The sequence below is a fragment of the Amycolatopsis sp. MEPSY49 genome, from assembly GCF_051337345.1.
Taxonomy (GTDB): domain Bacteria; phylum Actinomycetota; class Actinomycetes; order Mycobacteriales; family Pseudonocardiaceae; genus Amycolatopsis.
The window spans coordinates 712362-823414 of sequence record NZ_JBDLYJ010000002.1 but is presented as its reverse complement, the minus strand read 5'-3'; the positions used below and the strand labels follow the sequence as shown (position 1 = coordinate 823414).

The 111053-nt window shown below is 72.3% G+C and carries 111 protein-coding genes and 2 pseudogenes; 45 read left to right on the top strand and 68 right to left on the bottom strand.

Features of this window, described 5'->3' with window-relative positions; translation table 11 throughout:
• Positions 1 to 71 precede the first annotated feature (71 nt).
• From ABFJ78_RS12980 to ABFJ78_RS12965, 4 genes are read right to left on the bottom strand one after another with little or no spacing between them, the layout of a single operon-like run.
• On the bottom strand, positions 72 to 371 hold the full coding sequence (locus tag ABFJ78_RS12980) for a hypothetical protein (protein WP_086682453.1): 300 nt from the start codon (positions 369 to 371) through the stop codon (positions 72 to 74).
• Entirely contained in the window at positions 358 to 582 is a 225-nt protein-coding gene (locus tag ABFJ78_RS12975) for a hypothetical protein (protein WP_372665182.1), read from the bottom strand. Before ABFJ78_RS12975 ends, ABFJ78_RS12980 begins: the two co-directional genes overlap by 14 nt.
• A gap of 50 nt (positions 583 to 632) precedes the next feature.
• Positions 633 to 1088 (bottom strand): Lrp/AsnC family transcriptional regulator, encoded by a 456-nt coding sequence (locus ABFJ78_RS12970; protein WP_003092399.1) that lies wholly within the window; start codon positions 1086 to 1088, stop codon positions 633 to 635.
• Positions 1085 to 2227 carry a M24 family metallopeptidase gene (locus ABFJ78_RS12965; RefSeq protein ID WP_436386196.1) on the bottom strand — a complete coding sequence of 381 codons (1143 nt, stop codon included), beginning with the start codon at positions 2225 to 2227 and terminating at the stop codon, positions 1085 to 1087. The genes ABFJ78_RS12970 and ABFJ78_RS12965 overlap by 4 nt, the downstream gene beginning before the upstream one ends.
• A 150-nt stretch (positions 2228 to 2377) precedes the next feature.
• On the opposite strand from ABFJ78_RS12965, the gene ABFJ78_RS12960 reads away from it, so the two are divergent.
• Positions 2378 to 3325, top strand: a complete 948-nt coding sequence (locus ABFJ78_RS12960) for a 5'-3' exonuclease (protein WP_436386194.1) — start codon at positions 2378 to 2380, stop codon at positions 3323 to 3325.
• Positions 3326 to 3453: 128 nt separating this feature from the next.
• On the opposite strand, the gene ABFJ78_RS12955 is transcribed toward ABFJ78_RS12960, so the two are convergent.
• The 4 genes from ABFJ78_RS12955 to ABFJ78_RS12940 form a co-directional block, all read right to left on the bottom strand.
• Positions 3454 to 4671, bottom strand: a complete 1218-nt coding sequence (locus ABFJ78_RS12955) for a GNAT family N-acetyltransferase (protein WP_436386192.1) — start codon at positions 4669 to 4671, stop codon at positions 3454 to 3456.
• Positions 4672 to 4727: 56 nt separating this feature from the next.
• Complete coding sequence (locus ABFJ78_RS12950; RefSeq protein WP_436386191.1) at positions 4728 to 5930, bottom strand: GNAT family N-acetyltransferase; 1203 nt, start codon at positions 5928 to 5930, stop codon at positions 4728 to 4730.
• Between the two features lie 72 nt (positions 5931 to 6002).
• Positions 6003 to 6773: a DUF4333 domain-containing protein gene (locus ABFJ78_RS12945; protein WP_436386189.1), complete on the bottom strand. Its 771-nt coding sequence runs from the start codon at positions 6771 to 6773 to the stop codon at positions 6003 to 6005.
• 149 nt (positions 6774 to 6922) lie between these two features.
• Positions 6923 to 9700, bottom strand: a complete 2778-nt coding sequence (locus ABFJ78_RS12940) for a DEAD/DEAH box helicase (protein ID WP_436386188.1) — start codon at positions 9698 to 9700, stop codon at positions 6923 to 6925.
• Positions 9701 to 9867: 167 nt separating this feature from the next.
• On the opposite strand from ABFJ78_RS12940, the gene ABFJ78_RS12935 reads away from it, so the two are divergent.
• Entirely contained in the window at positions 9868 to 10443 is a 576-nt protein-coding gene (locus tag ABFJ78_RS12935; RefSeq protein ID WP_436386186.1) for a hypothetical protein, read from the top strand.
• Here the strand turns inward: ABFJ78_RS12935 and ABFJ78_RS12930 are convergent.
• The 7 genes from ABFJ78_RS12930 to ABFJ78_RS12900 all read right to left on the bottom strand — a co-directional run bounded on the left by ABFJ78_RS12930 (position 10440) and on the right by ABFJ78_RS12900 (position 15363).
• Positions 10440 to 11321 carry a diacylglycerol/lipid kinase family protein gene (locus ABFJ78_RS12930; RefSeq protein WP_436386185.1) on the bottom strand — a complete coding sequence of 294 codons (882 nt, stop codon included), beginning with the start codon at positions 11319 to 11321 and terminating at the stop codon, positions 10440 to 10442. The two genes, ABFJ78_RS12935 and ABFJ78_RS12930, sit on opposite strands and share 4 nt — an antisense overlap.
• Positions 11321 to 12295: a twin-arginine translocase subunit TatC gene (gene tatC / locus ABFJ78_RS12925; RefSeq protein ID WP_436386184.1), complete on the bottom strand. Its 975-nt coding sequence runs from the start codon at positions 12293 to 12295 to the stop codon at positions 11321 to 11323. The genes ABFJ78_RS12930 and tatC overlap by 1 nt, the downstream gene beginning before the upstream one ends.
• Before the next feature lie 84 nt (positions 12296 to 12379).
• Entirely contained in the window at positions 12380 to 12676 is a 297-nt protein-coding gene (tatA, locus tag ABFJ78_RS12920) for a Sec-independent protein translocase subunit TatA (RefSeq protein ID WP_372665192.1), read from the bottom strand.
• Between the two features lie 61 nt (positions 12677 to 12737).
• Positions 12738 to 12950 carry a bacteriophage holin gene (locus ABFJ78_RS12915; protein ID WP_372665193.1) on the bottom strand — a complete coding sequence of 71 codons (213 nt, stop codon included), beginning with the start codon at positions 12948 to 12950 and terminating at the stop codon, positions 12738 to 12740.
• 10 nt (positions 12951 to 12960) lie between these two features.
• Positions 12961 to 13941 (bottom strand): helix-turn-helix transcriptional regulator, encoded by a 981-nt coding sequence (locus ABFJ78_RS12910; protein ID WP_372665194.1) that lies wholly within the window; start codon positions 13939 to 13941, stop codon positions 12961 to 12963.
• Positions 13938 to 14921: a helix-turn-helix transcriptional regulator gene (locus ABFJ78_RS12905; RefSeq protein WP_436386183.1), complete on the bottom strand. Its 984-nt coding sequence runs from the start codon at positions 14919 to 14921 to the stop codon at positions 13938 to 13940. Before ABFJ78_RS12905 ends, ABFJ78_RS12910 begins: the two co-directional genes overlap by 4 nt.
• Positions 14922 to 14931: 10 nt before the next feature.
• Positions 14932 to 15363 (bottom strand): winged helix-turn-helix transcriptional regulator, encoded by a 432-nt coding sequence (locus tag ABFJ78_RS12900; RefSeq protein ID WP_372665196.1) that lies wholly within the window; start codon positions 15361 to 15363, stop codon positions 14932 to 14934.
• Between the two features lie 108 nt (positions 15364 to 15471).
• Here ABFJ78_RS12900 and ABFJ78_RS12895 point away from each other — a divergent pair, with 108 nt between their 5' ends.
• Positions 15472 to 16503, top strand: a complete 1032-nt coding sequence (locus ABFJ78_RS12895) for an NADP-dependent oxidoreductase (RefSeq protein WP_436386181.1) — start codon at positions 15472 to 15474, stop codon at positions 16501 to 16503.
• Between the two features lie 20 nt (positions 16504 to 16523).
• Positions 16524 to 17222 carry an SDR family oxidoreductase gene (locus tag ABFJ78_RS12890; RefSeq protein WP_436386180.1) on the top strand — a complete coding sequence of 233 codons (699 nt, stop codon included), beginning with the start codon at positions 16524 to 16526 and terminating at the stop codon, positions 17220 to 17222.
• On the opposite strand, the gene ABFJ78_RS12885 is transcribed toward ABFJ78_RS12890, so the two are convergent.
• Both ABFJ78_RS12885 and pafA read right to left on the bottom strand, forming a co-directional pair.
• Positions 17219 to 18241 carry a WD40/YVTN/BNR-like repeat-containing protein gene (locus ABFJ78_RS12885; protein ID WP_436386178.1) on the bottom strand — a complete coding sequence of 341 codons (1023 nt, stop codon included), beginning with the start codon at positions 18239 to 18241 and terminating at the stop codon, positions 17219 to 17221. The genes ABFJ78_RS12890 and ABFJ78_RS12885 overlap by 4 nt on opposite strands.
• Before the next feature lie 62 nt (positions 18242 to 18303).
• Positions 18304 to 19662 (bottom strand): Pup--protein ligase, encoded by a 1359-nt coding sequence (pafA, locus tag ABFJ78_RS12880; protein WP_436386177.1) that lies wholly within the window; start codon positions 19660 to 19662, stop codon positions 18304 to 18306.
• Positions 19663 to 19861: 199 nt separating this feature from the next.
• On the opposite strand from pafA, the gene ABFJ78_RS12875 reads away from it, so the two are divergent.
• Entirely contained in the window at positions 19862 to 21286 is a 1425-nt protein-coding gene (locus tag ABFJ78_RS12875) for a bifunctional phosphatase PAP2/diacylglycerol kinase family protein (RefSeq protein WP_436386787.1), read from the top strand.
• A gap of 103 nt (positions 21287 to 21389) precedes the next feature.
• Positions 21390 to 22586 carry an alpha/beta hydrolase gene (locus ABFJ78_RS12870; RefSeq protein WP_436386176.1) on the top strand — a complete coding sequence of 399 codons (1197 nt, stop codon included), beginning with the start codon at positions 21390 to 21392 and terminating at the stop codon, positions 22584 to 22586.
• A 352-nt stretch (positions 22587 to 22938) separates the two neighbouring features.
• Here the strand turns inward: ABFJ78_RS12870 and prcA are convergent, their stop codons facing one another.
• From prcA to dop, 4 genes are all read right to left on the bottom strand, one after another.
• On the bottom strand, positions 22939 to 23727 hold the full coding sequence (prcA, locus tag ABFJ78_RS12865; RefSeq protein ID WP_436386175.1) for a proteasome subunit alpha: 789 nt from the start codon (positions 23725 to 23727) through the stop codon (positions 22939 to 22941).
• A 54-nt stretch (positions 23728 to 23781) separates the two neighbouring features.
• Positions 23782 to 24639, bottom strand: a complete 858-nt coding sequence (prcB, locus tag ABFJ78_RS12860; protein ID WP_372665203.1) for a proteasome subunit beta — start codon at positions 24637 to 24639, stop codon at positions 23782 to 23784.
• Positions 24640 to 24757: 118 nt separating this feature from the next.
• On the bottom strand, positions 24758 to 24952 hold the full coding sequence (locus tag ABFJ78_RS12855) for a ubiquitin-like protein Pup (RefSeq protein ID WP_013226725.1): 195 nt from the start codon (positions 24950 to 24952) through the stop codon (positions 24758 to 24760).
• Positions 24953 to 25038: 86 nt separating this feature from the next.
• Entirely contained in the window at positions 25039 to 26541 is a 1503-nt protein-coding gene (gene dop, locus ABFJ78_RS12850; protein ID WP_436386173.1) for a depupylase/deamidase Dop, read from the bottom strand.
• 42 nt (positions 26542 to 26583) lie between these two features.
• Here dop and ABFJ78_RS12845 point away from each other — a divergent pair, with 42 nt between their 5' ends.
• Positions 26584 to 27102, top strand: coding sequence for an NUDIX domain-containing protein (locus ABFJ78_RS12845; RefSeq protein ID WP_436386171.1), 519 nt, complete (start codon positions 26584 to 26586; stop codon positions 27100 to 27102).
• Here the strand turns inward: ABFJ78_RS12845 and ABFJ78_RS12840 are convergent.
• From ABFJ78_RS12840 to ABFJ78_RS12830, 3 genes are read right to left on the bottom strand one after another with little or no spacing between them, the layout of a single operon-like run.
• The gene (locus ABFJ78_RS12840; RefSeq protein WP_436386170.1) at positions 27093 to 27701 is read right to left on the bottom strand and encodes a hypothetical protein; all 609 of its coding nucleotides are present in this window, start codon (positions 27699 to 27701) and stop codon (positions 27093 to 27095) included. The genes ABFJ78_RS12845 and ABFJ78_RS12840 overlap by 10 nt on opposite strands.
• A 48-nt stretch (positions 27702 to 27749) precedes the next feature.
• A complete protein-coding gene (locus ABFJ78_RS12835) occupies positions 27750 to 28679 on the bottom strand; it encodes an aldo/keto reductase (protein WP_436386786.1) in 930 nt (309 codons plus the stop codon).
• A gap of 8 nt (positions 28680 to 28687) precedes the next feature.
• Positions 28688 to 29026: a hypothetical protein gene (locus ABFJ78_RS12830; protein ID WP_372665208.1), complete on the bottom strand. Its 339-nt coding sequence runs from the start codon at positions 29024 to 29026 to the stop codon at positions 28688 to 28690.
• 47 nt (positions 29027 to 29073) lie between these two features.
• On the opposite strand from ABFJ78_RS12830, the gene ABFJ78_RS12825 reads away from it, so the two are divergent.
• Positions 29074 to 29412, top strand: coding sequence for an ArsR/SmtB family transcription factor (locus tag ABFJ78_RS12825; protein WP_436386168.1), 339 nt, complete (start codon positions 29074 to 29076; stop codon positions 29410 to 29412).
• Positions 29413 to 29478: 66 nt separating this feature from the next.
• Positions 29479 to 30357, top strand: a complete 879-nt coding sequence (locus ABFJ78_RS12820; RefSeq protein ID WP_436386167.1) for a TIGR03620 family F420-dependent LLM class oxidoreductase — start codon at positions 29479 to 29481, stop codon at positions 30355 to 30357.
• Here ABFJ78_RS12820 and ABFJ78_RS12815 read toward each other — a convergent pair.
• On the bottom strand, positions 30340 to 31179 hold the full coding sequence (locus ABFJ78_RS12815) for a DUF3626 domain-containing protein (RefSeq protein WP_436386166.1): 840 nt from the start codon (positions 31177 to 31179) through the stop codon (positions 30340 to 30342). The two genes, ABFJ78_RS12820 and ABFJ78_RS12815, sit on opposite strands and share 18 nt — an antisense overlap.
• Positions 31180 to 31276: 97 nt before the next feature.
• On the opposite strand from ABFJ78_RS12815, the gene ABFJ78_RS12810 reads away from it, so the two are divergent.
• A complete protein-coding gene (locus ABFJ78_RS12810; protein ID WP_436386165.1) occupies positions 31277 to 32200 on the top strand; it encodes a DMT family transporter in 924 nt (307 codons plus the stop codon).
• 50 nt (positions 32201 to 32250) lie between these two features.
• Here the strand turns inward: ABFJ78_RS12810 and arc are convergent, their stop codons facing one another.
• The gene (gene arc, locus ABFJ78_RS12805) at positions 32251 to 34053 is read right to left on the bottom strand and encodes a proteasome ATPase (RefSeq protein WP_285451603.1); all 1803 of its coding nucleotides are present in this window, start codon (positions 34051 to 34053) and stop codon (positions 32251 to 32253) included.
• Between the two features lie 365 nt (positions 34054 to 34418).
• On the opposite strand from arc, the gene ABFJ78_RS12800 reads away from it, so the two are divergent.
• Together ABFJ78_RS12800 and ABFJ78_RS12795 are read left to right on the top strand one after the other, a co-directional pair.
• Positions 34419 to 35309: a hypothetical protein gene (locus tag ABFJ78_RS12800; RefSeq protein ID WP_436386164.1), complete on the top strand. Its 891-nt coding sequence runs from the start codon at positions 34419 to 34421 to the stop codon at positions 35307 to 35309.
• A 13-nt stretch (positions 35310 to 35322) separates the two neighbouring features.
• Complete coding sequence (locus ABFJ78_RS12795) at positions 35323 to 35769, top strand: hypothetical protein (protein ID WP_436386163.1); 447 nt, start codon at positions 35323 to 35325, stop codon at positions 35767 to 35769.
• Between the two features lie 93 nt (positions 35770 to 35862).
• Here ABFJ78_RS12795 and ABFJ78_RS12790 read toward each other — a convergent pair whose 3' ends face one another.
• Entirely contained in the window at positions 35863 to 36693 is an 831-nt protein-coding gene (locus ABFJ78_RS12790) for a tRNA (adenine-N1)-methyltransferase (RefSeq protein WP_372665216.1), read from the bottom strand.
• 62 nt (positions 36694 to 36755) lie between these two features.
• Positions 36756 to 37907, bottom strand: a complete 1152-nt coding sequence (locus ABFJ78_RS12785; protein WP_436386161.1) for a site-2 protease family protein — start codon at positions 37905 to 37907, stop codon at positions 36756 to 36758.
• Positions 37908 to 38189: 282 nt separating this feature from the next.
• On the opposite strand from ABFJ78_RS12785, the gene ABFJ78_RS12780 reads away from it, so the two are divergent.
• The 3 genes from ABFJ78_RS12780 (at position 38190) to ABFJ78_RS12770 (ending at position 40883) form a co-directional block, all read left to right on the top strand.
• Positions 38190 to 39092 carry a RecB family exonuclease gene (locus ABFJ78_RS12780; protein ID WP_436386160.1) on the top strand — a complete coding sequence of 301 codons (903 nt, stop codon included), beginning with the start codon at positions 38190 to 38192 and terminating at the stop codon, positions 39090 to 39092.
• Positions 39092 to 39883 (top strand): thioesterase family protein, encoded by a 792-nt coding sequence (locus tag ABFJ78_RS12775; RefSeq protein ID WP_436386159.1) that lies wholly within the window; start codon positions 39092 to 39094, stop codon positions 39881 to 39883. Before ABFJ78_RS12780 ends, ABFJ78_RS12775 begins: the two co-directional genes overlap by 1 nt.
• A 64-nt stretch (positions 39884 to 39947) precedes the next feature.
• Positions 39948 to 40883 (top strand): ParA family protein, encoded by a 936-nt coding sequence (locus ABFJ78_RS12770; RefSeq protein WP_436386157.1) that lies wholly within the window; start codon positions 39948 to 39950, stop codon positions 40881 to 40883.
• A 24-nt stretch (positions 40884 to 40907) separates the two neighbouring features.
• Here the strand turns inward: ABFJ78_RS12770 and hisG are convergent, their stop codons facing one another.
• The 6 genes from hisG to metH all read right to left on the bottom strand — a co-directional run bounded on the left by hisG (position 40908) and on the right by metH (position 48447).
• The gene (gene hisG, locus ABFJ78_RS12765) at positions 40908 to 41753 is read right to left on the bottom strand and encodes an ATP phosphoribosyltransferase (protein ID WP_436386155.1); all 846 of its coding nucleotides are present in this window, start codon (positions 41751 to 41753) and stop codon (positions 40908 to 40910) included.
• 48 nt (positions 41754 to 41801) lie between these two features.
• Positions 41802 to 42065: a phosphoribosyl-ATP diphosphatase gene (locus ABFJ78_RS12760; protein WP_086681128.1), complete on the bottom strand. Its 264-nt coding sequence runs from the start codon at positions 42063 to 42065 to the stop codon at positions 41802 to 41804.
• 66 nt (positions 42066 to 42131) lie between these two features.
• Entirely contained in the window at positions 42132 to 42638 is a 507-nt protein-coding gene (locus tag ABFJ78_RS12755; protein ID WP_436386154.1) for a methylated-DNA--[protein]-cysteine S-methyltransferase, read from the bottom strand.
• An 8-nt stretch (positions 42639 to 42646) separates the two neighbouring features.
• Complete coding sequence (locus tag ABFJ78_RS12750; RefSeq protein ID WP_436386153.1) at positions 42647 to 44119, bottom strand: AlkA N-terminal domain-containing protein; 1473 nt, start codon at positions 44117 to 44119, stop codon at positions 42647 to 42649.
• 59 nt (positions 44120 to 44178) lie between these two features.
• Positions 44179 to 44811, bottom strand: coding sequence for an HAD family hydrolase (locus tag ABFJ78_RS12745; protein ID WP_436386785.1), 633 nt, complete (start codon positions 44809 to 44811; stop codon positions 44179 to 44181).
• An 81-nt stretch (positions 44812 to 44892) separates the two neighbouring features.
• Positions 44893 to 48447: a methionine synthase gene (metH, locus tag ABFJ78_RS12740; RefSeq protein ID WP_436386152.1), complete on the bottom strand. Its 3555-nt coding sequence runs from the start codon at positions 48445 to 48447 to the stop codon at positions 44893 to 44895.
• A gap of 38 nt (positions 48448 to 48485) precedes the next feature.
• Here metH and ABFJ78_RS12735 point away from each other — a divergent pair, with 38 nt between their 5' ends.
• Positions 48486 to 49391, top strand: a complete 906-nt coding sequence (locus ABFJ78_RS12735) for a PAC2 family protein (RefSeq protein WP_436386151.1) — start codon at positions 48486 to 48488, stop codon at positions 49389 to 49391.
• Between the two features lie 4 nt (positions 49392 to 49395).
• Here ABFJ78_RS12735 and ABFJ78_RS12730 read toward each other — a convergent pair whose 3' ends face one another.
• Positions 49396 to 50295, bottom strand: coding sequence for a phosphotriesterase family protein (locus ABFJ78_RS12730; protein ID WP_436386150.1), 900 nt, complete (start codon positions 50293 to 50295; stop codon positions 49396 to 49398).
• 38 nt (positions 50296 to 50333) lie between these two features.
• On the opposite strand from ABFJ78_RS12730, the gene ABFJ78_RS12725 reads away from it, so the two are divergent.
• Complete coding sequence (locus ABFJ78_RS12725; RefSeq protein WP_436386149.1) at positions 50334 to 50879, top strand: CGNR zinc finger domain-containing protein; 546 nt, start codon at positions 50334 to 50336, stop codon at positions 50877 to 50879.
• Here the strand turns inward: ABFJ78_RS12725 and ABFJ78_RS12720 are convergent.
• The 3 genes from ABFJ78_RS12720 to ABFJ78_RS12710 are packed head-to-tail and all read right to left on the bottom strand — an operon-like array spanning position 50874 to position 53529.
• Complete coding sequence (locus ABFJ78_RS12720; protein WP_436386148.1) at positions 50874 to 51707, bottom strand: metallophosphoesterase family protein; 834 nt, start codon at positions 51705 to 51707, stop codon at positions 50874 to 50876. The genes ABFJ78_RS12725 and ABFJ78_RS12720 overlap by 6 nt on opposite strands.
• Entirely contained in the window at positions 51671 to 52945 is a 1275-nt protein-coding gene (locus ABFJ78_RS12715; protein ID WP_436386147.1) for an MFS transporter, read from the bottom strand. Before ABFJ78_RS12715 ends, ABFJ78_RS12720 begins: the two co-directional genes overlap by 37 nt.
• Entirely contained in the window at positions 52942 to 53529 is a 588-nt protein-coding gene (locus tag ABFJ78_RS12710; RefSeq protein WP_436386146.1) for an ArsR/SmtB family transcription factor, read from the bottom strand. The genes ABFJ78_RS12715 and ABFJ78_RS12710 overlap by 4 nt, the downstream gene beginning before the upstream one ends.
• 147 nt (positions 53530 to 53676) lie before the next feature.
• Between ABFJ78_RS12710 and ABFJ78_RS12705 the strand changes: the two genes are divergently transcribed.
• The 3 genes and pseudogenes from ABFJ78_RS12705 to ABFJ78_RS12695 all read left to right on the top strand — a co-directional run.
• Positions 53677 to 54153, top strand: a complete 477-nt coding sequence (locus ABFJ78_RS12705) for a MarR family transcriptional regulator (RefSeq protein WP_436386145.1) — start codon at positions 53677 to 53679, stop codon at positions 54151 to 54153.
• A gap of 158 nt (positions 54154 to 54311) precedes the next feature.
• Positions 54312 to 55898: pseudogene (locus ABFJ78_RS12700) on the top strand (ABC-F family ATP-binding cassette domain-containing protein); the annotation flags it as partial.
• A pseudogene (locus ABFJ78_RS12695) lies at positions 55889 to 56110 on the top strand (cysteine--1-D-myo-inosityl 2-amino-2-deoxy-alpha-D-glucopyranoside ligase); the annotation flags it as partial. The pseudogenes ABFJ78_RS12700 and ABFJ78_RS12695, both read left to right, overlap by 10 nt.
• A gap of 54 nt (positions 56111 to 56164) precedes the next feature.
• On the opposite strand, the gene mshC reads toward ABFJ78_RS12695, so the two are convergent.
• Together mshC and ABFJ78_RS12685 are read right to left on the bottom strand one after the other, a co-directional pair.
• Positions 56165 to 57403: a cysteine--1-D-myo-inosityl 2-amino-2-deoxy-alpha-D-glucopyranoside ligase gene (gene mshC / locus ABFJ78_RS12690; protein ID WP_436386143.1), complete on the bottom strand. Its 1239-nt coding sequence runs from the start codon at positions 57401 to 57403 to the stop codon at positions 56165 to 56167.
• Positions 57404 to 57473: 70 nt separating this feature from the next.
• Entirely contained in the window at positions 57474 to 58232 is a 759-nt protein-coding gene (locus ABFJ78_RS12685) for a MerR family transcriptional regulator (RefSeq protein ID WP_436386142.1), read from the bottom strand.
• Positions 58233 to 58363: 131 nt separating this feature from the next.
• On the opposite strand from ABFJ78_RS12685, the gene ABFJ78_RS12680 reads away from it, so the two are divergent.
• Positions 58364 to 59692 (top strand): hypothetical protein, encoded by a 1329-nt coding sequence (locus ABFJ78_RS12680; RefSeq protein ID WP_436386140.1) that lies wholly within the window; start codon positions 58364 to 58366, stop codon positions 59690 to 59692.
• A gap of 85 nt (positions 59693 to 59777) precedes the next feature.
• Here the strand turns inward: ABFJ78_RS12680 and ABFJ78_RS12675 are convergent, their stop codons facing one another.
• The gene (locus ABFJ78_RS12675; RefSeq protein ID WP_436386139.1) at positions 59778 to 61742 is read right to left on the bottom strand and encodes a hypothetical protein; all 1965 of its coding nucleotides are present in this window, start codon (positions 61740 to 61742) and stop codon (positions 59778 to 59780) included.
• Positions 61739 to 63136 (bottom strand): ATP-binding protein, encoded by a 1398-nt coding sequence (locus ABFJ78_RS12670; protein WP_436386138.1) that lies wholly within the window; start codon positions 63134 to 63136, stop codon positions 61739 to 61741. The genes ABFJ78_RS12675 and ABFJ78_RS12670 overlap by 4 nt, the downstream gene beginning before the upstream one ends.
• A 100-nt stretch (positions 63137 to 63236) precedes the next feature.
• Between ABFJ78_RS12670 and ABFJ78_RS12665 the strand changes: the two genes are divergently transcribed.
• Positions 63237 to 64034, top strand: a complete 798-nt coding sequence (locus tag ABFJ78_RS12665; protein WP_436386137.1) for a hypothetical protein — start codon at positions 63237 to 63239, stop codon at positions 64032 to 64034.
• Positions 64035 to 64157: 123 nt separating this feature from the next.
• Here the strand turns inward: ABFJ78_RS12665 and ABFJ78_RS12660 are convergent, their stop codons facing one another.
• A complete protein-coding gene (locus ABFJ78_RS12660; protein ID WP_436386783.1) occupies positions 64158 to 65201 on the bottom strand; it encodes a ferrochelatase in 1044 nt (347 codons plus the stop codon).
• 87 nt (positions 65202 to 65288) lie between these two features.
• Between ABFJ78_RS12660 and ABFJ78_RS12655 the strand changes: the two genes are divergently transcribed.
• Both ABFJ78_RS12655 and ABFJ78_RS12650 read left to right on the top strand, forming a co-directional pair.
• Positions 65289 to 65870, top strand: coding sequence for a TetR/AcrR family transcriptional regulator (locus ABFJ78_RS12655; protein WP_436386136.1), 582 nt, complete (start codon positions 65289 to 65291; stop codon positions 65868 to 65870).
• Positions 65871 to 65940: 70 nt separating this feature from the next.
• Positions 65941 to 67101 carry a Cmx/CmrA family chloramphenicol efflux MFS transporter gene (locus tag ABFJ78_RS12650; RefSeq protein WP_436386135.1) on the top strand — a complete coding sequence of 387 codons (1161 nt, stop codon included), beginning with the start codon at positions 65941 to 65943 and terminating at the stop codon, positions 67099 to 67101.
• 3 nt (positions 67102 to 67104) lie between these two features.
• On the opposite strand, the gene fabI is transcribed toward ABFJ78_RS12650, so the two are convergent.
• Positions 67105 to 67872, bottom strand: a complete 768-nt coding sequence (gene fabI, locus ABFJ78_RS12645) for an enoyl-ACP reductase FabI (protein ID WP_004562814.1) — start codon at positions 67870 to 67872, stop codon at positions 67105 to 67107.
• Between the two features lie 34 nt (positions 67873 to 67906).
• Positions 67907 to 68611 (bottom strand): 3-oxoacyl-ACP reductase FabG, encoded by a 705-nt coding sequence (gene fabG, locus ABFJ78_RS12640; RefSeq protein WP_436386134.1) that lies wholly within the window; start codon positions 68609 to 68611, stop codon positions 67907 to 67909.
• Between the two features lie 183 nt (positions 68612 to 68794).
• Here fabG and ABFJ78_RS12635 point away from each other — a divergent pair, with 183 nt between their 5' ends.
• The 7 genes from ABFJ78_RS12635 to ABFJ78_RS12605 are packed head-to-tail and all read left to right on the top strand — an operon-like array spanning position 68795 to position 74582.
• Positions 68795 to 70126 carry an MFS transporter gene (locus ABFJ78_RS12635; RefSeq protein WP_436386132.1) on the top strand — a complete coding sequence of 444 codons (1332 nt, stop codon included), beginning with the start codon at positions 68795 to 68797 and terminating at the stop codon, positions 70124 to 70126.
• Positions 70127 to 70133: 7 nt separating this feature from the next.
• The gene (locus ABFJ78_RS12630) at positions 70134 to 70811 is read left to right on the top strand and encodes a response regulator transcription factor (protein ID WP_436386131.1); all 678 of its coding nucleotides are present in this window, start codon (positions 70134 to 70136) and stop codon (positions 70809 to 70811) included.
• 3 nt (positions 70812 to 70814) lie between these two features.
• On the top strand, positions 70815 to 72203 hold the full coding sequence (locus tag ABFJ78_RS12625) for a sensor histidine kinase (protein ID WP_436386129.1): 1389 nt from the start codon (positions 70815 to 70817) through the stop codon (positions 72201 to 72203).
• Positions 72200 to 73144 carry a TAXI family TRAP transporter solute-binding subunit gene (locus tag ABFJ78_RS12620; protein WP_436386128.1) on the top strand — a complete coding sequence of 315 codons (945 nt, stop codon included), beginning with the start codon at positions 72200 to 72202 and terminating at the stop codon, positions 73142 to 73144. The genes ABFJ78_RS12625 and ABFJ78_RS12620 overlap by 4 nt, the downstream gene beginning before the upstream one ends.
• Positions 73145 to 73160: 16 nt before the next feature.
• Complete coding sequence (locus ABFJ78_RS12615) at positions 73161 to 73583, top strand: acyl-CoA thioesterase (RefSeq protein WP_436386126.1); 423 nt, start codon at positions 73161 to 73163, stop codon at positions 73581 to 73583.
• 4 nt (positions 73584 to 73587) lie between these two features.
• Positions 73588 to 74049 (top strand): tRNA (cytidine(34)-2'-O)-methyltransferase, encoded by a 462-nt coding sequence (locus ABFJ78_RS12610; RefSeq protein WP_436386124.1) that lies wholly within the window; start codon positions 73588 to 73590, stop codon positions 74047 to 74049.
• A gap of 23 nt (positions 74050 to 74072) precedes the next feature.
• Complete coding sequence (locus tag ABFJ78_RS12605; protein ID WP_436386122.1) at positions 74073 to 74582, top strand: hypothetical protein; 510 nt, start codon at positions 74073 to 74075, stop codon at positions 74580 to 74582.
• Position 74583: 1 nt separating this feature from the next.
• Here the strand turns inward: ABFJ78_RS12605 and ABFJ78_RS12600 are convergent, their stop codons facing one another.
• From ABFJ78_RS12600 to mobA, 4 genes are all read right to left on the bottom strand, one after another.
• Positions 74584 to 75564, bottom strand: a complete 981-nt coding sequence (locus ABFJ78_RS12600; RefSeq protein WP_436386121.1) for a VWA domain-containing protein — start codon at positions 75562 to 75564, stop codon at positions 74584 to 74586.
• 73 nt (positions 75565 to 75637) lie between these two features.
• Positions 75638 to 76582: a DUF58 domain-containing protein gene (locus ABFJ78_RS12595; RefSeq protein WP_436386120.1), complete on the bottom strand. Its 945-nt coding sequence runs from the start codon at positions 76580 to 76582 to the stop codon at positions 75638 to 75640.
• A 7-nt stretch (positions 76583 to 76589) separates the two neighbouring features.
• On the bottom strand, positions 76590 to 77660 hold the full coding sequence (locus tag ABFJ78_RS12590; RefSeq protein ID WP_176169441.1) for an AAA family ATPase: 1071 nt from the start codon (positions 77658 to 77660) through the stop codon (positions 76590 to 76592).
• 159 nt (positions 77661 to 77819) lie between these two features.
• On the bottom strand, positions 77820 to 78365 hold the full coding sequence (gene mobA, locus ABFJ78_RS12585; RefSeq protein ID WP_436386119.1) for a molybdenum cofactor guanylyltransferase: 546 nt from the start codon (positions 78363 to 78365) through the stop codon (positions 77820 to 77822).
• Positions 78366 to 78392: 27 nt separating this feature from the next.
• Here mobA and ABFJ78_RS12580 point away from each other — a divergent pair, with 27 nt between their 5' ends.
• Complete coding sequence (locus ABFJ78_RS12580) at positions 78393 to 78794, top strand: DUF1801 domain-containing protein (protein ID WP_436386118.1); 402 nt, start codon at positions 78393 to 78395, stop codon at positions 78792 to 78794.
• A gap of 1 nt (position 78795) precedes the next feature.
• Here the strand turns inward: ABFJ78_RS12580 and ABFJ78_RS12575 are convergent, their stop codons facing one another.
• Positions 78796 to 79509 carry an SAM-dependent methyltransferase gene (locus ABFJ78_RS12575; RefSeq protein WP_436386117.1) on the bottom strand — a complete coding sequence of 238 codons (714 nt, stop codon included), beginning with the start codon at positions 79507 to 79509 and terminating at the stop codon, positions 78796 to 78798.
• Positions 79510 to 79552: 43 nt separating this feature from the next.
• On the bottom strand, positions 79553 to 80863 hold the full coding sequence (locus tag ABFJ78_RS12570) for an NlpC/P60 family protein (protein WP_436386780.1): 1311 nt from the start codon (positions 80861 to 80863) through the stop codon (positions 79553 to 79555).
• 359 nt (positions 80864 to 81222) lie between these two features.
• Here ABFJ78_RS12570 and ABFJ78_RS12565 point away from each other — a divergent pair, with 359 nt between their 5' ends.
• Positions 81223 to 84036: an aconitate hydratase gene (locus ABFJ78_RS12565; RefSeq protein WP_436386116.1), complete on the top strand. Its 2814-nt coding sequence runs from the start codon at positions 81223 to 81225 to the stop codon at positions 84034 to 84036.
• A gap of 70 nt (positions 84037 to 84106) precedes the next feature.
• Entirely contained in the window at positions 84107 to 84895 is a 789-nt protein-coding gene (locus tag ABFJ78_RS12560) for an alpha/beta fold hydrolase (RefSeq protein WP_436386115.1), read from the top strand.
• On the opposite strand, the gene ABFJ78_RS12555 is transcribed toward ABFJ78_RS12560, so the two are convergent.
• Both ABFJ78_RS12555 and ABFJ78_RS12550 read right to left on the bottom strand, forming a co-directional pair.
• Positions 84892 to 85596, bottom strand: a complete 705-nt coding sequence (locus ABFJ78_RS12555; RefSeq protein WP_436386114.1) for an MgtC/SapB family protein — start codon at positions 85594 to 85596, stop codon at positions 84892 to 84894. The two genes, ABFJ78_RS12560 and ABFJ78_RS12555, sit on opposite strands and share 4 nt — an antisense overlap.
• Before the next feature lie 204 nt (positions 85597 to 85800).
• The gene (locus ABFJ78_RS12550; protein ID WP_436386113.1) at positions 85801 to 86655 is read right to left on the bottom strand and encodes an alpha/beta fold hydrolase; all 855 of its coding nucleotides are present in this window, start codon (positions 86653 to 86655) and stop codon (positions 85801 to 85803) included.
• Positions 86656 to 86746: 91 nt separating this feature from the next.
• Between ABFJ78_RS12550 and ABFJ78_RS12545 the strand changes: the two genes are divergently transcribed.
• Positions 86747 to 87325 carry a TetR/AcrR family transcriptional regulator gene (locus ABFJ78_RS12545; RefSeq protein WP_436386112.1) on the top strand — a complete coding sequence of 193 codons (579 nt, stop codon included), beginning with the start codon at positions 86747 to 86749 and terminating at the stop codon, positions 87323 to 87325.
• Between the two features lie 44 nt (positions 87326 to 87369).
• Here the strand turns inward: ABFJ78_RS12545 and ABFJ78_RS12540 are convergent, their stop codons facing one another.
• The 7 genes from ABFJ78_RS12540 to ABFJ78_RS12510 form a co-directional block, all read right to left on the bottom strand.
• Positions 87370 to 88989 carry an alpha/beta hydrolase gene (locus tag ABFJ78_RS12540; protein WP_436386778.1) on the bottom strand — a complete coding sequence of 540 codons (1620 nt, stop codon included), beginning with the start codon at positions 88987 to 88989 and terminating at the stop codon, positions 87370 to 87372.
• A 141-nt stretch (positions 88990 to 89130) separates the two neighbouring features.
• The gene (locus tag ABFJ78_RS12535; protein ID WP_436386777.1) at positions 89131 to 89553 is read right to left on the bottom strand and encodes a nitroreductase family deazaflavin-dependent oxidoreductase; all 423 of its coding nucleotides are present in this window, start codon (positions 89551 to 89553) and stop codon (positions 89131 to 89133) included.
• Between the two features lie 46 nt (positions 89554 to 89599).
• Positions 89600 to 90577, bottom strand: coding sequence for an L-histidine N(alpha)-methyltransferase (gene egtD / locus ABFJ78_RS12530; RefSeq protein WP_436386110.1), 978 nt, complete (start codon positions 90575 to 90577; stop codon positions 89600 to 89602).
• Entirely contained in the window at positions 90574 to 91392 is an 819-nt protein-coding gene (egtC, locus tag ABFJ78_RS12525) for an ergothioneine biosynthesis protein EgtC (protein ID WP_436386109.1), read from the bottom strand. Before egtC ends, egtD begins: the two co-directional genes overlap by 4 nt.
• Positions 91393 to 91397: 5 nt before the next feature.
• Entirely contained in the window at positions 91398 to 92735 is a 1338-nt protein-coding gene (egtB, locus tag ABFJ78_RS12520; protein WP_436386108.1) for an ergothioneine biosynthesis protein EgtB, read from the bottom strand.
• A complete protein-coding gene (locus ABFJ78_RS12515) occupies positions 92732 to 93994 on the bottom strand; it encodes a glutamate-cysteine ligase family protein (protein ID WP_436386107.1) in 1263 nt (420 codons plus the stop codon). The genes egtB and ABFJ78_RS12515 overlap by 4 nt, the downstream gene beginning before the upstream one ends.
• A 120-nt stretch (positions 93995 to 94114) precedes the next feature.
• Positions 94115 to 95041 (bottom strand): LysR substrate-binding domain-containing protein, encoded by a 927-nt coding sequence (locus ABFJ78_RS12510; protein ID WP_436386106.1) that lies wholly within the window; start codon positions 95039 to 95041, stop codon positions 94115 to 94117.
• 122 nt (positions 95042 to 95163) lie between these two features.
• On the opposite strand from ABFJ78_RS12510, the gene ABFJ78_RS12505 reads away from it, so the two are divergent.
• On the top strand, positions 95164 to 96363 hold the full coding sequence (locus ABFJ78_RS12505; protein ID WP_436386105.1) for a Glu/Leu/Phe/Val dehydrogenase dimerization domain-containing protein: 1200 nt from the start codon (positions 95164 to 95166) through the stop codon (positions 96361 to 96363).
• A 67-nt stretch (positions 96364 to 96430) separates the two neighbouring features.
• Here the strand turns inward: ABFJ78_RS12505 and pip are convergent, their stop codons facing one another.
• From pip to ABFJ78_RS12480, 5 genes are all read right to left on the bottom strand, one after another.
• On the bottom strand, positions 96431 to 97372 hold the full coding sequence (gene pip / locus ABFJ78_RS12500; RefSeq protein WP_436386104.1) for a prolyl aminopeptidase: 942 nt from the start codon (positions 97370 to 97372) through the stop codon (positions 96431 to 96433).
• Between the two features lie 79 nt (positions 97373 to 97451).
• Positions 97452 to 98180, bottom strand: coding sequence for an ESX secretion-associated protein EspG (locus tag ABFJ78_RS12495; RefSeq protein WP_436386774.1), 729 nt, complete (start codon positions 98178 to 98180; stop codon positions 97452 to 97454).
• A 34-nt stretch (positions 98181 to 98214) separates the two neighbouring features.
• Positions 98215 to 99537 carry a WXG100 family type VII secretion target gene (locus ABFJ78_RS12490; protein WP_436386103.1) on the bottom strand — a complete coding sequence of 441 codons (1323 nt, stop codon included), beginning with the start codon at positions 99535 to 99537 and terminating at the stop codon, positions 98215 to 98217.
• A gap of 3 nt (positions 99538 to 99540) precedes the next feature.
• Positions 99541 to 100164, bottom strand: coding sequence for a DUF3558 domain-containing protein (locus ABFJ78_RS12485; RefSeq protein WP_436386102.1), 624 nt, complete (start codon positions 100162 to 100164; stop codon positions 99541 to 99543).
• A 2-nt stretch (positions 100165 to 100166) separates the two neighbouring features.
• Positions 100167 to 100568: a hypothetical protein gene (locus ABFJ78_RS12480; RefSeq protein WP_436386101.1), complete on the bottom strand. Its 402-nt coding sequence runs from the start codon at positions 100566 to 100568 to the stop codon at positions 100167 to 100169.
• A gap of 186 nt (positions 100569 to 100754) precedes the next feature.
• Between ABFJ78_RS12480 and ABFJ78_RS12475 the strand changes: the two genes are divergently transcribed.
• From ABFJ78_RS12475 to ABFJ78_RS12450, 6 genes are all read left to right on the top strand, one after another.
• Positions 100755 to 101336 (top strand): TetR/AcrR family transcriptional regulator, encoded by a 582-nt coding sequence (locus ABFJ78_RS12475; RefSeq protein WP_257918778.1) that lies wholly within the window; start codon positions 100755 to 100757, stop codon positions 101334 to 101336.
• Between the two features lie 23 nt (positions 101337 to 101359).
• Complete coding sequence (locus ABFJ78_RS12470) at positions 101360 to 101923, top strand: TIGR03086 family metal-binding protein (protein ID WP_436386100.1); 564 nt, start codon at positions 101360 to 101362, stop codon at positions 101921 to 101923.
• 215 nt (positions 101924 to 102138) lie between these two features.
• Positions 102139 to 103476: a hemolysin family protein gene (locus ABFJ78_RS12465; RefSeq protein WP_436386099.1), complete on the top strand. Its 1338-nt coding sequence runs from the start codon at positions 102139 to 102141 to the stop codon at positions 103474 to 103476.
• On the top strand, positions 103473 to 104516 hold the full coding sequence (locus ABFJ78_RS12460) for a hemolysin family protein (protein WP_436386098.1): 1044 nt from the start codon (positions 103473 to 103475) through the stop codon (positions 104514 to 104516). The genes ABFJ78_RS12465 and ABFJ78_RS12460 overlap by 4 nt, the downstream gene beginning before the upstream one ends.
• Positions 104513 to 105394, top strand: a complete 882-nt coding sequence (locus tag ABFJ78_RS12455) for a 3-methyladenine DNA glycosylase (protein ID WP_436386097.1) — start codon at positions 104513 to 104515, stop codon at positions 105392 to 105394. Before ABFJ78_RS12460 ends, ABFJ78_RS12455 begins: the two co-directional genes overlap by 4 nt.
• Before the next feature lie 115 nt (positions 105395 to 105509).
• A complete protein-coding gene (locus ABFJ78_RS12450; protein WP_436386096.1) occupies positions 105510 to 106928 on the top strand; it encodes a hypothetical protein in 1419 nt (472 codons plus the stop codon).
• Here ABFJ78_RS12450 and ABFJ78_RS12445 read toward each other — a convergent pair.
• Entirely contained in the window at positions 106925 to 107698 is a 774-nt protein-coding gene (locus tag ABFJ78_RS12445; RefSeq protein ID WP_436386095.1) for an aldo/keto reductase, read from the bottom strand. The two genes, ABFJ78_RS12450 and ABFJ78_RS12445, sit on opposite strands and share 4 nt — an antisense overlap.
• 43 nt (positions 107699 to 107741) lie before the next feature.
• Positions 107742 to 108551, bottom strand: a complete 810-nt coding sequence (locus tag ABFJ78_RS12440) for a helix-turn-helix domain-containing protein (protein ID WP_436386094.1) — start codon at positions 108549 to 108551, stop codon at positions 107742 to 107744.
• 136 nt (positions 108552 to 108687) lie between these two features.
• Between ABFJ78_RS12440 and ABFJ78_RS12435 the strand changes: the two genes are divergently transcribed.
• Positions 108688 to 109050 (top strand): nuclear transport factor 2 family protein, encoded by a 363-nt coding sequence (locus tag ABFJ78_RS12435; RefSeq protein ID WP_436386093.1) that lies wholly within the window; start codon positions 108688 to 108690, stop codon positions 109048 to 109050.
• An 8-nt stretch (positions 109051 to 109058) separates the two neighbouring features.
• Here ABFJ78_RS12435 and ABFJ78_RS12430 read toward each other — a convergent pair whose 3' ends face one another.
• Entirely contained in the window at positions 109059 to 109691 is a 633-nt protein-coding gene (locus ABFJ78_RS12430; protein WP_436386092.1) for a TetR/AcrR family transcriptional regulator, read from the bottom strand.
• A 102-nt stretch (positions 109692 to 109793) separates the two neighbouring features.
• Here ABFJ78_RS12430 and ABFJ78_RS12425 point away from each other — a divergent pair, with 102 nt between their 5' ends.
• Positions 109794 to 110573 (top strand): glucose 1-dehydrogenase, encoded by a 780-nt coding sequence (locus tag ABFJ78_RS12425; protein WP_436386090.1) that lies wholly within the window; start codon positions 109794 to 109796, stop codon positions 110571 to 110573.
• A complete protein-coding gene (locus ABFJ78_RS12420; RefSeq protein ID WP_436386088.1) occupies positions 110570 to 111010 on the top strand; it encodes a nitroreductase/quinone reductase family protein in 441 nt (146 codons plus the stop codon). The genes ABFJ78_RS12425 and ABFJ78_RS12420 overlap by 4 nt, the downstream gene beginning before the upstream one ends.
• The last annotated feature ends 43 nt before the right edge of the window (positions 111011 to 111053 follow it).

Genomic DNA, 111053 nt, shown 5'->3' with positions numbered 1-111053 from the left:
CGGTTGGGTGCTGCGGGTGCCTACCTGCGTGATTTTTTCAAATCCGCTGGTCCGTATAGGCCGTTATACACTCAAAGATCGAGGGCGGCCCGCAGGGCGATGTCGATGCGTTCCTGGACGTCCTGGTCGATCTCGGCGAGGCGTTCGTCGAACCACGGCCGGTAGAGCCGGGTGAGGTTGAGCGTCGACACCCAGTAGCGGGCGTCGATCGCCACCCCGAGGATGTCCATCGGGTCGCGTTCGAGGAGTTCCGTGCCGAGCAGCCAGGGGCGCTCGGACTCGTTCACCCCGTCCGAGGACAGCAGCACGACGGTGCGCTGCCGGGCCGGTTCGGTCGGGGGGTGGTACGTCCAGACTTCACCCCTGCGCACGCAGATCCTTCTCGGCCGCGCTCAGTTCGGCCTCGTCCGATTCCGCGACGGCCGGTTCCGGCTTCTGCGGGGTGTAACCCGTGCGAACCGCCTCGCGCCTGGCCGCCTTCGACAGCCAGGACGAGACCGAGATTCCGTGGGCTTTCGCGGCACGTTCGGCGAATTCCAGGGCGCCGCTGTCCAGCGAAAGAGTGACCTTACGTGTTGCCATACCTTTTACCGTACCAGCGCCCCTGTCCTGACACCAGCGGGGCGCCGGCGTCAGAACGTCGGCGAACGCCCCTCGAACGGCGTGGAGAGCACCACCGTCGTCCGGGTCGACACCTTCGCCGCCTCGCGGATCCGGCGCAGCAGGTCCTCCAGCGCGAGCGGAGACTGGACGCGCACCAGCAGGATGTAGGACTCGTCGCCGGCCACCGAATAGCAGGACTCGATCTCCTTGATGTGCTGGATCCGCTGCGGGTAGTCGTCCGGCGCCGCCGGGTCGTTCGGCGTCAGCGAGATCAGCGCCGTCAGCGGCAGGCCGATCTGCTCGCCGTCGAGCCGCGCGGTGTAGCCGAGGATGACCCCGCGCTGCTCGAGGCGGCGCACCCGCTGGTGCACCGCCGACACCGACAGCCCGACGCGCTCGGCGAGGTCGGTGAAACTGCGCCGCCCGTCGGCCGCGAGCTCCTGGACGATCGACTGGTCCAGCGGCTCCAGGCCGCCGGGTGTCATGCGTCCAGCACGACGAGCTCGTGCGGCTGGTTGTTGACGGACTCGACGCCGTCCGCGGTGACGATGACGATGTCCTCGATCCGGGCGCCCCACCGGCCCGGCTGGTAGATGCCCGGCTCGACGCTGAAGGCCATGCCCGGCTCCAGCGGCAGCGCGTTGCCGGCGATGATGTAGGGCTCCTCGTGCACGTCCAGGCCGATGCCGTGGCCGGTGCGGTGGATGAAGTACTCGCCGAACCCGGCCTCGGCGATGACGTCGCGCGCGGCGGCGTCGACGGCCTCGGCGGTCACGCCCGGCTTCACCGCGGCCACCGCGGCGGCCTGGGCGCGCTGCAGCACCGCGTAGGTCTCGGCCACGTCGGCGTCGCGCGGCGTCCCGACGGCGTAGGTGCGGGTGGAGTCGGAGTTGTAGCCGGCCGGCAGCGGGCCGCCGATGTCGACGACCACGACGTCCCCCTGCTCGATGACGCGGTCGGAGACGTCGTGGTGCGGGCTGGCGCCGTTCGGGCCGGACCCGACGATCACGAAGTCGGCCCGGTCGTGGCCCTCCTCGACGATGGCCGCGGCGATGTCGGCGCCGACCTCGGCCTCGGTGCGGCCGGGCCGCAGCCACTCGTGGACGCGGGCGTGCACCCGGTCGATGGCCGCGCCGGCGTCCCGCAGCGACGCGATCTCGGCGGCGTCCTTGCGCATCCGCAGCTCCCGCACGACCGGGCCGGCCAGGGTCTGCTCGGCCGTCCCGAGCGCGGACCGCAGGGCCAGGACGTGCAGGGCCGGGGTGAAGTCGCTGACCGCGACCCGCCCGGGCTTGCCGAGCCGGTCCGAGACGAGCTTGTACGGGTCGTCGCCGTCCACCCAGGTGAGCAGTTCGACGCCGAGTTCCTCGGTCGGGACGTCGGCGTAGCCGGGCGCCTCCAGCTTCGGCACGACGAGCGCGGGCGTGCCGTCGGCCGGCACGACGAGGGTGGTGAGCCGCTCGAACGAGCCGCCGGCCTGGCCGAGGAGGTACCGCAGGTCGGACCCGGGCGCGATCAGCAGGGCATCGGTGTCCGCGGCGGCCGCGGCGGAGCGGGCGCGGTCCAGGCGAGCCCGGAGGGCGGCGGCGTCGGGAGCGGGCGTGTGGAGGGAACGGCGCGACATGAGGCCGAGCCTAGTGGGGCGGGCGGCGCGGCCGGTCGGCGTGGGGCCACGACATGCCGGGCCGGGTGACGCAACCGCTCCCCTCCCCCGCCCGAAGCCGCCGGTGCGTGGCGCGCCCTGCGGTGCCGCCCGGCGTGGCAGGCTGTGCGGGTGACCGGACCACTTGCCCTGCTCGACTCCGCGAGCCTGTACTTCCGTTCGTTCTTCGCCCTGCCCGACTCGATGCGCGCCGCCGACGGGACGCAGGTCAACGCCGTGCGCGGGTTCGCCGACACCATCGCGCGGATCCTCACCGACCGGCGCCCCGCGCGGCTCGTGTGCTGCCTCGACGCCGACTGGCGGCCGAAGTTCCGCACCGATCTGCTGCCCAGCTACAAGGCGCACCGGGTGGCCGAGGAGACCGGCGGCGGCAGCCCCGACGTCGAAGAGGTCCCCGACACGCTCACCCCGCAGGTCCCGATCATCCTCGACCTCCTCGAGGCCTTCGGGTTCGCCACCGCGGAGGCCGCCGGCTACGAAGCCGACGACGTCATCGGCGCGCTGGCCACCAGGGAGAAGCAGGACCCGGTCGAGGTGATCACCGGCGACCGCGACCTCTTCCAGCTCGTCCGCACCGAGCCGACGCCGACGTCGGTCATCTACGTCGGCAAGGGCTGGGCGAAGGCCGAGGTGCTCGGGCCGGCCGAGATCGCCGAGCGCTACGGCCTCCCCCGCGAGACCGCCGGGCCCGCCTACGCGGACATGTCGGTGATGCGCGGCGACCCCTCCGACGGGCTGCCCGGCGTCGCCGGGATCGGCGAGAAGACCGCGGCGAAGCTCATCACGCAGTTCGGGTCGCTCGAAGCGCTCCTGGAGGCTTCCGCCGCCAGTGACCACCGTGTCCCGCTCAAGACCCGCCTGCGGCTGTCCGACGCCGCAGACTACCTCGCCGTCGCACCCACGGTGGTCCGGGTCGCCGTCGACGCGCCGGTGGACCAGTCCCGCCCCGACACCGTGCCCGCCTCCCCCGCCGACCCGGACCGCGTCGCCGAGCTGGCCGAGCGGTGGAACCTCGGCAACTCGGTCGAACGCCTCCTCAAGGCCCTGCCCGGCGCCTAGCGTCGCGCGTCCGAGGTGCGTTGACAGCGGGCCGGGGTGCGCCCCAATGTGACCTTGGTTGCGTCTGACGCACCGAAGGCCACCTTGGGGCGCTCGGCCCGAACGTCAAATAGCCTGCGACCCGGCGCCTAGAAGTACGTGCCGCACCACGGCGCGGCGATCGTGGTGAACAGCTCGTCCGCCCGCGCGGCCGCACCGGGGCGCACGACCTCGACGCGGCCCGCGTGCGCCAGCGCGGTCGCCGTCCACTGCCCGAGGTAGAGCATGCCGAGCGTGTCGACGTCGAGGGCCAGGTCCGCGGCGGCGTCCGTGCGGCGGGCGCCGTCCGGGCCGACCTCGTAGTGCCCGGTGTTGGCCGGCAGCATCCGGTCGCGCACCGCGAGCACCACCGGGTCCGCCGCGCGGTAGGTGCGGGCCGCGAGCGCGGCGGCGACGTCGACCGGCCGCAGCCACAGGTCGTCCTCGACGTCGGCGGTGCGGGCGTGCCGGTGGTCGGCCAGCATCGGGGCCAGCGGCTCGTCGACCGGGCGGTAGCGGCCGCGGATCCCGGAGACGAGGTCGACCGACAGCAGGAACCGCCAGAGCGCGGCGTGCGCGGCCGGGTCCACGGCGTTGAGCTCACGGACCTTCAGCACGGCCCCTTCGTCCGGCGAATCCAGCGTGCGGCGGTCGACGGTGTCGTACACGACGTACCCGTCGTCCCCGTCCGGTCCACTGTGGACCGCGACGACGTGGCTGCCGTGCGGGCCGACGAGCCGGTCGTGCGCGATCGGCCACCACCCGGCGGGCCGGCCGATCATCCCGGCCCGGTGCAGCCCGATCCGCCGGTACAGCACGGGGATCTCCCGCACCGCCTCCTCGGGCGTGAGCAGCCGGACGTCCCCGCTCACCGGCACCCGGTCGTGGAGCCGGGCCGCGGGCCGCGGCAGCCACACCGTCTTGCCGAGCGTGGCCGAGCCGTAGCCGAACCGGCCGTAGATGGTGGGCTCGCTGGCGTGCAGGGCGGCCAACGGAATCCCGCGCGCGGCGAAGTCCTCCAGCTGCGCGGCCATCATCGCGGTGAGCACCCCGCGCCGGGTGCGGTCGGCGCGGACGCCGACGCCGTCGACCGCCCCGAGCGCCAGGACACCGCCGCCGGGCACCGCGATCTCCGTGTCGTAGGAACTGGCGATCCCGATCGGGGTGGCACCGTCGAACGCGCCGAACTTGTGCGCCGCGGGCCAGGATTCCCCGTACCGGGACCAGTTCTCGTCGCTGACGCGGTTGGTGTGCAGCGAGCGGCCCAGCAGGTCGAACGTGGCGCGGCGCTCGTCCTCGGCCACGGGGCGGACGTCGAAGTCGGTCATGCCGCCGATCCTGCCGCCCGGCCCCGCCCGCGGCATCTCCATTTCCCGCGGCGGCGTCAGAAGTGCGTGCCGCTCCAGGCCGCCACCCGCGTCCCGAACAGCAGGTCGGCCGCCGCCGGGGCGGCCGGGTCCCGGACCTCGATCCGGCCCGCCTCCGCCAGCGCCGACACCCGCCACGACCCGAGGTACGCCATCGCGAGGGTGGTGACGTCGAGGCGCAGCGCCGCGGGCTCGTCGGTGCGCTCGGCGCCGTCCGGGCTGATCCGGTAGGCCCCGCTGTTGGCGGGCAGCAGCGGGTCGGTCGCCTCGACGACGACCGGCTCGGCGTGCCCGTACTTCCGCGCGGAGAGGGCCTCCGGGACGTCGACCAGGCGGACCCAGTGCTCGTCCCCGATCCGGTCGACCGTGCTCCGGCGGTGGTCGGCGAGGATCAGCTCGATCGGCTCGTCCAGCGGCCGGGCTTCGGCGACGATCGTGTCGACGAGGTCGACGCCCAGCAGGAACCGCCACAGCCCGGCGAACGCGGCCGGCGTGCCCGGGAACAGGTCCACCAGACGCAGGTTCTTCGTCCACGGGTGCGCCTGCAGACCGTCGACGAAGTAGGTGGCGAAGCCGTCGGGCCCCTCCGGCCCGTGGTGCACGACCGCCTTGACCGGCTGCGGGTTGCGGCGCGCCTGGCCCTCGTACAGCCGCCACAGCACCTCCGGCCGGGACATCCCCCCGGGCCGCCGCGCCAGGCTCTCGTAGACGCCCGGGAGCACCTCCAGCGCCTCGTCCAGCTCCAGCAGCTGGACCTCGCCGGTCGCCGGCGCGCCGGGGTGCAACCGCGCCCGGTGCCGGTCGACGGTGTAGCTGCGGTACCGGGTGGCCAGGCCGTAGCCGAACCGGCCGTAGATCGGCGCCTCGGACGCGAGCAGGCTCGCGAACACGACCCCGCGCCCGGCGAAGTCCTCGAGCTGCGCGGCCATCATCGCCCGGAGCACGCCCCGGCGGGTCCGGTCAGCCCGCACCGCGACCCCGGTGACGCCGGCCATCGGCCGCCGCTCGCCCCCGGGCACCGTCAGCTCGGCGTCGAACGAGCGGGCCGTGCCGATCAGGTCCGGGTCGAACGCGCCGATCGTCCCGCCGGGCTGGAACGCGCGCGACGCGCGCTCCCAGTCCGCGTCGTCGCTCGGCGGCACGTGCACGCTCGCGCGGAAGAGGTTGCTCGCCGCGCGGTGTTCGCCGGGGTCCAGCGTCCGGATCTCGAAGTCGCTCATCCCCGGATCATCTCCGGAAACGACGCGATCCGGCCACCGCAATTCCGCGGCGGCCGGATCGGCGTGGTGAAGCTACTTCGTGGCGGGCGGGGAAACCTCGTAGTTCCCGCCGTCGCCCTTGACCGTGATCGGGATCTGCGTCGGCTTGCCCGCGATGGTCGCGGTGCACTCGAACTTCGCGCCGTCCTCGACCTTCTGCTCGGCCGGGCAGGTTACGGCGGTGACGCCGTCGATCTTGTACGTCTCGGTGAGCAGCTTCTGCACGTCGGTCTGCATCTGCGTGTTGTTGAAGACCTGCGTCTTGAAGAAGCCGGGCGCCACGAAGCCGAGGACGCCGACCACCGCGACGACCACGACCAGCACGATGACGCCGATCAGCAGGCCCTTCTTCGACTTCGCCGGCTGCTCGCCCTCCGGCGCGCCCTGGCCGGGGAACTGCTGCTGCTGGCCGTAGTCGTACTGGCCGGGCTGCTGCTGGCCGTACTGCGCCTGCTGCTGGGGACCGCTCTGCGGGTACGCCCCACCGGGCTGCTGCCCGTACTGCGGCTGGGCCTGCGGGCCGCTCTGCGGGTAACCACCCCCGGGCTGCTGCCCGTAGGGCGGGGGCTGCTGACCCCACTGCGGCTGCTGCGGCGGCGTGTACCCCCCGGGCTGCTGACCCCACTGCTGCGGTTGCTGGGGCTGCTGCGGCTGGCCCCACTGCTGCTGGTTCGGGTCGTACGAAGGCGGCTGCTGCTGCCCCCACTGCGGCTGCTCCTGCGGGCCGCTCGGCGGGTACGCGCCGCCCGGCTGCTGCCCGTACTGGGGCTGCTGTGGGTCGTTGCCGCCATACGGCGTGCTCATCGTCTGCCTCCGCCTGCTTCGCTCATCTCACTGTCCACCCCGAAACCGCCGTAAAGCCGCGTACGCACGGTGTTGCTGGCGATCCAACCACAGGTCGGAGCCGAGCACACCTGTCCACGCCCCAGGCCGGAGCAGGCCTAACACGGAGTTCACGCGGCCCCCGCGGCGACGACACCCCGCCGCAGTGCCTTGACCGCGTCGGCGGCCGCCGCGCCCACCGGGTCGCTCTTGCCGAGCACGTCCCGGATCTGGTCGAGCAGGTCGATCACCTGACGCGACCAGCGCACGAAGTCCCCCGCCGACAGCTCCTGCCCGTTGGCCTCGGCCGCGGTGAGCACCTTCTCCAGCGACTCGCCGCGCGCCCAGCGGTAGACCGGCCACGCGAACCCGGCGTCGGGCTCGCGGGTGCGGTCGAGCCGGTGCCGCCGCTCGTCCTCGGTGAGATCCACCCACAGCTTCGCCGTCTCCTGCCACGCCTCCGGAACCGCGCCACCCGGCAGCCGCGGCTCGCCGGCGGTGTCGCGCCGTGCTTCGAACACCAGCGTCGAGACGACCGCGGCCAGCTCGGCCGGCCCGAGCCCCCGCCACACGCCGTGCCGGATGCACTCGGCGGCCAGCAGATCGGACTCGCTGTAGAGCCGGGTCAGCCGGCGGCCGTGCTCGGTGACGCGGTCCTCGCCGTCACCGGCCGACTCGGGCCCCAGATAGCCCCGCTCCCCCAGCAGCGCCAGAATCCGGTCGAACGACCGCGCCAGCGAGTGCGTCGTCGCGGCGACCTTCCGTTCCAGCTGCTGGGTTTCCGCCGTCAGTCGCTGGTACCGCTCGACCCACCGCAGATTCGCCTCGCGCTCGGCCAGCCCGTGGCACGGGTGCGCCCGCAACGCCCGCCGCAACGCCGCCAGCTCGCCGTCCTCGTTCGCCCCGGACCGCCGCTTCTGCCTGCCCGGCAACGAAATCCCGGCGTTGCGCAGCGTCGAAGCGATGTCCCGGCGCGTCTTCGGCGACCGCAGCTCGATGTGCTTGGGCAGCTTGATCCGCCCCAGCGCCTCCACCGGCGCCGGGAAGTCGGCCACCGACAACGGCCCCGACCACCGGTCCTCGGTCACGACGACCGGGCGCGGCTCCCGGATCGGGTCCAGCCCCGGGTCGACGACCACGGCCAGCCCCGCCCGCCGGCCCGCGGGCACCGCGATGACGTCACCCTTGCGGAGCTTCTCCAGCGATTCCGCCGTTCCGGCCCGCCGCGTCGCGGTGTTCTGGCGCGACAACGCCTTTTCCCGCGTCGAGATCTTCGCCCGCAGTTCGACGTACTCGAGCATCTCGTCGAAATCGCCGGTGATGGCGGCGGCATACCCCTTCAGGGCTTCCTTGTTCCGCTCGATCCGCCGGGCCGTGCCGACCACCGACCGGTCGGCCTGGAACTGCGCGAACGACTGTTCCAGCAGCTCGCGGGCCTCCGCCGCGCCGACCTGCGCGACCAGGTTCACGGCCATGTTGTAGCCGGGCCGGAACGACGACCGCAGCGGGTACGTCCGCGTCGACGCCAGCCCGGCGACCTGCTTCGGGTCGACCCCCGGCTGCCACGCCACGACGGCGTGCCCCTCGACGTCGATCCCCCGCCGCCCGGCCCGGCCGGTCAGCTGGGTGTACTCCCCCGGCGTCAGGTCGACGTGCGCCTCGCCGTTGTACTTGACCAGCCGCTCCAGCACGACCGTGCGGGCCGGCATGTTGATCCCGAGGGCCAGGGTCTCGGTGGCGAACACGACCTTCACCAGACCGCGGACGAACAGCTCCTCCACGGTCTCCTTGAACGCCGGCAGCAACCCCGCGTGGTGCCCGGCGATCCCCCGCTCCAGCGCTTCCCGCCACTCCCAGTAGCCGAGCACGCCGAGGTCGCCCTCCGGCAGGTCCGCGGTGCGCTCGTCGATCACCCGGCGGATCTCCTCGACCTCGCCGGGCCCGTTGAGCCGCAGCCCCGACCGCACGCACTGGCCCACCGCCGCGTCGCACCCGGCCCGGGAGAAGATGAACACGATCGCCGGCAGCAGCCCGGCCCGGTCCAGCTGCTCGACGACGTCCACGCGCGACGGCGGCCGGAACCGCGGCATCCGCGGCGGCGCGCCCCGGCGGCCACGCGGACCGCGGAACCCGGCGGGCGCGTACTGGCGGCCGATCTCCTCGGTCCGGCGCAGCAGGGTCGGGTTGATCCGCAGCTCGGCCCCGGGCAGGTGGGTGTCCTCGCCGGCGAACAGGTCGAGCAGCCGGTTCCCGACCAGCATGTGCTGCCAGAGCGGCACCGGCCGGTGCTCGTCGACGACGACCGTCGTGTCGCCGCGGACCTCGACCAGCCACTCGCCGAACTCCTCGGCGTTGCTGACCGTGGCCGACAGCCCGACCACCCGGACGTGCTCGGGCAGGTGCAGGATCACCTCTTCCCAGACCGCCCCGCGGAACCGGTCGGCGAGGTAGTGGACCTCGTCCATGACGACGTACCCAAGGTCGGTGATGGTGGAGGACCCGGCGTAGAGCATGTTCCGCAGGACCTCGGTGGTCATCACGACCACCTGGGCGTTGCCGTTGATCGAGGTGTCCCCGGTGAGCAGGCCGACCGCGTCGGTGCCGTAGCGGGCGACGAGGTCGGCGTACTTCTGGTTCGACAGCGCCTTGATGGGCGTGGTGTAGAAACACTTGCGCCCCTCGGCGAGCGCCAGGTGCACGGCGAACTCGCCGACGACGGTCTTTCCCGCCCCGGTCGGCGCGCAGACGAGCACGCCGTGACCGCCCTCGAGGGCCTCGCACCCGCGGATCTGGAACTCGTCGAACTCGAAGGACGCTTCCGCGGCGAAACGCGTCAGCTGGGGGTACTTCCCCCGACGCGAGGAGGCCGCATAGGCCTCGGCCGGGGAGGGAGAAGGGCTACTGGCCACCTCGTCAGGGTTTCACATCCCCCCGACGGTCCGCACGCCGCGTGACCGTCGCCGCTCTTCGCTTCTTTTTCGGTTGAGCAACGCCGGCTGGTGATCACCACCGACGGCCGCAGTATAGGTCGTTATACACCGGGAACCGGTGCGGGACCGGCGGCGTCGGAGGCTGCATGACCGAACCGTGTCCGAGCTGCGGGCAGCTGGACCAGGTGCAGCATGTGCCCGCCGTCTACGAGGGCGGGCATTCGTTCTTCCGCGGGCAGGGGCCGACGGTGGCGGTGCCCATCGGGGACGGGCTCGTCTACACGAGCAGCCAGGTCAGCGGGGTCTCGGTGTCGGCGGTGGCCCGGTCGCTGGACCCCTTCCCTCCCCCGCGCCGGGGTGGCGGCCTGGTGGCGGCGGTGATCGCGCTGGCGCTGGCCGGGAGCTGTTTTCTGGCGCTGCCGCTGTCGGCGGTGGACGATCCGCCGCCGGGCGGGACGGCCTCGCGGGCGCTGGGGATCGCGATGATCTCGTTGCCGGCGTTGTGCGTGTACGCCGCCGCGGGCGTGGTGGTCTGGCTGTACGTCCGGCGGGTGCGGGCCCACCGGCGCCAGCGGCGCGGGGTGCCGGCGGCGCGGCAGGTGTGGGAGCAGGGCTGGTTCTGCCACCGCTGCGGCGGGGTGTACTTCGCGGACGCCGGGCGGCTGCTGACGCCGGCGCACTTCCGGCAGCTGGTGGCCCGGGCCGGCGGCTACGACCGTTAGGCCAGCACCGTCAGCGCGCCCGGAACGCAGCTGACCGTCACCGGCACGGTCCCCTGCGGCTCGCCGTCGGCGTAGGCCGGCCAGCTGTTGCCCGTCAGCGAGACCGACCGGGCGCGCAGCGTCCGGACCGCCGGGTGCGTGAGGTGCTTGCCCGTGCGCAGGCCCGGCAGCATGCGGATCAGGCCGCGGCGGGTCATCTCCCCCACCACCGTCACGTCGAAGACGCCGTCCTCGGGGTCGGCCGTCGGGCAGACCGGGACGCCACCGCCGTAGAAGCGGGTGTTGCCGACCGCCACCAGTGTCGCGTCGAGCTCCAGGCGTTCGGCGCCGGTGTCGATCACCACCGGGCGGGAGCGGAACGCGGCCAGCTCGGCGAGGATCGCGACGTCGTAGCGGCGGGGCCCGGACGGCCAGCGCATCCGGTTGGCGCGTTCGTTGACACTGGCGTCGAAGCCCGCGCAGAGCACGGTCGCGAACCAGGTGTCACCGATTCGGCCGAGGTCGATGCGCCGCCGGGCACCGGACTTCAGCGCCGCCACCAGCGCGTCGACCGCGGGCAGCGGCTCGCCGGGGACGCCGAGGGCGCGGGCGAAGTCGTTGCCGGTGCCCGCCGGGACCAGGCCGAGCGCGACGTCGTGGTTCGCGCAGAACTGGACGCCCTGGTGGGCGGCGCCGTCGCCGCCCAGGACGATCAGGACGTCGAGGCCGGCGTCGTGGGAGGTCCGCATCAGCGCGCGGGACTCCTCGACCGTGTTGGCGACCAGCACGTCGAGGCGGTCGACGGCGGTGCGCAGCCGCTCGGCGACGGTGTCGGCGATCCGGGCGGCCGCGCCGTGCCCCGAGGCCGGGTGCACGGCGAGGGCGGCGTGGAGCCCCACTACGTGATGTCGTCGGTGCCGGAGGACCGGCCGCCGGACGCGGTGGGGGCGGACGGTTCGTCGTCGATCGAGCTCGGCGTGTAGTTGAACGGCGCGGCTTCGTCGTCGTCGAGCTGGTCCCAGCCTTCGTCCGCGCGTTCCCGGTCCTTCTTGCGGTCGTGGACGCGGGCGATCTGGATGGACAGCTCGAACAGCACCGTCAGCGCACCGGCCAGGCCGAGCATCGAGAACGGGTCCGAGCCGGGGGTGACGAAGGCGGCGAAGACGAACAGCGCGAACACGATGCCGCGGCGCCACTTCTTCAGCTGCCGGTACTTGACCACGCCGACGCGGTTGAGCATCACCACCAGCAGCGGGAGCTCGAAGCTGATCCCGAAGATGATCAGCAGCGACAGCATGAACGAGATGTACTTGTCCGCGGTCAGCGCGGTGATGAACTCTTCCTGCCCGAAGCCCATCAGCAGCTGCAGGGCGTGCGGGAAGAGCAGGTACGCGAGCACCGCGCCGGCGGCGAAGAGCACCGACGCGAACCCGACGAAGGTCAGCGCGTACTTGCGCTCCTTCGAGTACAGGCCGGGCGCGATGAACGCCCAGATCTGGTACAGCCACAGCGGCGAGAACAGCACGGCCCCGGCGGCGATACCGACCTTGAGCTGGATCATGAAGGCTTCGAACGGAACGGTCTGGAGCAGCTTGCAGCCGGCTTCACCGTAGAGGCGCCGGTTGGCCGGGATGGCGCAGTACGGCCCGGTGACGATCTCGCCGAGCGACGGGATCGGCCCTACCTTGGTGCTGAACCAGAAGAACCCGACGATGCCGCCGACCACGACGGCGAGCAGCGCGAAGCCGAGCCGGCGGCGGAACTCGTAGATGTGCTCGATGAGCGTCATCGTGCCGTCGGGGTTCGTGCGACGGCTGCGCTTGCGCCGCTTCGACCGGCGGCTGGTGCCGTTTCCGGAGGCGGGTTCCGCCACGGGGTGTTCCGTTCTCGTCGGAGTCCGGCGGAGCGCGCCGGGCCGGCGCGCTCCGTGGACCAGGGACCGGGTGTGGCCCAGCCGTCAGCTGGCGTTCTTCTGCGGCTGGTCGGCCGCCTGCTGCTTCTTCAGCTCGTCGAGCTGCCGCTGCAGGTCCGCGACCTGCTGGTCGGTCGCGGCGGCGGGGGCCGCCGGGGCGGGCGTGGCCGGGATCTGCTTCGTCTCGACCGGCTCGGCGTCCTCGTGCGAGGAGCTCTTGTCGCCCGCGAGGTCCTTGGTCTCGGCCTTGAAGATCTTCATGGACTTGCCGATCGACCGGGCCGCATCGGGAAGCCGCTTGGCCCCGAACAGCAGCACGACGAGCAGCACCAAGATGATCAAATGCCATCCTTGCAATCCGTTGGCGAACAAGATGGCCTCCTATCTGCGTCTGGTAGGGATGTTACTGGTTTTCCGGTTTCCGGCGGCGCTCCGCGAAGGCGACGCGCAGCGCGGCCGACCGCGCGCGGAGCAATCCGGCCCGGTCCTGGGTGTTCGCAGCCACCATGCTTGCGGTCCGCCGGAAACCACGCAAGACCTTGACGGTCCGCACCAGCAGGACCACGAGCAACAGCAGACCGAGCGCGGCGAGCACGACGGTGGGCAGGTACGGCACGTCGATCACCCTAGTGGTCGCAGGTTGACGGAAGGTGACGGGCTCGGGCCACCGCGTCGGCCGCCCGGCGTCCGACGTCCGACGCGAGGTCGGCCGGGCTCTCGACCAGCGCTTCTCCGCCCAGTCCCAGCACGAGGCGCACCATCCAGGACTGGTCGGCGTAGCGCATCCGGATCCGCAGCCGGCCGCCGTCGAGCTCGTCGAGCTCCTCGCACGGGTAGTACTCGGCTACCCAGCGTGCGTCCGGGTCGAGGACGAGCACCGCCTCCCGCTGGTCGGGACGCTCGCGGAAGACGCCTTCGGAAATGTCGGTCGGGTGGGCGTGCGCGGGCGGGCGCGAGGGCTCGTCGAGGATCGTCAGGTCGTCGATCCGGTCGAGGCGGAACAGCCGGACGCCCTCGGCGCGGCGGCACCAGGCCTCGAGGTAGCCGACGGCCTGGACGATCAGCAGCCGCATCGGGTCGACCGTGCGCTCGGTGATCTGGTCCTTGGACGCCGTGTAGTAGCGCATCCGCACCGCCCGCCGGTCCTGCAGCGCCCGGGCGACCTCCTCGCGGGTCCGCGCGGTCTTCTTGCCTTCGCGCACTCCCCCGCCGACGACCACCCCGGCCGGCTGGGCCTGCCCGGCGGCCGCTTCGATCTTGGCGATGGAACGGCGGACGGCGTCGCCGTCGACCACGCCCGGGGTCTCGGCCAGCGCCCGCAACGCGACCAGCAGCGCGGTCGCCTCGCCGCCGGTGAGCCGCAGCGGGCGGTTCATCCCGGCGTCGTGGGTGACGACGATCGTGTCGCCCTCGAAGGACAGGTCGATCAGGTCGCCGGGCCCGTACCCGGGCAGCCCGCACATCCACAGCAGCTCGAGGTCCTTGCGCAGCTGCTTCGGCGTGACGTCGAAGTCCTGCGCCGCGTCGTCGATGCGGACGCCGGGGCGCGCGAGCAGGTACGGGACGAGCGCGAGCAGTCTCGGCATCCGGTCGGTGGATCCGCTCACCGGCCGCTCCCCTGCCGGGCCACGACGGCTTCGAGCCGGTCCTGGACGGTCTTGGCCAGCACGTCGGGTTCGAGCACGACGACGTCCGGGCCCTGCGCGGTGATCCAGTCGGCCGCCGACTCGGGGAAGTAGAGCCCGATCTCGACGAGGTCACCCTCTTCGCCGTCGATCGTGGACCGGCCGATGACGGTGCCGCGCCGGCGGACCCCGGCGGCGCGGCCGTCGGCGACCCACAGCCGCGCGGTGGTCACCGGGGCCGGCTCGGACTCCCCCGTCACCGACACGAGCTTGAGCAGGTTGACGCCCTCGGGGCGCCGCACCTCGCCGGGCTTGCCGACGGTCCGGACCTGGCCGGTGACGCGGGAGAGGCGGAAGCAGCGGGTGGCGCCGCGGTCGCGGTCGTGCCCGACGACGTACCAGCGGGCCCGCCACGACACCACGCCCCAGGGTTCGAGGGTGCGCATGATGCGTTCGGGCGAGCCGCTGCGGCGGTACTCGAAGCGGACGGCCTGGCCGTTCTGCACCGCGGCCAGCAGCGGCCCGAACGCCGGTTCGGCGCGCACCCGCGGCTCGACGACGGTGGGTGCCTGGTCGTCGACCTCCAGGCCGGCGGCGCGCAGCTTCACGAGGGCGCCCTGCGCCTGCCCGGTCAGCTCCGGCGAGTCCCACAGCCGGGAGGCGAGCGCGACGGCGGCGGCTTCGTCGGGGGCGAGGTCGATCTCGCCGAGTTCGTAGTCGCGGCGGGCGATGCGGTAGCCCTCGATGGCGTCGAAGGCGGAGTTGCGGCCGGTCTCCAGGGGAATGCCGAGCTCGCGCAGCTCGGTCTTGTCCCGCTCGAACATCCGGAAGTAGGCATCGTCGCTGGCCGCGTCGCCGTACCCGGGCACGATGCCGCGGATCCGCTCGGCAGTGAGGTACTGCCGGGTGGACAGGAGGGCCAGTACCAGATTGACCAGCCGTTCGGCGCGTGCGGTGGACACCCGGTAGAGCCTAGCCCGCGCCGCCCGGCCCGATCGTGAGGTCCGGGGTGCGCGCGTCGTAATCGGTCCGGGCGGCGGCCACGGCGTCGAAGTTCGCCTCGGCCCAGTCCTTGAACCCGGCCATCAGCGCGCGGAGGCTTTCCCCCAGCGGCGTAAGGGAATAGTCGACGCGGACGGGCACGCACGGGGTCACTTCGCGGCGGACGAGCCCGTCGCGTTCGAGCACCCGCAGGGTCTGGGTGAGCATCTTCTGGCTGACCCCGGCGATCCGCCGCGAAAGGTCGCTGTAGCGCTGCGGCCCGTCACCGAGCGCGACGAGGATCAGGCTGACCCACTTGCCGGCGATCTCGTCGAGCAGCTTCCGGGTGGGGCAGGCGGCCAGATAGGCGTCGTAGGCGGCCTTTTCGGCTTGGCGCCGCTGTTCCGCCGTGCGCGTGGGCACCGGGCGAACCTCCTGGTACGTGGGGAACCTGCAAGTGCGTACTTCCCGATGGAGAGTAGCTCCCCATAGGTTCGCGGGGAAGGTTTTCGACCGGTCGAGGAGTGTTCGATGCGTGCGATCGTGGTCCGGCGGTTCGGGGGTCCCGAGGTGCTGGAAGCGGTGGAAGTACCGGTGCCCGAGCCGGGTCCGGGGCAGGTCCGGATCCGGGTGGCGGCGGCCGCGGTGAACCCGGTGGATCTCGCGACCCGCGCCGGGATCTTGACCGAGGCCGGGGTGATCCCGCCGCGGGAGGTGCTCGGGCTGGGGTGGGATGTGGCCGGAGTGGTCGACGCGGTCGGCGAGGAGATCCGCGGCCGCACGGGCGAGCCGGCGCGGCTCGGGCGGAGCAGCGGCCTCACCGGGCCGGGCGGACCGGCGCAACCGCCCGCCGGCGGCGGGCTCGCCGCGCCGGCCGGCGGGCCGCCGAGCCGGTTGCGCGTCGGCGACCACGTCATCGGCCTGCGCGACCGCATCGCCCTCCCGCTCGGGGCCTATGCCGAGCAGATCGTGCTGGACACGTCGGCGGTCGCGCTCGCCCCGCCCGGCCTTCCCGCGGTCGAAGCGGCCACCCTCCCGCTCAACGCGCTGACCGCCGCCCAGGCGCTCGACCTCGTCGACACCGGCGGGACTGTCCTCGTCACCGGCGCGGCGGGCGCGGTCGGCGGGTACGCCGTCGCGCTCGCCCACGCCCGGAAGCTGCGGGTGGTCGCCGTCGCCTCCGAGCCCGACGAAGCTCTCGTCCGCGGCTTCGGCGCGGACGGCTTCCTCCCTCGTGGTCCCGCTCTGGGCGACCGGGTCCGCGCGCTCGTGCCGGGTGGCGTGGACGCCGCCCTCGACACCGCGCTCCTCGGCCTCGACGCGCTCGACGCGGTCCGCGGCGGCGGCGAGTTCGTCGCCTTCGCCGCCGGAGCCGCGCCGATCCCCCTGCGCGGGATCCGCGTGCGGAACGTGTGGATCCGCGCCGACGGCGTACGGCTGGCCGAACTCGCCGGGCTCCTTCCCCCGCGGGTGGCCGGCGTGCTGCCGCTGACGCAGGCCGCCGAAGCCCACGAACGGGTCGCCGCGGGCGGCCTGCGCGGCCGGCTCGTGCTGACCCCGTGAAATCTCCCTAGCCTGGCGGCATGGATGATCGCGTTCTTCTCATCACCGGCGCCTCGCGCGGCCTCGGCGCCGCCACCGCGCGCCTCGCCGCCGCCTCCGGGTTCAAGGTCGCTCTCGTGGCTCGCAAGACCGAGTCCGTCACCGCCCTCGCCGCGGAGCTCGGCGAGGACAAGGCCCTCGCGCTCGGCGGCGACGTCGGCGACTGGCCGAGCATCTCCGGTGCCGTCGAGCGGGCCGTCGAGCGGTTCGGTCGGCTCGACGCGGCCTTCGCCAACGCCGGGATCGGCGTCGGGACGTCGTTCTTCGGCGACGACGACCCCGACCCGCGGGCGTGGGAGGAGATGGTCCGCACGAACGTCCTCGGCGCGGCCTACACCGCCCGTGCCGCGCTGCCCGCGCTGCGGGAGTCGGCCGGGCACCTGCTCATCACCGGCTCGGTCGCCGGCCGCTACATCCGCAAGGCGAGCCTGTACTCGGTGACCAAATGGGCCGTGACCGGGATGGCCGGCGCGATCCGCGAGGAGGCCGTCGGCACCGGGGTCCGCGTCACGCTGATCAACCCCGGCATGACCGACACCGACATCCTCAGCGACGAGCAGCGCAAGAAGCCCAACCTGCACGCGGACGACATCGCCCGCGCGGCGCTCTACGCGCTGTCGCAGCCGCCGTCGGTCGACGTCAACGAGATCATGGTCCGCCCGACCGGTCAGGTGCTCTAGCGGAGCCGGGCGACGCGGCCTCCGGCGCCGCTCGCCCAGCAGGCCGCACCGGCGCAGTCGACGCTGTCGAAGCTGCCGGTGTCGAACGACGTCCAGTGCCGGCCGCCGTCCGGGCTGTAGTCGCTGCCGCCCGGGCCGACGGCGAGGAGCGTCCCGCCGCGCCAGGCCACTCCGGAGCGGTACCCCGCCGGGTACTGCGCCGGGGTGCGCCAGGTCCGGCCGGCGTCACCGGTCAGCGCGACTGCTGGACCTGACGCCGTGGGGTTCGCGAAGTCGCCGCCGATCGCGACGCCGTGGCGCGGGTCCCGGAACGCCAGGGCGAACACACCGGCGGACGGGCTGCTCGGCAGCGGCGTGTCGGAAACGCTCCAGTGGCGCCCGCCGTCGCCGGAGTGCAGGACGCGGGCGGTCGCCCCGCCGCCGGTCGCGAGCCAGGCGTCCAACGGCCCCGCCGTCGTGACGCACTGGCCGCTGGCCGCGAACCCGGCCTCGCCGGGCCGCGCGGGCGGGAAGCCGCGGTCGGGGACCTGCCGCCAGCTGCGGCCGCCGTCGAAGGTCGCCTGGACGCGGAACCGCCCGTCGACCGGGTCGCTCATCGCGAGCCCGCGCCACGGGTCGAAGAAGGCGAGGCAGTCGTAGAACGCCGCCGCGTCGGTGTTCTGGAACGTCTGCCGCCAGTGCGCGCCGCCGTCGTCGGTCCGGTAGACGCGGGAGTCCGTCCCGGGCCCGATCGACAGCACGACGGCGTGATCGGCGTCGAAGGCCTCGATGTCCCGGAACTGGAGGGCCTCGGTGCCCGGCGGCCCCACGGACTTCCAGGTCGCCCCACCGTCGGTGGTGCGCAGGACGGTGCCCTGCGTGCCGCTGACCCACGCCACCCGCGCGCTGACGGCGGACAGGCCGCGGAACTGCGCGGTGACGCCGGTCGGTGTCGGCTCCCACGTCGGCGGGTGCTCACCCGCCGACGCCGGGGCCGCGAGCGAAACCAGCAGAGCGCAGACGAGCAGCACGACACGCATGCGGGAGATCCTGCCGCACCCGCCCGGCGACTTTCGTAGGGAACACCGGGCGGGCGGCCGGCCTAGAGCGAGCTGATCAGGCGTTCCACGCGCTCGTCGACCGAGCGGAACGGGTCCTTGCACAGGACCGTGCGCTGGGCTTGGTCGTTCAGCTTCAGGTGCACCCAGTCGACCGTGAAGTCACGGCCCGCGGCTTGGGCGGCGGCGATGAAGTCGCCGCGCAGCTTCGCGCGGGTCGTCTGGGGCGGGGTGTCCTTGGCGGCCTCGATCTCGCCGTCGTCGGTGACCCGGCGGACCAGGCCCTTGCGCTGGAGCAGGTCGAAGATGCCCCGGCCCCGGCGGATGTCGTGGTAGGCCAAGTCGAGCTGCGCGATCCGCGGGCTGGACAGGTCCAGGTCGTGCTTGTGCCGGTAGCGCTCGACCAGCCGGTGCTTGATCGCCCAGTCGATCTCGGTGTCGATCTTGCCGAAGTCCTGCTGCTCGACCGCGTCCAGCGCCCGGCCCCACAGCTCGACGACGCGCTCGTTCGCCGGCGTCGACCCGTTGTCCTTGAGGTGCTGGATCGCGCGGGCGTGGTACTCACGCTGGATGTCCAGCGCCGAGGCCTCGCGCCCACCGGCGAGGCGCACCTGGCGGCGGCCGGTGAGGTCGTGGCTGATCTCGCGGATCGCCCGGATCGGGTTGTCCAGGGTGAAGTCGCGGAACTGGACGCCGGCCTCGATCATCTCGAGGACGAGGTTCGCCGAGCCGACCTTGAGCATGGTCGTCGGCTCCGCCATGTTCGAGTCGCCCACGATGACGTGCAGGCGCCGGTAGCGCTCGGCGTCGGCGTGGGGCTCGTCGCGGGTGTTGATGATGGGCCGCGAGCGCGTGGTCGCGCTCGAGACGCCCTCCCAGATGTGTTCCGCACGCTGGGAGAGGCAGTAGACCGCGCCGCGCGGGGTCTGCAGCACCTTGCCGGCACCGCAGATGAGCTGCCGGGTCACCAGGAACGGCAGCAGCACGTCCGCGATGCGGGAGAACTCACCGGCGCGGGTCACCAGGTAGTTCTCGTGGCAGCCGTAGGAGTTGCCCGCGGAGTCGGTGTTGTTCTTGAAGAGGAAGATGTCGCCGCCGATGCCCTCGTCGGCGAGCCGCCGTTCGGCGTCGACCAGCAGGTCCTCGAGGATGCGCTCCCCGGCCTTGTCGTGCGTGACCAGCTGGACCAGGTCGTCGCACTCGGCCGTCGCGTACTCGGGGTGCGAGCCGACGTCCAGGTAGAGCCGGGAGCCGTTCGACAGGAAGACGTTCGATGAGCGTCCCCAGGACACGACCCGCCGGAAGAGGTAGCGCGCCACCTCGTCGGGCGAGAGCCTGCGCTGTCCGTGGAAGGTGCACGTGACCCCGAACTCGGTCTCGATGCCAAAGATCCGCCGCTGCATCCCACCAGAGTAGGCGCTGCACCCCCTTCGACGGTGCGCCGTTCGGGCGTCGACACGCCCCCGGTATGCCACAGACGGTGAAATCTCCCCGATTCAGGCACGATTGGAGCACTGCTCTTGACGACTTGGGGAAGGCGACTCCTTGACACACCAGCTGATCCAGGCCTTCCGGCGGGTCGGGCGTACCGACCGCGCCCTGATGCGGCGCACCGCCGCCCTCCCGGCCACGAAAGCCGACGACGCGCTGATGGCGCTGTCCAGATCGGCGAACAAGTCCCGCCTCTGGTGGGGCGTCGCGGCGCTGCTGGCCACGCGGAAGGGGCCCACCAGGCGGGCCGCCTTCCGGGGGGTCGTCGCGATCGCCGGGGCCAGCGCCGCGGCCAACCTGATCGGCAAGCCGCTCTTCCCCCGCCGCCGCCCGGCCGAGGAGGAGACCCCGGTGCGCCGCCGCCTGCGGAAACGCCCGACGTCGTCGTCCTTCCCGTCCGGCCACTCAGCCTCCGCGGCGGCCTTCGCGACGGCGGTGGCGATGGAGTCGCCGCGCGCCGGCCTCGCCGTGGCGCCGCTCGCGCTGGCCGTCGCCTACTCCCGCGTCCACACCGGCGTCCACTGGCCCTCCGACGTGGGGGTCGGCCTGGGCATCGGCGTCGGCGTCGGCCTGGCGACCCGGCACTGGTGGCCGCTGCACGACGACGTCCCCGGCCGCACCGCCCACGACGCGGACGCGCCGGAGATGGTCGACGGCGACGACATGCTCGTGCTGGTCAACCCGAAGTCCGGGATCGACGGCCAGGACCCGACCGAGGACGCCCGGCACGCCTGGCCCAAGGCCGAGATCCTCTACCCGGACCCCGACCAGGACCTGATCGCCCAGCTCGAGAGCGAGATCGACGCCCGCGGGACGGTCCGTGCGCTCGGCGTCGCGGGCGGTGACGGCACCGTGGCCGCGGTCGCCGCGGTCGCCGCCGAACGCGACCTGCCGCTCGCGCTGATCCCGGCGGGCACGCTCAACCACTTCGCCCGCGACGTCGGCGTCACCTCGATGCCCGACGCAGACGCGGCGACCGAGGTCGGCAACGCCGTCGGCATCGACCTGGGCGAGGTCGAGATCGACGGCGGCGACGGCACCGCGCACCGCTGGTTCGTCAACACCGCGAGCCTCGGCGGCTACCCGGAGATGGTCCGGCTGCGCGAGAAGCTCCAGCAGAAGCACCCCAAGTGGCCCTCGGCGGCGATCGCGCTGACCCGTACGCTGCGGCACGCCCGGCCGCTGACCGTCCGGCTCAACGGCAAGCTCACGCAGGTCTGGCTGCTGTTCGTCGGCAACGGCACGTACGCGCCGAAGGGTTTCGCGCCCAGCCGGCGGCCCGCGCTCGACACCGGCCTGCTCGACGTCCGGTACCTGCGCGCCGACCTGCCCTACTCGCGGGCGCGGTTCCTGCTGGCGATGGTCACCCGCAGCCTCGCGGCCAGCCACGTCTACCAGGAGATCGACGTGGCCGAGCTGGACGTCGAGCTGCTGGACGGCCACCGCCGCGTCGCGACCGACGGTGAGGTCGGGCCGCTCGGCAACCGGTTCCGCTTCCGGTCCCGGCCCAGCGCGCTGACCATCTACCGCCTTTAAGGACTCTTTACCTTTTCTCAACGAACCCACAGCGTCCCCTGGCTAGCGTCTTGATCGAGATGCGGGCGGTCTTGCCCGCGGCCAGGGGACGAGCGGGGATTCGATGGACGGGCACGGCCTGGCGACCGGCATCCACCGGGCCGCCATCGACCCGGTGCTGCCCGGCGACATCACCGCCCGCGCCCGCGACCTGGGCCCGTTCGAGTCGCCGCTCATCTGGCTCGCCTTCGCCTCGGCCGCCGTCGCGGTCCTCGCCACCGTCATCGCGCTGTGGCACCGCCGCCGGACGCGCCGCTGGGGCTTCACCGCCTTCGGCGTTCTGTTGCTGCTCGCGGGAGTCACTGCCCTGAACAGCTACGTCGGGTACGTGCGGACGTCCGACGACCTCGCGCGCCTGCTCCAGAAGGGGCCCGGCGTGGTCAACCTGGCCGGCCGCCTGCTCGACGACGGCAAGGAAGCGCCATCGGAGTCGGCGGTGTCGCACCCGGGCGCCGGCACCGCGGCCGCCGGCCAGCGGATCGACGTGGTGAACCTCCCCGACCCCGCGCACGGCGTCCCGTCCGGCAGCAACTACGTCATCCTGCCGCCGGGTTACAACGCCGACGCGGCCCGGCGCTACCCGGTCGTCTACCTCATTCACGGCTACCCGTTCGGGGGCCCGCGAGACTGGCTGACCTCGGGGGACGCGCCCGGCACGCTGCTGGCCCTGCAGCAGGCGAACGTGATCGCGCCGATGATCGTGGTGAGCGTCGACCTGACGGCCGGGGTGCCCAGCACGGACTGGGAGTGCCTCGACGTCCCCGGCGGCCCGCAACTGGAGACGTACCTGGCACGCACGGTGGTCCCGGCGATCGACCAGCGCTACCGGACCTTGGCCGATCGCAGCCACCGGGCGCTGGGCGGCATGTCCGGCGGCGGCTTCGGCGCGCTGAACATCGGGCTGCACCACGTGGACGAGTTCGGCACGTTGCTGATCGCGTTGCCGTACGACGATTTGAACGACTCGGTGGGCGTTTTGGACGGCAACCGGGCGGCGATCGCGGCCAACACCCCGCGCCGGTACTTGCCGACTATGAACTTCCCGGCGCCGGTTTCGGTGATGCTGGCGGTGGGGACGGGGGCGCCGACGGACGTCACCACGGCTCATCGGATCGCCGATGCGCTGCGGGCGCGGGGGCAGGAAGCCGTGGTGCACGCCGAACGCGGGTTCAACCACACCTGGCATACCGCGCGGGCTACTCTTCCCTATCTGCTGGCCTTCGCCGATCAGGCTTTTCGGGCTTCGCCCGCCGTGTCTTGAGGCCTGGGTGGCGGGGAGGTTGGGCCCGTCCTTTCCAAAGAAATGTCCTCGCCGGGCGGGCAGGCTCTGGGATGGCCTTGGGTTTTGCTCTCCGGCTCGTCTTCTCGGGTGGTTGCTGGGTGGTCATCCCGTCGCCTGAACGAGGCCTATCACTTTGAGCCAGGCCCGCAAGCTTGCGTTGTCTTCTCGCCTTTTCCTGTGGGTTGCGGGCCTGGCTCAAAGTGATTTTTGCGGCCTCAGGCGACGGGATGACCACCCAGCTTCTTTTCCTGGTTGGCCGGCTGGCTGCGTCGTCGGCTACGCACGACGGCGGGGGCGTGGCCATCGGCCACGCCCCCGCCTTCTCGAAGCCTTACTCGCCTTCCGGCTTGCTCTCCGGCTCCTCGCCCACCGGGTCCGGTACCGGCAGCAGCGCGTCCAGGGCCGTGCCCGTCAGGCGGCGGAACGAGCGGCGCGGGCGGTCGCGGTCCAGGACCGCCACCTCCAGCTTGATCGGGTCCGCTTCGCCGTTGCCGTTCGACGACGACGTTGACGACGAGGAACCCGCCGACGACGAAGTCGTGGCCGGCTGGGTCGGGGTGCGCAGTGCCGCCACCGCCACGCCCAGCGCCGCCTGGAGGTCGAGGCCGTCCTCGAACGTCTCCTTCAGCTTTGCCGAGATCTTGTCCGCCTGGCCGCCCATCACCACGTACTGCGGCTCGTCGAAGATCGAGCCGTCGTAGGTCAGCCGGTACAGCTGGTCCTCCGCCGCGGTCGCCGCCACCTCCGCCACGCAGATCTCCACCTCGAACGGCTTCAGCTGCTCGGTGAAGATGCTGCCCAGCGTCGCCGCGTACGCGTTCGCCAGCGCCCGCGCGCTCACGTCGCGCCGGTCGTACTGGTAGCCCTTCAGGTCCGCGTGCCGGATGCCCGCCACGCGCAGGTTCTCGAACTCGCTGTAGCGCCCGACCGCGGCGAAGCCGATCCGGTCGTAGATCTCGGACACCTTGTGCAGCGTGGCCGAGGGGTTCTCCGCCACGAACAGCACGCCGCCCGCGTACTTCAGCACCACCACGCTCCGGCCGCGCGCGATGCCCTTGCGCGCCAGCTCGGAACGCTCCCGCATCAGCTGCTCGGGAGAGGCATACAACGGCATCGTCACGGTGTGCGCTCCAGGTCTTCCGGGGTTTCCACGTTCACTGGTTCTCCGCCCGCGTCAGGAGAGCCGGCGCTGCTGGCGCTCGATCCGCCCCGCCACCACGGCTTCCGCGACCGCGGCGGTCTCGGACTCCGACAGCTGCACGGCGCCGTGCTCGGCGGTGATCGTCACGACGCTCGGGAAGATCCGCCGCACCAGGTCCGGCCCGCCCGAGGCGGTGTCGTCGTCGGCCGCGTCGTACAACGCCTCCACCGCGACCCGCACCGCGCCCTCGACGTCGGCGTCCGGGTCGTGCAGCTTCTTCAGCGCGGACTTCGCGAACAGCGAACCCGAGCCGATGCCGGCGTACCCGCCGTTCTCCTCGTAGCGGCCGCCCGCGGCGTCGTACGAGACGATCCGCCCGGCGTGCTTGGCGTCCTCGGCCTCCAGGTCGTACCCGACGAACAGCGGGATGGCCGCCAGCCCGGCCATCGCCATCTCGAGGTTGCCCTTGACCATCCCGGCCAGCTTGTTCGTCTTGCCGTCCAGCGACAGCGAAACGCCCTCGATCTTCTCGTAGTGCGCGAGCTCCACGGCGTACAGCCGCACCATCTCCACGGCCAGCCCCGCCGTGCCCGCGATGCCCACCGCCGAGTACTCGTCGGTGACGTGCACCTTCTCGATGTCCCGGCTCGCGATCAGGTTCCCCGACGTCGCCCGCCGGTCGCCCGCGATCAGCACGCCGCCGGCGAAGGTGCAGGCGACGATCGTCGTCCCGTGCGGCACGCCCAGCTCCGCCACCCCGCCCGGCGCCACCTTCCGGTGGGGAAGCAGCTCAGGCGCCTGCTCGCGCAGGAAGTCCGAAAACGACGACGTCGCCGACGAGAAGTACGCGGCAGGCAGCGCGGGACCCGAGATGCCCCTGGTGTTGTCCATACGTGCTCAAAAATCCCATCTGTGCGAGCCAGAGGGACCAGAGCCCCGCGCGGCGAACGACCACGCGAGACCCCGGCCGCCGGCTGAACGGTCGGCAAGGGCGCGGCGCCCGAGCGGCTTACTCGCCGCCCTTCTGCACGTAGGCCCGGACGAAGTCCTCGGCGTTCTCTTCGAGCACGTCGTCGATCTCGTCCAGGATCGTGTCCACGTCCTCGCCGAGCTTCTCGCGCCGCTCCTGACCCGCCGCGCCGGTGTCGTCGAACTCCTCGTCGGAGTCACCACCGCCGTGCTTTTCGATCTTTTCCTGGGCCATCTCGCCTCCCGGTCTGGCTGATGTTTCCTAGCCTACCCAGCGGCCCCGACATTCGGGGCAACGCCGCGATCGCTGGTGCGTCACGCCTAGTCCGAACCGGTGAGCGCCTCCACCAGGTCCTCGGCCGTCGCCGACTCGTCCAGCAGCTTGCCGACGTGCGCCTTCGTCCCCCGCAACGGCTCCAGGGTCGGGATCCGCACCAGCGACTCCTTGCCCACGTCGAAGATGACCGAATCCCACGACGCCGCGGCGATCGACGTCGCGTACTTCTCCAGCGCCCGGCCCCGGAAGTACGCCCGCGTGTCCGACGGCGGCGTCGTCACCGCGGCCAGCACCTCATCCTCGGTGACCAGCCGCTTCATCGACCCGCGCGTCACGAGCCGGTTGTACAGGCCCTTCGCCAGCCGCACGTCCGAGTACTGCAGGTCGACCAGGCGCAGCCGCGGCGCGCCCCAGGCCAGCTGGTCCCGCTGCCGGTAGCCCTCCAGCAGCCGCAGCTTCGCCGGCCAGTCCAGCCGGTCCGCGCACTCCTGCGGGTCGCGGGCCAGCGCGTCCAGGACCTCGCCCCAGACCCGCAGGACCTCCTTCGAGGCCTGGTCCGCGCCGGTGCGCTCCAGGTTCTGCGAAGCGATCTCGTGGTAAGCGAACTGCAGGTCCAGCCCGGTGTACTTCTTCCCGTTCGCCAGCGCGACCTGCGTCTTCAGCGTCGGGTCGTGGCTGATCTGGTGGACGGCCTTGACCGGCTCGTCGAGCTTCAGGTCGTCGAACCGGATGCCCGACTCGATCAGGTCCAGCACCAGCGCCGTCGTCCCGACCTTGAGGTACGTCGAGTACTCCGACATGTTGGCGTCGCCGATGATGACGTGCAGCCTGCGGTACTTGTCCGCGTCCGCGTGCGGTTCGTCGCGGGTGTTGATGATCCCGCGCTTCAGCGTCGTCTCCAGGCCGACCTCGACCTCGATGTAGTCCGCGCGCTGGGAAAGCTGGAAGCCCGCTTCCTCGCTCTGCTGGCCGATCCCGACCCGGCCCGAGCCGGTCACGACCTGCCGCGACACGAAGAACGGCGTCAGCCCCGCGATCACCGCGGTGAACGGCGTCGACCGCGCCATCAGGTAGTTCTCGTGCGTGCCGTAGCTCGCGCCCTTGCCGTCGACGTTGTTCTTGTACAGCTGCAGCTGCGGCTGGCCGGGCACGGACGCCGCCTTGAGCGCGGCCTCCTCCATCACCCGCTCCCCCGCCTTGTCCCAGATGACGGCGTCGCGCGCGTTCGTCACCTCGGGCGCGGAGTACTCCGGGTGCGCGTGGTCGACGTACAGCCGCGCGCCGTTGGTCAGGATGACGTTCGCCGCGCCGAGGTCCTCGACGTCCGGGTCGTGGCCCGGCCCGCCGGGCCCGGTCAGGTCGAACCCGCGCGCGTCGCGCAGCGGCGACTCCACCTCGTAGTCCCACCGCGCCCGCCGGGCGCGCGGGATGTCGGCCGCGGCCGCGTAGGCCAGCACGACCTGGGTCGAGGTGAGTACCGGGTTCGCCGTCGCGTCGCCCGGCACGGAGATGCCGTACTCGACTTCGGTTCCCATGATCCGCCGCATGTCCACCACCCTACGGGGTCGCCCTAGTGGAACGATGCACCCATGCCAGGCAGTGACGAACTCGTTGCCCTCTATGACCAGGCCGGCTCCGTCGTCGGCACGACCACCCGGAGCCGGGTCCGCGCCGAGGCCCTGTGGCACGCCGCCGGCGTCGTGCTGGTCCGTTCGGGTGACGGCAGCGCCGTCTACGTGCACCTGCGCACCGCGGTGAAGGACGTGTTCCCCTCGACCTGGGACTGCTGGGCCGGCGGCGTCGTCGCGGCGGGTGAGACACCGGCCGAGTGCGCCCGCCGCGAACTGGCCGAAGAGCTCGGCGTCCACGGGGTGGAACCCGTTCCGCTGTTCACCAAGGTCTACGACGACGGCCGCAACCGCTGCCACAACTTCGCGTTCGAGGTCCGCTGGGACGGCCCGATCCGCCACCAGGCCGAAGAGATCGTCGAAGGCCGTTGGATCCCGCTGGAAGACCTCCGCGCCTGGGTCGACGACCCGGCGCCCGAACTGCCCTTCATCCCCGACGGCCGCGAAGGCGTCCAGGAGTGGTTCCGCCGCTACGGCTGAGCCGTCAGCTTCGCCTTCATCGCAGGTAGCAGGCGCTTCGCCGCGTCCACGGCCCGCGTCTCGGTGCTCGCCGAGACCGTCAGCTCGGACACGAGCGTTCCCTTGGCCAGCAGCACCGTGCAGGTCTTGCCGTCGCTCCAGGCCTGCTGCCGCTCGACCCCGGGCTGGACGGGGATGCTCACCGGCTTGCCCGCGCACTCGTTTTCCGCGACGGCCTGGGCGGCCGAGGAATCCGGGAACACCACGACGCGGTGGCTCAGCACCGACCCGCTGGGATAGCGCCAGGTCGCGGTCCGGCTGCCCGCCGACGGCCCGTCCGCCAGGCAGCCGGCGACCTCGTTCGAGCCCGGCTGCACACCTTCGTCCGCGACGTCCGCGTCGGACAGCAGCGCGGGCTCCGCGAGCAGACCGGGATCGGGCTCCGGCGGCGCGACCGGAACGGCCTGCGCGGGACGCACCGGCGCCTCGGTCGTGACCGGCGCCGACGTCGGCGCCGGATCGTCGTAGTACGTCTCGAGGTTGTTCGGATCGGGCCCTTCGCAGGCCGTCAGGCCCACCAGCGCGACCGCGGCCAAGGCGACCACCTGACGATGACGCACCCGGCCTCCTGTCGTCGGTTTCGTGCCAGCGAAGGGTAGTGCAACCGCTCAGTCCCACTTCAGGGAGGACCGGTGTCGCCAGTACGCGCCGGGGTCCTCGGCGAGCCCGGCCAGCGCGTCCCGGTCGGCCGCGCCCAGCCGGACCGTCGTGGCCCGCAGGTTCGCTTCCAGCTGAGCCTGGCCGGCCGGCCCGATGACGGCGGTGTCCACCCACTCCTGGTCCAGCACCGCGGCGACGGCGACGGCGTCCGGGCCGATCCCGTGCGCGGAGGCGATGTCGAGGACGGTCTTCGGCGCCGCCACCGCGAGCCGGCCGTTGGCCAAGGTTTCCTTGACCAGCACGCGTTTCCCGGCCGCGTGCGCCGCGGCCAGCGCGCGGCCGGCCGACCGCTCGAGGACGTTCCACGTCGACTGCACCGCGGAAAACACCGGCCGCCCGGCCACTTCCAGCGCGAACGCCCGCTCGATCGCGTCCGCCTGCGCCGGCCCGGACGTCGAGAACCCGACCGCGACGCCGTTCGCGGACAGCTCCGCCAGTGCCTCGACCAAGGGCTCGTCGGTGAACAGTGGACTGTCCACAGTGAGCGAATGCACCTGGTACAGCCCGACCCGGTTTCCGAGCAGCGCCAGGGTTTCCGCCCACTGCGTCGCGAACCGCGCCGCCGAGTGCTCCTTCACCTCGTGCACGTCGGCGTCGAGCCGCCAGTCCCCGACGTACGCGTAGCCCCACTTGCTGGACACCTCGACGTCGGCGTGCCCGCGTTCGGCGAGCCAGCCGGCCAGGAACTCCTCCGAGCGCCCGTACGAGCGGGCGACGTCGACGTGCCGGACGCCCGCGGCGTAGGCGTCGTCGAGCACCGCGAAGGTCGCGGCCCGCATGGAATCGACGTCCCGCACCGGCGGCAGGGCGCCTTCGCGGCCGAGGTTGATGTAGGCGGGCCGGCCCAGTGCCGCCAAGCCGAGCGCGATGCGGTCCATGGTCGCCTTCACGCCGTCTGCTTGTGCCGGAGGATGGCCAGCCACTGGTCGGAGTTCTGCGCCTGGCGGTGCAGCTTCTCCAGGCGCGCGGCCGGAGCCCGGACGTAGCCCTTCCCGAAGACCGGCGCGATCTGGCGCAGGCTCGCGCCGCCTTCGCGCGCGGCGAGCAGCGCCCAGTCGGAGGCGTCGGCGCAGGCCGCCGAGGCGCGGCGGAGCTCGCCGAGGATGTCGATGAGCTCCTGGGCGCCCACCTCCCCCGCCTGGACGGCGGCCGCCGTCGTCTCCAGCCAGGCCAGGACGTCGGCTTCGGTGATGGGCGCGCGGGGCCGATGCGTTTCTTCGCTCACGGCCGGTGAGTATAGGTCGTTATACGTCGATATACTCGGTGGCAGCCATGACGACACGCGCCGGATCCCCGCCGGACGTCGAGCAGCTGCTCGACGTCTTCAAGGCGCTCGCGAACCCCGAGCGGCTGCAGATCCTGCGGTGGCTGCGGGAGCCGGAGCGCCACTTCCCCGTGGAGCGGGCGATCGCCGACCCGGCCGAGGTCGGTGTGTGCGTGAGCCACATCCAGGAGAAGACGGGGCTCGCGCAGTCGACGGTCTCGGCGTACATGGCCGCGCTGCAGCGCGCCGGCCTGGTGCGCGCGACCCGCGTCGGGAAGTGGACGCACTACAAGCGCGACGAAGCCCGGATCGCGGGGTTCGTCGCGGCGCTCGGCCACTCCCTCTGACCTCTCCCCTCCCCTGCCGCGGCCCTCTCGATTGACTCATATCGCAGTTCTGCGATACTTCGATCCATGACCACCATCGAGGGGATGCGGCTCGGCCGCTACGGGATCTGGACGTTCGACTTCGAAAGCCTGCCGGCGAGCCGGATCCGGGAATCCGCGCGGGAACTGGAAGAACTGGGCTGGCCGGCGCTCTGGATCCCGGAGACCGACGGCCGCGAAGCGCTCACCCACGCCGGCTTCCTGCTGGCCGCCACCGAGAAGCTGACCGTCGTCAACGGCATCGCGCAGATCGGGTCCCGCGAGCCGCGCTGGACGCAGGGCGCGGCCCTGCTGCTCGCGGACGCGTACCCGAACCGGCACTTGCTCGGCCTCGGCTTCGGCGGCGTACCCGGCCCGAAGCCCCTGGAAGCGGTGCGCGGCTACCTCGAAGCGATGGACGCCGCCGCGATCACCAACCCCGCGCCGCGGGCCCCGATGCGGCGACTGCTGGCCGCGTACGGCCCCAAGATGCTGGGGCTGGCCCGCGACCACGCGGCGGGCGCGCACACCTACCACGTCACCCCGGAGCACACGGCCCAGGCACGGGAAATCCTCGGCGACGGCCCGTTCCTCGGCGTCGAGCACGCCGTGCTCTTCGAGACGGACCCGGCGAAGGCGCGCGAGATCGCCCGCGCGCACCTGCACCCGTACCTCACGCAGCCGTACAACATCGCGAAGTTCCGGCGGCTCGGCTACACCCAGGAGGAGATCGACGGCGCGGCCGACCGGATCGTCGACGACCTGGTGTTCTGGGGCGACCTCGACACGATCATCACGAAGCTGGGCGGACACCTCGACGCGGGCGCCGACCACGTGGGCATCCAGGTCATCGGCGTCGAGCCGGGCGAATCGGCGATGCCGCACTGGCGCCGGCTGGCCGAGGCGCTGCTACCCGTCGCCGCGTAGGCCGAACCGGGCGGTGCAGTGCCAGACGCGCTTGAGCACCTGGGGGTCGTGCCGGCCGGCGCGGACGGCGTCGCCGATGACGCGGGCGTCGAGCCGGCCGTCCTCGGCGATCTCCTTGCCGGCCCGCACGACGTCCTCGCCGCGGTAGTCCGCGTGCTCGGCCAGCACCTCGACGGGCAGGCTGAAGCCGTGGTGCCACCTGGTGGGAAACGGCAGGTCCGCGGCCGCCGCCTCGACGTCGGTGCCGCGGAACGCCGGGTCCAGGACGAGCGCCTCGACGTCGGCCGCCGGCCGGAGCGGGCCGTGGACGTGGGCCTCGACGTGGTCGTCGAGCTCGTCCTGGACGTCCGCCTCGGCCAGGCGCAGCAACGGCATGTGCGCGGCGGTACCGAAGTCGTCCGGCTCGGCGAAGCTGTCCGGGTAGCAGAACGTCGTCCGCGCCAGCACTTCCCGCTTCAGCACCAGGTGGGACGAGCCGAACCGGACGGACCCGCCCGCCGGGCGGCGGCGGTAGTTGAGCGAGCCGTACTTCGGCCGGGCCGACGGTGGCAGGTCGTCGTAGGCGCCGCCGAACATGCGGTGCTCCCAGCGCCAGCGGTCTCCCCCGGCGTGCGCCGTGAGGCCGCCGTTGCTCGTGCCCGTCTCGAACTGCGAGCGGTAGACGCCGTCCGTGACGAGGTGTCGCAGCAACGGCACCTCACCCACCAAGCGGTCCGGGTGGAAGTGGACGGTGACGTCCAGGCCTTCGGGCAGCGGCGGTCCCGTCACGCGGCTCGCGACGTGTGCGATCGCTCGCTGCCACGGTTCTTCCCCCAGTGCCATGTGCGGCATCCTACCCCGAGCCGTATAGGTCGTTATACAGAAGGAGAGCTCCGAAAACCGCTGGCTTCGCGCCCCGCGCCCCGGCTTGACTGCGCCCATGCGGTTCGGAGCGGCGGGTTTCGGGGTCACGGCGCGGTTCGCGCTGCTGGCCGTCGTGTGGGGTGCGAGTTTTCTGTTCATCAAGGTGGGGCTGGCCGGGCTCTCCCCCGCGCAGATCGCGCTCGCGCGGGTCGCGCTGGGCGCGCTCGCGCTGGCGGCCGTGCTTGCGGTGCGCCGGCGGCCGCTGCCCCGGGATCCCGTGCTGTGGGGCCACCTCGCGGTCGTTTCGGTGCTGCTGTGCGTGGTGCCGTTCCTGCTCTTCTCGTGGGCGGAACAGTACATTTCGTCCGGTCTGGCCAGCATCTTCAACGCGACGACGCCGCTCGTCACGATGTTGCTGGCCGCCGCGGCACTGCCCGAAGAGCGGTTCACGCCGCCGCGGGTGCTGGGCCTGTCGCTCGGATTCCTCGGCGTGCTCACGATCGTCGGGGTGTGGCACGGCGTCGACGTCTCGCACCAGCTGACCGCGCAGCTGGCCTGCCTGGGCGCTACGACGTGTTACGGCGCGTGCTTCGTCTACATGCGCCGGTTCGTCTCCCCGCGTGGCGTGGCCCCGGTCGTCGTCGCGTTCGGTCAGACCGGGTCGGCGACGGTGCTGCTCGGCTTGCTGGCGCCCGCGATCGCGACCACGCCGGCGCGCTTGGACCTCGCGGTGGTGGCGAGCATGGTGGCGCTCGGCGTTTTCGGCACGGGAATCGCGTATGTCTGGAACGTCCGGATCATCGCGGCCTGGGGCGCCGCCAACGCCTCGGCGGTGACCTACCTCACACCGGTCGTCGGGGTGCTGCTCGGCGTGCTGGTGCTGGGTGAGCCGGTGAGCTGGAACCAGCCGGCCGGCGCGGTTCTGATCGTGGTGGGCATCCTCGCGGCGCACGGACGGCTGCGGCGACGCAAGCCCGAACCCGCGCTGGTCAGCCGCTAGACACGCCGATGGGGCGGTCGCCGAAGCGGCCGCCCCATCGAACCTCGGAACTACAGGTACTGACCGGTGTTCGTGGCGGTGTCGATCGCCCGCCCCGAGTCCTGGTTCTTGCCGGTGACGAGCGTGCGGATGTAGACGATCCGCTCGCCCTTCTTGCCGGAGATCCGGGCCCAGTCGTCCGGGTTGGTGGTGTTGGGCAGGTCCTCGTTCTCCGCGAACTCGTCGACGATCGCGTCGAGCAGGTGCTGCACGCGCAGACCCGGCTGCTTGGTCTCCAGCACCGACTTGATCGCCGACTTCTTCGCCCGGTCCACGATGTTCTGGATCATCGCGCCCGAGTTGAAGTCGCGGAAGTACAGGACTTCCTTGTCCCCGTTGGCGTAGGTCACCTCGAGGAACCGGTTCTCGTCGCTCTCCTCGTACATGCGCTCGACGGTGTGCTGGATCATCGCGTCGAACGTCGCCTTGGCGTCGCCGCCGAACTCGGCGAGGTCGTCCGCGTGGATCGGCAGCCCTTCGGCCAGGTACTTGGAGAAGATGTCCTTCGCGCCTTCGGCGTCCGGACGCTCGATCTTGATCTTGACGTCGAGCCGGCCCGGCCGCAGGATCGCCGGGTCGATCATGTCCTCGCGGTTGGAGGCGCCGATGACGATGACGTTCTCCAGGCCTTCGACACCGTCGATCTCCGACAGCAGCTGCGGCACGATCGTGGTCTCGACGTCGGACGAAACGCCCGACCCACGGGTCCGGAAGATCGAGTCCATCTCGTCGAAGAACACGATCACCGGGGTGCCTTCGGAGGCCTTCTCCCGCGCCCGCTGGAAGATCAGGCGGATGTGCCGCTCGGTCTCCCCGACGAACTTGTTGAGCAGCTCGGGACCCTTGATGTTCAGGAAGTAGGACTTCCCGTCCGCCGCGTCGCCCCGTGCTTCGGCCACCTTCTTGGCCAGCGAGTTCGCGACCGCCTTGGCGATGAGCGTCTTGCCGCAGCCCGGCGGGCCGTAGAGCAGGACGCCCTTGGGCGGGCGCAGCTGGTACTCCTGGTACAGGTCGGCGTGCAGGAACGGCAGTTCCACCGCGTCGCGGATCTGCTCGATCTGCCGGGTGAGGCCGCCGATGTCCTCGTAGCGGACGTCCGGCACCTCCTCCAGCACCAGGTCCTCGACCTCCGCCTTCGGCACGCGCTCGTACGCGTAGCCTGCCTTGGAGTCGACCAGCAGCGAGTCGCCCGGCTTGAGCGGCTGCTCGGCCAGCAGGTCGGAGAGCAGGACCACCCGCTCCTCGTCCGCGTGCCCGACCACCAGCGCGCGAAGGCTGCCGCCCTCGACGTCGGCGGCGAGCACCTCACGCAACGCGCACACCTCGCCGGTGCGTTCGAAGCCGCCGGCCTCGACCACGGTGAGCGCCTCGTTGAGCCGCAGCGCCTGGCCGCGACGCAGCGAAGAGAGCTCGACCGCGGGCGATACCGACACCCGCATCTTGCGGCCCGCCGTGTAGACGTCCACCGTGTTGTCTTCGTACGCCTCGACGAAGACGCCGTAGCCGGACGGCGGCTGGGCCAGCCGGTCGACCTCCTCACGCAGCGCGAGGAGCTGTCCTCGGGCTTCACGCAGGGTTTCGACCAGTTTGGTGTTGCGCTCGGTGAGCTGGCTCACCCTTTCCGAGGCCTCGGCGAGCCGCTGTTCGAGAACTCGGTTCTGCCGTGGCGAGTCGGTCAGTTTGCGGCGCAGCAGCGCCACTTCCTCCTCGAGAAAACGGATCTGCCGAGCCTGCTCGTCCGCCGTCGTCCCAGCTCCGGATGTTGCTGAAGGGTCGGCCTCCTCGCGCCGACCTCCGGGAAGGTCATGATGCATCGGGCACCTCCTCGGAGTGCTTTTCATTCCACGGTACCGGCGATCACCGACAAGAAAAGGCCTTTCCGGATCACAAGATCGGCGCGTCGCGGTTTCCTCGCCTGGTCCAGCACGGACATTCCCGCAGCGCAAGAGGCCATTTTGGTGCCGTGGCCCCGGTGTGTCGCGGGCCCGTCCGGGCCGGGACGAACCAAGCACGTCGGGAGTACCCGGCTCTCCGGGGCGCCAACCGCGCCCGAGCCGGGCAATTCCGGCCAGTTCCGCCCTAACCGCGCGGCGGAGGAGCCCGGTGGCTAGCATCGGGCCGACGTCGGCCGCCTCGAAGGCCGGGTTCACCGTCGAAGGAACGCTAGGGGGCACCACCCATGACCTACCCGCCGCAGCAACCGGGCGGCTACGGCCAGCAGCCCGGAGGTTACGGGCAGCAGCCCGGGCCGTACGGCCGGCAGCCGGGCGGCTACCCCCAGAGCGGACCGCAGCCCCAGCCGGGCTACGGCGGCACCCAGCAGTTCGGCCAGCCCGATCCGTACGGTCAGCCGCAGCAGGGGGGTTACCCGCCCCAGACGGGCCCTCAGCCCCAGCAGGGCCACCCCCAGTACGGGCAGCAGGACCAGTGGGGCCAGCAGCAGCCCCAGCAGGACCAGTGGGGCCAGCCGACGCAGCAGCAGCAGCCGGGCTTCGGCGGTTACGACCCGTACGGAGGCGGCGGCTTCGGTGACGCGCCGCCGCCCAAGAAGAAGAAAACCGGGCTCATCGTCGGCATCGCGGCCGCGGCGGTGCTCCTCGTCGGCGGCGGCGTGACGTGGTTCGTCGTGGCCAGCGGGGACGACGACAACACCGCGGCCCCGCCCGCCACCAGCAGCTCCGCGGCCCCGACGACCGCGCCGAAGGCGACCACCCCGAAGCCCAAGAGCACCTCGCCGACTTCGACGCCGAAGAGCACCAAGCCCGCGAGCGGCCCCGCGCCGGCCGGCAAGGGCAGCTCGCAGGAGCTGTTCGACACGACGATCGCCGCCTACAACGCGGGTGACGAGAAGGCGCTCGGCGACGCGATCTGCCGGAGCGTCTTCGAGGGCACCACCGGCGACATCCCGAAGGTCACGGTCAAGCTGACCGGCTCGCCGCAGGACACCGGGGACAAGTCCACCGTGCGCTACTCGGCCACGGACGGCAGCAAGACCAAGGTCGGCACGATGTCGGCCCAGAAGGAATCCGGCCTGTGGTGCCTGTCCAACGTCAAGGCGGACGGCTCGTGAGCCCCCGCGTTCGGTGAACCGCGCGCTCGCCGCCGGGCTCGTGCTGCTCGGTGTGGCCGGCGCGGGCGTGGTGCTGGGACTGCTGCTCGTAGCGCCGTCCGGCGCCCCGCCCGCGCCGTCGAGCCCACCCCCGGCGCCGCGGACGTCGGCTTCGGCGGCGCCGAGCGCGGTCGACACCGCGGCGGTGAACGTGCTGGCCCGCGCGATCGTCGACGCGATCACGGCGCACGACTCCGCGGCGTTCGGCAAGCTGACGTGCCGCCCGCAGACCGCCGAAGCCCTGGGCAGGCTGCAGCGGATGTGGGACGCGGCCGGCCGGGTGACGGCGACGCTGCGGGAGCCACCGGAGGTCCGCGGCGAGTCCGCGACGGCGAAGGTGCACGTCGAGGCCCCGGGCGGGACGAAGGACACGCCGTTCCCGCTCCACAAGGAGAACGGCCGCTGGTGCGTCCCCGGCTAGCAGCGCCCCAAGGCCGCCTTGGTTGCGTCTCACGCACCCAAGGCGGCCTTCGGTGCGTCTCACGCACCCAAGGCCGCCTTCGGGCGCTTCACCTCAGCCCTTGCCCTTCGACGGCCGGCGGGACACGCGGGGTGACACCGTCCCGTCCGCCAAGCGGCGCGCGGTGAGCAGGAACGCCGTGTGCGCGACCATCCGGTGGTCCGGGCGCACCGCGAGGCCCACCACGTGCCACGGCCGCATCAGCGTTTCCCACGATTCGGGCTCGGTCCAGCACTGCTGCTCGCGCAGCGACTCCGTGACGCGGGAAAGCTGCGTCACCGTCGCCACGTAGACCGTCAGCACGCCACCCGGCACCAGGTGCGCGGCGACGTTCGGCAGCTGGTCCCACGGGGCCAGCATGTCCAGCACGACCCGGTCGACCTCGCCCTCGTGCGTCGCCAGGTCCGCGACCGTCAGCGACCAGTTCGCCGGCTTCTCCCCGAAGAACTTCACGACGTTGCGCTCGGCGTGCTCGGCGTGGTCGTCGCGGATCTCGTACGAGCTCACGTGCCCTTCCGAGCCGACCGCGCGCAGCAGCGAACACGTCAGCGCGCCGGAGCCGGCACCCGCTTCGAGGACGCGGGCGCCCGGGAAGATGTCGCCCCACATCACGATCTGCGCGGCGTCCTTCGGGTAGATCACCTGCGCGCCGCGGGGCATCGAGAGCACGTAGTCCGGCAGCAGCGGGCGGAGGGCCAGGTACGTCGACCCGCCCGCCGACGTCACCACCGAGCCCTCGGGCCGGCCGATGAGGTCGTCGTGGGCGAGCGCGCCGCGGTGGGTGTGGTACTCCCCGCCGTCGGCCAGCGTCAAGGTGTAGTGCCGCCCCTTCGAGTCGGTCAACTGCACCCGATCACCCGCGCGAAACGGTCCGCTGACCGACAACACTTCCTCCTGTACCCCGAATGGCCGACGACAGATCTTCGCAGGCCGTCCGGGGCCCGGCCTCAGCGGGTACGGCGGTTCAGCGCGGCGCGCAGGTCGTCCCGGCGCAGCACGCCCGCCGGACGGCCCTCGTCGTCGACGACCAGGAACTGCCACGCCGGCGTCTCGCGGACGCGCTCGACGACGTCTTCCCCCGGTTCCGAGGCCAGCAGGACGGTTTCGGCGCGGATCGGCTCCGCCGCGAGCTCGGCGGGCGCGTGCGGCGAGGTGCCCGCGAGCCGCTCCGCCGCGCCCGTGTCGAGCAGCCCGGCCGCCACGCCGTCCGCGCGGACGAGCACCACGCCCCGGCCCGCCGACGCCGCGAGCGCGTCCGACACCGGGCTTTCGGCGGGCAGCTGCAGCACCGGCCGCACCAGCTGGCCGAGGTCCAGACCTTCGGGCCAGGTGCGGCGCGCCTCCGCTTTCAGCTCGGACCGCGCGCCGAGGATCACGAACCACGCCGTGACGACGCAGACGCCCAGGCGCAGCCACCGGTCCGGGCTGCCGGTCGCCAGGCCCCACAGGGCCCACACGAGCAGTCCCGCGGCGACGACCGCGCCGCCGGCGACCGCGGCGCGCGTGCCCTTCGCGCGGATCCCGGTGGCCGCCCAGACGCCCGCGCGGACCAGCCGGCCGCCGTCGAGGGGCAGGCCGGGCAGGAGGTTGAACACGCCGACGGCGAGGTTCGCCACCGCGCACTCGGCCACCAGCATCCAGACCGCGCCGTCCGGCGGGACGGCGAACATCAGCAGGCCGCAGAACCCGCCCAGCAACAGCGAGACCGCCGGGCCCGCCGCGGCGACGAGGCCTTCGTGGACCGGCCGCTTCGGCGTCCTGGCCACTTCGGACAGGCCGCCGAGCAGGAACAGGCGCACCCGCCGCACCGGGATCCCCAGCCGCAGGGCGGCCACGCAGTGCCCGAGCTCGTGCGCCAGCACGGACAAGCCCAGCAGCAGCGCGAAGGCGCCGGCCAGCAGCCACGACGTCAGCGTCGAGGCGTCCGGGAGCAGCCGGCCGACCAGCGGCGTGTAGAGCACGACGACGATCAGCGACCCGATCCACCAGGACGGCGCGAGCAGCACGGGCACGCCGGCGACCCGGAACAGCAGGAGACCACCGTCCGGGAGGACGGCCTGCCGGGTGCCCCCGGTGCCCTGTTCACTGGTCGCGGCCATGCGGGAGAGCCTAGAGCCCCCGGTGTGGGGAGCGGGTGATCCGGTCCGGGTGGTGTCGCGCACGGCCCAAGCGCCCCAAGGCCACATTGGTTGCGTTGAACCAGCGCTGCGGCGCGAAGCGCCTCCGTTGAGGGTGGCGGTGGGGGCATGGATGGAGCACCGAAGGCCGCCTTGGTTGCGTCTTGCGCACCGAAGGCCACATTGGGGCGCTTGAGGCCGCGGGTGCGGGTGCCGGGCGTTGCGGTCGCCGGAACTGTCGGACCCCGGCGTTACGCTCTGCCCATGCCCGACGCCGACACCGTCACCACGGATCCCCCAGCAGCCACCGCCGTCGCCACCGAGGTGCGGCGGCGGCCCGCGCTGTCGCCGTCCCGGGCCAGCGACTTCAAGCAGTGCCCGCTGCTCTACCGGTTCCGCGCGGTCGACCGGCTGCCCGAGGTCCCGACCAAGGCCCAATTGCGCGGCACGCTCGTCCACTCGGTGCTGGAGCGGCTGTTCGCGCTGCCGGCCGCCGAGCGCGTCCCGGCCCAGGCGAAGGAGCTGCTCGGCCCGGCGTGGACGGACCTGTCCGCGGACCGTCCGGAGTGGACCGAGCTGTTCGACGGCGAAAAGCCCGACGACCACGCGGACTGGCTGCGGTCGGCGGAAAAGCTGCTGGACGCCTACTTCGAGCTGGAGGACCCGCGGCGGCTGGAACCCGAGGCTTGCGAGCTGCACGTCGAAATCGAGCTCGGCTCCGGTGTCCTGCTGCGCGGCTACATCGACCGCGTCGACGTCGCGCCGACCGGCGAAATCCGGGTCGTCGACTACAAGACCGGCGCCGCGCCGCGGGAAATCGGCGAGGCCAAGGCGATGTTCCAGATGAAGTTCTACGCCGTCGTGCTGTGGCGGCTGCGCGGCGTCGTGCCGCGGCAGCTGAAGCTGATGTACCTCACCGACGGCCAGTCCCTCGCCTACACCCCGGACGAGGCCGAGCTGGTGCGCTTCGAACGCACCCTCGAGGCCATCTGGCAGGCCATCCTCAAGGCGGGCAAGACCGGCGACTTCCGCGCGAACAAGACCAAGCTGTGCAACTGGTGCGACCACCAGGCGCACTGCCCCGAGTACGGCGGCACGCCGCCGGACTACCCCGGCTGGCCGGAGCCCGGCGCGGGCGAGGAGACGCCGCTGGACCGGGCCGACTGATGGCCGACGCGTTCTACGTCCCGCTCGGCGACGACCGCTACTCCGCGACCGGGCACACGGCCGGGCCGTGGTCGTCGGAGTCCCAGCACTTCGGCCCGCCGTCGGCGTTGCTGGTGCGCGCCCTCGAAAACGTCGAACAGGCGCACCCGGCCGAGCTCGCGCGGGTGACCGTCGAGATCCTCGGCCCGGCACCGGTCGCCGAGCTCACCGTGCGGGCCCGGGTCGAGCGGCCGGGCCGGTCGGTGGAGCTGCTGCAGGCCGAGCTGGCGAGCGCGGACCGCGTCGTGGCGCGGGCTTCCGCGTGGCGCATCGCGACCGCCGACACGACCGAGGCCGCCACGGACGCCGGGCCGCTGCTGCCCGCTCCGGACACCGTGACGGAGTCGCCGTGGCCGGAGGGCTGGCAGGCCGGCTACCTCGACGCCGTCGAGTGGCGGGCGGTGCGCGGCGGCATGGACGTGCCCGGCCCGGCGGCCGTCTGGGCCCGCCAGCGCGTGCCGCTGGTCGACGGCGAGGAGCCGAGTGGGCTGCAGCGGCTGTTCGCCATCGCCGACTCCGGCAACGGCGTGTCGAACTTCCTCGACCCGCGCAAGTGGTGGTTCATCAACTCCGAGCTGACCCTCCACCTGCGCCGGGTGCCGGAAGGCGAGTGGATCGGCCTCGACGCGGTCACGCTGGTCGGCAAGCACGGCATCGGCACCGCGACGAGCATCCTGCACGACGCGGCCGGCCCGGTGGCCACCGGCGCGCAGGCGCTGATGGTGCGACCGCGACAGGCCGGGGGCGGATAGCCACCCACAACGGCCCCGCATCCAATAACCTTCGCGGAACGACCGACTTGAGGAGCGCTCCGGCATGCAGATCACCTCGGTGGTCAACCAGAAAGGCGGGGTCGGCAAGACCTCACTGAGCGTCGGCACCGCGGCCGCGCTGGCCGAGCGGGGCCGGCGGGTGCTGCTGGTCGACCTCGACCCGCAGGGCCACGCGACGACCGAGATGCTCGGCCTGTCCGAGGTCCGCGGAGACGCGCCGACCTTGGCGAAAGCGCTGGCCAAGACGTGGAAGGGCCCGATCGAGGAGCTCGTCGTCCCGCACCCGCGCAGCAACCTCGGCAAGGGTGGCGCGCTCGACGTCGTGCCGACGTCACCGGGGATGTTCGACCTGATCCGGCGGCTCGACTCGTTCCGCGTGCCCGGCTGGCAGCTGGCCCGGGTCATCCAGTTCGCCAACTACGACCACTGCGTCATCGACTGCCCGCCGGCGCTGGACGTGCTGACGAACAACGCGCTCGCGGCCTCGCACGGCATCCTGGTCCCGGTCCAGCCGGACAAGACGAGCATCCGCGCGCTGCGGCTCCTGGCCGACCAGGTCCGGTACGTCGAGCAGACGGTCGGGCGGCAGCCGCTGTCCTGGTTCGGCCTGGTGCCGAGCCTCTACCGGCGCCCGATCTCGCACTACGCGGCGGCGGCGCTGCAGGAGATGTACGAGTTCGGCATCCCGATGCTCTCGCACCTGCCGCTGGGCGTGGTGATGAACGAGGCGGCGGCGCACGGCGTCCCGGTGACGACGTACGCGCCGGAGACGCTGCAAGCGCTGTCCTTCCGCGAGATCGCCGGCACGCTGGACAGCTACCTGGAGCAGAACCAGGCCCCCGCGGTGGTCCCGGCGGACGAGGAGTTCGTCTTCGAGGACTTCATCTCGGAGGTCGCGGTGGCCCGCAACGTCAACGACAACGGCGCCCGCAAGGGCCTCTACGACCTGCTGCCCAAGAAACCCCACCGGCCGCGCTGAGTGCGCGGCCGGCCGGGGTTCCGGTCAGAGGCGGCAGGAGCGGATGTCCGACGCCAGGATCGCCTTCGCGCCGACCTCGGCCAGCTCGTCCATGATGAGGTTGACCTTCTTGCGCGACACCATCGCGCGCACGGCCACCCAGTCGTCGTCGGCGAGCGGCGCCACGGTCGGCGACTCGAGACCGGGCGTGATGGCGATGGCCTTTTCGACCAGCGTCCGCGGGCAGTCGTAGTCCAGCATCATGTACTGCTGCGCGAACACGACCCCGCGCAGGCGCGCGGCCAGCTGCGACTTCGCCTTGCTCTCCGGCGTACCGCGACGCTGCAGCAGCACCGCTTCGGACACGCAGATCGGGTCGCCGAACGCGACCAGGTTGTTCTGCCGCAGCGACCGGCCGGACTCGACGACGTCCGCGATCGCATCCGCCACGCCCAGCTGGATCGAGATTTCGACCGCGCCGTCGAGGCGGATCACTTCGGCCTCGACGCCGTGGCGGGCGAGGTCGTCGCGGACCAGCCGCGGGTACGACGTCGCGAGCCGCTTGCCGTGCAGGTCGGCCGGCTTCCAGTCGCGGCCGGCCGGGGCGGCGTAGCGGAACGTCGAACCGCCGAAGCCGAGCGCCTGGATCTCCTCCACCGGCGCGCCGGAGTCGAGCGCCAGGTCCCGGCCGGTGATGCCGAGGTCGAGGTCGCCGGAGCCGACGTAGATCGCGATGTCCTTGGGGCGCAGGAAGAAGAACTCGACCTCGTTGACGTGGTCGAGCACGGTCAGATCGCGCTGCTCATGCCGCTTCCGGTAGCCCGCCTCGCCGAGCATCTCCGTCGCCGCGGCGGCGAGGGCTCCCTTGTTCGGCACGGCAACACGCAGCATTTCGCTCTTCTCCTCGTTCCTCACCCGGTCCAGCACCGGGCGACCCCGTCACAGGTAGCGGTAGACGTCCTCGGTCGACAGGCCACGGCCGAGCATCAGCACCTGCACCCGGTACAGCAGCTGGGAGATCTCCTCGGCGAGGCGGTCGTCGGACTCGTGCTCGGCGGCGATCCACACCTCGCCGGCTTCCTCGAGCACCTTCTTGCCCTGGGCGTGCACCCCGGCGTCGAGGGCGACGACGGTGCCGGACCCGTCGGGACGGGTACGCGCGCGCTCGGCAAGCTCCGCGAACAGCTCATCGAAGGTCTTCACGGTCTGCAGATCCTTCCACCCCGCCCCCGGCGGCGCCGCCCCGCCCCGCCGCGGATGCCGTGGATCTCACACCGAAGTGGACACTGCCTCCCGAGGACTGGGACGGCGTTCGAAGTCGAGGAGGTACCGCTTGCGCTCCAGGCCGCCGCCGTACCCGGTCAGCGAACCCGTCGAACCGATGACCCGGTGGCACGGCACGATGATCGAAATCGGGTTCTTGCCGTTGGCCAGGCCCACCGCCCGCGCGGCCGCCGGCTTGCCGAGCAGCTGCGCGAGCTCGCCGTAGGACGCGGTTTCGCCGTACGGGATGTCGAGCAGTGCCGCCCACACCGACCGCTGGAACGGCGTGCCGTGGAAGGCCAGCGGGAGGTCGAACTCCCGCCGCCGCCCGGCGAAGTACTCCTTCAGCTGGATTTCGGCGAGCGCGAAGGTCTCGACGGCGCCGGGCGAACCGAAGGTCGCCTGGGCCGGGCGGTGGCGCTGTTCGTGCATGTACAGCCCGCAGAGCGCGTCGCCCTCGGCGACCAAGGTCAGCGGACCGCAGGGACTCTCAACGACCGTGTGGGAACGCATGGGACCTCCTAGGCGGCGGGCATCCGGTTGATCGCGTGGTCACCGGTGGCCCACAGGTGCTGGGTGGCGTAGGCGCGCCACGGGCGCCACGCCTCGGACCGGGCGACGACGGCGGCCTGGCCGCCGAGGCCGAGGGTTTCGGCGGCGTACTTGATGCCGAGGTCGGTGGGCAGGAACGCGTCGGGGTCGCCGAGGGCGCGCATGGCGATGCTCTCGACCGTCCACGGCCCGAAGCCGGGCAACGCGGTCAGCGCCGCCCGCGTCCCGGCCCAGTCGCTGCCGACGCCGAGGTCGAGGCCGTCCGTCAGCGCCTCGACCAGCGCGAGCAGGGTGCGACGGCGAGAGCGCGGCATCGCCAGCGTCTCCGGATCCAGGGAAGCGAGCGCGTCCGGCGACGGGAACAGGTGCGTCAGCCCGCCCTCCGGGTCGTCGACCGGCTCGCCGTGGGCCACGACGAGCCGGGCCGCGTGGGTGCGGGCCGCCGCCGTCGAGACCTGCTGTCCCAGCACGGCCCGCACCGCGAACTCGGCGCCGTCGACCGTGCGCGGCACCCGGCGGCCCGGCGCGGCCGCCACCAGCGGCGCGAGCAGCGGGTCAGTGGCGAGCTGGTCGTCGACGGCGACCGGGTCGGCGTCGAGGTCGAGCAGGCGGCGGCAGCGGCTGGTCGCCGTGGGCAGGTCCCGCAGGTCGGTCAAGGTGAGCCGGCAGGCGATGTACCCGGCAGCGGAGTCCCCGGGGCGCAGCGCGACGACGCCGTGGCCGTGCGGCAGCCGCAGGGTCCGGCGGTAGGCGCCGTCGCGCCACTCCTCGACGCCGGGAACGCCGGTGGCCACGAGGTGGCCGAACAGGTTGTCCGGGCAGAGCGGCTTCCGGTACGGCAGCCGCAGCGGGATCGCGCCCGCCGTCGCCGACGGCTTGCCCTTCGCGCGCTGCCGCAGTTCGGTCGGCGAGAGGGCGAACACCTCGCGGACGGTGTCGTTGAACGCCCGGATGCTGCCGAACCCGGCGGCCAGGGCCAGCTCGGCCATCGGCAGGGTGGTCGTCTCGATCAGCGTCCGCGCGGTCTGCGCGCGCTGCGCCCTGGCCAAAGCCAACGGTCCGGCGCCGACCTCGGCGAACACCTGGCGCTGCACCTGCCGGACGCTGTAGCCGAGCCGGTCGGCGAGGCCCTGGACGCCGTCGGTGTCGACGACGCCGTCGGCGATCAGCCGCATGGCGCGGGCGACCAGGTCGGCGCGTTCGTTCCACAGCGGCGAGCCCGGGCTCGCGTCCGGGCGGCAGCGCTTGCAGGCACGGAAGCCGGCTTGCTGCGCGGCTGCCGCGCTCGGGTAGAAGCTCATGTTCCGCGGCTTGGGCGGCACCACCGGGCAGCTGGGCAGGCAGTAGATCTTCGTCGTCAGGACGGCGGTGTAGAACCACCCGTCGAACCGGGCGTCCTTCGCCTGCACGGCCCGCACGCACCGCTCGAAATCTTCGTGCACGGAACCCAGCATCGCGGACCCGGCAGGCCGGGGCTAGCGGAAATGCGACATGGGCGTGCTCAGCCCAGCAGGGCCGCCAGCGCCGGCACGTCGATGCCGACGAGGGAGTCGCGGAACACGCGCCGCTCCCCCGGCGCGACCGGGACGTCGTTCGGGATGACCAGGACCGTGCAGCCCGCCGCGACCGCCGATTCGGTGCCCGGCGGCGAGTCTTCGACCGCGACGCACCGCGCCGGGTCCACGCCGAGCAGCTCCGCGCCCTTGAGGTACGGCCGCGGGTGCGGTTTGTTGAGGCCGTCGACCTCGTCACCGCAGACGGTGGCGTCGAAGAACTCCCGCCCGATCGTGTTCAGCGCCAGCTCGGTCAGGTCCCGCTCGGTCGAGGTGACCAAAGCCGAGCGCAGGCCGGCTTCGCGCACCGCCGTCAGCGCTTCGCGGGCGCCGGGGCGCCACGGCAGCTCGTCGTCGAAGAGACCGGCCGTGCGGCGGCGGATCTCCTCGCCCGTCGACGCGATCGCCTCTCGCGTGACCGGGCGGCCGACGACCTCGAGGAGGTACGCCGACGTGTCGTCCATGTTGGACCCGACGAGGGTCAGCCGCTGCTCTTCGGAAAGCTTGCCGCCCAGCCACTCCGCCGTCTCGTAGAGGGCGATGTCCCACAGCTTCTCGGAATCGACGAGCGTGCCGTCCATGTCCCACAGCACGGCATCGAGTCCGTCCAGCGCCGACGCACGCTTTCCCGCGGAGGCGCAGTCAGACACAGTGGATCTCCCTCAGGTGTTGAAGTACTTGGCTTCCGGGTGGTGGCAGACGATCGCGTCGGTCGACTGCTCGGGGTGCAGCTGGTACTCCTCGGACAGCTTGACGCCGATCCGGCCCGGTTCGAGGAGGGCGACGATCTTCGCCCGGTCCTCGAGATCGGGACAGGCGCCGTAGCCCAGTGAGAACCTGGCTCCACGGTAGCCGAGCTTGAAGAACTCCTCGACGTCGTCGGGGTCCTCTGAGGCGACCGCCACACCGGAGGGGAAGGTCAGCTCCTGCCGGATGCGGCAGTGCCAGTACTCGGCGAGCGCTTCGGTGAGCTGGACGCCGAGGCCGTGGACCTCCAGGTAATCGCGGTAGGCGTTGGCGGCGAACAGCTCGTTCGCGTAGTCGGCGATGGGCTGGCCCATGGTCACCACGGTGAACGGCACGACGTCGACCTCACCGGACTCGCGCGGCCGGTAGAAGTCGGCCAGGCAGAGGCGCCGGTCGCGGCGCTGGCGCGGGAAGGTGAAACGCAGCCGCTCCGGCGCGTCCGGTTCTGGTTCGGTGAGCACGACCAGGTCGTCGCCCTCGGCAACGCACGGGAAGTAGCCGTAGACGACGGCCGCGTGAGCCAAGATGCCGTCCGCGGTCAGCCGGTCGAGCCAGTACCGCAGCCGGGGCCGGCCTTCGGACTCGACGAGTTCGTCGTACGTCGGCCCGGCGCCGCCGCGGGCGCCCTTGAGGCCCCACTGCCCCATGAAGGTCGCGCGCTCGTCGAGCATCGCGGCGTAGTCGGCGAGCGGGACGCCCTTGACCACACGCGAACCCCAGAACGGCGGGCTCGGCAGCGGGACGTCGGTGGCGACGTCCGAGCGCGCGGGCGGCGGCCCTTCGAGGGCTTCTTCCTCCGCCTTGCGGGCTTTCCGCGCTTCGGCGATCCGCAGCGACCGTTCGCGGCGTTCCTTGCGCTCCAGGCGCTTCTGCTCCGCGTCCGCGTCGACCAGCGGCGACTCTCCGCGCTTCGCCGCCATGATCGCGTCCATCAGCCGCAGCCCCTCGAACGCGTCGCGCGCGTAGCGGACGTCGCCGAAGTACAGCTCCGTGAGATCGTTTTCGACGTAGGAGCGGGTCAGCGCCGCGCCGCCGAGCAGCACCGGCCAGCGCGCGGCGACACCCCGGGAGTTCATCTCCTGGAGGTTCTCCTTCATGATCACCGTGGACTTGACCAGCAGGCCGGACATCCCGATCGCGTCGGCGCCGTGCTCCTCGGCCGCGTCGAGGATGGTCGTGATCGGCTGCTTGATCCCGAGGTTGACGACCTCGTAGCCGTTGTTGGACAGGATGATGTCGACGAGGTTCTTGCCGATGTCGTGCACGTCGCCGCGGACGGTGGCCAGCACGATGCGGCCCTTCCCGGAGTCGTCGTCCTTTTCCATGTGCGGCTCGAGGTGGGCGACGGCGGCCTTCATCACCTCGGCGGACTGCAGGACGAACGGCAGCTGCATCTGCCCGGACCCGAACAGCTCGCCGACGGTCTTCATGCCGGACAGCAGCGTGTCGTTGATGATCTGCAGGGCCGGCCGCTGCTCCAAGGCCGCGTCGAGGTCGTCGGTGAGGCCGTTGCGTTCGCCGTCGACGATCCGGCGTTCGAGGCGTTCGAACAGCGGCAGCGCGGCCAGCTCTTCGGCTCGCGAGGCCTTCGACGACGCCGCGCTGACGCCCTCGAACACGGCCATCAGCTCCTGCAGCGGGTCGTAGCCTTCGCGCCGGCGGTCGTAGACGAGGTCGAGGGCGATCGCGCGCTGGTCGTCGGGGATGCGGGCCATCGGCAGGATCTTCGACGCGTGCACGATCGCGGTGTCCAGGCCGGCTTGGACGCACTCGTGCAGGAACACCGAGTTCAGCACCTGCCGCGCGGCCGGGTTGAGGCCGAACGAGATGTTCGACAACCCCAGGGTGGTCTGGACGTCGGGGTGGCGGCGTTTGATCTCGCGGATGGCTTCGATCGTCTCGATGCCGTCGCGGCGCGACTCCTCCTGGCCGGTGGCGATGGTGAAGGTCAGGGCGTCGATGATGACGTCGGAGGTGCGCAGCCCCCACTTGCCGGTGATGTCCTCGATCAGCCGGGTCGCGATGTCGGCCTTCTTCTGCGCCGTGCGCGCCTGGCCCTCTTCGTCGATGGTCAGGGCGACGACGGCGGCACCGTACTCGCTGACCAGGTCCATGACCTGGGTGAACCGGGACTCGGGGCCGTCGCCGTCCTCGTAGTTGACGGAGTTGACCGCGCAGCGGCCGCCGAGCCGCTGCAGGCCGGCCTTCAAGACGGCGACCTCGGTGGAGTCGAGCATGATCGGCAGGGTGGACGCGGTCGCCAGGCGCCCGGCCAGCTCGGCCATGTCGGCGGTGCCGTCGCGGCCGACGTAGTCGACACACAGGTCCAGGAGGTGGGCGCCGTCGCGGGTCTGTGCACGGGCGATCTCGACGCAGTCGTCCCAGCGGCCCTCGAGCATCGCGGTGCGGAACGCCTTCGAGCCGTTGGCGTTGGTCCGCTCGCCGATCATCAGCACGCTGGCGTCCTGCTTGAACGGGACCGCCTGGTAGAGCGAGGACACGCCGGGTTCCGGCCGCGGCCGCCGAGGCACCGGTTTCGTCTCGGAGACCGCCGCGGCGAGCTGCCGGATGTGCTCGTCGGTGGTGCCGCAGCAGCCGCCGACCAGGCCGACGCCGAACTCGCGGACGAACCCGGTCAGCGCCTCGACCAGCGCTTCCGGACCGAGCGGGTACACCGCGCCGTCCGGCCCCAGCTCCGGCAGGCCGGCGTTCGGCATCACCGACAGCGGCACCCGGGCGAGCTTGGCCAGCTGCCGCAGGTGCTCGCTCATCTCGGCGGGCCCGGTGGCGCAGTTGAGCCCGATGACGTCGATGCCGAGCGGCTCGAGGGCGGCCAGCGCCGCGCCGACCTCGGTGCCGAGCAGCATCGTGCCGGTCGTTTCGACGGTGATCGAAGCGAGGATCGGCACGTGCCGGCCCTCGGCGGCCATGGCGCGCTTGGCGCCGATGATCGACGCCTTCGTCTGGAGGATGTCCTGGGTGGTCTCGACGATCACCGCGTCGACGCCGCCCGCCAGCAGCCCGCGGACCTCCTCGCGGTAGGCGTCACGCAGCGTGGTGAACGGCGCGTGGCCGAGCGTCGGCAGCTTGGTGCCCGGGCCGACCGAGCCGAGCACGAACCGCGGGCGGTCCGGCGTCGCGAACTCGTCGGCGGTCTCGCGGGCCAGGCGCGCCCCGGCCTCGGCGAGCTCGAAGATCCGCCCGGTGATGTCGTACTCGGCGAAGTTGGCGAAATTGGCCCCGAAAGTGTTGGTCTCGACGGCGTCCGCGCCCGCCTCCAGGTAGCCCCGGTGCACCGAGCGGACCACGTCCGGCCGGGTGACGTTGAGGATCTCGTTGCAGCCTTCGAGGCCGTCGAAGTCGGCCAGGCTGAGGTCGTGGGCCTGCAGGGCGGTGCCCATGGCGCCGTCGGCCACCAGTACGCGCGAGCGAAGGGCATCGAGGAAGGGCGACGACAGGCGGTCGGACATGCTGAACAGGGTAAGGCCGGTGGTCGTAGGCTGGTCCGGTGAGTGAGCCCGTCGACGAGACCCCGCGGCCGCCCGGCGACCGCCCCGAACCCACCCGACCGTTGATGGTCGTCGCCTTCGAAGGCTGGAACGACGCAGGTGACGCGGCCAGCCGGGCGGTCGAGCACCTGCAGCTGAACTGGGACGCCACGCCACTGGCCGAACTGGAGCCCGACGACTACTACGACTTCCAGGTCAGCCGCCCGACCGTCCGGATGGTGGACGGCGTCACTCGACGGGTGGACTGGCCGACGACAACGCTGTCGGTGTGCCGCCCCGACGGGTTCGACCGGGACGTCGTGCTGGTGCAGGGCCCCGAGCCGAACATGCGCTGGCGCGCCTTCTGCGCCGAGCTGCTGGAGCACATCAAGCAGCTCGACGTCGCGACCGTGGTGACGCTGGGCGCGCTGCTCGCCGACACCGCGCACACGCGGCCGGTCCCGGTGACCGGGACGGCCTACGACAAGGACACCGCGTCGCTCTACGGGCTCGACCTGAACAACTACCAGGGCCCGTCCGGCATCGTCGGGATCCTGCAGGACTACTGCGTGCAGGCGGGCATCCCGGCCGTGTCGATCTGGGCCGCGGTGCCGCACTACGTCTCGCACCCGCCGTCCCCGAAGGCGACGCTGGCGCTGCTGCACAAGCTGGAGGACATCCTCGACGTCGAGATCCCGCTCGGGGCGCTGCCGGAGCAGTCCGAGGAGTGGCAGCGCACGGTCAGCGAGATGGCCGACGAGGACGAGGAGATCAGCGAGTACGTCCGCGGCCTCGAGGAGCGCGGCGACGCGCAGATCGAGGTCGCCGAGCAGGACGTCAGCGGCGACAAGATCGCCGCCGAGTTCGAGCGCTACCTGCGCCGCCGCGGCCGGGGCGGCGGGCAGGAAGGTTTCGGCCTGCGCTGAACCGTCACCGCCAGTTGGTGGCGAACGCCCGCGCGGGGTTCGCCACCAGCATGGCCGTGACGACGTCGCCGCCCAGCAGCTTCCTCAGCCGCGGCGCCAGCGTCGTGAGCAGGTAGGACGCGCCCGGCTGGTGCCGGGCGGCGGCGGTGGTCGTGTCCCCGCCGAGCAGGAGCTGCGCGCCGTGGCCCGCCTCGACGAGCGCTTCGAGGCCGTCGAAGAGCCGCCAGTCGGTGGCGTGGTTGGCCCGCGACGGGCCGTCGAAGCCGAGGAACACGCCGGTCTCGGCGATCTCCCGCTGCCGCCGCGGGTCCGGGTTGCGGTTGAGGTGCCCGAGAATCACCTTTTCGGGTGGAACATCGAGCTGGTCGCAGAGCAGTTCGACCGTTTCCAGCCCCGCCGTGCCGAGTTCGAGGTGCACGGCGATCGGCGCGCCGGTCTCCTGGTGGGCGACCGCGGCGGCGGTCATCGTCAGCCGCGCGTGCGAGTCGATGGTGTGGAACGCGCCGGCCACCTTGATCAGCCCGGCCCGCGGGCCGGTCGTCCCGGTCAGGTCTTCGACGAAGACGGCGGCCAGGTCGTCGACGACCCGGGTCAGCGCGGCGGGCGCGTAGTGCTCGGCGCGGTGCAGGCCGGTGGCGCCGACGAGGTGCACGCCCGTCTCCCGCGAGATCCGGGCGAGGTCCTCCATCCGGCGGCCGAGGCCGTGCGGCGTCCACTGGACGAGGGCGGCGCCGCCGGCCGCCCGGAACCGGATCAGTTCGGCCGCCGCGGCGGCCGGGTCGTCGAGTTCCTGGTCCGGCAGCAGTTTCGAGGCGAAGAAGAGGTGGTCGTGGGCGTTCGTCACGCCCAGCTCGGCCGGCTCGATGTCGCCCAGCACCGTCCGTATCCGCGGTTCCCCGGTCATGCCGGTGAGTGTAACGCTTGAGCCGTTACACTGGCGGGGTGTCCGAAGACTTCCGCCTCGACATGGGTGCCCCGTGGCTGAACCTGCTCGCCACCCGTGGCCGCCACTTCGGGCCCCGGCCGGTCGAACGCCTTCCGACGACCGAGCGCCTGGTCGCCTGGCTGGCTTGCGTGGAGCTGACTCCCCTCGAACCGGTCACCGGCCGGGACCTCGATGCGGCACACCGGCTGCGGGAGGCGCTGCGGCCGCTCGCCCTGGGCGCCGTGGACGGCCTCGCCCCCACCGCCGATCAGGTCGGTGTTCTGGCGCGCTTCCTCGAACCCGAGCCGATGGAGCTGACCGCCCTGGACCGGCTGCGCCGCAGTGCGCCGACGACCGCGGACGCCGCGTTCGCCCGGCTCGCCCACCAGGCGGCCGACTGGCTCACCGGGCCGCTGCGCCTCGACCTGCGCGCGTGTCCCGAGCAGGACTGCCGGGGCGTGTTCGCGGACCCGGGCGGGCGACGGCGCTGGTGCCCGTCGCCGGCGTGCGCCAGCCGCGGCCGGGTACGCGCGCTCAGGGAGCGGCGGCGCGCGGACTCATGACGGCCAAAGGATCCGGCGCATCGGCACCGCGCCCCGCGCCCGCTTCCGCCACTCGCGCGGATAACCGAGCGAAACCTCCTCGAAGCGCACCCCGTCGGCCTCGGTCGTCCGCGGGATGTGCAGGTGGCCGTAGACCGCGATCTCCGCGCGGTAGCGCAGGTGCCAGTCCTCGGTCTTCGTGGTCCCGCACCACAGCGCGAACTCCGGCCAGTACAGCGGCGCCGTCGGGTGGCGGTGCAGCGGCCAGTGCGACATCAGGATGGTGCCGTGGTCGGCCGGGATCGCATCCAGGCGCTCGGTGCTGGTCTTCAGCCGGTCCTCGCACCACGCCTGGCGGCTCGGGTACGGATCCGGGTGCAGGAAGTACTCGTCGGTGCAGACCACGCCGGCGGCCCGGGCCTGGCTCAGGGCCTCCTCCAGGGACTTGCCCTCGGCCTCCGGGGTCCGCCAGCTGTAGTCGTAGAGCAGGAACAGGGGCGCGATCGTCAGCGGCCGGTCCGCGTGGGGCCACACCGGGTACTCGTCCTCCGGCGTCAGGACCCCGAGCTTCCGGCACTCCTCGACGAGGTGCTCGTACCGGGCCTGCCCGCGCAGCTGGCACGGGTCGCCGTTCGTCGTCCACAGCTCGTGGTTGCCCGGCACCCAGACGACCTTCGCGAACCGCTCGCTGAGGGTCTTCAAGGTCCCGATGGTGGCTTCGGCCCGCTCGGCGACGTCCCCGGCCACGAGCAGCCAGTCTTCGGGCGTCTCCGGGACGACCGAGTCGAGGATCGGGCCGTTGCCCTCATGGGTCACGTGGAGGTCGCTGGTCGCGAAGAGGTGCGGCACCCCTCCACCGTAGCCACCGCGGTGGCGGGTTCTTCGCGAAACCTGCGGATTACGGGTGGTTTCCGCACCAGCACGAGGATTCCCGCCAGGACGTACACCCCGGCCTGGACGTTCAGCAGCACCGCCGGCCCGGTCGTCGCGACCAGCGTTCCCGCCAGCAGCGCCCCGGCCGTCGTGCACAGGGCGACCACCGCGAACGTCGTGCTCAGCACCCGGCCGGCCCGCTCCGGCGCGACCGCACTCTGGATCTCCGAGAGCACCCCCGCGCCGACGACCACGCCCGGAGCGCCGACCAGGACGAACAACCCCACGTACACCCCTAGCGCCGTCGTGAGCACAGCCAGGTTCCAGATCACCGCCGACAGCAGGCCCAGCGCGATCGCACCCCAGCCCAGCAGCGCCGCCGGCGCGACCCGCCGGGCCACCGTGGCCAGCGCGAACCCGGCGGCCAGGCCGCCGATCGCCTGCACGCCCCGCAGCAGGCCCGCGTCGGCCTCGCCGCCGCCCAGCACGTCGAGGACGTACACCACGAACAGCACCAGGAACATCCCCTGCGCCAGCGATGTGAACACCAGCGCGAGCCCGGTGCGCCAAAGCCGTCGGTTGTGCGTGAGCTCGCGGAGACCGTCCAGCCAGGCCCGCACCACGGGTTCGGGCGCGGCCGCCGGCGCGGGCGCGCTCACCCGGCGGAACGGCTTGGCCAGCAGCGCGGCCGCCACCGCCAGCACCGCCAGGTAGCCGGTGACGACGTCGGCGAGCCCGCCGAAGCCGAGCAGCGCGCCGCCCGCCCAGCCGCCCGCCAGCCGCGCAACGCTGCCGTTGACACTCATCAGGCCGTTCGCGCCGGTGACCTCCTCGACGCCGACCAGCTCGGGCACCAGCGCGTTGCGTGCCGGTTCGAACACCGACGCCAGCGCCGCCTGCGCGGCCATCACCGCGTACACGACGGTTACGCCCGGCGACGCGAGCAGCGGCAACGCCACCACGGCCAGCCCGCAGCAGACGCCGAACAGCACCGCCCGCCGGTTCCACCGGTCGGCCACGACGCCGGCGACCGGGCTCAGCAGCACCGCGGGCAGCAGGCCGAGCACGATGCTCAGCGCCGTCGTCGCGGCGGAGCCGGTGCGCTGGAAGACGTAGACCGGCAGCGCCACCTGCAGCATCCACTCGGCCGTCTCGCCGAAGAACGCGGCGACCCACAGCCGCGCGAACGCGGGCACCCCCAGCAGCTGTTTCATGCCTCCGCCTTCCCCGAGTGTTCGATGCGCGGGAACGCCCGCAGGCCGACGTGCACCGGGCGGGCGTCCGCCGGCGCGTCGGTCCGGATGGCCCCGACGTAGGGCCGGACCAGCGCGTCGATCGCGTCGGTCAGCCGGGTCAGCTCCTCCGGCGTGACGCGCAACGCGTAGGTGATCAGCCCGGCCGCCCCGCGCCACGCGGGGTCGAGGTCGTCGAGCGAGTCCAGGTACCGCTGGGTCAGCTCCTGCTCGTGGCCCAGGGTCGCGCCCACCATGCCCAGCTGGGCCGCGCGGTGCGCGGGGTCGTCGGCCAGCTCCCCCATCTCCAGCCCGACCTGCCGGGCGCGCCACGGCCGTTCGCGGCCGTCTTCGGCGTCCGCCCGCTCGACCAGGCCGTACTGGGCGAGCTGGCGCAGGTGCCAGCTGCAGTTGGACGCGGTCGAGCCGACCGCCTCCGCGCACTCGCTCGCGGTACGCGGGCCGACGGCGGTGAGGTGGTTCAGCAGCGCCGACCGCAGCGGGTGCGACAGGGCGCGCAGCAGCTCGACGTCCTCGATCCGCTTGCGCGGCGGCAGCTCGGCCATCGGCCACCCCTATCTGAAAGAGTCATTTCGAAAGCGTTCTTTCAGATTGGGTGCCGCCTGCGGGTTTGTCAAGCGCCTCCGCTATCGTTCGCTGTGCAGCCACTGCGCAGGGCAGTGACTGCGTCGTCACCCGGATTTGGATGGACGTTGCCCGACCAGCGCGAACTCGCCACCGCCGCCGCTCTCGCCCTCCCCCGGTTCGTGGGCTCGACCGCGCTCTTCCACGTCGCGGTCGCCGAGCGGATGGCCGTCACCCCCACCGAGCTGCACTGCCTGCACCTGCTCCACGGCGGCGTCAGCGACTCCCCGACCGAGCTCGCGCGGCTGCTCGGGATGTCCACCGGCGCGTTCACCCGGCTGCTCGACCGGATGGAGCAGCACCGGCTCGCCGAGCGCGCCCCGGATCCGGCGGACCGCCGCCGGCTCGTCGTGCGGCCGCTGCCCGACCGGATGGCCGAGCTTGCCGAGCTCTACGCGCCCATGGCCCGGTTCGTCGGCGAGCGGCTCGCGCGCCTCGACCGCCGTCAGCTCACGGCGCTGGTCGGCTTCCTCACCGACGGCACCGCGGCCGCCGAGCGGGCCGCGGGCGACCTGCCGGATGTGACCCAGGCCATAACCGGTTGACTAACTCTACTGATGTTGCGTTAACCTGGTTCCACTATGAGGAACTGAACCGCGCCCATCCCGCTTCCGAGGCGGCACCCGGTCGAGCCTGACGCTCCCGCGTGCCACGACGCCCGGCGGGATTTCCGCCTCTTCTCATCCGGGCCCGGTGATGCGCAATGTCCACTCTTCCCTTGCAGGCCAAGGACGTCGTCTTCGGTTACGGCACCCGCGTCGTCCTCGACGGCGTCACGCTGACCGCGTCGGCCGGGCAGCGGCTCGGCCTGGTCGGCGAGAACGGCACCGGCAAGTCCACCCTGCTGCGGCTGCTCGCCGGGCTCGAAGAACCCCGCTCCGGCGAGGTGCTGCGCGGCCCGGACGTCGGGTTCCTGCTGCAGGAGCTGCCGTTCGGCATGGACGCGACCTTCGCCGACGTCCTCGACGACGCGCTGGCCGAGATCCGCGCCGCCGCGGCCCGGCTCGACGAGCTGACCGCGGCGATGACCGACCGGCCCGACGATCCGTCGGTGCTGGACGAGTACGGCCGCGTCCTGGAATGGGCCCAGGCCCACGACCTGTGGGACGCCGACCGGCGCGCGAAGCTCGTCTGTGACGGGCTCGGCCTCGGCGGCGTCGAACCGGACCGCCGGCTCGGCACGCTGTCGGGCGGGCAGCGGTCCCGGCTCGGCCTGGCCGCGCTGCTGGTGCGGCAGCCGGAAACGCTGCTGCTCGACGAGCCGACCAACCACCTCGACGACGCCGCGATGGCGTTCCTGGAACGCCATCTGACCGAGCTGACCGGGATCGTGGTGCTGTCGTCGCACGACCGGGTGTTCCTCGACGCCGTCTGCACCGACATCGTCGACCTGGACCCGGCCGCGGCCGACCGCCAGGCCGGCGGCGCGGTCCGCTACGGCGGCAGCTACACCGACTACCTCGGGCACAAGAAGGCCGAGCGGGCGCGGTGGGAGCAGCGGTTCGCCGAAGAGCAGGAGGAGCTGAAGGAGCTGCGGGAGACCGTCGCGGTCACTGCGCGCAACGTCGCCTACGGCCGCGGCCCGCGCGACAACGACAAGTTCATCCACCACTTCAAGGGCGCCCGCGTCCAGAAGACGATCTCGCGGCGGGTGCGCGACGCCGAGCAGCGGCTGGAGAACCTGGAACGCGACCAGGTGCGCAAACCCCCGGCGCCGCTGCGGTTCCGGGCGGAGCTCACGGGCCACGCGACGGGCGACGGACCGGCGATCTCGGTGCGGTCATTGGAAGTCCCGGGACGGCTCCGGCTGCCCCGGCTGGACGTCGACGCGTCGGCCCGGCTCCTCGTCACCGGCGGGAACGGCGCCGGGAAGTCGACGCTGCTGTCGGTGCTGGCCGGCCGGCTGGCACCGGCGGCCGGGAGTGTCCACTTCGGACACGGAGTGCGGGTCGGGTTGCTGGAGCAGGACGTCGTGTTCGCGTCGCCGGAGCGGACCGCCGCGCGCGTCTACCGGGACGCGCTCGGCGAGGACGCTCCCCCGCTGAGCCACCTCGGTTTGCTGGCGTCGCGGGATCTGCGGCAGCCCGTCGGAGCGCTCTCGGTCGGTCAGCGGCGCCGGCTCGCGCTGGCGATCCTGCTCGCCGAACCACCGGACGTCCTCCTGTTGGACGAGCCGACGAACCACATTTCGCTGACCCTGGCGGAAGAGTTGTTCACGGCGCTGAAGACGGCGCCGGGCGCGGTCGTCATCGCGTCCCACGACCGGTGGCTGCGCCGGGACTGGCNCGGTGGCGTGAAGCCGTCGCGCTGCCGGCCGGCCCGCCGGCGGAGGACACGGTCACGCGGCTGCGCGACCACCTGTCCGACGACCTCGACACGCCGAAGGCCCTGGCGGCGATCGACGCGTGGGCGAACGAGGCCCTGCGCCGCGACGGCACGGACGCGACGGCGCCCGGCCTGATCCGCATCGCGGTCGACGCCCTCCTCGGCATCACCCTCTGACCAGCTGTGGACAACCGGCACTTTCACGTGAAAGTGCCGGTTGTCCACAGCTGGTCAGAGGGTGATGCCGAGGAGGGCGTCGACCGCGATGCGGATCAGGCCGGGCGCCGTCGCGTCCGTGCCGTCGCGGCGCAGGGCCTCGTTCGCCCACGCGTCGATCGCCGCCAGGGCCTTCGGCGTGTCGAGGTCGTCGGACAGGTGGTCGCGCAGCCGCGTGACCGTGTCCTCCGCCGGCGGGCCGGCCGGCAGCGCGACGGCTTCACGCCACCGCGCGAGCCGCGTCTCCGCCTCGGTCAGCAGGCCGGCCGTCCAGGCGCGGTCCTCGCGGTAGTGGCCGGCGAACAGGGCCAGCCGGATCGCGCCCGGGTCGACCTGGTCGGCCCGCAGCCGCGAGACGAACACCAGGTTCCCGCGCGACTTCGACATCTTCTCGCCGTCGAGGCCGATCATGCCGGCGTGCACGTAGTGGCGGGCGAACGGCCCGTCCTTGGCGACGGCTTCGGCGTGCGCCGCGCTGTACTCGTGGTGCGGGAAGATGAGGTCCGAGCCGCCGCCCTGGAGGTCGAATCCGAGGCCCAGCCGGTTGACCGCGATCGCGCTGCACTCGATGTGCCAGCCCGGGCGGCCCGGGCCGAGCTCCGACTCCCACGACGGCTCGCCGTCGCGGGCCACGCGCCACAGCAGCGCGTCCAGCGGGTGGCGCTTGCCGGCGCGGTCGGGGTCGCCGCCGCGCTCGGCGAAGAACTTCCGCATGGTCGGCTCGTCGTAGTTCGACTCATAGCCGAACTTGCCGGTCGCGGAGTGGTCGAAGTAGACGTCCGGGAACTCCGGGTCGTCCGCCCGGTAGGCGGCGCCGTTGGCCAGCAGCTTCGCGATGACCTCGACGATCTCCGGGATGCTCTCCACCGCGCCGACGAACTGCTTCGGCGGGAGGACGCGCAGCGCGGTCATGTCCTCGCGGAACAGCGCCGTCTCGCGCATGCCCAGCACGACCCAGTCGTCCTGGTCGCGCTGGGCCCGCTCGAGCAGCGGCTCGTCGATGTCCGTCACGTTCTGCACGTAGTGGACGTCGTGCCCGTTGTCCCGCCACACGCGGTTCACCAGGTCGAAGGCCAGGTACGTCGCGGCGTGCCCCAGATGCGTCGCGTCGTAGGGCGTGATGCCGCAGACGTACATCCGGGCGGTGGCGCCGGGCGCGGTCGGGCGGATCTGCCCGGTGGCCGTGTCGTGGAGCCGCAGCGGGCGGGGGGTGCCGGGGATGCGGGGCACGTCGACCGATGACCAAGTCTGCATACCCTCGACTGTAAGCGTTCGCTCCGGCACCCTCCCGCCCGGTGGGACTCCTCCCCCACGTGGAGCAGTACTAGCTCCGGCGGGCCGCGTTCGCGCTGATGGCGTCGCGGACGAACGCCCCGACACCGGGGCGCTGCTCGTCGTCGCGGACCAGGAACCCGAGCTGGACGGGCTCCGTGACGTACAGCTCACCGATGCGCCGCTGCGTCTCGTACGAGCACTCGCCCATCACGCGGGCGAGCATCGCGCGGTGCTCCTCGGCGAGGTCCATCGCCTCGGGGCCGTCCGGCGCGCCGCCCGCGTCGCGCAGCGCGGTGAGCCGCCGCACCCAGTCCTGGCGGACCGCTTCGCCGGCCGCCAGGTCCTCCTTGGACGGTGGCGTCGCGCCCTGCCACTCGGGCGTGCCGCCCCACCGCCGCGCGGCCTCCTCCGCGTAGCCGTCCGGCTCGCGGAACCCGCCGAACACTTCGAACTTCTCCTCGGGCGTCAGTGCGTTGCCCATGGCTCTCGCCTCCATCACGCGATCGACGGCCGCGACCATCCGCCCGAGCTCGCCCATCCGCGCCACCAGCAGCTCCCGCTGCTTCTTCAGGTGCGCGTCGGCGTCGATGCCCGGGTCGTCGACGAGGGTCGCGATCGTCTCGAGGGGGAACCCGAGCTCCCGGTAGAACAGGATGCGCTGCAGCCGGTCGAGATCGTCGTCGTCGTAGCTGCGGTACCCCGAGCTCGTCCGGCCGCTCGGGCTGAGCAGGCCGATCTCGTCGTAGTGGTGCAGCGTCCGGACGGTGATACCGGCCAGTGCGGCGACCTTGCCCACGGGATGCCCCATCGGTTTCCCCTCTTCCTCTCCGGCCGCTCGCGGCCCTTGCGGAGACCACGGTGGTGCCTCACGCGACGTGAGGGTCAAGCATCACCCTTCCGCAACCGCCGTCCCGCGACGAGTCCGATTAGCCTGACCCGATGGGCACCATGATCGTCTTGGGCGGTGCGGTCGCCGTGATCGCGCTGGTCACGGCGGTCGTGCTGCTTCTGCTGCGCCGGGCGCGGCCCCGGCCGGTGCTCGGCCCGGTTCCCCGCGAACCCCTTTCCGCGGTGCGCCGCGACGACCTCCTCGCGAAGATCGACGAGACGTTCCGCGCCGGCCGCTCCTGCGTCCTGCTGGGCCGCGGCGGGGTGGGCAAGACCCACGTGGCCGCCGCGTTCGCCCGCGAAGCCAGCTCGCCGGTGCTCTGGGTGGCGGCGGCGGACCCGGCGAACACCGCCCGCGCCTACGCGGAACTCGCCCGGCGGCACGGCTTGGCCGGCCCCGACGCGGGCCTCGCGTGGCTCGACGGACGCGAGGGAGCCATCGTGGTGTTCGACGGCCCGACCGACCCGGACGCGCTCACCCGGTGGCTGCCGGCCCGGGCCCGCGTCCTGGTGACCACCACGGTGCCGGACTTCGAGATCCTCGGCGCCACGGTGCCGGTGACCGGCTTCGACCCGGCCACCGCCGCCGGTTTCCTGCGCGCGCGGTCCGGCCGGGACGCCGCCGACGTGGCCCGGGAGCTCGGTTACCTGCCGCTGGCCCTCGCCCAGGCCGGTGGGGTGATCCGGGCTTCGGGCTCCACGGAGTACCTCGACCGGCTGCCGGGCGCGCTGGTGCTGGAGCGCGAACCGGGTGAGGACCATTCGCCCTGGGTCGAGGACACCACGCTCGCGGCCCTGCGCACCGTCGCCGCGCGGGACGGCCGGGCCGCGGTCGTCGCCGAGCTCCTGGCCGTGCTGGCGCCGCGGGGCGTGCGGCGGGTCCTCGTGCATCAGGCCGGCCCCGACCCGGTGGCGGTGGACACCGCGCTGGCCGGGCTCGAGGGCGCGTCGCTCGCGGAATTCGACGTCCGCGGCGAAGTCGTGACGATGCACCGCCTGACCCGGCGCGCGGTGCTGGGACAGCTGCACGCGCAGGAGCGCCTGGCCGAGGTGCTGGACCGGGCGTTCGCCGCGCTGGACACCGAGGACACGGCCGATCTCGCCGACCACGCCGCCGCGCTGTGGCGGCACTTCCGGGCGCTGCCGTCGGTGTCGGCGGGCCCGCGGCTCGGCCCGATCCTGCGGCTGCGGCGCCGGTCGGTCGACCTCCTGGTGGCCGAAAGCGCGTTCACGCAGGCTCGTGCGCTCGGCCGCGAGGTGCTCGCCGACCACGACGCCTACCTGCCCGCCGGCCATGAAGGCACCGCGTTCGCCGCCCGGTCGCTGGACCGGGCGGCGAACCCGCCGGCGCCGGGCCGGCACCGCCGGGTACGCGGGTAGTCGCCGACCACCCGAGCCCGGCACTGCCACCCTCGCGCTCGCCAGCCGGTCACCCGACCAGCCGGCACACACCCGTCGCGCCGCCTCAGCGCCGCCGGGTGCGCAGGTAGTCGCCGACCACCGCGGCGCCCAGACCGTCCAGGTCCGGTGCCACCACCCGGCCGCCCGACCGTCGCGCGATGACGTCGACGAACGCCGTCAGGCGCGGGTCGTCGCCGAGGCGGAACACCGTCACCGACGCGCCCAGCTTCGCCAGCCGGTCCACTTCGGACAGTGTCTTGTGGAGGGTCCGCGGCTGGGGCGGGTAGTCGAAAACGGCCTCGCCGTCCGGTTCCAGGTGGGCGGTCGGCTCGCCGTCGGTGACCATCAGCACCACCGGCTGGGCGTCCGGGTGCCGGCGCAGGTGCTGCCCGGCGAGCAGCAGCCCGTGGTGGGCGTTGGTGCCCTGCTCCCACGCGCCCTCCAGGCCGACCAGCTCCGGCAGCTCCACCGACTGGGCGTAGCGGCCGAACGTGATCAGCTGCAGCGCGTCGTTGCGGAAGCGCGTGCTGATCAGCTGGTGCAGCGCGAGCGCGGTGCGCTTCATCGGCAGCCAGCGGCCTTCCTGCACCATCGACCACGACGTGTCGACCAGCAGCGCGACCGCCGCGCGGGAGCGGTGTTCGGTCTCGACCACTTCGACGTCCTCGACGTCGAGCCGGACCGACCGCTCCCCCACCGAAACCGACCGCAGGACGGCGTTGCGGATGGTCCGCGGCACGTCCCAGGGCTGCATGTCCCCGAACCGCCACGGCCGCGACGCGCCGGTGGGCTCGCCCGCCGCGCCCGCGGACTCGGTCTCGCGGTCGCCGGTCTTGCCGCGCAACGCGTTCACGATGTCGGCCAGCGCCGTCTCGCCGAGGCGCCGCAACGCCTTGGGCGACAACCGCAGCGAGCCGTCGGCGGCCCGTTCGAACAGGCCCTGGCGACGCAGCTCACGCTCCAGTTCGGACAGTCGCCGGGCGTCGACGCCGGCGTCCTTGCCGAGCTGGCGTTCGAGCGCCTCCAGGTCGATGTCCTCCAGGCTCGCGCCCGGGTAGGACTGGCTCAGCTGCTCGGCCAGCGCGTCCAGCTCCGCCAGGTCGGCCATCGCCTGGGCGCCTTCGCCCATGCCCAGCGGGTTCTTGCCGCGGAAGCGCTCCGAACCCGTCCAGTCCTCACCGGGGCGAGCCGCGCGCAGCTGCGCGTCCAATTGGGACAGTTGCTGCGCGAGCCGCGGGTCGCCGAACGCCTGCTGGGTCAGCTCCGCCAGTTCGGCGCGCTGCTCGGCCGACATCGAGTTGAGCATCCGCTGCGCCGCCGCGGACCGCTCGGCCAGCGCGTCGATCAGCTCCTCGACGTTCCGCGGGTTCTCCGGGAAGAACTCGCCGTGCTTGGACATGAAGTCCTCGAACCGCTCCTGGACGTCCTCGGCGCCCTGTGCGTGCGCCGCGAGCAGGTCGTTGAGGTCCGAGAGCATCTCGTTGATCCGCTCGACGTCCTCGGGCCCGGCGTTCTGCAGCGCCTGCTTCATGCCCTGGAACCGCGACTCCATCAGCTCCTGGCCGAGCAGGTCGCGGATCTGCTGGTAGTTCTCCCGGCCCTGCTCGGAGCGCCAGTCGTAGTTCGCCAGCTCGTTGACGGCCGCGGCCGTTCCGGACGGCAGCGCGTCGAGCTGGGCCTCGCGGAAGCGGGCTTCGTCATCCGGGTCCGGGAACAGCTCCCGGCGTTCGGCGTCGAGGGCGTCCCGCAGGAGGCGCTGGACCTCCTGCAGGGTGCCGTTCAGGTTGTTGCGGCGCTGGATCTGCGACCGGCGCTGCCACAGACGCCGGGTCAGCTCGTCCAGGCCCGACGTACGCTCGGTGCCGCGCCGGAGCAGTTCCTCCAGCGCGGACCGCGGCGACGCGCCGGCCATCACCTCGCGGCCGATCTCGTCGAGCGCGTCGCGCAGGTCGGCCGGGGGCGCGAGCGGGTCCGGCCCGTCGTGCCACGGGCCGTAGGAGTAGCCGTCGGGAAGCGGGACCGCGGTCATCGGCCGTAGACGGTCGTCGCGTCGTCGGAGTCCTTGGCGAGCCGGCGCGCCAGGAACAGCGATTCGAGGGCGAGCTCGACGGCGGCCGCGATCCGGCCGGCGGGCTCGTCGGCGGACACGCCGGCGCGCTGGGCGACCTCGTGCAGCACCGGGAGCTCCGGCAGGGCCGCGAGGACGTCCTTGGCCGGGACGCGCTCGCCGGTGGCGACCAGGTGGCCCTCCTCGACGGCGTCGGCCAGCGGGCGCAGGTCCAGCCCGGCGAAGCGGCCGCGGGCGGTCTCGGCGATCGCCCGGCGCATCAGGTGCACGAGGTGCTCGATCTCGCGGCCCTCTTCGCCGGGTTCGAACTCGATCTTGCCCCGCAGCACGGACGGGACGGCGTCGAGGTCGACCGGCCGCGCGACGGCCGGCTCCTCGCCGGTCAGCGCCGCGCGCCGCAGGGCCGCGGCCGCCACGGTCTCCGCCGCGGCGACGGCGAACCGGGCCGAAACGCCGGAGCGCTGGTCGATGACGGTGGATTCGCGGAGGTTCCGGACGAACCGGGCGAGCACCTCCAGGAGCGGCTCGCCGACTTCGGCGACGAGATTGGCCTCCTGCTTGACGACGGCCACCTCGGCCTCGACGTCCAAGGGGTAGTGGGTGCGGATCTCGGCGCCGAAGCGGTCCTTCAGCGGGGTGATGATCCGGCCGCGGTTGGTGTAGTCCTCGGGGTTCGCGGTCGCGACGAGCAGGACGTCCAGGGGCAGCCGCAGCGTGTAGCCGCGGACCTGGATGTCGCGCTCCTCCATGACGTTGAGCAGCGCGACCTGGATGCGCTCGGCGAGGTCGGGCAGCTCGTTGATGGCGACGATGCCGCGGTGGGCGCGCGGGACGAGGCCGAAGTGAATGGTCTCGGGGTCGCCGAGGCTGCGACCTTCGGCGACCTTCACCGGGTCGACGTCGCCGATCAGGTCACCGACGGAGGTGTCCGGTGTGGCGAGCTTTTCGGTGTAGCGCTCGGAGCGGTGGCGCCAGGCCACGGGCAGGTCGTCGCCGAGCTCGGCGGCGCGGCGCAGCGACGCGGGCGTGATCGGCTGGAGTGGGTGTTCGCCCAGCTCGGAGCCCTCGATGACGGGCGTCCACTCGTCGAGCAGGCCGGCGAGGGTGCGCAGCAGGCGGGTCTTGCCCTGGCCGCGTTCGCCGAGCAGGACGACGTCGTGGCCGGCCAGCAGCGCGCGCTCGAGCTGCGGCAGCACGGTGCGGGAGAAGCCGACGATGCCGGGCCAGGCATCCTCGCCGTTCTTGAGGGCGGTCAGCAGGTTGTCGTGGATCTCTTGCGCGATCGCGCGCGGCTCGTACCCGGCCGCGCGCAGGGCCCCGGCGGTCCGGGGAAGAGCGTCTGGAACAGCGTTCACCCGTTCGACGCTACTGCCGGATCGCCGGTGCGTCGACGTGGAGCGACTCCAGCGTGGGCGCGCTGCTGTGTTGCCTGCCGGCCCGGTAAAATAGGGCGTCGTGTGCCGTCCCAGTGCGACTTTCGCCGTCTGGTCCTCCGCGTGGCTCAACGGAGCCGCCGCGTCCGACGATGTGCTCGACGCCCTGCTCGCGTGGGGTGAGGCCCATGACGTGGTCGCCGCCGACGCCCCCGCGGCGGAGGCGTTCGAGCTGCCGCTGGCGTTCAACCGCGCGGCCACCCCGGTCCAGCTCCTGATGGCGTTGCGTTCGCAGGGAGCGAAAAGCATGCGGCTGGTCCTCCCGGTCCCGGGCGACGTCCGAGGCCTCGGCGGCGGCGGCCCGTTCACGGAGGCGGCCCTGCGCGCGGGCGACGCGGTGGTGCTGGCGGACCTCGGTTTCGGGCTCGTGCCGGAGCCGATCGCCGAGGGGCTCGTCCGGTGGACGGTGTATTCGCTGTCTTCGCCTTCGGCGCTCGAGTACGTCGGACTGGGCGAAGCCGAGCACGGGCTGACGGACGCGATCCGGAACAGCGCGGGGGCGTTGCAGGCGTTGGACGTCGCTTCGGACCGGCCGGGGGTGCGGGCCGAGCTGTCGGCGCACTTGCGATCGCGGCCGGACGTGGATTGGCCGGCCGGGACGCCCGGGCGGGCGTTGCGCGTGTTGCAGCGGGCCGAGGAGATCGCGGCGATCTTGGCGATCGCGTCGTCGGATGATCCGGGTGGGGCGATTTCGGCTTCGGCGTCGACGTTGCGGGCGCAGGCGTTGCGCCCGTTGTCGGACGCGGTGCGAACGGCCCGGTGCGCGGCGGTCAACGAGGCGGTGCGGGTGTTCGCGGAGTCCACGGCCCGCGAGGGCTGAGGTTCCCAAGCGCCCCAATGTGGCCTTCGGTGCGTCACACGCACCCAAGGCGGCCTTCGGTGCGTCAGACGCAACCAAGGCCGCCTTGGGGCGCTGGTCACCGGGCCGCGGCGGGCCAGGCCATCAGCGGGCCGGGCGCTTGGCCGGCTCGCAGCACCCCACCGCGCAGGGCGCGCCATTGACCGTGCACCCCGCCGCCGGGAACGGCGACAGCTTCCGCGGCTCCACCCCGTGCGTGTGCTCCCTGACCAGCTCCACCACCAGCTCCGCGAACCGCGGGTCCGACCCCGCCGTCGCCGCGCGGGCGAACTTCATCCCGTGTTCCGCCGCGCGCTCGGCCGCCTCGTTGTCCAGGTCCCAGATCACCTCGAGGTGGTCCGACACGAACCCGATCGGCGACACCACCACGCCCGGGACACCAGCGGCGTGCAACGCGTCGATGTGGTCGACGATGTCCGGCTCCAGCCACGGCACCTGCGGCGGCCCCGACCGCGACTGCCACACGACGTCGTACTCCGAAATCCCCGCCGACGCTGCCACGAGTCGCGCGGCCACCGCGATCTGGCGCGAGTAGCGGTGGCCGCCCTCGACCGGGGGCCCCGAGGCGCGGTCCGCGCTCGACGGGACCGAGTGCGCCGTGAACACCGTGCGGATCCCCGGCTCGTCGCCCAGCGACGCGTGGGCCGCGCGGACGCCGTCCGCCACCGCCGACACGAACAGCGGGTGGTCGAAGAACTGGCGGATCTTCACCATTTCGGGTGCCCCGGGACCGACCGCCGCGCGGGCTCGCTCGATGTCCTCGTCGTACTGGCGGCACGCCGAGTACCCGCCGTACGCGCTCGTGGGGAACACCAGGACCCGCGAGGCGCCGGAAGAGGCCAGCGTTTCCAGGGTGTCCTCGACCATCGGGTGCCAGTTGCGGTTGCCGAAGTGCACCGGCAGGTCGATGCCGGCCGCCGCGAGCTGCTTCTCGACCGCCGCCATCGCGTCGCGGTTCAGCCGGTTGATCGGCGAAACCCCGCCGAAGTGCTGGTAATGCTCCGCGACTTCGAGCAGCCGCTCCCGCGGCACGCCCCGGCCCCTGGTGACGTTCTCGAGGAACGGCATGACGTCGTCGGGCCCTTCCGGACCGCCGAACGAAAGCCACAGCAACGCGTCGTATCCCACCCCCGTCATCTTGCCGATGTGGCGGCCCGCACGCTGACGCGGGCCCGTTGTGAATCGCTCAGTCCAAAACTCTGCTACGCTCTCGTCATGGCCAGGCCACGCGAGTTCGACGAGACCGCCGCCGTCGAGAAGGCGATGCACGCCTTCTGGGAACACGGCTACGAAGCGACGTCCACGCAGGACCTGTGCGAGGCCACCGGGCTCGGCCGCAGCAGCGTCTACAACACCTTCACCAGCAAGCGATCTCTCTTCCAGCGCTCGCTCACGCACTACACGAGCACCCAGCTCGGCAAGCGGCAAGCGGTTCTCGACGGCCCCGGCACGGCGGCCGAGCGGCTCGCCGCGGTCCTCGACCAGGCCATCGAAGACGACGTCGAAGAGCGCCGCCGCGGCTGCCTCGTGGTCAACACCCTCGCCGAACTCGGCCTGCCCGACGACGAAGTGGGCGCGGCCCTGCGGGACGACACCGACCGGAACCTGGTCATGTTCGCCGAATGCGTCCGGGAAGGCGTGCTCGACGGCAGCCTCCGGGACGGCCTCGACCCCGCCGACGTGGCGGAGTTCCTGCTCAGCACCACCTCGGGCCTGCGCGTGATGGCCCGCCGGGGCACCAGCCGCGAGAGCATGCACGCCGTCGCGGACCTCGCGCTGGCCGCCATCACGCGCTGAACAGAAGCACGACAAGAACAAAGCACGCCCTGATTTTGGACTGACCGATCCACAACCGGGAGGAACCACCATGCCCTTGGCCGTCTTCGTCCTCGGGCTCAGCGTGTTCGCGCTGGGCACGTCCGAGTTCATGATCACCGGCCTGCTCCCCGGGATGGCCGCCGACCTGCACGTGAGCATTCCCGACGCGGGCCTGCTGATCTCCGCGTTCGCGATCGGCATGGTCGTCGGCGCGCCGTTGCTGGCGATCGGCACCCTGCGGCTCCCCCGCCGCCGGACGCTCCTCGCGCTGCTCGCGGTCTTCCTCGGCGCGCACGTCGTCGGTGCCCTCGCCGAGGGGTACGCCGTCCTCTTCGCGACGCGGGTGGTCGCCGCCCTCGCCTGCGCCGGGTTCTGGGCCGTCGCCCTGGCGACCACGATCGCGCTCGTGCCCGTCGAACGGCGCGGGCGCGCGATGGCGGTGCTGGTCGGCGGGCTGACCGTCGCGAACATCGCCGGCGTGCCGGCCGGCACGTTCCTCGGCCAGCACGCGGGCTGGCGGACGGCCTTCTGGGCGGTGGCGGCCGTGACGCTGCTCGCGGTGGCCGGCGTGGCGCTGCTGGTGCCGGAGACCACCGGTGGCGCGGTGAGCGTCCGCGGTGAGCTGCGGCTGTACCGCCGGGGGCGGGTCTGGCTCGCGCTCGGCGTGATCGCCTTGTGCCAGGCCATGATCTTCGCCGCGTTCAGCTACCTGGCACCGTTGCTGACCGAGACCGACGGCCTGCCCGGCGAGTGGGTGCCCGGGGTCCTGGCGCTGTTCGGCGTCGGCGCGCTGATCGGGATCAGCGTCGGCGGCCGCCTGGCCGACCGGCGGCCGTTCGGCACGCTCTACGGCTGCCTCGCCCTCGCGCTGACCGCGTTGCTCGTGCTCGCCCTCACCACCGACGCGCTCGTCGCCGTCGCGGCCGTGCTCGCCTTCGGCGCCGCCGGGTTCGGCGCCAACCCGGCGCTGAACCTCCGCGCCTACCAGGCCGCCGGCGACGCGCCGACCCTCGTCGGCGCCAGCACGACCGCCGCGTTCAACGTCGGCAACACGATCGGCCCGTGGCTGGGCGGCATCGCGATCGACGCCGGGCTCGGCTTCCCGAGCGTCGCCTGGACCGGCATGCTCCTCGGCGCGGGAACGCTCGCCGCGCTCACGGTCGCGGTCGCCGTCCAGCGGAACGACGACCGCGAGCCCGTGGCCGTGTGAGGCTCAGACGCCCAGGAAGTGCACGCCGCCGTCGACCATGATCATCGAGCCGGTGGTGGCGGGGAGCCAGTCCGACAGCACCGCGCAGACGCTCTTCGCCACCGGGTCCGGGTCCGTGCTGTCCCAGCCGAGCGGCGCGCGCTCGCCCCAGCCGTCCTCCAGGTCGACGAAGCCCGGGATGGACTTGGCGGCCATCGTCTTCATCGGGCCGGCGCTGACCAGGTTGACGCGGATGCCCTGCGGCCCCAGCTCCTTGGCCAGGTACCGGTTGACCGACTCGAGCCCGGCCTTCGCGACGCCCATCCAGTTGTAGACCGGCCACGCGACGCGCGCGTCGAAGTCCATGCCGACGTACGACGCGCCCCGGCCCAGCAGTGGCAGGCAGGCCTTCGCCAGCGACATGTACGAGTAGGTCGAGATCTCGATCGCGGTCTTGACGTCCTCGGCCGGCGCGTCCATGAACGGCGCGCCGAGGCAGGTCTGCGGGGCGAAGCCGATCGAGTGCAGCACGCCGTCGAGGCCGTCGACGTGCTCGCGGACCTTGTCGGCGAGGCCGTCGAGGTGCTCCTGGTTCGTGACGTCCAGCTCGATCACGGGCGCCTCTTCGGGGAGCCGCTTCGCGATGCGCTCGACCAGCGACATGCGGCCGAAGCCGGTCAGCACCACTTTCGCGCCCTCCTGCTGCGCGATCTTGGCCGCGTGGAAGGCGAGCGAAGCGTCGGTGATGATGCCGGTGATCAGCAGGCGCTTGCCTTCGAGCAGTCCGGGCACGGGTCCTCCAAGTCTTGGTTCGGGAAAAGAAATGTCAGTGACCGATGCCGAGGCCGCCGTCGACCGGCAGCACCGCGCCGTTGACGTAGCCGGCTTCCTCGGAGGCCAGGTAACGCACCGCGGCGGCGATCTCCGACGGCTCGGCGTACCGGCCGGAGGGCACCTGCGCGAGGATCTCCTTCTTGCGCGCCTCGGGCAGCTCGTCGGTCATGTCGGTGTGCACGAAACCGGGCGCGATGACGTTCGAGGTGATGTTGCGGGAGCCGAGCTCGCGCGCCAGCGAACGCGAGAAGCCGACCAGGCCGGCCTTCGACGCCGCGTAGTTGGCCTGGCCCGCCGACCCGGAGAGGCCGACCACCGAGGAGATGAAGACGAACCGGCCCCACTTGCCGCGCAGCATGCCGCGGGAGGCCCGCTTCGCGACGCGGAAGGCACCGGTCAGGTTGGCGTTGATGACGCGCTCGAACTGCTCGTCGCTCATCCGCATCAGCAGCGTGTCGTCGGTCAGCCCGGCGTTGGACACCAGCACCTCGACCGGGCCCTGGTGCTCCTCGACGAGCTTGAACGCCGCGTCGACCTGCTCGGTGTCGGTGACGTCCGCCCGGACCCCGAACAACCCCTCGGGCGCGCCCGAGCCACGGTGCGTGACGGCGACCCGGTGACCCTGCTCCGCCAGGTCCCGGGCGATCGCCAGACCGATGCCCCGGTTGCCCCCGGTGACCAGAACCGACCGTCCCACAGTGTTCTCCTCTTCGTCGACGTGCGCTGATGCCGGGCACGAGGTTATCGGCAGCTCCGCGACGCCGCGCACCCGCGCCCGGCGGTGCCCGCGACCGCCCTAAGCGGGTGTTAGGAACTGCCTCCCGACCTTGCTGGTTACCCGCTGGTTGGTCACCGTGAGTCGCAACACAGGAGGTCGACGATGACAACCCGGATCAGCGGGCCCGCCGAGGGCGCCGTCAGCGAGAAACGCGTGATCGGCAACGTGCTGCGCGGCTCGATCGGCAACTTGGTCGAGTGGTACGACTGGTACGCCTACGCCGCGTTCACCACGTACTTCGCCAAGTCTTTCTTCCCCACGACCGACACGACGGCGGCCTTCCTCGGCACCGCCGCCGTGTTCGCGGTCGGGTTCCTCATGCGCCCGCTCGGCGGCTGGATGCTCGGCCGGTTCGCCGACCGCTTCGGCCGGCGCAGCGCACTGGTGCTTTCGGTCACGCTGATGGCGGGTGGCTCCCTGCTCATCGCCGTGACGCCGAGCTACCACACGATCGGCCTGGCCGCGCCGATCCTGCTGCTGGTCGCCCGGCTGATCCAGGGGCTCTCCGTCGGCGGTGAGTACTCCACCTCCGCCACGTACCTGTCCGAAGTGGCCACTCCGGGCAAGCGCGGCTTCTACTCGAGCTTCCAGTACGTCACCCTCTACGGCGGTCAGCTGCTGGCGCTGGGTCTCCAGCTGATCCTGCAGGGCCTGCTCACCGAACAGCAGCTGACGTCGTGGGGCTGGCGGATCGCGTTCGGCGTCGGCACGGTCGCCGCGCTCAGCGTCATGTGGCTGCGCCGCGGCATGGACGAGTCCGAGAGCTACACGCGCGAAGCGGACGCGGAAACCACCACCGGCGAACGCGGCACGCTGCGCGCGCTGGCCAAGTACCCCAAGGAGATCGCGCTCGTCGTCGGCCTGACCCTCGGCGGCACGGTGGCCTTCTACACCTTCGCCACCTACAGCCAGAAGTTCCTCGAGAACACCGCCCACATCCCGCGGCGAACGGTCACGATCATCCTGTTCTCGGCGATCCTGCTCGCGGCGATCCTGCAGCCGCTCGCGGGGAAGCTGTCCGACCGGATCGGCCGCCGGCCGCTGCTGCTGTTCTTCGGCATCGCGGGCACGCTGCTCACCGTGCCGATCATGACGGTGATGGGCTCGACCCGGAACCCGGTCGGCGCGTTCTTCCTCGTCCTCGCGGGGCTCGTCGTCGTGGCGGGCTACACGTCGATCAACGCGATCGTGAAGGCCGAGCTGTTCCCGACGAAGATCCGCGCCATCGGTGTCGGGCTGCCCTACGCGCTGACCGTCGCGATCTTCGGCGGTACCGCGGAGCTGATCGCGCAGGCGCTCAAGAGCGCCGGGCACGAGTCGGTGTTCTTCTGGTACGTGGCGGGCTGCGTCCTGGTTTCCCTGATCGTCTACGGCACAATGCGGGAAACTTCGAAGACCTCCGAGCTGGAGGACCGCAGGGAAGATCAACACTGACAAGGGGATGACCGTGCGCGTGCTCCTCGTCGAAGACGACGCGGGTGTCGCCGGCGCGCTCGCCGAGTCGCTGCACGCGCGCGGTCATCCCGTCACCAGCGTCGGCCGCGGCGCCGACGCCCTGCACCGCCACCGCGACGCCGACCTGGTCCTGCTGGACCTCGGCCTGCCCGACCTCGACGGTCTGGACGTGCTGCGGAAGATCCGCGCGGTGTCGCCGGTCCCGGTCATCGTCCTGACCGCCCGCGGCGACGAACGCTCGGTCGTCCGCGGCCTGCGCCTCGGCGCGGACGACTACCTGACGAAACCGGTGCGGCTGGCCGAACTGCTGGCCCGGATGGACGCCGTCGTGCGGCGCGCGGTGGCCCGCGAGGCCCCGGCCGACAGTGCTGGTGACGTCGTGCGCGTCGAAGACGTCGAGATCGACCTCGGGGCCCGCCGCGTGCTCGTCGCCGGGCACGACGTCGGGCTCACCACCAAGGAGTTCGAGATCCTGGCCGTGCTCGCCGCCCGCCCGGGCACCGCGGTGAGCCGCCAGCAGCTGATGGACGAGGTCTGGGGCGACGCCTACCTCGCCGTCTCGCGCTCGCTCGACGTCCACCTGACCGGCCTGCGCGCGAAGCTGGACCGGCCGGGCCTGCTCACCACCATCCGCGGCTTCGGCTACCGGCTCGGCCGGGACTGACCCGTGCGCACCCGGCTGCTGGTCGTGCTGGTCGCCCTCGCGCTGGCCGTGGTCGCCGCGTTCGCCGTGCCGCTGCTGGCGTCCACCGCCGAACAGCGCACCCAGCAGCTGGTCATCTCCCGCACCGCCGACGTCGACCGGTTCGTCGTGCTCGCCCAGCAGGCCGTCGACACGCGCGACCCGGCCGCGCTCGTGGCCGACGCGACCCGCTACGCCGAGCTGTACGGCGAAGGCGTGGTCATCGTCGACGCGCGCCGCGATCCGCTGGTCCAGGCCGGTGGGCTGACCGCGGCCGACCCGGCGGTGCACGCGCTGGTGGAAGCGACCATGCGCAACGAACCGGCGCCGCAGGTCGGCAGGCTCGGCCCGTGGTCGGCCGACCCGGCGTACTTCGCGCGGCCGGTCGGCACCGGCACCCGCGTGTCCGGCGTGGTCGTGCTGCGGGCGTCGGTGACGGCGGCGGCCGCGGACGTCGCCACCCGCTGGGGCACCATCGGCGCCGGGGCGCTGCTGGTCGCGGTCGTGTTCGTGCTGCTCGCCGTGGTGCTGGCCCGGTGGATGGTGCGGCCGCTGCACGAGCTGGAGACCGGCGTCCTCGCCGTCGCCGCCGGGCACCGCGCCCACGTCCCGGAGCGCGCCGGACCGCGTGAGCTACGGATGCTGGCCGGCGAGGTCAACCGGATGTCCGAGGCCGTGCTCGAAGCGGCCGAGCAGCAGCACCGGCTGGTCGCCGACGCCTCGCACCAGCTGCGCAACCCCATGGCGGCGCTGCGGCTGCGCGTCGACTCGCTGGCCGGCCGGGTCGAGGGCGACGACAGCACGTACCGGGCGACCGTCGCCGAGGTCGAACGCCTGGAGCAGCTCCTCGACGGCTTGCTGGCGCTCGCGCTGGCCGAGAGCACGGCGACGCGGGTCGCGGCCGGGGGCGCGGACGAGTCCTGCGACCTCGCTTCCGTGCTCGCCGAACGCGTCGACGCCTGGCGGCCGGCCGCCGAAGACGCGGGCTCGACGATCGTGCCGCCCCCGAGTCACGACGAACCGGTGACGGTGCGCTGTCCCGAGGGGGAACTCGCGCAGATTCTGGACGTGTTGCTGGACAACGCCGTCCACTACGCGGGCCGCGGCGCGAAGATCACGACGGACTGGGAAACCGGCGCGGACACCGCGACCCTCGTCGTCCGCGACGACGGTCCCGGACTGTCCACTGAGGACCGGGCGCGGGCGACCGAACGGTTCTGGCGCGCGGGCGGCGAAGGCGCGCCCCGCGGCACCGGCCTCGGCCTGGCCATCGCGCACCAGCAGGTGCGCACCCGCGGCGGCGTCCTCGAACTGCGTCAAGCACTCCCCCGCGGCCTCGAAGCCCGCGTCACACTGCCCTTGGCGGCCCCATGACCCTCACGCGGCGCACCGCTCTGCTCGGCGGCCTCGGGCTCGCCCTGGCCGGCTGCTCGACGTCCGGCTACGGCGGCCCCGAACGGACGGTCACCATCGCCGCCGGCGAGCGCGGCGGCTTCTACCTCGCCTTCGCCGAATTGCTCGCCACCCAGCTGAGCCTCGCCGAGCCCAGGCTGCACGCCACCGCCGTGCCGACCGAGGCGAGCGTCGCCAACGTCGACCTCGTCCGCCGCGGCCAGGCCGACCTCGGGCTCGTGCTGGCCGACGTCGCCCAGACGGCGTTGACCGGCGGCGCGCCGTTCACCGGCAAGGTGCCGCTGCTCGCACTCGGCCGCGTCTACGAGAACTACCTGCAGCTCGTGGTCCGCGCGGACGGGCCGGTGCGCCGCCTCGCCGACCTGACCGGCCGTCCGGTGTCGCTCGGCGCGGGCGGCTCCGGCGCGGCCCAGCTCGGCGAGCGCCTCTTCGCCAAGGCCGGCATCGCGGTCGACGCCCGGCACCTGCTCTTCGACGACGCCGTCCGCGCGCTGGCCGGCCGCCGGATCGACGCCATGCTGTGGTCCGGCGGGGTGCCGACGCCCAAGCTCGCCGACCTCACCCGCACCACCCCGATCGCCCTGCTGCCCCTGGATTCGGTGGTGCCCGCGCTGCGCGCCGCGTACGGGCCGGTGTACGACCAGGTCCAAGTCCCCGACGGCGCGTACCGCGGCGTCGGCGCGCTGGGCACCATCGGCGTCGCGAACCTGCTCGTCTGCTCCCCCGCCCTGCCCGGCGACGTCGCCGCGGCCGTCGTCCGGCTGCTCGTCGAGCGGGCGACCGACCTGGTGCCCGCCGAAGCCGTCGGCACGCAGTTCCTCGACGTGCGCACGCTCATCGGCACGCAGCCGGTGCCGCTGCAGCCGGGCGCGGCGGCCGCGTACCGGGCACTGCACGGCTGAGCGCTAGATTGGGGCGGTGACCGAACCTCGCCGCCCCATCGTCGAGATGCCGCTGCGCGTGCGCTACCACGAGTGCGACGGCCAGGGCATCGTCTTCAACGCCCACTACCTGGCCTATGTGGACATGTGCGCGTTCGAGGCGGAGAAGGCGCTCTTCGGTTCACACGAGGAGTTCCTGGCCCACCGCACCGACGTCGTCGTGGCGGAGGCGAACCTGAAGTTCCGCGCCCCGGCCCGGTACGACGAAGAACTCGTGGTTTCGCAGTACCTCAACCACCTCGGCACGACGTCGCTGATCTTCGACTTCGAGATCCGCCGCGGCGAGACCCTGATCGCGGCGGCGACGCTGCGGTACGTGTTCATCGACCCGGAGACGCTGCGCCCGGAGGCACCACCGGACGCGGTCCGCAAGGCCTACGCCGCCCTGCTCGGGGACTGAGCCCGTGTTCCGCGTTCTCTTCTACCAGCCGGAGATCCCGCCGAACACGGGCAACGCGATCCGGCTCGCCGCGAACACCGGGTGCGAGCTGCACCTGGTCGAGCCGCTCGGGTTCACGTTGGAGGACAAGCAGCTGCGCCGAGCCGGGCTCGACTACCACGACCTCGCGCGGGTGCACGTCCACGCGTCGCTGGCCGCGGCCTGGGAAGTGTTGCTGCCGGCCAAGGTGTACGCGTTCAGCGCGTCGGCGACCCGGCTGTACACGGATGTCGCGTACGGGCCGGGAGACGTGCTGATGTTCGGCCCGGAGTCGGTCGGGCTGCCCGCCGACGTGCGGCAGGCGCCGGAGGTGACCGACCGCGTGCGGCTGCCGATGCTGCCGACGAGCCGGTCGCTGAACGTCGCCAACACCGCGGCCATCACGGTCTACGAAGCCTGGCGGCAGAACGGCTTCGCGGGCGCGTGATCACCGTCCGGTAGGTTCGCCGGATGCGACAGCAGTTCCTGGGGGCGCTCATCGGCGCCGCGTTCGGCACCGTGTTCGTCCTGGTCAACTCCGGCTCGCCGGTTCCGGCAGCGCTCGGCTGGGTGCTCCGCGCGCTGGCCGTGCTCGCACTGGCGGCGGTGGTCGTCCTCGGCGTACGTGCCGGGGGCCGGCCCACCCTCGACGGACGGCCGATGTTCGGGCCGAGCTACCGCGTGATCGTCATCGGCGAGGTCGTCCTGCTGATCGCCGGGTTCTTCGTGCTGAGCCTCCTGGACGCGCCGGTGCAGGCGAACGTCGCCTGGATCGCCACTATCGTCGGCCTCCACTTCGTCGCGCTGGCGTCGGCGTGGAAGACCCGTTCGATCCTGGTGGTCGGCGTGCTCCTGACGGTGCTCGGCATCGTCGGCCTGGCCTTGCTGGGCAGCGCGGCGGCGTGGGTGCCGTTCGTCAGCGGGGTGCTCTCCGGGGTGACCCTGCTCGGCGGAAGCCTGTACGGCGTTCGCCGAGCCTGAGTCACGGCAGTCTCTGCCCGAAGAACAAGCTCGCCGCCGCGCCGAGCATGAGGATCAGCGTCCCCACGACCACCCACGGCTTGCTCGCGTCGGCGTCCTTCAGCTCGTAGCCGATCTGCTCGCCGAGGTCCGCGTAGACCTTCTTCAGCTCCTCGGCGCTGGCCGCCTTGTAGAACTCGCCGCCCGACAGCCGGGCGATCTCGCGCAGCGACTCGTCGTCCACGCTCACCGGCTGGGCTTTGCCGTCGATGTCGACCGAACCGTGCGTCGTGCCGAACGAGATCGACGAGATCGGCACGCCCGCCTGCTTCGCCGCCTGCGCCGCCGTGTAGCCGCCGCGCGCCGCGTACAGGTCCTCGGGCACCGTCTGCTTGCCGTCGGACATCAGCACGATCCGGGCCGGTGGCGGCCCGTCGGCGCCGCCCACGACGCTGGAGAAGCTCTCCACCGACTGCAAGGCCGCGAAGATGCCTTCCCCGGTCGCCGTCGACTGGGCCAGCTTCAGGTTCTCGATCGCCTTGATCACGCCGTTGCGGTCGGTGGTCGGGTTGACCAGCACGGTCGCCGTGCCCGCGAACGAGATCAGGCCCAGGTTGATGCCCGGGGTCATGTTCTGCGCGAACTGCGTCGCCGCGTCCTGGGCCGCCTTCAGCCGCGTCGGCGCGACGTCGGTCGCCTCCATCGACAGCGACACGTCGATCACCAGCATCACGGTCGCCCGGTTGCGCGGCACCTTCTGCTCGGCGGTCGGCCCGGCCAGCGCGACGGTGAGGACCAGCAGCGACAGCACGATCAGCACCGCCGGCAGGTGCCGCACCCAGCCCTGGCTCTTCGGCGCGACCTTCTCCAGCAGCGCGAGGTTCGCGAACCGCATGGTCCGCTTCCGCCGCGCGCGCTGCGCCAGCACGTACCCGATCGCGACCGCCGCGACGGCGATCAGCAGCAGGAACCACCAAGGCGCGGCGAAGCCCGTCAAGCTCATGCGCACACCTCGCTGACGCTCGGTGCCACCTGAGTCGGAAGCGCTGTGTTGAATGGTTCGGTCGCAAGCTCCCTCACGCGACACCCCCCGACCAGCGGCGCTTGCGGGCGACGACGAACCGCACCATGTCGGCGATCCAGTCGGCGTCCGTGCGCAGCGTCAGGTGGGCGGCACCCGCGCGCCGCAGGCCGGCCGCCACCTGCTGCCGGTGGGCGTGGGCCGCGGCCCCGAACTCCTTGCGCAGCAAGGCCGACGCATGCACTTCGCGCTGCTTCCCTGTCTCCGGGTCGGCCAGCACGACGGTGCCCACCTCGGGCAGGTCGACGTCGCGCGGGTCGAGGACTTCGATCGCGATCAGCTCGTGGCGTCCGCCCAGCGCCCGCAGCGGCCGCTCCCAGGACATGTCGCCCAGGAAATCGGAGATCACCACGGCCAGGCCACGCCGCCGCGGCGGACGGCGCAGGGCCTCCAGCGCAGCAGCGAAGTCACCGCGGGTGCCCTCGGCCGCCCGTGGAGTCTCGGCCAGCTTCCGCACCAGGCCGCGGGCGTGCGCGAGGCCGCCGCGCGCCGGGATGCGAGTCAGCTCGGCGCCAGTGGAGACCAGCGCGCCGATCCGGTTGCCGCCGCCCCCGGTGAGGTGCGCGACCGCCGCGACCGCGCAGACCACCAGGTCGCGCTTCTCGCACAATGCGGTCCCGAAGTCGAGGCTCGCCGACAGGTCGGCGACCACCCACGTCTCGAGCTCGCGGTCGGCCACGGTCTCGCGGATGTGCGGGGTCGTGGTGCGGGCGGTGACCGCCCAGTCCATCCGGCGGACGTCGTCGCCGGGCTGGTACGGGCGCGCCTCGCCGGGCTCGGACCCCGGCCCCGGCACGAGGCCGAGGTGGTTGCCCTGCAGCAGCCCGTCGAGCCGGCGGCGGACGTCGAGCTCCAGCGTCCGGAGCCCGGCTTCCAGCCGGTCGCCCCGCAGCACCGGGGGCGCCCACGAAGGACGTTCGCCCTTCTCGTTCTTCGCCATCGCCGGGCTACCTGACCGGCGCGCCCGCCGGGACCGGGCCGCCCTGGCCGGCCCCGCCCTGCGGCCGGGCCGAGACCTGCGGCAGCGGCACGGTCTGCAGCACGCGCGTGATGATGTGGTCGATGGGCACGCCGTCGGCGAGCGCGTCGTAGGACAGCACCAGCCGGTGGCGCAGCACGTCCGGCACGACGTCGACGACGTCCTGCGGCAGCACGTAGTCGCGGCCGCGGACCAGCGCGAGGGCCCGGGCGGCGGCGATGATGCCGAGGCTCGCGCGCGGCGAAGCGCCGTAGGACACCCAGCCGGCGACGTCGGCGAGGCCGTGCTCGTTCGGCGTCCGGGTGGTCAGCACGAGCCGCACGACGTAGTCGACGAGCGCGTGGTGCACGAACACCTGCGACGCGACGCCCTGCAGCCGGACCAGCTCGGTCGGGCTGAGCACCTCGTGCGGGGTGGGCGGGGTGACGCCCATCCGGTAGATGATCTCCCGCTCCTCCTCGGCGGAGGGGTACTCGACGACGATCTTGAACAGGAAGCGGTCGCGCTGCGCCTCGGGCAGCGGGTACACGCCCTCGTTCTCGATCGGGTTCTGGGTGGCCAGCACGAGGAACGGGTCGGGCATCGGGAACGTCTGCCCGCCGATCGAGACGTGCCGCTCGGCCATCACCTCGAGCATCGCCGACTGGACCTTGGCCGGCGCGCGGTTGATCTCGTCGGCGAGCACGAAGTTGGCCACGACCGGGCCGAGCTCGACGTCGAACCGCTCGGCGCCCTGGCGGTAGATCCGGGTGCCGAGGATGTCGGCGGGCACCAGGTCGGGCGTGAACTGGACGCGCGAGAACGAGCCCCCGACGACCCGCGCGAACGTCTCGACGGCGAGGGTCTTCGCCACGCCGGGCACGCCTTCGAGCAGCAGGTGGCCCTTGGCCAGCAGGCCGACCAGCATCCGCTCGACCAGGCGGTCCTGGCCGACGATGATCCGCTTGACCTCGAACACGGTCCGCTCCAGCAACTGGGCGTCCCGCGCCGGTGTCGCCTGCTGGCCGTTCCCGCCCTCGGCGTAGCCGGGCTCGGTCACTCTGCCTCCTCGAAAGTTCGTGCGCCGCCCCCGCGACGGTGATCACGCGGTGCGACCGTACTGCGTCCCCCACTCGTCCGTCGCATCCGGCACGCGGACGCACGGGTCGGCGCGTGAGTAGCCAACACCGTCAGCGGTGTGACATCTGTGAAGCTGCCTTCAGCGGTGCCGCTCGAGGTCCTCAGGGGTGTCGATATCGTCCGCTTCGCCCAGTTCGGCCGGCACCTCGGTGACACTCAGTCCGCCGAGCACCCGCCGCAGCGCCGCGTTCTCCACCTGCTCGGGCAATGCCGCCCGCAGCGCTGGGGCCCGCCACGCGCCCAGCAGCCACTGCCGGGAGCCGCCGGCGTCCACGAGGACCGCGCCGTCGCCGTCGCCGATCGCCGCGAGCAGGCGGTCCACTGTGGACCGGCGGACGCCCGGGAGGTCGGCCGCCAGCACGACGACCGCCTCGACGTCGTCCGGGACGAACGCGAGACCGGCGGCCAGTGCCGCGACGGGCCCGGTGCCGGGCACCGGTTCGCGGGTCCACACGACGTCGAAGCCTGGCCGCCGCGGACCGACCGCGATCACGCGTTCGGCGCCCGAGAGCGCGTGGATCGCGCGGGCCAGCAAGGGCTTCCCGCCGACCGACAGCGCCGGCTTGTCCACACCGGACAGTCTGCGCGCCGAACCCCCGGCCACCACGATCCCCGCGTACCGCATCCCGGGAATCTAGCCCATACTGGACGCGTGTCCTACACCGTCGAACCGCGCGTCGACGCCTACATCGGCGCCCTGCCCGGGTGGCAGCAGGCGATCTGCCGCGAGGTCCGCGAGCTGGTCCACGCGGCGGACCCCGAGGTCGTCGAGACCATCAAGCGCACCCGGCAGCCGTACTTCGTGCTGGAGGGCAACATCTGTGCCCTGCTGGCGGCGAAGGACCACGTCAACGTCTTCGTCTACGACGGCGGCATCGTCCCCGACCCGGACGGCATCATCACCGCCGGGCACGGCAACAAGACCGCGCGGACGGTCGCCTTCCGCGAGGGCGAGCCGATCAACGCGCCCGCGCTCACGGCGATGTTCCGCCAGATCATCGCGAACAACCGCGCCGGTGGCTGGCGCAAGCTGAAGCGCGAGGGGAAGGCCTGACTCAGCGGGTCAGCACGAGGTAGGCCAGGCCCAGCACACCCCGGTAGTCCCGGACGTACTCGCGCAGCCGCCGGTCGAGCCACTCGCGCACCTCGCCCGCCCGCGGGTCGGCCGGGTGCGCCGCCAGCCACTCCTCCCAGCCGGCGCGGGACGTCGACTCGAAGTCGTCCCATTCGAGCTGGTCGGCGACGCTGAGGTGCCGTACGCGCCAGCCGGCGTCGGCCGCGGTGTCGACGAGTTCCGGCAGCGTGAGCGTGTCGGGGCCGAAGATCTCCAGGGCGGCCGGGTTCGGCGGGGCCGCCCAGAAGCCGTCGCCGTAGAGCAGCCTGCCGGACGGCACCACGCGGGCGAGCCCCGCCAGCCCCGCCTTCGTCGAGCCGAAGACATGAGCCGCGCCGATGCAGAAGGCCCGCTCGACGGGGGTGTCCCAGGTCGCGGCGTCCGACGAGGTGAACTCGACGGCCAGGCCCCGTTCTCGAGCCGCCGACCGGCCCCTCGCCAGCGCGACCTCGTCGGCGTCGACGCCGGTCACGCGCAGGGCCGGCGCCCGTTCCGAGGCCCGCAGCAGCAACTCGCCCCAGCCGCAGCCGAGGTCGACGAGGTGTGGTCCTTCGCCGAGGTCCAGCCGATCGAGCAGCACCGAAGCGTGGGCCTCGGACAGGGGCGTGTTCCAGCGCATCCGCGTGCGCCGCAGCGCGTTCAGTTCGTCGTCCACGCGGACGATCCTGGTGGCCGCCGCCGGCCGCGTCGAGCGGGTTTCAGCCGATCAAGCGGGTCGCGTACGGCATGATCCCGCCGTAGCGGACCGGCGCGATCCGGACGCGCAGGCCGGACTGCGGCGCCTCGACCATCTGGCCGCCGCCGAGGTAGAGCGCGACGTGGTGGATGCCGCCCGCGCCGCCCCAGAACAGCATGTCGCCGCGGCGCATCTGGGACAGCGGGACCCGCCGCCCGGCCGTGTACTGGTAGCCGCTGTAGTGCGGCAGGCCCTTGACCCCGGCGAAGGCGTAGATCATCAGCCCGGAGCAGTCGAAGCCGATCTTGTTGTAGTCGCCGTACCGGTCGGCGACGCCGCCGTCGCGGATGCCGCGCGTCGGGCCGCTCGCGTTGCCTCCGCCCCACGCGTACGGCAGGCCGATCTTCGACAACGCCCGCGCGATGACCGCCTCGATCGAGGAGCCCGCCGGGCCCGACGCCGGCTTGCTCGCCGGGCGGCCGCCCCCGCCGGACGAGCCGAGCGCGGCCTGACGGGCGCGTTCGTCGTCCTCGCGCTGCTTCTCGGCGAGCCAGTCCTGGTAGCGCTGCCGCTGGCCCTGCAGGCCGTTGACCTTCGCCTGGGCGGCGTAGAGCTGCTGCTCGACGTCGGACTTGTTCTTCTCGAGCTGGGTGTTCTGCGTGGCCTGGCTGTCCTGCGCGCTGATCGCCCTGGCCTGCGCGGCGTCCGCGCTGGTCTTCGCCTGGCGCGCCGCGTCCTGCTTCTGCTGGGCGATCTCGGCGGCCTTGCGGGCCGCGGCGTCCTTGTTCGACTTCTCGGTCTGCGCCTGCTGGAGCCGGTCGAGGGCGTTGAGCCGGTCGCCGCCGACGGCGTCGAGCAGCTGCGCGCGGGCCAGCATGTCCTTCGGGCTGTCGGCGCTCAGGTAGGCCGAAAGCGAGCCGACCGTGCTGCCCTGCTGGAAGCTCGCGGCGGCGAAGGTCTTGAGGTCGTTGCGGGCCTTCTCGATCGCCGCGGCCGCCGCGTCGGCCTCGGTGCGGGCGGCCTTCGCGTCGTTCTCGGCCTGGGCGGCGGCGTCCTGCGCGGACTGCAGGTCGACCAGGGCCTTGTTGGCCTCTTCCTGCTTGAGCTCGACGTCGTCCTGCAGCTGCGACAGCTTCTGCTCGGCCTGGGCCAGCTGGTTGGTCAGCCGGCCGACCTCGCCGGCCTTCGCGTTGGCGTCGGCCTTGCTCGAGGTGATGTCCGAGTCGCTGGGGTTGGGCGGCGGCGGGGGTGCCGCGAGGCCCGTGCCGCCGGCTCCGAACAAGATCACCAGCGTGAGCGCGCTCACGGTGAGTCCACGGCGGGCCCGCGGCACCTCCGGACCCCCACGCCGTCCCGCCACGACCGCCCACCTCCGCTCACCTGCGCACATCGCGCGTCACTGCAGTCACACCACTATCACAAGCATCACCGGAAACTTACACAACGTAGGCACCAATTCCCCTCATTGAGGGACCCCCGCGGTGTCGGCTTTCCGAATGGCGCAGCCCACACCGCGTGTCGTCTTGTCCGTTAAACAGGACACGCGTACTGTTTGAGGCACCGCGAGGTGTGGCATCCCGAATCCGGTCCTACGGTGGGGGTGCGCAAGACTCGCCACCACCGAACCCGACCGAACTGACCCGGGACTCGACCGCCGCACCGGCGCGGAAGTCCACGCCACTGGAGTTAGACGTGACCGCACCTGCCAGCAAGGACAGCTTCGGCGCCAAAGACACGCTGAAGGTCGGCGACGCCTCGTACGAGGTGTTCCGCCTGAACAAGGTCGAAGGCGCCGAGCGCCTGCCGTACAGCCTGAAGATCCTGCTCGAGAACCTGCTGCGCACCGAGGACGGCGCGAACATCACCGCCGACCACATCCGCGCGCTCGGCTCGTGGGACCCGAACGCCGACCCGTCGATCGAGATCCAGTTCACGCCCGCCCGCGTGATCATGCAGGACTTCACCGGCGTGCCGTGCGTCGTCGACCTCGCCACCATGCGCGAGGCGGTCACCGACCTCGGCGGCGACCCCGACAAGGTCAACCCGCTCGCCCCCGCCGAGCTGGTCATCGACCACTCGGTCATCATCGACGTCTTCGGCCGCCCCGACGCCTTCGAGCGCAACGTCGAGATCGAGTACGAGCGCAACCGCGAGCGCTACCAGTTCCTGCGCTGGGGCCAGGGCGCCTTCGACGAGTTCAAGGTCGTCCCGCCGGGCACCGGCATCGTGCACCAGGTCAACATCGAGCACCTCGCGCGCACGGTGATGGCCCGCAACGGGCAGGCCTACCCCGACTCCTGCGTCGGCACCGACTCGCACACCACCATGGTCAACGGCCTGGGCGTGCTGGGCTGGGGCGTCGGCGGCATCGAGGCCGAGGCGGCCATGCTGGGCCAGCCGGTGTCGATGCTGATCCCGCGCGTCGTCGGCTTCAAGCTGACCGGCGAGATCCCGGCCGGCGTCACCGCCACCGACGTCGTCCTCACGATCACCGAAATGCTGCGCCGCCACGGCGTGGTCGGCAAGTTCGTCGAGTTCTACGGCGAGAGCGTGGCCGCGGTGCCGCTGGCCAACCGCGCCACCATCGGCAACATGAGCCCCGAGTTCGGCTCCACCGCGGCGATCTTCCCGATCGACGAGGAGACCGTCCGCTACCTCAAGCTGACCGGCCGCTCGGCCGAACAGGTCGCGCTGGTCGAGGCCTACGCCAAGGAGCAGGGCCTCTGGCACGACCCGTCGCGCGAGGCGGCCTATTCCGAGTACCTCGAGCTGGACCTCTCGACGGTCGTCCCGTCGATCGCCGGCCCGAAGCGCCCGCAGGACCGCATCGAGCTGTCGGACGCGAAGTCGTCGTTCCGCAAGTCGATCCACGACTACGTGGACGGCGAAGACCTCACGCCGCACACGAAGATGGACGAGGCTTCGGAGGAGTCCTTCCCGGCCAGCGACTCGCCGTCGCTGTCCTTCGCCGAAGACGACGCCGCGCCGGTCACCTCGTCGGCCGCGAACGGTGCGTCGGGCCGCCCGAGCAAGCCGGTCAAGGTCTCCACGCCGGACCGCGGAGAGTTCGTCCTCGACCACGGCGCCGTGGTGATCGCCTCGATCACGTCGTGCACCAACACATCGAACCCGTCGGTCATGCTCGGCGCCGCGCTGCTCGCGCGCAACGCCGTGGACAAGGGCCTCGCGGTCAAGCCGTGGGTCAAGACGTCGATGGCGCCGGGCTCGCAGGTCGTCACCGACTACTACACCAAGGCCAACCTGTGGCCCTACCTGGAGAAGCTGGGCTACCACCTGGTCGGCTACGGCTGCACCACGTGCATCGGCAACTCCGGCCCGCTCTCGGACGAGATCTCCGCGGCCATCCAGGAGAACGACCTCACCGCGGTCTCGGTGCTCTCGGGCAACCGGAACTTCGAAGGCCGGATCAACCCCGACGTGAAGATGAACTACCTCGCGTCGCCGCCGCTGGTCATCGCCTACGCGCTGGCCGGCACGATGGACTTCGACTTCGCGAACCAGCCGCTGGGCCAGGACGCGCAAGGCAACGACGTCTTCCTCAAGGACATCTGGCCGACGGCGAAGGAAATCCAGGAGACCATCGACTACGCGATCACGCAGGAGATGTTCACCAAGGACTACGCCGACGTCTTCGACGGCGGTGAGCGCTGGAAGTCGCTGCCCACCCCGGAGGGCAAGACCTTCGAGTGGGACGCCGAGTCCACCTACGTGCGGAAGCCCCCGTACTTCGAGGGCATGACGCCGGAGCCGGCCGCGGTCACCGACATCACCGGCGCGCGCGTGCTGGCGAAGCTGGGCGATTCGGTCACCACCGACCACATCTCCCCCGCCGGCGCGATCAAGCCGGGCACCCCGGCCGCGCAGTACCTGACCGAGCACGGCGTGGAGAAGAAGGACTTCAACTCCTACGGCTCCCGGCGCGGCAACCACGAGGTGATGATCCGCGGCACGTTCGCGAACATCCGGCTGCGCAACCAGCTCCTCGACGACGTGCAGGGCGGCTACACCCGCGACTTCACGCAGGAGGGCGCGCCGCAGGCGTTCATCTACGACGCGGCGCAGAACTACGCGAAGGCGGGCACCCCGCTGGTCGTGCTGGGCGGCAAGGAGTACGGCTCGGGCTCGTCGCGTGACTGGGCGGCCAAGGGCACGTCGCTGCTGGGCGTCCGCGCGGTCATCACCGAGTCGTTCGAGCGCATCCACCGCTCGAACCTGATCGGCATGGGCGTCATCCCGCTGCAGTTCCCGCAGGGCGAGTCGGCCTCGTCGCTCGGCCTGGACGGCACCGAGACGTTCGACATCTCGGGCATCACCAAGCTGAACGACGGCGAGACCCCGCGCACGGTGCACGTCACGGCCACCAAGGCGGACGGCACCAAGGTGGAGTTCGAAGCGGACGTCCGCATCGACACCCCGGGCGAGGCGGACTACTACCGCAACGGCGGCATCCTGCAGTACGTGCTGCGGAAGATGACGCAGGCGTAAGGCTTTTCGCCCCGAAGGCCTCCCCATCGAGCAGGTGGGGAGGCCTTCGTCGTCCGGTACCGTGCCGGACATGGGGGAAATCGAGCTCGGCGACGGCACCCTGTCCTATGAAGAACGCGGCCGCGGCCGGCCGATCGTGTTCCTGCACGCGGGTGGGATGACCCGCGCGATGTGGGAGGAGCAGTTCACCCGCCTCGCGGGGACCCACCGGGTCCTCCGCTACGACGCCCGCGGCGCGGGCGGTTCGTCGAACCCGCCGCGGGAGTTCTCGCACCACGAGGACTTGAAGAAGCTGCTGGACGCGCTCGACGTCGACCGGCCGGTGCTCGTCGGCTGCTCGTTCGGCAGCCGCGTGTTCCTCGACTTCGCGGTGGCGTACCCGGACCGCGTCGGCGGCCTGTTCCTCAGCTCGCCGGGGATCAGCGGCATGGAGTTCCGTGACCCGTTCGTCCTCGACCTGATGGAGCAGGCCGGCGAGGCCGCGCGGGCCGGGAACGGCCCGGCCTTGCTCGAGTGCGTCCTGCGGCTGTGGGTCGACGGGCCCCGCCGCACGCCCGGTGAGGTCGATCCGGCGGTCCGGAAGTCCTGCCGGGACATGCTGGTGGAGAACGCCGCGAAGGGCCACCCGGCGCCGGTCGTCGGAATCGAGGTGGGCGCGATCGGCCGGGTCGCGGAGATCGCGGCGCGCACCCTGGTGGTCACCGGCGACCTCGACTCGACCGACATCTTCGCGGTCGCCGACCTGCTGGAGCGGGAGGCACCGCACGCACGCCGCGCGAAGGTGCCCGGCGCCGCACACATGGTGAACCTCGAGCAGCCCGCCCGGTTCGGCGAGCTGCTCGAGGAGTTCCTCGGTTAAGCCGGTACGGCTTCCCAGCGGACGCTGGACACCGACGGCTCCAGCGAAAGCCGCGACACCGCCGCCTCCATCTGGGCGTCGTCGCGCTGGTCGCCGATCAGCTCGGCGCGGACCTCGACCGTGCGGTCCTCGCGATCGGTGCTCAGCACCGACAGCAGCCGGAAGTCCGTGCGGGTCAGCGACTGCACGAGCAGCGCCCGCACGTGCGCCTCGGTCGCGTCGCGGGTGACAGCCTGGAACGCGTACCGCGTCGGCGTCTCGTCGCCCGCGTCCGGGCGGCGGTCGACGACCCGGCCCAGCGGCCGCAGCACCACGTTCACCCCGACGACGACGGCGGTCCCGGCCGCCGCGATCGCGTACAGCCCGGCTCCGGCGAGCGCGCCGACCGCGGCCGAGCACCACAGCGTCGCCGCGGTGTTGAGGCCGCGGACGTTCAGGCCGTCGCGCAGGATGACGCCGGCGCCGAGGAACCCGATGCCCGAAACGATTTGGGCCGCGACCCGCGTCGGGTCGGCGTCGCCGCTCGTGGTCAGCCCGCCGAAGCCGTGCGCGGACAGCAGCACGAACAGCGTCGCGCCGACCGCGACCAGCGCGTTGGTGCGCAGCCCGGCCATCCGGGCGCGGAACTGGCGCTCGATCCCGATGACGGCACCCAGGCCGACGCCGGCGCCGACGCGCAGCAGCATTTCGAAAATGGTCATGATCCCGCTCTTTTCCGGCGTGCGCACTGCCGGACAGGGGAGACCGGACGTCGGTCAGCTCAGCCGGAAACCTCCGGTGAGCGCACGCCCGGTCGTCCCGTGACTGTCCGCTGGCATGTGCCGCTCACCTCGCTTCCGGTGCTCGTGGTTGATCGACTCCCCCACTGTAGCGCCGGGTCCCGGCCCCGTCGCCTGTGATGATCGCTACGCCCAGTGCCGGCGCAGGTGCGGCACGAGGTCTCCGGGCCGTTCGTCGGGGAAGAAGAGCTTCGCGCCGGGGACCTCGACGACCTCGGTGACGCCGGGGACGGTGTCCCGGAAGCGGTACGCCCACTCGACGCCGAAGTTCGGGTCGCCGGTCCCCCAGACCAGCAGCGTCGGCACGCGGAACTCCTTCAGCAGCGGCTCGATCGCGTCCAGTTCCTCGCCGCGGACCGACGTCAAGAGGCGCTCGAACTGCCGCGCCGCTTCCAGGGTGCCGCCGACCGGCCCCACAAAGGCTTCCAGCACCTCGGCGGGCAGCCGCTCGGGGTGTTCGTAACCCCCGCCGAGCGCGCCGGTCCGCGCCCGCTCGGGGTCCGCGGCGAGCTGGACCAGCAGCGGCGCCAGCTTCCCGCGTTCGGCCAGCTCGACGACCGGGCGGAACGCCTCGGGCGGCAGGTTCCCCTGCGTGTCGCAGTTGGTCAGGGTGAGCGAGCGCAGGCGGTCGGCGTGGTGCGCGGCGAAGACCTGCGCGACCGCGCCGCCGGTGTCGTTGGCGACCAGGTCGAACTCGCCCAGTTCCAGCGACTCGCAGAAGTCTTCGAGCAGCCGGGCGAGCCCGTTCAGGCTGAGGTCCTGCCCGGGCGTCACCGGTGAGGCGCCGTGCCCCGGCAGGTCCGGCGCGACGCACCGGCGCTCCCCCGCCAGCTCGCCCACCACCTTGCGCCACAACAGGTTGTTCGTCCCCACGCCGTGCACGAAGAGCGCGACCGGGCCTTCGCCGACATCGGTGTAGCTCACCTCGCCGGACGCCGTCGACACGCGTCCGCGCTGGTCCTCCCAGGTTCGCAGGTCCATCGGTAGAGTCCCTCCAGAAGTAAACCGACTGACGGTCTAGTATCAACAGACCGACAGTCGGTTTGTCAACGACGGAGGCTGCCGAACCCGCATGAACAAGAAGATCGACCGGGGTCAGGCGACCCGCGAGCACCTCGTCGCGGTCGCGACCGGCCTGTTCACCGAACACGGCTACGACGGCACGTCGATCGAAGCCGTCCTGCGGGCGGCCGACGTCAGCCGTGGCGCGCTCTACCACCACTTCCCCGGCAAGGACGCGCTGTTCGCGGCCGTCCTGGACACCGTCTACGACCGGGTCGGCGCGGAGGGGGCGCGGGCCGTCGAAGGCATGACCGACCCGGTCGAAGCGCTGCGCGCCGCGTGTCTCGCGTGGATCCGGAGCACCCGGGACCCCGTGGTGCGGCGGGTGATGCTCATCGACGCGCCGGCCGTGCTGGGCTGGCAGCGCTGGCGGGAGCTCGACGAGGTGCGCACGCTCGGCCGGATCAAGGCGGCGCTGCGGCGCGACGGCCGGATCCCGGCCGCGCGAGTGGACCTCTTCGCGCACGTCCTGCTCGCCGGCATGAACGAGATCGCGTTGCTGGTCGCCCGGGCCGACGACCACCAAAGCGCGGTCGCCGAAGCCGAGGCGGCCGCCGGGGACGTGCTGGACCGGCTGCTGGGAACGTGAAACGGGCCGGGGCGACAGCGTCACCCCGGCCCGTTCTCTTTCTGCTACGCGGTTTCGAACGGCTGGACGTTCGGCTGGAACACCTGCCCGTTCGCCGGCACCTTGAGGTCGGTCAGGTAGTCCGCCACGGCCTTGTCGACGCCCAGGGCGTCGCCGAGGATGCAGTGGCCGAACGCGTCGACCGACAGCAGCCGCGAGTTGCCGAGCTCGGCCGCCATCCGCTGGCCGAACTTGTACCGCGTCGCCGGGTCGTAGTAGTTGCTCACGACGACCACCGGTACGTCGGTCTGAGCCCGCCACGGACCGCGGTAGGCATCCGGCTTCTTCGCCGGCCACACCGGGCAGCCCGCCGTGTCGGCGAACGCCTGGTAGCGGCCGAAGGTGCGCGACTCGCGCTCCCACTTCGCGGCGATGTCCGGCACCTGCTCCTGCTTGATCCGAAACGGCTTGTCGGAGCAGTTGACGGCGAAGTACGAGTCGTCGCTGGTGTAGGGGCTGTCCGGGTTCTGGTCGGCCAGGCCCTGTTTGCCCGGGGTGAGCGCCTTCAGCGGCTTGGCCTGCAGCGCCTGGGACTGCGCGCCCGCTGGGTGGATCGCGGTGTACAGCGCCTGCAGGTCCTCGGCCAGACCGGCGAACGCCCCCGGCGAATACAGGACGCTCGAAACGCCGCCGGTGAACTGGTTGATGTCCACCGTGCCGCCACCGGGGATGGTGATCGGCTGCTTGCGCAGGTACTCCCGCAGCTCGTCGAACTTCGCCCGCGGGGTGCCGTCGCTGAACGCGCACTTCGCGCCCACCTGGTCGCACCGCTTGAGGAACCCGTCGAGCGCGATCTCGAAGCCCTGCGCGCGTTCCCGGTCGTACTGAACGCCGTCGCTGGTGCGCAGCGCCGGGTCGACGTTGCCGTCGATGACGATCGCGCGCGACTGCTTCGGGAACATCGAGGTGTAGGTCGAGCCGATCAGCGTCCCGTAGGAGAAGCCGACGAAGGTCAGCTTCTGGTCGCCGACCGCCGCGCGCAGCGTGTCGAGGTCGCGCACGACGTCCTTGGTGGACATGTGGTTCAGCAGCGAACCCGCGTTGTTCTTGCAGAACCGGCCGTAGTCGCGGTAGCTCGCGAGGGTGCCGGAGATCTCGGCGCGGGTCAGCGGCACCGGGATCTGGGCGCCGAAGACCTCGTCGGCGTCCTCCTGGGTGGTGAAGCAGCGAAGCGGGTTGCTCTGCCCGACGCCGCGCGGGTCGAACCCGACGAGGTCGAACCGGTCGAGCACCTGCGGCTGGAAGTAGTACTGCCCGCTGATCGGCATCCGCAGGCCCGAGCCGCCGGGGCCGCCGGGGTTGAGGAACAGCGAGCCGACGCGCTTGTCGGGCGTGCGGGCGGCACGCTTGAGCAGCGCGATGTCGATGGTGCCCAACGAGGCGTTGTCGTGGTCGATCGGCACGCGATAGCGCGCGCAGCTGTAGAACTTGACCTGGTCCGCGGGCACGCCGGCGAGGGTGTCGCTCGAGCAGGTACCCCAGTTGACGGCGGCGGTCGCCCCGACCACGGCGGGCTTCGCCACCGCGTCGGGGGCTGACACATCCGGGGCCGCCGCGGCGGTGCCGGCCGTCCCGGCCAGTCCCACGCCGGCCACGAGCGCCCCCACCAGTGCGAACGACCGCACCCGGCCCTGTGTGGATCTCGGCAAGACGTCTCCTCCCTTGGTGACGCATGAGCCGCGCGGCCGAGCCGTCACGGCGCGTTACCCCGGAGAGACTGGCACAAACCGGTGAAAGCCGTCACCGGCCAAAAGGATGGTGGGAACCTACCCGGCCACCGGCGTGAGCACGAAAACCGGCAACGGCCGGCCCGCCTCGCGTTGCTCCATCCGGTACCCCGGCCAGAACTCGAGCAGCTCCCGCCACATCGCGTCGTACTCTTCGCCGTGCAGCTCCCGCGCCACCACCCCGCTCGGCCGCCCCTTGAGCTCGACCTCCGCCTTCTGGTTCGCGCGCAGGTTCAGCGCCCACGCCGGGTCGTTCGGGCGGCCCCAGTTGGAGGCCGTCAGCACGATGTCGTCGCCGTGGGGGAAATAAAGCAGGTTCGTGCTGCGGGGCTGCCCGCTCTTGCGGCCCGTCGTCGTGAGCCGCAGCGACGGCAGCCCGGCGAGCGCCACGAGGCTCACCCGGCCGCCGAACGCGCGGTGCAGTTTCTTGTCCGCCCACACGACGGCCCCGGCCGTGCGCATCAGCCACGGCCGGGTGCCGAGGGCCCGGGCGAGCGCCCGGAGAGGATTAGCCACGCACCGATCTTGCCAGGCTCACCCCGAACCGCTGCTGGGAGTCGGTCCACCAGCGCTCCAGCGCGAACCCGGCCGCGGCCAGCTCCGCCTCGACGCCGGCGGGCCGGAACTTGGCCGAGATCTCCGTCCGGATGTGCTCGCCCTCGGCGAAGCTCACCGTGAGGTCCGCGCCCGGGATCTCGACGGTCAGCGCCCGCGGAGCCCGCAGGCGCATCTCGATCCACTCGTTCTCCGCGTCCCAGTGCGACACGTGCTCGAACTCGTCGACGTCGAAGTTCGCGCCGAGGCGGGCGTTGATCACCCGCAGCACGTTCTTGTTGAACTCGGCCGTGACACCCGCGGCGTCGTCGTAGGCGCGTTCGAGGATGCCCGGGTCCTTCACGAGGTCGGTGCCGAGCAGCAGCCACTCCCCCACGTCGAGCACTTCGCGCACCGACCGCAGGAAGGTCGCGCGCTCGGCGGGGAGGAAGTTGCCGATCGTGCCGCCGAGGAACGCCACCACCCGCGGCTGGCCACCGGGCAGGAGGCCGAGGTGCTGGGTGAAGTCGCCGACGACCCCGCGGACGGTCAGTCCCGGGTAGTCCTTCGAGATCGCCTCGGCGGCGTCGGCCAGCGCGGACTCGGACACGTCGAGCGGGACGAACGCTTCCAGGCTGCCGTGCCCGGTGAGCGCGTCGAGCAGCAGGCGGGTCTTCTCGCTCGACCCGGACCCGAGCTCGACGAGCGTGTGCGCGCCGGACAGGCGCGCGACGTCGCCGGCGTGCGCGGCCAGCACCTCGCGCTCGCTGCGGGTCGGGTAGTACTCCGGCAGCTGGGTGATCTTCTCGAACAGCTCGCTGCCCTCGGCGTCGTAGAACCACTTGGGCGGCAGCCACTTGCGCTCGGCCGTGAGCCCGGCGACGACGTCCGCGCGCAGTTCCGCGGTGACGGCGTCGCCGGACCGGTGGTGGTCGAGGTCGATCTCGGTCATGAACGCTCCTGGGTCAGGGGAAGCAGGTCGACGCCGGCGGCGGTGGCGCGCACGGCGTGGTGGTCGGGGACGGGCCGCCAGCGCGGATCACCGTCGACGGGTTCGGACGCCAGCCACACGTTGCTTCCGGGGGTTCCGGGTGGCGGAGCCCCCGGCCCGGGGCGAAGCCCCGGCACAACACTGCCGGCCGGGGTCTCCAGCACGGACAGCGCGTGGGTCCAGGCGGTACCGATGAGGGTCGAGCCGTCGGTGAGCAGGAAGTTGAGCCGGGAACCGGGCGCGGCCGCTTCGACGGCGAGCGTCAGCTGCGCCACCGCCGTCAGCGGGTCCTCGCCCGTGGCGAGCCGGGCGCGCAGCAACGCCCAGAGCACCACCGAGTCCGTCGGTGCCTCCAGCGTCAGCAGCTCGGTGACCGGCAGGGTCTTGGCCAGTTCGGCCAGCGAGTCCGGATAGCCGCGGACGACGCCGTTGTGGCTGAACAACCAGTGCCCGGCGGTGAACGGCGCCGCGGCCGCTTCGGTCACCGGCAGGCCGGTGGTGCCGTTGCGGACCGCGGCGACGAACGCGCCCGAGGTCACCGCCGCGGCCAGCGGCGGCAGCGTCTCGTCCGTCCACAGTGGAGTGGATCGGCGGTGACGCAGTGGCGGCGAGCCCGGGCCGGGGTACCAGCCCAGCCCGAACCCGTCCGCGTTGACCGAACCGCCGCCGCGCATGTCCGCCGGTGCGTAGGACTGCACCAGCAGCGAATGCGGCGCGCGAAAGATCGCCTCGGCGGGCGAAAGCGGCTCGCCGAGGTAGGCGATGTGCCGGCACATGACGCCTAGCCCACCTCGCCGGGTGCCGCGTCGCGGGCCGTGCGGAAGCCGGCGAAGATCTGCCGCCGGATCGGGTAGTCCCAGTTGCGGAACGTGCCCCGGATCGCCGACGGGTCGGTGCCGAAGGAGCCGCCGCGCAGCACCTTGTACTCGGGTCCGAAGAAGACCTCCGAGTACTCCCGGTACGGGAAGGCGGAGAACCCCGGGTAGCCGTGGAAATCGGTCGAAGTCCACTCCCAGACGTCGCCGATCAGCTGGTGCACGCCGGTCGGCGACGCGCCGGCCGGGTACGCCCCCGCCGGCGCCGGGCGCAGGTGCCGCTGGCCCAGGTTCGCGTGCTCGGCCGACGGTTCCCCGTCACCCCAGGGGAACCGCTGCGACCGGCCGGTCGCCGGGTCGAACCGCGCGGCCTTCTCCCACTCCGCCTCGGTCGGCAGCCGCCGCCCGGCCCAGGCCGCGTAAGCCTCGGCCTCGTAGTAGGAGACGTGCACGACCGGCTCGTCGGCGGGAACGCGCTCGTAGACGCCGAACGCGGTGCGCCACCAGCCGTCCTGCTCCCGCTTCCAGAACCGCGGCGCGGTGATGCCGTTTTCGGTCCGGTACGCCCAGCCCGCCGGGCTCCACCAGCGCTCGTCGTCGTAGCCGCCGCCGTCGAGGAACCGCGCGTAGGCGCCGCCCGTCACCGGGACGGTGTCCATCCAGAAGGCCTCGACGGCGATCTCGTGCGCCGGGCGCTCGTTGTCCAGCGCCCACGGCTCCGCCGACGTGCCCATCGTGAACGCGCCACCCGGCACCAGCACCTCGGCGGGCAGCGGGCCCGACCGCGCGGGCGGCGGCTCCGGCGCGTGCAGCACCGGGTCGCCCTTGCGCAGCTGGTGGGTGGCCAGCATGGTCTCGTCGTGCTGCTGCTCGTGCTGGGTGATCATGCCGAACGCGAAGGCCTGTTCGGTCAGCCGCCGCCCCTCCATCGGCGCGTGCTCCAGCACGTCGAACGCCTTCTCGCGGACCTGCTTGACGTACGCGCGCGCCTCGGCCGGGCCGAGCAGCGGCAGCTCCGGCCGGTCGGCGCGGGCGTGCTGGAACGCGTCGTAGATGTCGTCGATGTCCGGCCGCAGCGGCTCGCGTCCGCCGACGTCGCGGACCAGCCAGAGCTCCTCCTGGACGCCGATGTGCGCGAGGTCCCAGACCAGCGGCGACATCAGCTTGGAGTGCTGGCGGACCAGGTCTTCGTCGTCCACGGCGTCGGTCAGCGCCACGCTGCGCGCCCGCGCCCGGGTCAGTGCTTCGGCCGCCCGGGCACGCAGGTCCTGCGCGCTCAGGTCACCCAGTGCTTCCGTGCTCATGCTTCGCTCCTCGATCGGTACGCGCGCCCCTGCACGCTCTCGCTGATCTCGGTGATCGACTCGTCCGCCAGCCCCGTCACGCCCAGCTCGGCGCAGCCGAGGTCGGCCAGCGCCGCCGCGACGGCCGCCAGGTCCTCGTCGGCCAGTCCCCGCCGCGCCGCGTCGGTCCACCGGTCCGCGACCGGCGCGCAGACCGCGCGCACCTTGTCCACAGTGGACGGCCGGGCGAGCAGCGCCGAGACCAGCGCCACCGGCGCGAGCCACTCGTCCGGCGGTTGCGCGTCGAGGTACCGGATCTCCAGGTAGCCCTGGGGCCGGACCGGGGTGAACATCGTGGTGAGGTGGTAGTCGAGGTCCGCCGCCGTCGGTTTCGGCAGCAGGGCGGCCGCGCCCCTGCCGTCGATCCAGTCGGCGAAGGTCAGCCCCTCCGGCGCGTCCCACGGCCGGTCGCCGCGGGGCAGCACCATCAGGGGCGTGTCCATCAGGCGCTCGGCCCACGCTCCGGCGGGGTCGTCGTCCGTGACGCCGGACGTGCGCGTGCGGACCGCCTCCGTGTCGTGCACCGCGAGCCAGCGGGCGGAGGCGTGTCCCGTGTCCCGTCCGGCGTGGACGCGGGAGTTGGCGAAGAGGGCGAGCAGCGGCGGGCCCATCGCGTGGGCCGCCGCCCACCGGGCCGCGTACTGCCCGGGCTCCCCCGCGTCGACGCAGACCTGCAAGCCCGCGGTGCTGCACATCATCGTGAGGCCACCGGGACCGATCGGCGCGAACCGCCGTTCCATCGCCGCGTAGCGCGGTGTGCGCAGGACCCGGCGCGGCTCGCGGTGGGCGTCGATGCCCGTTTCGCCCAGCACGAGGTCGTGCCGGGCGAGGCGGTCGCGCAGGTGGTGGAGGTCGGCCGTGACGGCTGCGTCGAGATCGCGCAGGGAGGCCTGGGGAAGAGCGGAGATCTCGACCTGGCACCCGGGTTCGAGGCTCACCGGTGAGCCGGCCGGGAGGGGCGAGGCGGGGCTGTCGGGGCGGAGTGTCCGCGGGGTGTGCGGACCCAGCGCCGCGGCCAGGACGTCGGGATCGAGGGGTCTGGCCGGGTCGTCGGCGTGGTGCACGGTGAACTCCAGCTCCACGCCGGTCAGGCGGGGTGGTCCGTGCTTGAAACACACCGATGCGACGTACGCCTCGCCGGCCGCGCGGTCCGCCAGGACCCGTGCGGTTCGGTTGGACGCACTACCCGACTTCTCGGGGAAATCGTGCACCGCTTGCATGTCCGTTCCTGTTCCGTGTGGTGGAACTTCTTGACTTCGGACGCTACACGCGGGGTACGACAAAATCAGGCCGGATCTTGCGGTGCAGGACGGGTTCACCACTCCGTAAGAAGTCCCGGATCAGGGCAAAGCGGACTCCGTGCCCAGGCCCAGCGCGGCCGCCGACGCCCGCACGGCCTCGATCACCAGGTGCAGCGCGGGCCGCCGGAACGCGTCCCGCCGGTAGGCGATCGACACCGTCCGCAGCAGCGGCGTGGTGAGCGCGACGACGTCGATCCCGGGCGGCCGCAGCAGCCGCAGGCCCAGGTCCGAAACGAGCGTGACGCCGAGCCCGGCGCCCACCATCGCCATCGCCGTGGACTGCTCTTCGACCTCGTGGTTGATCTTCGGCGCGAAGCCGTGCCGCTGGCAGGCCGTGCGCATCGCCCGGCCGAAGTGCGACTTCGGGCTGGCCAGGATCCACGGGTGCTCGGCGAGCTCGTCGAGCGAGGCCGAGCCCGACGGCACCGCACCCCGCGGCACCGCCGCGTGCAGCCGCTCGACCGCCACGACGGCGCGTTCCAGCCCGGCGTCCCACGGCGTCGGCGCGTCCGAGTAGTCGATCACGAACGACAGGTCCAGCGTGCCGTCGCGGACCGCCTCGGCGGTGTCCTCCGGCGCCAGTTCCCGCGTGCGCACCTCGATGCCGGGGTGGTCGCCGGCCAGCGCGGTCAACGCCGTCGGCAGCAGCCCGGAGGCCACCGACGCCCAGACCCCGGCGGTCAGCCGGACCGTGCGCGCCTCCTGGGCCTCCTCCAGGGCGAGCGTCGCCCGTTCGACCGAGCCGAGGATCTCCTCGGCGTGCTCCGTCAGGAGCTTGCCGAGCTCGGTCAACTGGACGCGCCGGCCGAGCCGTTCGAACAGCTTCGCGCCGACGTCGCGCTCCAGCTGCGCGAGCTGCTGCGATACCGCCGAAGCGGTGTAGTGCAGCGAAGCGGCTGCCGCCGTCACCGTGCCCCGGCGGTGCAGCTCGCGCAGCATCCGCAAGCGGTGCAACGAAAGCTCCATACACCAAACCTAAACGAGATCGTGCAGGTTCGTTAAATGGACGCGTGGGCGGTCCGGGGCGCACGCTCGGGGAGGCGGCCACGACGGGCCGCCCGGACCTTCCCTGGAGGTGAGTGGCCCTGATGACCCCGCGCAACGCCGAGCCGCTGATGCGGCTCACGTGGACCGATCCCGTCACCGGCGCGCCCGGCTACCTGGTCGTGCACAGCCTGGTCTCCGGCGTCGCCACCGGCGGCACCCGGATGCGGGCGGGCTGCACGATGAACGAGGTCGAGGACCTCGCCCGGGGCATGGCCAACAAGACCGCGACCTTCAACCTGCCGGTCGGCGGGGCGAAGGGCGGCATCGACTTCGACCCGAAGGACCCGCGGGCGTTCGGCGTGCTGAAGCGGTTCTGCGCGTTCCTGCGGCCGTGGCTCGACGCGCACTGGGTGACCGCCGAGGACCTCGGCGTGCCCCAGCACCTGATCGACGAGGTGTTCGCCGAGCTCGGGCTGGAGCAGTCGTACCACGCGGCGATCGGCCGTTCGGCCGACCCGGCGCGCACCCTGCGCCGCGTCCAGGCGGGGCTCAACGCGCCGGTGCCCGGCGGCCTGCTGCTCGGCGACGTCGTCGGCGGCTACGGCGTGGCGCAGGCCTGCCTCGGCGTCGCGGCGGCGTGGGACTGGGACGTCCGCGAGACGACCGTGGCGATCCAGGGCATCGGCACCATGGGCGGCGGCGCGGCCTGGTACCTGCACGAAGCCGGGATGAAGGTGGTCGCGGTGGCCGACGCCGCCGGCACGCTCCACGACCCATCGGGACTCGACGTCCCGGCGCTGCTGGAGCTGCGCGACCGCTTCGGCGAGATCGACCGGACCCGGCTGCCGGCCGGGGTGCGGTCGCTGGCGCGCGAAGCCGTCGTCGGCATCGACGCGGACATCTTCGTGCCGGCGGCGATTTCTTATGCGCTGCGGCCGGACAACGAAAACCTGGTCAAGGCCGCGGTCGTCGTCGAAGCGGCCAACGCGGCGACGACGCCGGAAGCGGAGGCCGCGCTTTCGGCCCGTGGCGTCGCGGTCGTGCCGGACTTCGTCGCCAACGCGGGCGCGGCGGCGTGGGCGTGGTGGCTGCTGCTGGGCGAGGTCGGCGCGGACCCGGCCGACTCGTTCCTGCGGCTGCGCACCGAGATGCAGTCGAAGGTGGCGCTGCTGCTGACCGAGTGGAACATGGACCGGCTGCCGCTGCGCATCACCGGGCTGAAGCTGGCCGAGGCCAACCGGGCCCGGCGGGCCGAGGCGGCGCTCGCGCCGGAGGGTGAGCCGGGGCTGCTCATCCCGTAAGAGGTCTGCCGTGGCCGGTCGTGAGTGAGAAACAGGGTTGGAACACCGTTTCTCACTCACGACCGGGCTAGCGGGCGAAGCGGTCGGTCGCGCCGACGAGCACGTCCTGCATCGGGGCGTCCTGCGTGGAGTGCCCGATGTCGTCGAGCATGACCAGTTCACTGCCCGGCCAGCCGTGGTGCAGCAGCCACGGCGTGCCGACGATGTTGCTCGTGTCGAGCACGCCCTGGGCCAGCACGGCGGGGATCCCGGCGAGCTTGCCGAGGTTGCGCAGGATCTCGCCGTCGGGCAGGAAAACCCGGTTGCTGAAGTAGTGCGTGACCAGCCGGGCGAAGCAGAGCTGGTAGGCCGGATCCTCGAAGGCCTTGTACGGCGGCACGCCCGGGAGCATCGCGTCCTCCCAGGCGCACCAGTCGTCGGCCGCCTTGCGGTGGACCGCCGGGTCGGGGTCCATCAGCAGCCGGTGGTAGGCGGCGGACAGGTCGCCGTCCCGCTCGCTCTCCGGCACGCCCTGGCGGAACTTCTCGAAGGCCTCCGGGAAGTACGCCCCGAGCCCGCGGATGAGCATTTCGATCTCGATGAACCGGTCCGTCGCGAGGCCCATCAGGACCATTTCGCTGACCCGCTCGGTGTGCCGCAGGGCGTAGGTCAAGCTGAGCACCGAGCCCCAGGAACCGCCGAACAGCAGCCACTTCTCGATGCCGAGCCGCGTCCGGAACAGTTCGAAGTCCGCGACCAGGTGGTCGGTGGTGTTGGCGGACAGGTCGGCCACCGGCGCGCCGGCGTGCGGGGTGCTGCGGCCGCAGCCGCGCTGGTCGACCAGCACGACGCGGTAGCGCGCCGGGTCGAAGTAGCGGCGCAGGTTCGTCGAGCAGCCGGTGCCGGGGCCGCCGTGCACGACGAGCGCCGGTTTCCCGTCCGGGTTCCCGCACGTCTCCCAGTAGATCTCGTGCCCGTCGCCGACGTCGAGCAGGCCGTGCTCGTACGGCTCGATCTCGGGGTACAGCATCAGCGCGTCCTTCCGCCCGGAATACAACAGCGCTGTCACATTAGCGCCCTGGGCGGCACGACGCGCGGGTTTATCCGCTTCAGACCAGGGCGCCGGCCAGCTCCGAGAGCGTGTCGGCCAGTTCGCGCGGGCCCGCCGGGCCGATGTGGATGACGGCGTCGTCGCCCGCGCCCGCGGTGTAGCTGAGGTAGCGGCCCCAGTCCGTGTCGGCGTAGTGCAGCGGCTGCTGCAGGCAGGTGTGCCGGCCGACCTCGTCGCGGCGTCCGACGTAGAGCTCGCCGCTGCCCGAGACCGGCCGCTGCACCAGGCTGACGACGTCGGCGATCGCCGGGTCGAGCGGGTAGGCGTCCTGACCGCGGCGGGCCGCCTCGGTCAGGTCCGCCACCCGGACGGTGCGCGGCTGGCCGCCGCCGGCCCCCAGCGGCGGCAGCTGCTCGACGAGCGACTCGGCGAGCCGGTTCCGGTCGATCTCCTGGACGCCCACGTGCGTGCCGTCGGAGACGGCGAGGACCGCCTGGAGGCCTTTCGCGGCGGCGAGCACGCCGTAGGTCTGGCCGTCCACCCCGACCCAGCCATAGCACTCCCGCGCCGGGTTGACCAGCAACGGGAGCCAGTCGAGGAAGTCGACGGCGGCCCGGCCGCGCGCGTCGACCAGCCCGGCCTCGGCCAGCGCGGCGTCCACCCGCTTGTCCGCCTCGGCGCGCTCCTCGTCCGAGAGCCACAGCGGCTCCGGGCGGAGTGTGATGTGCAGCTGACCGACCTGCTCGCGCTCGGCCAGTGCGGCCAGCGCCTCGACCGGAACGTCCACCCGGCCTGTTGCCACGTCCACCCGCCTACTCGCTCTACTCGCCGATGACCGGCGGACTGGTCCGCTGGTCGGTGCCGAAGATCGCGTCCGGATCCGCTTCGATCAGGAAGTCCGGCCGCTGGTGCTCATCATCTTCCTCGCCCTCGCCCCGCCGGCCGCCGGGGCCCATCGGCCCCATCTGCCCGGAGCGCCCGGCCGCCGACCGGGCGGCGGCGGCCTCCGCGGCGGCCGCGTTGCCGAGGCTGCCCATGCCGGATCCGCGCCCGCTGCCCAGGCCGCGCTCCCCCGCCGCCGACCCGCTGCCACCGCCGGCGCCGCTTCCGCTTCCGCTGATCGGCCGGCCGTTGGAGTCCAGCAGCCGGCTGCCGGCGTTGCCGCTCGTCGGGCCGCGGCCGGGCGCGTTGGGGTCGTTGCCGAAGGTGTTCGAGTAGTTCTGGCCGCCGGTGCCGGTCGGGTAGTAGTTGAACCCGTCGACGTTCGGCGGCGTGTTGCCCGGGCGGTCGGTGACCTGCCCGGGCCGGGTCGGGGTGGGACGGCCGGTGCCGGTGGTGTGGGTGTCGTCGGCGCCGGGCTTCGGGATGTTCCCGGGGCGATCGGTGATGCCACCCGGCCTGTCGGTGCTGCCCGGGCGATCCGTGCTGCCGGGGCGATCCGTGGAGCCGGGCTTGTCGGTACCGCCGGGCTGGTCGGTCCCCCCGGTGCGGCCGGGGTCGACGCTGGTGGTCGAGGTGTGGTCGTCGTCGCCGGGATCGCCACCCTCCCGGTACCACTTGTGCCTGTCGACGATGATCGGCCCGGGGCCGTCGGGCTTGTTCACGGAGATCGCGGCGCCGTCGGACTCGAGGACGCCGTAGTCGGTGGGCAGCGCCGACCTGGTGCTGTCGGTGACACTGCTGTACTGGTCCATCACGCGGACGTTGGTTTCGTTGGCCGCGTTGTACTTCGCGATCCCGGACTGGTAGTCGTCGATGTCGTCCTTGGCCATGAAGGGGCCGGCGATCGGGATGGCGGCCTTCAGCCCCACGCTCCACGGACTCGGCTTCTCCGGCTTCGGCGGCACCTCGACGACAGAACTGCTGGAGTGGTCGAACGCGGTCGCCTGCGAATCGACCGACGCCTTGGTGACGTCCAGCGGCTGGGCGGTCTCGGCGAAGGCCTGCTCGAGCGGACCGGCCCCGGCGTTCGCGGCGTCGGCCGCGCTTCCGGTCCAGGCCTGCTTCATCCGGTCCTGCAGCGACTTGATGCCCTGCGCGCGGTCCAGGTAGGCGTTCGACAGGTTCGCGACCTCGTCGGCGGCCGTGCGCAGGCTCGTGGTGTCGCCTTGTCTGAAGTTGTCGTAGATCTGCTTGCCGTCCACTCGTCATGCCCCCTTGAGTGTGGTGATGACCGCGGCCGCGACCTGCCCGGCCGCGGCGCAGGAATCCTGCTGCCCCTCGTAGCCCCCCGAATACACGCCGACGGCGAGGTCGTCGGCGACACCGATGTCCAAGCTGCAGTTGCCCTGCGGGCGCCGGTCGCGCTTGTCGATGTATATCGCCGGGTAACCCTCGACGTCCGGCGCCTTTTCGAGGAACGGGAATTGGCCGTCTTCGTGCGCCGTGTACAGCCCGGCCAGGCCGCCGAGGCCCCGGTCTCGGTTACCGGTGCCGATGATGACCTGCATGCTCACCCCCGCACCAGAGATCTTCCAGCTGCAACCCGGACCGACAGCACCGATACCGTCGTCCTGCAACTGGGTGTCTCCGGGCTCGGTGAACTGCAGCGCCGACAACGTCGGAGCCGGGACGATGTCGCACGGCTTGGCGGTGTACTTCGAGACGTCGAGCGGAGTGGTCACCTTGGGCACATCCGGATTGGCCGCAGCGCCGGACGACATCGGCTGAGTCGGCGCAGGCGAAGCGGTCCCGGGCTTTTCCGTCGAGCAGCCGGCGAGCAGCAGGGCGACGGCCACGGCACCGGCCGTGACCCGAACGGGCAGGTACACGGTCACACCGTCCGGAAGGGGTCGGCCATGCCCTGGTCGGTGGCGACCGTCTTGGTTTGGGCTTCCTTGAGCTTCTTCACGTAGTTCTGCACGTACTTCAGCATTGAGTCGTTCTGCGCCTGAAGTGCCGAAAGGGAGTCCATGGTCGTCGAGACGTACCCACCGCTGACAACATCCTCGCCCGGCGCCTTCAGCGACGTGATGATGAAGTTGATCCGGTCCTTGTCCTCGACGATCTTGTCCAGCTCGTCTTCCCACAACCCGATCACCGAGGCGAGCTCCTCGGGGTCCATCTTGAACTGACCGCCCCCGCCGCCACCGCCGCCGTAGACGCGGCCGCTCTGGCCCAGGATGTCGCCACCCCAGACCGCCTGGACCGCCTGCCCGGCTTCGCCGATGATCACGCTCCGCACCTTCCCCTCAGTTCACCCACCGTGATGGTGCAAAGATTAGCCAACTGTCTCACGCCGTGTCAGCGAATCGCCGCAACGTTCCGACGATGGTGAGCCGGGTTCGGTTCCCGGGCACTCCGGGTCACAGTACGTACGTACGGATTGCGAAGTCCCCGTCCTCGGTGCCAGGATTTCAGGATGCCACGCGTAAGCCAGGATCACCTCGACGCACGCCGGCGCCAGATCCTCGACGGCTCGCGCGTCTGCTTCGCGCGCTACGGCTACGAAGGTGCCACAGTCCGGCGCCTGGAGGAAGCCACCGGGCTGTCGCGCGGGGCCATCTTCCACCACTTCCGCGACAAGGAGTCGCTCTTCCTCGCCCTCGCCGAGGACGACGCCATCCGGATGGCCGACGTCGTCGCCGAGCAGGGCCTCGTCCAGGTCATGCGCGACCTGCTCGCCGGCGGCGACCACCCGGCCGACTGGCTCGGGACGCGCCTGGAGGTGAGCCGGCGCCTGCGGACCGACCCCGAGTTCCGCGCCCGCTGGGCCGAACGGTCCGAGCAGCTGACCACCGCCACCCGGCTGCGCCTGCTGCGCCAGCGGGAGGCCGGCAACCTGCGCGACGACGTCGACGTCGACGTGCTCACCGCCTTCCTCGAACTCGTCCTCGAAGGACTCGTCTCGCACCTGGCCATGGGCCTGCCCGCGGCCGGGCTGGGGCCGGTGCTCGACCTCGTCGAGGAGACCGTGCGGCGGCACCGGCCGGGCACCGCCTGATCACGCGTGGTCCAATGGCCCGCGTGGATCTCCTCGAGGCGCACGGCCAGGCGTTGCGGGCCTTCGGCGACGCGGTGCACGCCGCCGGCGCCGGCTGGGACCGCCGGACGCCGTGTGCCGAGTGGACGGTCCGCGACCTCGTGAACCACCTCGTCGCCGAGCAGCTGTGGGCGCCGTCCCTGCTCGCGGGGGCCACTTTGGACGACGTGGGCGACCGCTTCGACGGCGACGTCCTCGGCGAAGACCCGGTGGCCGCCTGGGACGCGGCCGCCGAGGCCGCCCGCGAAGCGTTCCTCGACGAAGGGGCGCTCGAACGCGCGGTGCACGTGTCGGCGGGTCTGGTCCCGGCCCGCGAGTACGGCTGGCAGATGACGATCGACGCGGCGGTCCACGCCTGGGACCTGGCGACGGCACTCGGCCTCCCCTGTCCGGTGACCGAGGCGCTGGCCGAAAGCCTCCTCGACGTCGTGCGGCCGTGGGTGGACGAGTGGCAGGGGCTGGGGATCTTCGACCCCCCGGTCCCGGTGCACCGTGGCGCGGGGCCCACCGCACGGCTCGTCGCCCTGCTCGGGCGGCAGCCCGCCTGAACCACCCGCCAAGGTGAGCGCGCCGACACACCGATATCCCGGCGAGACCGGGCGCCGACACGTTAAACTTGTCCGCATCGTCGCAGTACACGCCGATTTCCTACTAGGAGTGACCGTTTCGTGCGCGCAGCGCAGTCACCTGGTGACAGTACCGAGCCGGGTGACCGACCCGGCTGTCCGATAGGTTCATCCCCCGCCGACCGGGCGGGTGCGGAATGATCCAGATCCTCTTCGCCGTGCTCGGCGTCCTCCTCTTCGTGCTGCTGACCGTCGGCACCGGGCTGGCCGTCGCCGCCGAGTTCTCGCTGACCGCGCTGGAACGCAGCACCGTCGAGGCCAACGTGCGGCAGGTCGGCGACCGCCGCGCCCTGACCGTGCAGAAGGCCCACCGGACGCTGTCCTTCCAGCTCTCCGGCGCCCAGGTCGCGATCACCCTGACCACGCTGATCACCGGTTACCTGGCCGAGCCGCTGATCGGCGAGCTCGTCCGGCCGCTGCTCACCGGCGTCGGACTCCCGGCGGGGTTCGCCGCCGGGGCGTCGATCGTGCTCGCCCTGATCATCGCCACTTCGCTGTCGATGATCCTCGGCGAAATGGTGCCGAAGAACCTCGCCATCGCGCGGCCGCTGCCGACCGCGCGGGCCGTCGCCGGCTACCACTCGCGGTTCTCCGCCCTCTTCCGGTGGCTCATCACGCTCATGAACAACAGCGCGAACTTCCTCGTGCGCAAGTTCGGCGTCGAACCCCAGGAAGAGCTGCGGTCGGCGCGCTCGCCGCAGGAGCTCGGCTCGATCGTGCGGTCCAGTGCCGAAAGCGGGACGCTCGACACCTCGACCGCCGAACTCCTCGACCGCTCGCTGCGCTTCGGCGAGCGCACCGCCGAGGAGCTGATGACTCCGCGCGTGCAGCTCGAGTCGCTGGCGATCGACGACACCATCGAGGACCTCATCGACATCTCGCGCCGCACCGGGTTCTCGCGGTTCCCGGTGCACGCCGAGGACCTCGACGACGTCCGCGGCGCCGTGCACGTCAAGCAGGCCTTCGCCGTGCCGGCCGCCGACCGCGCCGCCGTGCCGATCGGCTCGGTCATGCGGCCGGTGCCGACCGTGCCCGAGTCGCTGCCCGGCGACGACCTGCTCAACCGCCTGCGCGACTCCCGCTTCCAGGTCGCCATCGTCGTCGACGAGTACGGCGGCACCGCCGGGCTGGTGACCCTGGAGGACGTCGTCGAGGAGATCATCGGCGACGTCCGCGACGAGCACGACGACCACGAAGGCCCGGCGTCGCAGCAGGTCGGCACCGACAGCTGGCTGGTGTCCGGGCAGCTGCGCGCCGACGAGGTCACCGACGTCACCGGGTTCCGGATGCCGGACGGCGACTACGAAACCATCGCCGGGCTGATCCTCGAGCGGCTGGGCAAGATCCCCGCCGAGGGGGACGCCGCCGAGGTCGACGGCTGGCGGCTCACCGTGACCACGATGGACAAACGCCGGATCGCCGAGGTCGAAGTGGCCCCGGTCCGTAGCGAAGAACCGGCGGAGGTGGCCTCGTGAGCGACTGGCTGAACATCGCCCTCGTCGTGCTCCTGCTGCTGACGAACGCCTTCTTCGTCGGCGCGGAGTTCACGCTGATCTCCTCCCGGCGGGACCGGCTCGAAGCCTTGCTGGAGCAGGGCAAGACGCGCGCGAAGATCGTCATCAACGCGAGCAAGCACGTGTCCTTGATGCTCGCCGGCGCGCAGCTGGGCATCACCATCTGCTCGCTGCTGCTCGGCCGCCTCGGCGAACCCGCGGTCGCGCACCGGCTGTCGGCGTTCTTCGACCTGCTGGGCCTGCCCGAAGCGCTGCTGCACCCGATTTCCTTCGCCATCGCGCTGGCGTTCATCACCGTGCTGCACGTCCTGATCGGCGAGATGGTGCCCAAGAACCTCGCCATCGCCGAGCCCGAGCGGCTCGCGCTGTGGCTGGTGCCGGTGCACGTCGGGTGGGTCAAGCTCGCCAACCCGTTCATCTGGCTGCTGAACTTCGTCGCCAACTCGCTGCTGCGCGCGGTGAAGGTCGAGCCGAAGGACGAGCTGGAGACGGCCTACACGTCCGACGAGCTCGCCGAGCTGCTCAGCGAGTCGCGCCGGGAGGGCCTGATCGACCAGTCCGAGCACCGGCGCCTCACCCAGACGCTGTCCTCGGTGGAGAAGACCGTGGCCGACGTGCTGGTGCCGACGGCCGAGCTGACCACGCTGCCGTGCGGGCCGACCGTCGGCGACGTCGAGCGGGCGGTCTCCTCGACCGGCTTCTCGCGGTTCCCGGTGTGCACCGACGACGGGCGGCTGACCGGCTACATCCACGTGAAGGACGTCCTCGAGCTGGCCGGGCACGACCCGGCGACGATCGTGCCCGACGCGAAGACGCGCCCGCTGACCGAGCTGCGCGCCGACGCCCGGCTCGACATCGCGCTTTCGGCCATGCGCAAGGAAGGCAGCCACCTGGCGCGGGCGCTCGACACGGGCGGCAACGCCGTCGGCGTCGTGGCGCTGGAGGACCTCGTCGAGGAGTACGTGGGCACCGTGCGCGACGGAACCCACGTCGGCGCATGACGAGTGTCGAGGTGCTCGCCGAACCGGACTGGCTGGCCCGGGAGGCGGCGCACGTCGAGCGGATGCGGCGGTGGACCGGCCCGCACCAGGACCGGCGCTCGCGCGGCGAGAAGCACCCGGTGCTGGACTTCCTGTTCACCTACTACTCGTACCGGCCGTCGCACCTGGAGCGGTGGCAGCCCGGGCCCGGTGTCGCGCTCGCCGGGCCCGCGGCGCGGCGCTTCCTGGACCGCAAGGGGTACGTCTCGACCGGCGACGGCGTCCTGCTGGATCCCGCCGGCTTCACCGAGAGCAAGGCGCGGACGGCCGAGTTCGTCCTGGGCCTGCTGACCGCGACGGCGTCGCGCGCGCCGCGGCTGAGCTGTTTCGGCCTGCACGAGTGGGCCATGGTCTACCGCGAGCCGGCGGACTCGGTCCGGCACAACCAGGTCCCGCTGCGGCTCGGATCGGCGGGCACCGACGCCGTGGTGGAGGCGCTGGACGTCCGCTGCGGGCACTTCGACGCGTTCCGCTTCTTCACCGCGGACGCGCGGCCGCGCAACGAGCTGACGCCGTCCCGGGAGACGCAGGTCGCACTCGAGCAGCCGGGGTGCCTGCACGCGAACATGGATCTGTTCAAATGGGCGTACAAGCTCGATCCGTTCGTGCCCGCGGAGCTGGTGGCGGACTGCTTCGAGCTGGCCGTCGAGATCCGGACGCTCGACATGCGCGCGAGCCCGTACGACCTGGCCGCGCTCGGCTACCCGCCGGTGCGGATCGAGACGGCCGAAGGACGCGCCGAATACGCCAGGGCGCAGGGCGGGTTCGCCCGGCGGGCCGCACCGCTGCGTGCTCGGCTGATCGCGCACTGCCATCGCCTGGTCAGAGCAGCACCCTGAGCACGCTCCACTGTGAGTCAGATTATTCTCTCACTGATACTCACCTGTTAGGGTGATAACGGTTTCATTGCATCGCAGCGCGTGCTTGACATGCGCTCACCCCGAAAGGACGACGATGGGGCGACACACCCGGGACGACGAGCCCGTGCCGCACCCTCAGGACCGTGCCGGCACTCCCCCGGGCGGAGGACAGCCGCGCCGCCACCCCGGCGATGCCCGCCGTGGCGAGGCCTCCGGCGCCTACCCGGTCGCGGGCCAGGGACCGTCGAAGAAGCGCAGCTCCATCTCCGACGCCTTCGGGATCGCCGGCCGCGGCACGCCCCGCGGTGAGTCGTCCGGGTATTTCGTCTCGGGCGGCGGTGAAGCTTCCGGCTCGTACCCCGTCGCCGGGCGCGGTGAAACCACCGGCCCGCACCCCGCCGCTCGTCGCGGCGAGGCTTCCGGCCCCCATCCCGTCGCCGGGCGCGGCGAACCGCCTGCCCGCGGTGGTGAGACCTCCGGCTCCTACCCCGTCACCGGCCGGCGCGCCGGCCGTCGCGGGGAAGCCTCCGGTTCCTTCCCGGTCGCCCGGCGCGACGAAACCGCCGCCGAACGGACCGAGGTCATCACCCGGCACGGCGAAGCCTCCGGCGACTACCCGATCACGGCCCGCGGCGAGAGCTCCGGCGCCTTCCGGGCCGCCGGCCGCGGGGAGAACACCGGCTCCCACCGCACCCTCGACCGCCCCGAACCCGCCGCCGGTGCCGGAAGCACTCCGCGCCGGCGCCGCCGCGACGACGCCGGCGTGCCGGCCACCCGCCGCACCCCAAGGCGCGGCGAGACCACCGGCCCGCACCGGACCGAGAGCAAGAGCGAGGCCACCGGTCCGCACCGCACCGAAGGCAAGAGCGAGACGACCGGGTCGCACCGGATCGCCGGGAAGGGCGAGGCCACCGGCTCGCACCGGATCGTCGGCAAGAAGGCGCCGCGGCGGCGGATCGCCGGCTGGCCGATCGCCTGCGCCGTGCTCGCCGCCCTCATCGGACTCGGCGTGATCGGCTGGAACTGGGCCGACAGCGAGCTCAACAGCCGCGCCGAGGCGCAGGCCGCCAGCTGCTCCGGCGGCACGTCGCAGATGCGGATCGTCGTCACGCCGAGCGTGCAGAAGCCGATGACCGCCGCGGCCGACCGGTGGAACCAGGCCGCGACCGTGGTCCACGGCCAGTGCGTGCACGTGACGATCGACGCCAAGGCGTCTTCGCAGGTCCTGGACGCGCTGGTCGGCCGGACCAACCTGGACGCCATCGGCGGGCTCCCGGCCGCGTGGCTGCCCGAGTCGTCGTACTGGGTCAGCGAGCTGACCACGAAGAAGCCCGAGATGATCGGCTCCCCCGCCCAGTCGGTGGCGAACGCCCGCTCCGCGGACTACCCGTTCGTCGGCCTCACCGGGCAGGGCATCGACGACACCGTCCTCCGCGCGGCGCAGACGTTCCGCGAGTACCTCGAGCAACCGCCCCAGCAGGCCGACTTCGCCGCCGCGGGGATCAAGAGCTAGACGCGCGTGCCGTTGTCGAGCTCGGCCACCACGGCGAGGTCGTCGTCGGCCAGCTCGAAGTCGAAGATCCCGAAGTTCTCCCGGGTGCGGGTCGTGGTGGCCGAGGCAGCCACGGCGACCGTGCCCGCCTGCAGGTGCCACCGCAGCACGATCTGGGCCGGGGTCTTGCCGTACTTCGCCGCGAGCGCGGTGACGGTCTCGTCGGCCAGCAGGCCGGCGTTCGCGGCCGGGCTCGACGCGGCGGTCACGATGCCGCGCTCGCTGTGGAACTCGCGCAGCGGGAGCTGCTGCAGCCACGGGTGCAGCTCGACCTGGTTCAGCACCGGGACCGCGCCGGTGGCGTCGATCAGCCGGCGCAGTTCCGCGACGCCGAAGCCGGCGACGCCCACCGCGCGCACGCGGCCGTCGGCACGCAGCCGGCTGAGAGCGCGCCAGGTGTCGGTGAACGCGCCTTTCGTGCCGTCCAGCAGGCACAGGTCGGCCCGCTCGACCCCGAGCGCGGTCAGCGCCTGGTCGGCGGCGCGACGCGCGGTGTCGTAACCCTGCGCGGGCACCTTGAAGCTGACGAACAGCTCGTCCCGGGGCGTGCCGGCGAGTGCGGCGCCGACCGCCGCCTCGGTCCCCGGCGCGGTGTCGAAGCCGCGGTAGCCGACGTCGAGGGCGATGCGGACGGCGCGGCCGGTTTCGGCCGGGGTCAGCCCCGCGACACCGAACAGCAGCTGGGGAATGCGGACTCCGTCGGACAGGGCGAGCGAAGGCGGGACGGCCATCTACCGGTGATCCTCACGTCGGATGCTGCGCGGGTGTTCCCCATCATTCCACTGCGGCGGCCCGCCCGCGCAGGTACGCCGCCGTCGCCGCGTCGGCCGGGAAGAACGCCTCGATCACCAGTTCCGCGACGGTGATGTCCAAGGGCGTGCCGAACGTGGCCACCGTGCTGAAGAACGTCAGGTCGGTGCCCTCGTGGCGGAACTTCAGCGGGACGAAGATGTCACCCGGTCCAGGGACCTCCACCTCGGGCACCGGCTGGTCGCAGGGGTAGCCGCGCAGCTCGGCTAGGAGCTCGGCCAGGCCGGGGTCGGCGGTCTGCCCGACCTGGCGGCGGAGCCGGCCGAGCAGGTGGGCGCGCCACTCCCCCAGGTTGAGCACGTGCGGGGCCATGCCGTCGGGGTGCAGGGTCGCGCGCAGGACGTTGGTGGTCAGCTCGGCCGGGACGCCCTCGACGAACAGCCCGACGGCGGCGTTGGCGTCGACGAGGTCCCAGTTCCGGTCGACGACGGCGGCCGGGTAGGGCTCGTGGCTCGCGAGCAGCTGCCGGACGGCCTGGCGGACGGCGTCCATTTCCGGGTCCCCCAGCGCGTTCTCGGTGTAGGCGGGCGCGTACCCGGCGGCTAGCAGCAGCCGGTTGCGCTCGCGCAGCGGGACGTCGAGGTGCTCGCCGAGCCGCAGCACCATGTCCCGGCTCGGCCGCGAGCGGCCGGTCTCGACGAAGCTGAGGTGCCGGGTGGAGATGTCGGCGGAGATGGCGAGGTCGAGCTGGCTGATCCGGCGCCGGTCACGCCATTCCCGCAGCAGCTGCCCGACGGGCCGCTGCCGCGCGGCCGCCTGCACTGTGGTCGTCACCCGAGCGACGCTACGGCGATCAGCGGGCGGCTGCCATTACCTCGCGCGTAATCGACGGGCCGCCGCCGGTCCGCCAAAGTCGGTCCCAGCACCGGACGACGGCAAACCCGTTGTCCCCCAACCGAAGGAGCATCCCATGACCGACGTCCGCGCCCTCGTCGAGCAGTACATCGCCGTCTGGAACGAAACCGACGGTGACAAGCGCCGGGCCCTCATCGCCGACGTCTTCACCGAACACGCCGGCTACACCGACCCGCTCGGGGCCGTCACCGGACACGACGGGATCGACCAGTTCGTCGGCGGGGCCCAGCAACAGTTCGCCGGCCTCACCTTCAGCCTGCCCGCCGAGCCCGACGCGCACCACGACCTCGCGCGGTTCCAGTGGTACCTCGGCGCGCCCGGGGCTGACGAGCCCATCGCCATCGGGTTCGACGTCGTCGAGCTGGAAGACGGGAAGATCGCCGCCGTGCACGGCTTCCTGGACAAGATCCCCGGCTGAGAACGCTCTCACGGCCGGCGCGACTCGGCGGCGTACCGGGCGGCGATGGTGCGGACGGCCTCGTCGACTACCTGGGCGACGCGTTCGGGGCTCACCTCCCAGCCCGGCACCAGGAGCGTCGGCCAGAAGACGTAGTTGGAGATCATGCCCAGGAACTGGGTGGCCGCGAGGTCCACGTCCTCGATCCGCACCGTTCCCGCCTCGTGCTCGGCGAGGAGGTAGCTGCGCACGGACTCGAAGTAGGGCATCTTCCCGTGCGAGAACTGCGCGTGGGCCAGCTCCGGGAACCGCGGCAGCTCGGCGATGACGATCCGGAACAGGTCGGTCATCCGGGCCCGGCCCAGCAGCTCGGCGTAACGGCGACCGATGATGCCGAGCCCGTCGACGATGTCGCCCGCCGGCGGGGGATCCTCCTCGCCGGCGGTCGACCAGGACTCGGTCACGATGGCGTCGAACAGAGCCGCTTTGGTCGGGAACTGCTTGAACAGGGTGGCCCGCGAAACGCCCGAGCGCTCCGCGATCCGCGCCAGCGACGTCCGGTCGTAGCCCAGCTCGAGGAACAGTTCGGTCGCGGCCGTCACGATCAGCGCGCGCTTCTCCTGGGCGACGCGCTGGTGGTACGTCGTCACGACCCCGCTCATGGGACGAGCATACGAGGTGAGTGGCTTGACTCGCCACTGCCGCCGACCTAGGGTCGAGGCATGGTGAGTCGACCGGCTCACCACGTACCGGAGGAACGTCCCATGCCCCGCTTCGACAACCAGACCGTGCTCGTGACCGGCGGGACCGGCGGCCAGGGCGCGAGCCACGTGCGCGCCTTTCACGCGGAGGGAGCGAACGTGGTGATCGGCGGCATCGACGCGCGACGCGGCGCCGCTCTCGCCGACGAGCTCGGGTCCCGCGCTCGCTTCGCCCGCCTTGACGTCACCGACGAGAGCTCGTGGTCCGCCGCTGTGCCGGCCGCCGAGAGCGCTTTCGGCGCCCTGCACGTGCTCGTCAACAACGCGGGCGTGCAGAATCCGCCCGCGACGATCGAGAACACGGACCAGGCCACGTGGTCGCGCATTCTCGACGTCAACCTCACCGGGATCTTCCTCGGCATCAAGCTCGCGGCCCCCGCGTTGCGCCGCGCGGGAGGGGGAGCCATCGTCAACATCGCCTCGACCATGGGCCTGGGCGGTACGGCCCAGTACGCGCCGTACGTCGCCAGCAAGTGGGCCGTGCGAGGCCTCACCCGAACGGCCGCACTCGAGCTCGGCCGCGACCGCATCCGGGTGAACACCATCCACCCCGGCGTGATCTCGACCCCCTTCATCCACGAACCGGCAGCCGGCGCGGTCGCGGCCATCGCAGACTTCTACTCGCCCGAGCCGTTCGCCATCCCCCGGCTCGGGGAGCCGGCCGACGTCAGCCGTCTCCTCCTGTTCCTCGCGTCATCGGACGCGTCGTTCGTCACGGGGTCGGAGTACGTCATCGACGGTGGGCTCGTCCTCGGCCCCGCCCTTCAGGCCGAGACCGCATGAGCACCGCGGACGCGTCTTCGTCCCACCTGCCCGACCACATCCGGCGAGCCATCGAGATCACCCCCGCCGCGGGCACCCGGGAACGGATCATCGACATCACGACGCTGGGGCGCCGCACCGGCCGGGCACGCCGCATCGAGATCTTCTTCTACCGAGCCGCGGGCACCACTTACCTGTGCAGTGGCGCCGGCGGGGCCGCGACCGGCTGGTATGCGAACCTTCTCGCCAACCCGGACTTCACGTTCCACCTCAAGAACGGGATCCGCGCGGATCTGCCCGCACGGGCCACGCCGGTCACCGACCCAGCCGAACGCCAGGCCGTGCTGGCGGAGATCGTGGCGGATCTCAACCAGCCCCACGACCCCGGCACCATCCGGCCGACCCGGCTCGAAGACTGGGCCGACAGCCGGCTGATGCGCGTCGACTTCCGCCTGTGAAGAGCCGGAAAACGGCGTGCGGGCTCCCGGGCAGGGGAGCCCG

Bases quoted from the DNA above. Each gene is read 5' to 3' on its own strand.
- ABFJ78_RS12545 (WP_436386112.1), top strand. From the start codon at position 86,747: ATGAACAAGAAGATCGACCGGGGTCAGGCGACCCGCGAGCACCTCGTC.
- dop (WP_436386173.1), bottom strand. From the start codon at position 26,541: ATGCGGCGGATCATGGGAACCGAAGTCGAGTACGGCATCTCCGTGCCG.
- ABFJ78_RS12420 (WP_436386088.1), top strand. From the start codon at position 110,570: ATGAGCACCGCGGACGCGTCTTCGTCCCACCTGCCCGACCACATCCGG.
- metH (WP_436386152.1), bottom strand. From the start codon at position 48,447: ATGTCCGACCGCCTGTCGTCGCCCTTCCTCGATGCCCTTCGCTCGCGC.
- ABFJ78_RS12875 (WP_436386787.1), top strand. From the start codon at position 19,862: ATGCGGCGCACCGCCGCCCTCCCGGCCACGAAAGCCGACGACGCGCTG.
- ABFJ78_RS12820 (WP_436386167.1), top strand. From the start codon at position 29,479: ATGACCACCATCGAGGGGATGCGGCTCGGCCGCTACGGGATCTGGACG.
- ABFJ78_RS12455 (WP_436386097.1), top strand. From the start codon at position 104,513: ATGACGAGTGTCGAGGTGCTCGCCGAACCGGACTGGCTGGCCCGGGAG.
- ABFJ78_RS12755 (WP_436386154.1), bottom strand. From the start codon at position 42,638: ATGCGTTCCCACACGGTCGTTGAGAGTCCCTGCGGTCCGCTGACCTTG.
- ABFJ78_RS12685 (WP_436386142.1), bottom strand. From the start codon at position 58,232: ATGGGGCATCCCGTGGGCAAGGTCGCCGCACTGGCCGGTATCACCGTC.
- ABFJ78_RS12435 (WP_436386093.1), top strand. From the start codon at position 108,688: ATGACCGACGTCCGCGCCCTCGTCGAGCAGTACATCGCCGTCTGGAAC.
- arc (WP_285451603.1), bottom strand. From the start codon at position 34,053: ATGCATCATGACCTTCCCGGAGGTCGGCGCGAGGAGGCCGACCCTTCA.
- ABFJ78_RS12425 (WP_436386090.1), top strand. From the start codon at position 109,794: ATGCCCCGCTTCGACAACCAGACCGTGCTCGTGACCGGCGGGACCGGC.
- ABFJ78_RS12810 (WP_436386165.1), top strand. From the start codon at position 31,277: ATGCGGTTCGGAGCGGCGGGTTTCGGGGTCACGGCGCGGTTCGCGCTG.
- pip (WP_436386104.1), bottom strand. From the start codon at position 97,372: ATGCTGTACCCCGAGATCGAGCCGTACGAGCACGGCCTGCTCGACGTC.
- ABFJ78_RS12870 (WP_436386176.1), top strand. From the start codon at position 21,390: ATGGACGGGCACGGCCTGGCGACCGGCATCCACCGGGCCGCCATCGAC.
- ABFJ78_RS12780 (WP_436386160.1), top strand. From the start codon at position 38,190: ATGCCCGACGCCGACACCGTCACCACGGATCCCCCAGCAGCCACCGCC.
- ABFJ78_RS12745 (WP_436386785.1), bottom strand. From the start codon at position 44,811: ATGGACGGCACGCTCGTCGATTCCGAGAAGCTGTGGGACATCGCCCTC.
- ABFJ78_RS12605 (WP_436386122.1), top strand. From the start codon at position 74,073: ATGCGACAGCAGTTCCTGGGGGCGCTCATCGGCGCCGCGTTCGGCACC.
- ABFJ78_RS12955 (WP_436386192.1), bottom strand. From the start codon at position 4,671: ATGACCGACTTCGACGTCCGCCCCGTGGCCGAGGACGAGCGCCGCGCC.
- mshC (WP_436386143.1), bottom strand. From the start codon at position 57,403: ATGCAGACTTGGTCATCGGTCGACGTGCCCCGCATCCCCGGCACCCCC.
- ABFJ78_RS12845 (WP_436386171.1), top strand. From the start codon at position 26,584: ATGCCAGGCAGTGACGAACTCGTTGCCCTCTATGACCAGGCCGGCTCC.
- ABFJ78_RS12815 (WP_436386166.1), bottom strand. From the start codon at position 31,179: ATGGCACTGGGGGAAGAACCGTGGCAGCGAGCGATCGCACACGTCGCG.
- ABFJ78_RS12785 (WP_436386161.1), bottom strand. From the start codon at position 37,907: ATGGCCGCGACCAGTGAACAGGGCACCGGGGGCACCCGGCAGGCCGTC.
- pafA (WP_436386177.1), bottom strand. From the start codon at position 19,662: ATGCAGCGGCGGATCTTTGGCATCGAGACCGAGTTCGGGGTCACGTGC.
- ABFJ78_RS12475 (WP_257918778.1), top strand. From the start codon at position 100,755: ATGCCACGCGTAAGCCAGGATCACCTCGACGCACGCCGGCGCCAGATC.
- ABFJ78_RS12650 (WP_436386135.1), top strand. From the start codon at position 65,941: ATGCCCTTGGCCGTCTTCGTCCTCGGGCTCAGCGTGTTCGCGCTGGGC.
- ABFJ78_RS12465 (WP_436386099.1), top strand. From the start codon at position 102,139: ATGATCCAGATCCTCTTCGCCGTGCTCGGCGTCCTCCTCTTCGTGCTG.
- egtD (WP_436386110.1), bottom strand. From the start codon at position 90,577: ATGACCGAGATCGACCTCGACCACCACCGGTCCGGCGACGCCGTCACC.
- ABFJ78_RS12825 (WP_436386168.1), top strand. From the start codon at position 29,074: ATGACGACACGCGCCGGATCCCCGCCGGACGTCGAGCAGCTGCTCGAC.
- ABFJ78_RS12890 (WP_436386180.1), top strand. From the start codon at position 16,524: ATGGATGATCGCGTTCTTCTCATCACCGGCGCCTCGCGCGGCCTCGGC.
- ABFJ78_RS12600 (WP_436386121.1), bottom strand. From the start codon at position 75,564: ATGAGCTTGACGGGCTTCGCCGCGCCTTGGTGGTTCCTGCTGCTGATC.
- ABFJ78_RS12710 (WP_436386146.1), bottom strand. From the start codon at position 53,529: ATGGCCGAGCTGCCGCCGCGCAAGCGGATCGAGGACGTCGAGCTGCTG.
- egtB (WP_436386108.1), bottom strand. From the start codon at position 92,735: ATGAGCACGGAAGCACTGGGTGACCTGAGCGCGCAGGACCTGCGTGCC.
- ABFJ78_RS12775 (WP_436386159.1), top strand. From the start codon at position 39,092: ATGGCCGACGCGTTCTACGTCCCGCTCGGCGACGACCGCTACTCCGCG.
- ABFJ78_RS12730 (WP_436386150.1), bottom strand. From the start codon at position 50,295: ATGACCGGGGAACCGCGGATACGGACGGTGCTGGGCGACATCGAGCCG.
- ABFJ78_RS12945 (WP_436386189.1), bottom strand. From the start codon at position 6,773: ATGAGCACGCCGTATGGCGGCAACGACCCACAGCAGCCCCAGTACGGG.
- ABFJ78_RS12635 (WP_436386132.1), top strand. From the start codon at position 68,795: ATGACAACCCGGATCAGCGGGCCCGCCGAGGGCGCCGTCAGCGAGAAA.
- mobA (WP_436386119.1), bottom strand. From the start codon at position 78,365: ATGCGGTACGCGGGGATCGTGGTGGCCGGGGGTTCGGCGCGCAGACTG.
- ABFJ78_RS12835 (WP_436386786.1), bottom strand. From the start codon at position 28,679: ATGGACCGCATCGCGCTCGGCTTGGCGGCACTGGGCCGGCCCGCCTAC.
- ABFJ78_RS12535 (WP_436386777.1), bottom strand. From the start codon at position 89,553: ATGCGCACGGCCGGGGCCGTCGTGTGGGCGGACAAGAAACTGCACCGC.
- ABFJ78_RS12515 (WP_436386107.1), bottom strand. From the start codon at position 93,994: ATGCAAGCGGTGCACGATTTCCCCGAGAAGTCGGGTAGTGCGTCCAAC.
- ABFJ78_RS12560 (WP_436386115.1), top strand. From the start codon at position 84,107: ATGGGGGAAATCGAGCTCGGCGACGGCACCCTGTCCTATGAAGAACGC.
- ABFJ78_RS12655 (WP_436386136.1), top strand. From the start codon at position 65,289: ATGGCCAGGCCACGCGAGTTCGACGAGACCGCCGCCGTCGAGAAGGCG.
- hisG (WP_436386155.1), bottom strand. From the start codon at position 41,753: ATGCTGCGTGTTGCCGTGCCGAACAAGGGAGCCCTCGCCGCCGCGGCG.
- ABFJ78_RS12505 (WP_436386105.1), top strand. From the start codon at position 95,164: ATGACCCCGCGCAACGCCGAGCCGCTGATGCGGCTCACGTGGACCGAT.
- ABFJ78_RS12675 (WP_436386139.1), bottom strand. From the start codon at position 61,742: ATGACCGCGGTCCCGCTTCCCGACGGCTACTCCTACGGCCCGTGGCAC.
- ABFJ78_RS12950 (WP_436386191.1), bottom strand. From the start codon at position 5,930: ATGAGCGACTTCGAGATCCGGACGCTGGACCCCGGCGAACACCGCGCG.
- ABFJ78_RS12935 (WP_436386186.1), top strand. From the start codon at position 9,868: ATGACCGAACCGTGTCCGAGCTGCGGGCAGCTGGACCAGGTGCAGCAT.
- ABFJ78_RS12595 (WP_436386120.1), bottom strand. From the start codon at position 76,582: ATGGCGAAGAACGAGAAGGGCGAACGTCCTTCGTGGGCGCCCCCGGTG.
- ABFJ78_RS12620 (WP_436386128.1), top strand. From the start codon at position 72,200: ATGACCCTCACGCGGCGCACCGCTCTGCTCGGCGGCCTCGGGCTCGCC.
- ABFJ78_RS12430 (WP_436386092.1), bottom strand. From the start codon at position 109,691: ATGAGCGGGGTCGTGACGACGTACCACCAGCGCGTCGCCCAGGAGAAG.
- ABFJ78_RS12445 (WP_436386095.1), bottom strand. From the start codon at position 107,698: ATGGCCGTCCCGCCTTCGCTCGCCCTGTCCGACGGAGTCCGCATTCCC.
- ABFJ78_RS12970 (WP_003092399.1), bottom strand. From the start codon at position 1,088: ATGACACCCGGCGGCCTGGAGCCGCTGGACCAGTCGATCGTCCAGGAG.
- ABFJ78_RS12965 (WP_436386196.1), bottom strand. From the start codon at position 2,227: ATGTCGCGCCGTTCCCTCCACACGCCCGCTCCCGACGCCGCCGCCCTC.
- prcB (WP_372665203.1), bottom strand. From the start codon at position 24,639: ATGGACAACACCAGGGGCATCTCGGGTCCCGCGCTGCCTGCCGCGTAC.
- ABFJ78_RS12885 (WP_436386178.1), bottom strand. From the start codon at position 18,241: ATGCGTGTCGTGCTGCTCGTCTGCGCTCTGCTGGTTTCGCTCGCGGCC.
- ABFJ78_RS12715 (WP_436386147.1), bottom strand. From the start codon at position 52,945: ATGAAACAGCTGCTGGGGGTGCCCGCGTTCGCGCGGCTGTGGGTCGCC.
- ABFJ78_RS12630 (WP_436386131.1), top strand. From the start codon at position 70,134: ATGACCGTGCGCGTGCTCCTCGTCGAAGACGACGCGGGTGTCGCCGGC.
- ABFJ78_RS12975 (WP_372665182.1), bottom strand. From the start codon at position 582: ATGGCAACACGTAAGGTCACTCTTTCGCTGGACAGCGGCGCCCTGGAA.
- egtC (WP_436386109.1), bottom strand. From the start codon at position 91,392: ATGTGCCGGCACATCGCCTACCTCGGCGAGCCGCTTTCGCCCGCCGAG.
- ABFJ78_RS12770 (WP_436386157.1), top strand. From the start codon at position 39,948: ATGCAGATCACCTCGGTGGTCAACCAGAAAGGCGGGGTCGGCAAGACC.
- ABFJ78_RS12895 (WP_436386181.1), top strand. From the start codon at position 15,472: ATGCGTGCGATCGTGGTCCGGCGGTTCGGGGGTCCCGAGGTGCTGGAA.
- ABFJ78_RS12855 (WP_013226725.1), bottom strand. From the start codon at position 24,952: ATGGCCCAGGAAAAGATCGAAAAGCACGGCGGTGGTGACTCCGACGAG.
- ABFJ78_RS12680 (WP_436386140.1), top strand. From the start codon at position 58,364: ATGGGCACCATGATCGTCTTGGGCGGTGCGGTCGCCGTGATCGCGCTG.
- ABFJ78_RS12550 (WP_436386113.1), bottom strand. From the start codon at position 86,655: ATGGACCTGCGAACCTGGGAGGACCAGCGCGGACGCGTGTCGACGGCG.
- ABFJ78_RS12555 (WP_436386114.1), bottom strand. From the start codon at position 85,596: ATGACCATTTTCGAAATGCTGCTGCGCGTCGGCGCCGGCGTCGGCCTG.
- ABFJ78_RS12450 (WP_436386096.1), top strand. From the start codon at position 105,510: ATGGGGCGACACACCCGGGACGACGAGCCCGTGCCGCACCCTCAGGAC.
- ABFJ78_RS12800 (WP_436386164.1), top strand. From the start codon at position 34,419: ATGACCTACCCGCCGCAGCAACCGGGCGGCTACGGCCAGCAGCCCGGA.
- ABFJ78_RS12510 (WP_436386106.1), bottom strand. From the start codon at position 95,041: ATGGAGCTTTCGTTGCACCGCTTGCGGATGCTGCGCGAGCTGCACCGC.